113 protein-coding genes and 1 pseudogene (2 of these 114 running past the window's edge) are annotated in these 112943 nt (G+C 57.9%); 46 read left to right on the top strand and 68 right to left on the bottom strand.

Annotated elements, in window-relative coordinates; all coding sequences use genetic code 11:
* Window positions 1-602 carry the start of an NAD(P)H-dependent oxidoreductase subunit E gene (locus tag ACFWW2_RS24920; RefSeq protein ID WP_393933034.1) on the bottom strand. It extends 1237 nt beyond the left edge of the window, so the window shows 602 of its 1839 coding nt (coding positions 1-602); its start codon is at window positions 600-602; its stop codon lies beyond the left edge, outside the window.
* Window positions 603-743: 141 nt separating this feature from the next.
* Between ACFWW2_RS24920 and ACFWW2_RS24915 the strand changes: the two genes are divergently transcribed.
* Window positions 744-1115: a hypothetical protein gene (locus ACFWW2_RS24915; protein ID WP_393933032.1), complete on the top strand. Its 372-nt coding sequence runs from the start codon at window positions 744-746 to the stop codon at window positions 1113-1115.
* 75 nt (window positions 1116-1190) lie between these two features.
* Complete coding sequence (locus ACFWW2_RS24910) at window positions 1191-2138, top strand: 1-phosphofructokinase family hexose kinase (protein WP_393933030.1); 948 nt, start codon at window positions 1191-1193, stop codon at window positions 2136-2138.
* Here the strand turns inward: ACFWW2_RS24910 and ppsA are convergent.
* The 10 genes from ppsA to ACFWW2_RS24860 form a co-directional block, all read right to left on the bottom strand.
* The gene (gene ppsA / locus ACFWW2_RS24905; RefSeq protein WP_393933028.1) at window positions 2135-4513 is read right to left on the bottom strand and encodes a phosphoenolpyruvate synthase; all 2379 of its coding nucleotides are present in this window, start codon (window positions 4511-4513) and stop codon (window positions 2135-2137) included. The genes ACFWW2_RS24910 and ppsA overlap by 4 nt on opposite strands.
* Window positions 4514-4592: 79 nt before the next feature.
* The gene (locus tag ACFWW2_RS24900; protein WP_393933026.1) at window positions 4593-5849 is read right to left on the bottom strand and encodes an ABC transporter permease; all 1257 of its coding nucleotides are present in this window, start codon (window positions 5847-5849) and stop codon (window positions 4593-4595) included.
* Complete coding sequence (locus ACFWW2_RS24895; RefSeq protein WP_393933024.1) at window positions 5806-6525, bottom strand: ABC transporter ATP-binding protein; 720 nt, start codon at window positions 6523-6525, stop codon at window positions 5806-5808. Before ACFWW2_RS24895 ends, ACFWW2_RS24900 begins: the two co-directional genes overlap by 44 nt.
* Complete coding sequence (locus tag ACFWW2_RS24890; RefSeq protein ID WP_393933022.1) at window positions 6518-7756, bottom strand: efflux RND transporter periplasmic adaptor subunit; 1239 nt, start codon at window positions 7754-7756, stop codon at window positions 6518-6520. Before ACFWW2_RS24890 ends, ACFWW2_RS24895 begins: the two co-directional genes overlap by 8 nt.
* A 169-nt stretch (window positions 7757-7925) precedes the next feature.
* Complete coding sequence (gene arfB / locus ACFWW2_RS24885) at window positions 7926-8351, bottom strand: alternative ribosome rescue aminoacyl-tRNA hydrolase ArfB (protein ID WP_393933020.1); 426 nt, start codon at window positions 8349-8351, stop codon at window positions 7926-7928.
* A gap of 307 nt (window positions 8352-8658) precedes the next feature.
* Complete coding sequence (locus ACFWW2_RS24880; RefSeq protein ID WP_393933018.1) at window positions 8659-9300, bottom strand: queuosine precursor transporter; 642 nt, start codon at window positions 9298-9300, stop codon at window positions 8659-8661.
* Window positions 9301-9390: 90 nt separating this feature from the next.
* Window positions 9391-10245: an esterase-like activity of phytase family protein gene (locus ACFWW2_RS24875; protein WP_393933016.1), complete on the bottom strand. Its 855-nt coding sequence runs from the start codon at window positions 10243-10245 to the stop codon at window positions 9391-9393.
* A gap of 77 nt (window positions 10246-10322) precedes the next feature.
* Window positions 10323-11243: a penicillin-insensitive murein endopeptidase gene (mepA, locus tag ACFWW2_RS24870; protein ID WP_393933014.1), complete on the bottom strand. Its 921-nt coding sequence runs from the start codon at window positions 11241-11243 to the stop codon at window positions 10323-10325.
* Complete coding sequence (locus ACFWW2_RS24865) at window positions 11228-12604, bottom strand: MFS transporter (RefSeq protein WP_393933012.1); 1377 nt, start codon at window positions 12602-12604, stop codon at window positions 11228-11230. The genes mepA and ACFWW2_RS24865 overlap by 16 nt, the downstream gene beginning before the upstream one ends.
* A gap of 67 nt (window positions 12605-12671) precedes the next feature.
* Entirely contained in the window at window positions 12672-13214 is a 543-nt protein-coding gene (locus tag ACFWW2_RS24860; protein WP_393933010.1) for an acyl-CoA thioesterase, read from the bottom strand.
* 140 nt (window positions 13215-13354) lie between these two features.
* Between ACFWW2_RS24860 and ACFWW2_RS24855 the strand changes: the two genes are divergently transcribed.
* The 4 genes from ACFWW2_RS24855 (at window position 13355) to ACFWW2_RS24840 (ending at window position 15608) form a co-directional block, all read left to right on the top strand.
* Window positions 13355-13645: a YggT family protein gene (locus ACFWW2_RS24855; RefSeq protein WP_393933008.1), complete on the top strand. Its 291-nt coding sequence runs from the start codon at window positions 13355-13357 to the stop codon at window positions 13643-13645.
* Window positions 13646-13781: 136 nt separating this feature from the next.
* A complete protein-coding gene (locus ACFWW2_RS24850; RefSeq protein WP_393933006.1) occupies window positions 13782-14183 on the top strand; it encodes a PA2779 family protein in 402 nt (133 codons plus the stop codon).
* Window positions 14141-14989, top strand: coding sequence for a PA2778 family cysteine peptidase (locus ACFWW2_RS24845; protein WP_393933004.1), 849 nt, complete (start codon window positions 14141-14143; stop codon window positions 14987-14989). Before ACFWW2_RS24850 ends, ACFWW2_RS24845 begins: the two co-directional genes overlap by 43 nt.
* A 64-nt stretch (window positions 14990-15053) precedes the next feature.
* The gene (locus tag ACFWW2_RS24840; RefSeq protein WP_393933002.1) at window positions 15054-15608 is read left to right on the top strand and encodes a tetratricopeptide repeat protein; all 555 of its coding nucleotides are present in this window, start codon (window positions 15054-15056) and stop codon (window positions 15606-15608) included.
* Between the two features lie 173 nt (window positions 15609-15781).
* Here ACFWW2_RS24840 and ACFWW2_RS24835 read toward each other — a convergent pair whose 3' ends face one another.
* From ACFWW2_RS24835 to ACFWW2_RS24785, 11 genes are all read right to left on the bottom strand, one after another.
* The gene (locus ACFWW2_RS24835; protein WP_393933000.1) at window positions 15782-15940 is read right to left on the bottom strand and encodes a hypothetical protein; all 159 of its coding nucleotides are present in this window, start codon (window positions 15938-15940) and stop codon (window positions 15782-15784) included.
* A 281-nt stretch (window positions 15941-16221) separates the two neighbouring features.
* Complete coding sequence (locus ACFWW2_RS24830; RefSeq protein ID WP_393932998.1) at window positions 16222-18033, bottom strand: peptidoglycan -binding protein; 1812 nt, start codon at window positions 18031-18033, stop codon at window positions 16222-16224.
* A gap of 3 nt (window positions 18034-18036) precedes the next feature.
* On the bottom strand, window positions 18037-19122 hold the full coding sequence (locus tag ACFWW2_RS24825) for a biopolymer transporter ExbB (RefSeq protein WP_393933158.1): 1086 nt from the start codon (window positions 19120-19122) through the stop codon (window positions 18037-18039).
* A 151-nt stretch (window positions 19123-19273) separates the two neighbouring features.
* Window positions 19274-19804, bottom strand: coding sequence for a gamma-glutamylcyclotransferase (locus tag ACFWW2_RS24820; protein WP_393932996.1), 531 nt, complete (start codon window positions 19802-19804; stop codon window positions 19274-19276).
* A gap of 57 nt (window positions 19805-19861) precedes the next feature.
* Window positions 19862-20395: an isopentenyl-diphosphate Delta-isomerase gene (gene idi / locus ACFWW2_RS24815; RefSeq protein WP_393932994.1), complete on the bottom strand. Its 534-nt coding sequence runs from the start codon at window positions 20393-20395 to the stop codon at window positions 19862-19864.
* The gene (locus tag ACFWW2_RS24810) at window positions 20392-21573 is read right to left on the bottom strand and encodes a geranylgeranyl diphosphate reductase (protein WP_393932992.1); all 1182 of its coding nucleotides are present in this window, start codon (window positions 21571-21573) and stop codon (window positions 20392-20394) included. Before ACFWW2_RS24810 ends, idi begins: the two co-directional genes overlap by 4 nt.
* Window positions 21574-21576: 3 nt before the next feature.
* Window positions 21577-22857, bottom strand: a complete 1281-nt coding sequence (locus ACFWW2_RS24805) for a BCD family MFS transporter (RefSeq protein ID WP_393932990.1) — start codon at window positions 22855-22857, stop codon at window positions 21577-21579.
* Between the two features lies 1 nt (window position 22858).
* Complete coding sequence (gene chlG, locus ACFWW2_RS24800) at window positions 22859-23764, bottom strand: chlorophyll synthase ChlG (protein WP_393932988.1); 906 nt, start codon at window positions 23762-23764, stop codon at window positions 22859-22861.
* 146 nt (window positions 23765-23910) lie between these two features.
* A complete protein-coding gene (locus ACFWW2_RS24795) occupies window positions 23911-24396 on the bottom strand; it encodes a hypothetical protein (RefSeq protein WP_393932986.1) in 486 nt (161 codons plus the stop codon).
* A 69-nt stretch (window positions 24397-24465) separates the two neighbouring features.
* Window positions 24466-24918, bottom strand: coding sequence for a MarR family winged helix-turn-helix transcriptional regulator (locus tag ACFWW2_RS24790; RefSeq protein ID WP_393932984.1), 453 nt, complete (start codon window positions 24916-24918; stop codon window positions 24466-24468).
* Window positions 24915-26003: an Acg family FMN-binding oxidoreductase gene (locus tag ACFWW2_RS24785; protein WP_393932982.1), complete on the bottom strand. Its 1089-nt coding sequence runs from the start codon at window positions 26001-26003 to the stop codon at window positions 24915-24917. The genes ACFWW2_RS24790 and ACFWW2_RS24785 overlap by 4 nt, the downstream gene beginning before the upstream one ends.
* Before the next feature lie 137 nt (window positions 26004-26140).
* On the opposite strand from ACFWW2_RS24785, the gene ACFWW2_RS24780 reads away from it, so the two are divergent.
* The 4 genes and pseudogenes from ACFWW2_RS24780 to ACFWW2_RS24765 all read left to right on the top strand — a co-directional run.
* On the top strand, window positions 26141-26923 hold the full coding sequence (locus ACFWW2_RS24780) for a ThuA domain-containing protein (protein WP_393932980.1): 783 nt from the start codon (window positions 26141-26143) through the stop codon (window positions 26921-26923).
* A complete protein-coding gene (locus ACFWW2_RS24775; RefSeq protein WP_393932978.1) occupies window positions 26920-27969 on the top strand; it encodes a Gfo/Idh/MocA family protein in 1050 nt (349 codons plus the stop codon). Before ACFWW2_RS24780 ends, ACFWW2_RS24775 begins: the two co-directional genes overlap by 4 nt.
* 318 nt (window positions 27970-28287) lie before the next feature.
* Complete coding sequence (locus ACFWW2_RS24770; protein WP_393932976.1) at window positions 28288-28674, top strand: hypothetical protein; 387 nt, start codon at window positions 28288-28290, stop codon at window positions 28672-28674.
* Between the two features lie 82 nt (window positions 28675-28756).
* A pseudogene (locus ACFWW2_RS24765) lies at window positions 28757-28846 on the top strand (chemotaxis protein MotB); the annotation flags it as partial.
* A 207-nt stretch (window positions 28847-29053) separates the two neighbouring features.
* Here ACFWW2_RS24765 and ACFWW2_RS24760 read toward each other — a convergent pair.
* Both ACFWW2_RS24760 and ACFWW2_RS24755 read right to left on the bottom strand, forming a co-directional pair.
* Window positions 29054-29395, bottom strand: a complete 342-nt coding sequence (locus tag ACFWW2_RS24760; protein WP_393932974.1) for a flagellar protein FlgN — start codon at window positions 29393-29395, stop codon at window positions 29054-29056.
* Window positions 29388-29681, bottom strand: a complete 294-nt coding sequence (locus ACFWW2_RS24755) for a rod-binding protein (RefSeq protein ID WP_393932972.1) — start codon at window positions 29679-29681, stop codon at window positions 29388-29390. Before ACFWW2_RS24755 ends, ACFWW2_RS24760 begins: the two co-directional genes overlap by 8 nt.
* A 107-nt stretch (window positions 29682-29788) precedes the next feature.
* On the opposite strand from ACFWW2_RS24755, the gene ACFWW2_RS24750 reads away from it, so the two are divergent.
* On the top strand, window positions 29789-31129 hold the full coding sequence (locus tag ACFWW2_RS24750) for a flagellar hook-length control protein FliK (RefSeq protein WP_393932970.1): 1341 nt from the start codon (window positions 29789-29791) through the stop codon (window positions 31127-31129).
* Window positions 31130-31138: 9 nt separating this feature from the next.
* On the top strand, window positions 31139-31804 hold the full coding sequence (locus tag ACFWW2_RS24745; RefSeq protein ID WP_393932968.1) for a flagellar hook capping FlgD N-terminal domain-containing protein: 666 nt from the start codon (window positions 31139-31141) through the stop codon (window positions 31802-31804).
* Between the two features lie 6 nt (window positions 31805-31810).
* Here ACFWW2_RS24745 and ubiB read toward each other — a convergent pair whose 3' ends face one another.
* Both ubiB and ubiE read right to left on the bottom strand, forming a co-directional pair.
* On the bottom strand, window positions 31811-33337 hold the full coding sequence (gene ubiB / locus ACFWW2_RS24740; protein WP_393932966.1) for a 2-polyprenylphenol 6-hydroxylase: 1527 nt from the start codon (window positions 33335-33337) through the stop codon (window positions 31811-31813).
* A gap of 1 nt (window position 33338) precedes the next feature.
* The gene (gene ubiE, locus ACFWW2_RS24735) at window positions 33339-34091 is read right to left on the bottom strand and encodes a bifunctional demethylmenaquinone methyltransferase/2-methoxy-6-polyprenyl-1,4-benzoquinol methylase UbiE (RefSeq protein WP_393932964.1); all 753 of its coding nucleotides are present in this window, start codon (window positions 34089-34091) and stop codon (window positions 33339-33341) included.
* 160 nt (window positions 34092-34251) lie between these two features.
* On the opposite strand from ubiE, the gene mutM reads away from it, so the two are divergent.
* The 4 genes from mutM to rpsT all read left to right on the top strand — a co-directional run bounded on the left by mutM (window position 34252) and on the right by rpsT (window position 37522).
* Window positions 34252-35103: a bifunctional DNA-formamidopyrimidine glycosylase/DNA-(apurinic or apyrimidinic site) lyase gene (gene mutM, locus ACFWW2_RS24730; protein ID WP_393932962.1), complete on the top strand. Its 852-nt coding sequence runs from the start codon at window positions 34252-34254 to the stop codon at window positions 35101-35103.
* Window positions 35104-35166: 63 nt separating this feature from the next.
* Window positions 35167-35943: an enoyl-CoA hydratase gene (locus ACFWW2_RS24725; protein WP_393932960.1), complete on the top strand. Its 777-nt coding sequence runs from the start codon at window positions 35167-35169 to the stop codon at window positions 35941-35943.
* A gap of 176 nt (window positions 35944-36119) precedes the next feature.
* Window positions 36120-37088, top strand: coding sequence for a type IV pili methyl-accepting chemotaxis transducer N-terminal domain-containing protein (locus ACFWW2_RS24720; RefSeq protein WP_393932958.1), 969 nt, complete (start codon window positions 36120-36122; stop codon window positions 37086-37088).
* 170 nt (window positions 37089-37258) lie between these two features.
* On the top strand, window positions 37259-37522 hold the full coding sequence (gene rpsT, locus ACFWW2_RS24715; RefSeq protein WP_393932956.1) for a 30S ribosomal protein S20: 264 nt from the start codon (window positions 37259-37261) through the stop codon (window positions 37520-37522).
* Here rpsT and ACFWW2_RS24710 read toward each other — a convergent pair.
* The gene (locus ACFWW2_RS24710; RefSeq protein WP_393932954.1) at window positions 37506-37829 is read right to left on the bottom strand and encodes a hypothetical protein; all 324 of its coding nucleotides are present in this window, start codon (window positions 37827-37829) and stop codon (window positions 37506-37508) included. The two genes, rpsT and ACFWW2_RS24710, sit on opposite strands and share 17 nt — an antisense overlap.
* A gap of 306 nt (window positions 37830-38135) precedes the next feature.
* On the opposite strand from ACFWW2_RS24710, the gene dnaA reads away from it, so the two are divergent.
* The 5 genes from dnaA (at window position 38136) to ACFWW2_RS24685 (ending at window position 43456) form a co-directional block, all read left to right on the top strand.
* Window positions 38136-39476 (top strand): chromosomal replication initiator protein DnaA, encoded by a 1341-nt coding sequence (gene dnaA / locus ACFWW2_RS24705; protein ID WP_393932952.1) that lies wholly within the window; start codon window positions 38136-38138, stop codon window positions 39474-39476.
* A 158-nt stretch (window positions 39477-39634) separates the two neighbouring features.
* Window positions 39635-40561 (top strand): alpha/beta hydrolase family esterase, encoded by a 927-nt coding sequence (locus ACFWW2_RS24700; RefSeq protein ID WP_393932950.1) that lies wholly within the window; start codon window positions 39635-39637, stop codon window positions 40559-40561.
* Window positions 40562-40723: 162 nt separating this feature from the next.
* On the top strand, window positions 40724-41842 hold the full coding sequence (dnaN, locus tag ACFWW2_RS24695) for a DNA polymerase III subunit beta (protein ID WP_393932948.1): 1119 nt from the start codon (window positions 40724-40726) through the stop codon (window positions 41840-41842).
* Window positions 41843-41909: 67 nt separating this feature from the next.
* Window positions 41910-43028, top strand: a complete 1119-nt coding sequence (gene recF / locus ACFWW2_RS24690) for a DNA replication/repair protein RecF (RefSeq protein WP_393932945.1) — start codon at window positions 41910-41912, stop codon at window positions 43026-43028.
* On the top strand, window positions 43025-43456 hold the full coding sequence (locus ACFWW2_RS24685; protein ID WP_393932943.1) for a VOC family protein: 432 nt from the start codon (window positions 43025-43027) through the stop codon (window positions 43454-43456). The genes recF and ACFWW2_RS24685 overlap by 4 nt, the downstream gene beginning before the upstream one ends.
* A gap of 3 nt (window positions 43457-43459) precedes the next feature.
* Here ACFWW2_RS24685 and ACFWW2_RS24680 read toward each other — a convergent pair whose 3' ends face one another.
* The gene (locus tag ACFWW2_RS24680; RefSeq protein WP_393932941.1) at window positions 43460-44065 is read right to left on the bottom strand and encodes a TetR/AcrR family transcriptional regulator; all 606 of its coding nucleotides are present in this window, start codon (window positions 44063-44065) and stop codon (window positions 43460-43462) included.
* Window positions 44066-44170: 105 nt separating this feature from the next.
* Between ACFWW2_RS24680 and ACFWW2_RS24675 the strand changes: the two genes are divergently transcribed.
* The 3 genes from ACFWW2_RS24675 (at window position 44171) to gyrB (ending at window position 48092) form a co-directional block, all read left to right on the top strand.
* Complete coding sequence (locus tag ACFWW2_RS24675) at window positions 44171-44764, top strand: NAD(P)H-dependent oxidoreductase (protein ID WP_393932939.1); 594 nt, start codon at window positions 44171-44173, stop codon at window positions 44762-44764.
* Between the two features lie 24 nt (window positions 44765-44788).
* Window positions 44789-45595, top strand: coding sequence for a DNA polymerase beta superfamily protein (locus ACFWW2_RS24670; protein WP_393932937.1), 807 nt, complete (start codon window positions 44789-44791; stop codon window positions 45593-45595).
* A gap of 82 nt (window positions 45596-45677) precedes the next feature.
* Window positions 45678-48092, top strand: coding sequence for a DNA topoisomerase (ATP-hydrolyzing) subunit B (gene gyrB / locus ACFWW2_RS24665; protein ID WP_393932935.1), 2415 nt, complete (start codon window positions 45678-45680; stop codon window positions 48090-48092).
* On the opposite strand, the gene ACFWW2_RS24660 is transcribed toward gyrB, so the two are convergent.
* Together ACFWW2_RS24660 and ACFWW2_RS24655 are read right to left on the bottom strand one after the other, a co-directional pair.
* Window positions 48093-49127: an AbrB family transcriptional regulator gene (locus ACFWW2_RS24660; RefSeq protein ID WP_393932933.1), complete on the bottom strand. Its 1035-nt coding sequence runs from the start codon at window positions 49125-49127 to the stop codon at window positions 48093-48095.
* Between the two features lie 11 nt (window positions 49128-49138).
* Window positions 49139-49786, bottom strand: coding sequence for an aminoglycoside phosphotransferase family protein (locus tag ACFWW2_RS24655; protein WP_393932931.1), 648 nt, complete (start codon window positions 49784-49786; stop codon window positions 49139-49141).
* A 220-nt stretch (window positions 49787-50006) separates the two neighbouring features.
* Here ACFWW2_RS24655 and ACFWW2_RS24650 point away from each other — a divergent pair, with 220 nt between their 5' ends.
* On the top strand, window positions 50007-50741 hold the full coding sequence (locus tag ACFWW2_RS24650; protein ID WP_393932929.1) for a class I SAM-dependent methyltransferase: 735 nt from the start codon (window positions 50007-50009) through the stop codon (window positions 50739-50741).
* 212 nt (window positions 50742-50953) lie between these two features.
* On the opposite strand, the gene ACFWW2_RS24645 is transcribed toward ACFWW2_RS24650, so the two are convergent.
* From ACFWW2_RS24645 to ACFWW2_RS24635, 3 genes are all read right to left on the bottom strand, one after another.
* The gene (locus tag ACFWW2_RS24645) at window positions 50954-51739 is read right to left on the bottom strand and encodes a class I SAM-dependent methyltransferase (protein ID WP_393932927.1); all 786 of its coding nucleotides are present in this window, start codon (window positions 51737-51739) and stop codon (window positions 50954-50956) included.
* 167 nt (window positions 51740-51906) lie between these two features.
* Entirely contained in the window at window positions 51907-52812 is a 906-nt protein-coding gene (locus ACFWW2_RS24640; RefSeq protein WP_393932925.1) for a rhodanese-related sulfurtransferase, read from the bottom strand.
* Between the two features lie 23 nt (window positions 52813-52835).
* Window positions 52836-54083, bottom strand: a complete 1248-nt coding sequence (locus ACFWW2_RS24635; RefSeq protein ID WP_393932923.1) for an Hsp70 family protein — start codon at window positions 54081-54083, stop codon at window positions 52836-52838.
* Window positions 54084-54204: 121 nt separating this feature from the next.
* On the opposite strand from ACFWW2_RS24635, the gene ACFWW2_RS24630 reads away from it, so the two are divergent.
* The 3 genes from ACFWW2_RS24630 to pncA all read left to right on the top strand — a co-directional run bounded on the left by ACFWW2_RS24630 (window position 54205) and on the right by pncA (window position 56143).
* Window positions 54205-54981, top strand: coding sequence for a metallophosphoesterase (locus ACFWW2_RS24630; RefSeq protein WP_393932921.1), 777 nt, complete (start codon window positions 54205-54207; stop codon window positions 54979-54981).
* Between the two features lie 98 nt (window positions 54982-55079).
* On the top strand, window positions 55080-55553 hold the full coding sequence (locus ACFWW2_RS24625; RefSeq protein ID WP_393932919.1) for an AAA family ATPase: 474 nt from the start codon (window positions 55080-55082) through the stop codon (window positions 55551-55553).
* On the top strand, window positions 55550-56143 hold the full coding sequence (gene pncA, locus ACFWW2_RS24620) for a bifunctional nicotinamidase/pyrazinamidase (protein WP_393932917.1): 594 nt from the start codon (window positions 55550-55552) through the stop codon (window positions 56141-56143). Before ACFWW2_RS24625 ends, pncA begins: the two co-directional genes overlap by 4 nt.
* Here the strand turns inward: pncA and ACFWW2_RS24615 are convergent.
* The 9 genes from ACFWW2_RS24615 to ACFWW2_RS24575 form a co-directional block, all read right to left on the bottom strand.
* Window positions 56140-56961: a DMT family transporter gene (locus tag ACFWW2_RS24615; RefSeq protein ID WP_393933156.1), complete on the bottom strand. Its 822-nt coding sequence runs from the start codon at window positions 56959-56961 to the stop codon at window positions 56140-56142. The two genes, pncA and ACFWW2_RS24615, sit on opposite strands and share 4 nt — an antisense overlap.
* Before the next feature lie 49 nt (window positions 56962-57010).
* Window positions 57011-57862, bottom strand: a complete 852-nt coding sequence (locus ACFWW2_RS24610) for an ABC transporter permease (protein WP_393932915.1) — start codon at window positions 57860-57862, stop codon at window positions 57011-57013.
* Between the two features lie 3 nt (window positions 57863-57865).
* The gene (locus tag ACFWW2_RS24605) at window positions 57866-59134 is read right to left on the bottom strand and encodes an ABC transporter permease (protein ID WP_393932913.1); all 1269 of its coding nucleotides are present in this window, start codon (window positions 59132-59134) and stop codon (window positions 57866-57868) included.
* Window positions 59135-59202: 68 nt separating this feature from the next.
* Window positions 59203-60255, bottom strand: coding sequence for an ABC transporter substrate-binding protein (locus ACFWW2_RS24600; protein WP_393932911.1), 1053 nt, complete (start codon window positions 60253-60255; stop codon window positions 59203-59205).
* A gap of 64 nt (window positions 60256-60319) precedes the next feature.
* Window positions 60320-61420, bottom strand: coding sequence for an ABC transporter ATP-binding protein (locus ACFWW2_RS24595; RefSeq protein WP_393932909.1), 1101 nt, complete (start codon window positions 61418-61420; stop codon window positions 60320-60322).
* 182 nt (window positions 61421-61602) lie between these two features.
* Entirely contained in the window at window positions 61603-63174 is a 1572-nt protein-coding gene (locus ACFWW2_RS24590) for a GMC family oxidoreductase (protein ID WP_393932907.1), read from the bottom strand.
* A gap of 14 nt (window positions 63175-63188) precedes the next feature.
* Window positions 63189-63707, bottom strand: coding sequence for a Twin-arginine translocation pathway signal (locus tag ACFWW2_RS24585; RefSeq protein WP_393932905.1), 519 nt, complete (start codon window positions 63705-63707; stop codon window positions 63189-63191).
* Between the two features lie 31 nt (window positions 63708-63738).
* A complete protein-coding gene (locus ACFWW2_RS24580; RefSeq protein ID WP_393932903.1) occupies window positions 63739-64134 on the bottom strand; it encodes a VOC family protein in 396 nt (131 codons plus the stop codon).
* Window positions 64135-64222: 88 nt separating this feature from the next.
* Entirely contained in the window at window positions 64223-64513 is a 291-nt protein-coding gene (locus tag ACFWW2_RS24575; RefSeq protein WP_393932901.1) for a ribbon-helix-helix domain-containing protein, read from the bottom strand.
* Between the two features lie 280 nt (window positions 64514-64793).
* On the opposite strand from ACFWW2_RS24575, the gene ACFWW2_RS24570 reads away from it, so the two are divergent.
* From ACFWW2_RS24570 to ACFWW2_RS24535, 8 genes are all read left to right on the top strand, one after another.
* Entirely contained in the window at window positions 64794-66815 is a 2022-nt protein-coding gene (locus ACFWW2_RS24570) for a putative bifunctional diguanylate cyclase/phosphodiesterase (protein WP_393932899.1), read from the top strand.
* A gap of 77 nt (window positions 66816-66892) precedes the next feature.
* Complete coding sequence (locus tag ACFWW2_RS24565; protein WP_393932897.1) at window positions 66893-67504, top strand: ribonuclease D; 612 nt, start codon at window positions 66893-66895, stop codon at window positions 67502-67504.
* The gene (locus tag ACFWW2_RS24560) at window positions 67504-68472 is read left to right on the top strand and encodes an SIS domain-containing protein (RefSeq protein ID WP_393932895.1); all 969 of its coding nucleotides are present in this window, start codon (window positions 67504-67506) and stop codon (window positions 68470-68472) included. The genes ACFWW2_RS24565 and ACFWW2_RS24560 overlap by 1 nt, the downstream gene beginning before the upstream one ends.
* A gap of 3 nt (window positions 68473-68475) precedes the next feature.
* Entirely contained in the window at window positions 68476-69075 is a 600-nt protein-coding gene (locus ACFWW2_RS24555) for a hypothetical protein (RefSeq protein WP_393932893.1), read from the top strand.
* Window positions 69076-69106: 31 nt separating this feature from the next.
* Window positions 69107-69592 carry a lipopolysaccharide transport periplasmic protein LptA gene (gene lptA, locus ACFWW2_RS24550; RefSeq protein WP_393932891.1) on the top strand — a complete coding sequence of 162 codons (486 nt, stop codon included), beginning with the start codon at window positions 69107-69109 and terminating at the stop codon, window positions 69590-69592.
* Window positions 69592-70353: an LPS export ABC transporter ATP-binding protein gene (gene lptB, locus ACFWW2_RS24545; protein ID WP_393932889.1), complete on the top strand. Its 762-nt coding sequence runs from the start codon at window positions 69592-69594 to the stop codon at window positions 70351-70353. Before lptA ends, lptB begins: the two co-directional genes overlap by 1 nt.
* A gap of 226 nt (window positions 70354-70579) precedes the next feature.
* Window positions 70580-71155 carry a ribosome hibernation-promoting factor, HPF/YfiA family gene (gene hpf, locus ACFWW2_RS24540; protein WP_393932887.1) on the top strand — a complete coding sequence of 192 codons (576 nt, stop codon included), beginning with the start codon at window positions 70580-70582 and terminating at the stop codon, window positions 71153-71155.
* A gap of 29 nt (window positions 71156-71184) precedes the next feature.
* The gene (locus tag ACFWW2_RS24535; RefSeq protein WP_393932885.1) at window positions 71185-71649 is read left to right on the top strand and encodes a PTS sugar transporter subunit IIA; all 465 of its coding nucleotides are present in this window, start codon (window positions 71185-71187) and stop codon (window positions 71647-71649) included.
* A gap of 1 nt (window position 71650) precedes the next feature.
* Here the strand turns inward: ACFWW2_RS24535 and ACFWW2_RS24530 are convergent, their stop codons facing one another.
* From ACFWW2_RS24530 to cysQ, 7 genes are all read right to left on the bottom strand, one after another.
* The gene (locus tag ACFWW2_RS24530; RefSeq protein ID WP_393932883.1) at window positions 71651-73084 is read right to left on the bottom strand and encodes a nodulation protein NodH; all 1434 of its coding nucleotides are present in this window, start codon (window positions 73082-73084) and stop codon (window positions 71651-71653) included.
* 2 nt (window positions 73085-73086) lie between these two features.
* Window positions 73087-74784, bottom strand: coding sequence for a beta-1,6-N-acetylglucosaminyltransferase (locus ACFWW2_RS24525; protein WP_393932881.1), 1698 nt, complete (start codon window positions 74782-74784; stop codon window positions 73087-73089).
* Entirely contained in the window at window positions 74781-75770 is a 990-nt protein-coding gene (locus ACFWW2_RS24520; RefSeq protein ID WP_393932879.1) for a glycosyltransferase family 2 protein, read from the bottom strand. Before ACFWW2_RS24520 ends, ACFWW2_RS24525 begins: the two co-directional genes overlap by 4 nt.
* A gap of 60 nt (window positions 75771-75830) precedes the next feature.
* Window positions 75831-76796, bottom strand: a complete 966-nt coding sequence (locus ACFWW2_RS24515; RefSeq protein WP_393932877.1) for a glycosyltransferase family 2 protein — start codon at window positions 76794-76796, stop codon at window positions 75831-75833.
* 87 nt (window positions 76797-76883) lie between these two features.
* Window positions 76884-77777, bottom strand: a complete 894-nt coding sequence (locus tag ACFWW2_RS24510; RefSeq protein ID WP_393932875.1) for a UTP--glucose-1-phosphate uridylyltransferase — start codon at window positions 77775-77777, stop codon at window positions 76884-76886.
* Between the two features lie 159 nt (window positions 77778-77936).
* Complete coding sequence (locus tag ACFWW2_RS24505; RefSeq protein WP_393932873.1) at window positions 77937-78737, bottom strand: 3-deoxy-manno-octulosonate cytidylyltransferase; 801 nt, start codon at window positions 78735-78737, stop codon at window positions 77937-77939.
* Window positions 78737-79543 (bottom strand): 3'(2'),5'-bisphosphate nucleotidase CysQ, encoded by an 807-nt coding sequence (gene cysQ / locus ACFWW2_RS24500; protein ID WP_393932871.1) that lies wholly within the window; start codon window positions 79541-79543, stop codon window positions 78737-78739. Before cysQ ends, ACFWW2_RS24505 begins: the two co-directional genes overlap by 1 nt.
* 110 nt (window positions 79544-79653) lie before the next feature.
* Here cysQ and ACFWW2_RS24495 point away from each other — a divergent pair, with 110 nt between their 5' ends.
* The 4 genes from ACFWW2_RS24495 to radC all read left to right on the top strand — a co-directional run bounded on the left by ACFWW2_RS24495 (window position 79654) and on the right by radC (window position 84626).
* Window positions 79654-80475: an ABC transporter permease gene (locus tag ACFWW2_RS24495; protein ID WP_393932869.1), complete on the top strand. Its 822-nt coding sequence runs from the start codon at window positions 79654-79656 to the stop codon at window positions 80473-80475.
* 216 nt (window positions 80476-80691) lie between these two features.
* On the top strand, window positions 80692-82611 hold the full coding sequence (gene dnaK / locus ACFWW2_RS24490) for a molecular chaperone DnaK (RefSeq protein ID WP_393932867.1): 1920 nt from the start codon (window positions 80692-80694) through the stop codon (window positions 82609-82611).
* 75 nt (window positions 82612-82686) lie between these two features.
* On the top strand, window positions 82687-83826 hold the full coding sequence (gene dnaJ, locus ACFWW2_RS24485; protein WP_393932864.1) for a molecular chaperone DnaJ: 1140 nt from the start codon (window positions 82687-82689) through the stop codon (window positions 83824-83826).
* A gap of 41 nt (window positions 83827-83867) precedes the next feature.
* On the top strand, window positions 83868-84626 hold the full coding sequence (gene radC, locus ACFWW2_RS24480) for a RadC family protein (RefSeq protein WP_393932862.1): 759 nt from the start codon (window positions 83868-83870) through the stop codon (window positions 84624-84626).
* On the opposite strand, the gene ACFWW2_RS24475 is transcribed toward radC, so the two are convergent.
* Window positions 84623-85618, bottom strand: coding sequence for a hypothetical protein (locus tag ACFWW2_RS24475; protein ID WP_393932860.1), 996 nt, complete (start codon window positions 85616-85618; stop codon window positions 84623-84625). The genes radC and ACFWW2_RS24475 overlap by 4 nt on opposite strands.
* Window positions 85619-85697: 79 nt before the next feature.
* Window positions 85698-88388 carry a preprotein translocase subunit SecA gene (secA, locus tag ACFWW2_RS24470; RefSeq protein ID WP_393932858.1) on the bottom strand — a complete coding sequence of 897 codons (2691 nt, stop codon included), beginning with the start codon at window positions 88386-88388 and terminating at the stop codon, window positions 85698-85700.
* Between the two features lie 183 nt (window positions 88389-88571).
* On the opposite strand from secA, the gene ACFWW2_RS24465 reads away from it, so the two are divergent.
* Genes ACFWW2_RS24465 through mutT form a run of 3 tightly spaced genes read left to right on the top strand, consistent with a single transcriptional unit; the run spans window position 88572 to window position 91033 of the window.
* On the top strand, window positions 88572-89417 hold the full coding sequence (locus ACFWW2_RS24465) for a peptidylprolyl isomerase (RefSeq protein WP_393932856.1): 846 nt from the start codon (window positions 88572-88574) through the stop codon (window positions 89415-89417).
* 6 nt (window positions 89418-89423) lie between these two features.
* A complete protein-coding gene (argJ, locus tag ACFWW2_RS24460) occupies window positions 89424-90638 on the top strand; it encodes a bifunctional glutamate N-acetyltransferase/amino-acid acetyltransferase ArgJ (protein ID WP_393932854.1) in 1215 nt (404 codons plus the stop codon).
* Window positions 90635-91033, top strand: coding sequence for an 8-oxo-dGTP diphosphatase MutT (gene mutT, locus ACFWW2_RS24455; protein WP_393932852.1), 399 nt, complete (start codon window positions 90635-90637; stop codon window positions 91031-91033). Before argJ ends, mutT begins: the two co-directional genes overlap by 4 nt.
* A gap of 252 nt (window positions 91034-91285) precedes the next feature.
* Here mutT and ACFWW2_RS24450 read toward each other — a convergent pair whose 3' ends face one another.
* From ACFWW2_RS24450 to pip, 11 genes are all read right to left on the bottom strand, one after another.
* Window positions 91286-91795: a hypothetical protein gene (locus tag ACFWW2_RS24450; RefSeq protein ID WP_393932850.1), complete on the bottom strand. Its 510-nt coding sequence runs from the start codon at window positions 91793-91795 to the stop codon at window positions 91286-91288.
* Window positions 91796-91963: 168 nt separating this feature from the next.
* Window positions 91964-94450, bottom strand: a complete 2487-nt coding sequence (infB, locus tag ACFWW2_RS24445; RefSeq protein WP_393932848.1) for a translation initiation factor IF-2 — start codon at window positions 94448-94450, stop codon at window positions 91964-91966.
* Window positions 94447-95079: an RNA-binding protein gene (locus tag ACFWW2_RS24440; RefSeq protein ID WP_393932846.1), complete on the bottom strand. Its 633-nt coding sequence runs from the start codon at window positions 95077-95079 to the stop codon at window positions 94447-94449. The genes infB and ACFWW2_RS24440 overlap by 4 nt, the downstream gene beginning before the upstream one ends.
* Before the next feature lie 25 nt (window positions 95080-95104).
* Complete coding sequence (gene nusA / locus ACFWW2_RS24435; RefSeq protein ID WP_393932844.1) at window positions 95105-96715, bottom strand: transcription termination factor NusA; 1611 nt, start codon at window positions 96713-96715, stop codon at window positions 95105-95107.
* Complete coding sequence (gene rimP, locus ACFWW2_RS24430) at window positions 96715-97293, bottom strand: ribosome maturation factor RimP (RefSeq protein ID WP_393932842.1); 579 nt, start codon at window positions 97291-97293, stop codon at window positions 96715-96717. The genes nusA and rimP overlap by 1 nt, the downstream gene beginning before the upstream one ends.
* Before the next feature lie 267 nt (window positions 97294-97560).
* Entirely contained in the window at window positions 97561-98175 is a 615-nt protein-coding gene (locus ACFWW2_RS24425; RefSeq protein ID WP_393932840.1) for a hypothetical protein, read from the bottom strand.
* A gap of 632 nt (window positions 98176-98807) precedes the next feature.
* A complete protein-coding gene (locus ACFWW2_RS24420) occupies window positions 98808-100349 on the bottom strand; it encodes an ABC transporter substrate-binding protein (protein WP_393932838.1) in 1542 nt (513 codons plus the stop codon).
* Window positions 100350-100402: 53 nt separating this feature from the next.
* Window positions 100403-102055 (bottom strand): ABC transporter ATP-binding protein, encoded by a 1653-nt coding sequence (locus ACFWW2_RS24415; protein WP_393932836.1) that lies wholly within the window; start codon window positions 102053-102055, stop codon window positions 100403-100405.
* The gene (locus tag ACFWW2_RS24410) at window positions 102052-103248 is read right to left on the bottom strand and encodes an ABC transporter permease (protein ID WP_393933154.1); all 1197 of its coding nucleotides are present in this window, start codon (window positions 103246-103248) and stop codon (window positions 102052-102054) included. The genes ACFWW2_RS24415 and ACFWW2_RS24410 overlap by 4 nt, the downstream gene beginning before the upstream one ends.
* The gene (locus ACFWW2_RS24405) at window positions 103248-104240 is read right to left on the bottom strand and encodes an ABC transporter permease (RefSeq protein ID WP_393932834.1); all 993 of its coding nucleotides are present in this window, start codon (window positions 104238-104240) and stop codon (window positions 103248-103250) included. Before ACFWW2_RS24405 ends, ACFWW2_RS24410 begins: the two co-directional genes overlap by 1 nt.
* 59 nt (window positions 104241-104299) lie before the next feature.
* Window positions 104300-105295, bottom strand: a complete 996-nt coding sequence (pip, locus tag ACFWW2_RS24400) for a prolyl aminopeptidase (RefSeq protein ID WP_393932832.1) — start codon at window positions 105293-105295, stop codon at window positions 104300-104302.
* 52 nt (window positions 105296-105347) lie between these two features.
* On the opposite strand from pip, the gene ubiG reads away from it, so the two are divergent.
* Window positions 105348-106097 carry a bifunctional 2-polyprenyl-6-hydroxyphenol methylase/3-demethylubiquinol 3-O-methyltransferase UbiG gene (ubiG, locus tag ACFWW2_RS24395; RefSeq protein WP_393932830.1) on the top strand — a complete coding sequence of 250 codons (750 nt, stop codon included), beginning with the start codon at window positions 105348-105350 and terminating at the stop codon, window positions 106095-106097.
* A 79-nt stretch (window positions 106098-106176) separates the two neighbouring features.
* Here the strand turns inward: ubiG and ACFWW2_RS24390 are convergent, their stop codons facing one another.
* From ACFWW2_RS24390 to ACFWW2_RS24370, 5 genes are read right to left on the bottom strand one after another with little or no spacing between them, the layout of a single operon-like run.
* The gene (locus ACFWW2_RS24390; RefSeq protein WP_393932828.1) at window positions 106177-106965 is read right to left on the bottom strand and encodes a GNAT family N-acetyltransferase; all 789 of its coding nucleotides are present in this window, start codon (window positions 106963-106965) and stop codon (window positions 106177-106179) included.
* Complete coding sequence (locus ACFWW2_RS24385; RefSeq protein ID WP_393932826.1) at window positions 106962-107405, bottom strand: MarR family winged helix-turn-helix transcriptional regulator; 444 nt, start codon at window positions 107403-107405, stop codon at window positions 106962-106964. The genes ACFWW2_RS24390 and ACFWW2_RS24385 overlap by 4 nt, the downstream gene beginning before the upstream one ends.
* The gene (locus ACFWW2_RS24380) at window positions 107405-108235 is read right to left on the bottom strand and encodes a carbon-nitrogen hydrolase family protein (RefSeq protein WP_393932824.1); all 831 of its coding nucleotides are present in this window, start codon (window positions 108233-108235) and stop codon (window positions 107405-107407) included. The genes ACFWW2_RS24385 and ACFWW2_RS24380 overlap by 1 nt, the downstream gene beginning before the upstream one ends.
* The gene (gene grxC, locus ACFWW2_RS24375; RefSeq protein WP_393932822.1) at window positions 108232-108489 is read right to left on the bottom strand and encodes a glutaredoxin 3; all 258 of its coding nucleotides are present in this window, start codon (window positions 108487-108489) and stop codon (window positions 108232-108234) included. The genes ACFWW2_RS24380 and grxC overlap by 4 nt, the downstream gene beginning before the upstream one ends.
* A 32-nt stretch (window positions 108490-108521) precedes the next feature.
* On the bottom strand, window positions 108522-109244 hold the full coding sequence (locus ACFWW2_RS24370) for a double zinc ribbon domain-containing protein (protein WP_393932820.1): 723 nt from the start codon (window positions 109242-109244) through the stop codon (window positions 108522-108524).
* A gap of 23 nt (window positions 109245-109267) precedes the next feature.
* On the opposite strand from ACFWW2_RS24370, the gene ACFWW2_RS24365 reads away from it, so the two are divergent.
* Both ACFWW2_RS24365 and hemH read left to right on the top strand, forming a co-directional pair.
* The gene (locus tag ACFWW2_RS24365) at window positions 109268-110095 is read left to right on the top strand and encodes an SAM-dependent methyltransferase (RefSeq protein WP_393932818.1); all 828 of its coding nucleotides are present in this window, start codon (window positions 109268-109270) and stop codon (window positions 110093-110095) included.
* A 52-nt stretch (window positions 110096-110147) separates the two neighbouring features.
* Window positions 110148-111233: a ferrochelatase gene (hemH, locus tag ACFWW2_RS24360; protein WP_393932816.1), complete on the top strand. Its 1086-nt coding sequence runs from the start codon at window positions 110148-110150 to the stop codon at window positions 111231-111233.
* Window positions 111234-111490: 257 nt separating this feature from the next.
* Here the strand turns inward: hemH and ACFWW2_RS24355 are convergent, their stop codons facing one another.
* Window positions 111491-112943 carry the 3' portion of a methyl-accepting chemotaxis protein gene (locus tag ACFWW2_RS24355; protein ID WP_393932814.1) on the bottom strand. Its footprint extends 842 nt past the window's final position, so the window shows 1453 of its 2295 coding nt (coding positions 843-2295); its start codon lies off the right edge, out of view — the gene reads right to left on this strand; the stop codon is at window positions 111491-111493.

Raw genomic sequence — 112943 nt, 5'->3', positions numbered from 1 at the left:
GCATCCGCCGGCACCGGCCCCAGCAGCACCGCCCCCGCATGTCTGACGTTATTCTTCACCATCCGCTTCGCGCGCTCATACGGTGACAATGCATCAAACCGATGCGAAATCAGGTCCTCCGGCCGCTTGCCGCCTTTCAAGGCAGCCACCATCTCACGCACCTTCTCCGGTGTCAGACCGGTCACAACCACATCATTGATCATCGCCGCCGGGGCCTGATCACAAAGGCCGATGCAGGGGGTATATTCCAGCGAAAACGCACCATCGGCCGATGTCTGGCCAACGACGATACCCAACTCCCTTTCAAACGCCTCAACAACTGCAGGCAAACCTGCAAAGCGATCAACGATATCATCACACAAACGGATCGTGACACGCCCCCTCGGCGTCAGCGACAAAAACGCATAAAAACTGGCAACGCCTTCGACGGCAACCTGCGTCAGCCCGGTCTTGGCGGCCACGGTCGCCATCGTCTCGCGCGAAATCCAACGGAACCGGTCCTGCACATCACGCAGGATATCCAGCATCCGGTGCGGATCGTTCTGATAGCGCTCACATATCAGGGCAACCTGATCCTGATCCGCCGTTTTTCCCTGTGCCATATCGTTATCGCATCCCTGCGTTGTTGCATGATACCTACCCAAACGGCGGCAACCCGACATTGATGCAGGTCAATACATTTGCCGCGCACTTGGGCATCATCGGCACGACATTCCGAAACAACGCAAAAGGCGGGACATCGCATGAAAGACCCAGAGATCGACATCCTGATCGCCGAACTCGAACGGCAAACCGACCTGACCGTCGCCGATTTCGACGGGATCATCCATGCGCTGGCATTCCTGCTGCCCGATACGGTCGACCCGGCCAAGATACCGGCGGACCGGCTGAACACCACAGACGCCGCCATGCATATTGCCGATGATGCCTTTCCCAATTGGGCGGTCCATATCCGGGGCCGGGCCAATGACAAGGACGGACACTGGCGCTGCACATTGCGCGAAAACGACAGCCGCGACAGCGATGCATTCATCGGAACAGGGCGGTCACCGATCCTGGGGCAAGCGGTTCTGGCAGCGGTGATGCGGCTGGCCATGGTCCGGAAAAAGGATTGATGCATCTTGATTGACATCAAACGCGCGCCGCGCGGAAAGGGTATATGCTGGACCGGTCAATAAAAAGGCCAGCCCATGCGCGACATCCTGACAATCACGCTCAACCCCGCCCTTGATCTGGCAACATCTGTCGATCAGGTCATCGCAGGACCAAAACTGCGATGCAATTCACCCCGCATCGATCCGGGCGGCGGCGGGGTCAACGTAGCGCGCACAATCGGCAAACTTGGCGGCCATGTCACCGCACTGGTCGCCATCGGTGGGGCGACAGGCGCGCAATTATGCAATCTTCTGTCCGCTGAAAACATCCCCTTCATCCCGGTCCCGGTCAGTGGCGAAACACGGCAAAGCTTCGCGGTCACCGACGAAACCAGCGGCGCGCAATATCGGTTCGGACTGCCGGGGGAGGAACTGACCAGCACCGATGCCACACACCTGCTCAGCATGATCCACGCAGCGGCCCCGCCCGACGGGCTGACCGTCATCAGCGGCAGCGTGGCGCCAGGTCTACCGCCAGATTTCCTGCAACAGGTCATCGCGTCCCTGACGCCAATCGGCAGCAAACTGATCATCGACACTGCAGGTCCGGGTCTGGCCCAACTGATCGCGGCACCGACACAGCCGGTCCACCTGCTGCGCGTCGATCAGAAGGAAGCGAACGAAGCCGCAGGGCACCCCCTGATCACCGTGGCCGACACGATTTCATTCGCCGCGGGGCTGATCGCACGCGGCGTGGCCGAGATCGTGATCAGCGGCCGCGGCGCCGAAGGGTCCATGCTCGTGTCAGCTAACCAACGGCTGTTTTGCAAGGCGGCCCATGTGCCGGTGCGCAGCGCCATCGGGGCAGGCGATGCCTTTGTCGGGGCCATGACACTGGCGCTGGCCCGTGACGAACCGCTTGATCAGGCGCTGCAATGGGGCGTCGCCGCCGCCAGCGCAACAGTCGGCACCGAAGGTACCGCACTTTGCGACCTGCAAAGCGTCACCGCGTTGCTGCCGCTTTGCACTGTGACCGATGTCTAGCTGGTTTCGGCGGCAGCCACATTGCGCAACACGCTGACAAAACTGTCCGGCGTGACCGAGATACTGTCGATCCCGAACCCGACCAGCCGCTTGGCATAGGTCGGATCATTGCTGGGCGCCTGACCACAGAAACCCACCTTCGATCCGGCCTTGTGCGCGGCCTCGATGACATTCTCGATCATCCACAAAACCGACGGATCATCTTCGCGGAACAACCCCGCCAATTCGTCGGAATCGCGGTCAATGCCCAGTGTCAACTGGGTCAGATCATTCGACCCGATGGAAAACCCGTCAAAGCGCTCGGCAAATTCGGCGGCCCGAACAACATTCGCCGGAATCTCGCACATCACATAAACCTGCAGCCCGTCTTTGCCGCGCTCTAGCCCGTTTTCAGCCATCACCGCAAGTACCTGATCGGCCTCTTCCGGGGTCCGGCAAAACGGGATCATCATGATCACATTGTCAAAGCCCATCTGGTTGCGCAGTCGCGCAATCGCCTGACATTCCAGCGCAAATCCATCGCGATAGCGCGGCGAATAATAGCGCGACGCGCCCCGGAACCCGATCATCGGGTTTTCTTCATGGGGTTCAAAATCACGGCCGCCCAGCAGTTCGGCGTATTCGTTGGTCTTGAAATCGCTCATCCGCACGATGACCGGCTTGGGATAGCAAAACGCCGCGATCCGCGACAATCCACGCGACAACTGATCCACAAAATATTCTGACTTGGTGTCATAACCTGTGGTCAGGACCTCAATCGCCTCGCGCGCCGCCCCGTCCGTCACCTGCTCAAAATGCGCCAGCGCCATGGGATGCACCTGCACGGCGGAATTGACCACAAATTCCATCCGGGCCAGCCCCACACCATCCACCGGCAACCGCCACCAACGCAGCGCGGCGGTGGGATTGGCGAGGTTCAGCATCACCTTCGTCTTCACATCCGGCAACCGATCCAGCGACTCCTCCACCACCTTGATCTTCGAAATCCCCTCGGTCACCACGCCATCCTCGCCACCCGCACAGGACACGGTCACATCCTGCCCGTCATGCAGAACATGGGTCGCGTTCCCGCAGCCCACGATCGCCGGCAAGCCCAATTCACGGCTGACAATCGCCGCGTGCGACGTGCGCCCGCCATGGTCCGTCACAATCGCCGCAGCGCGCTTCATGATCGGCACCCAATCCGGGTCCGTGATCGACGTCACCAGAACCGATCCATCAACAAACCGGTCAATATCCGTCGCCTTCTCGATCAGACAGACCCGCCCGGCAACAGCGGCACTCCCCACGCTCAGACCTGTCAGGATGACCTCACCCGGATCCTCAACCGCATAGGATTTCAACGACCCCACATCGGCGCGCGACTGCACCGTCTCAGGCCGCGCCTGCACGATATATAGCGTGCCGGTCTTGCCATCCCGCGCCCATTCCATATCCATCGGCTGGCCATAATGGGCCTCGATGATCTTGGCCTGCCGGGCCAGCGTCAGGATCTCCGCATCGCTTAGCACAAACCGCGCCCGCTCCGCCTTGGAGGTCGGCACATTGCGCGGGGTCCCATCGCGATCATGGATCATCTTGATCTCTTTCGCCCCCAGCCGTTTCTCGAGGATGGGGGTCAGGGCCTCATTCTCCAGAAACGGCTTGAACACCTCGTACTCATCAGGATCAACCGCGCCCTGCACCACATTCTCGCCCAGCCCCCAGGCGGCATTGATCAGGACCGCATCGGGAAACCCCGACTCCGTATCAATCGAAAACATCACACCCGACCCGCCCGTATCGGCGCGCACCATCTGTTGCACCCCCACCGACAGGGCCACCTGACTATGGGAAAACCCCTGCATCTGGCGATAGGAAATCGCGCGGTCCGTGAACAGCGAGGCATAGCATTTTCGGCACGCCTCCATCAGCGCAGCCTCACCAATCACGTTCAGAAACGTCTCCTGCTGACCGGCAAAGCTGGCATCGGGCAGATCCTCCGCCGTGGCACTGGACCGAACAGCCACCGGCACGTCCCGCTCGCCCGCCAGATCACACAATGCCCTGTAATGCTCTGAAATCGCAGCCGCCGTATCTTCCGGAAAATCACCGCTCAGGATCAGCTCACGCACCGCCACCCCGGTCTGGTGCAACGTCTTCTTGCCACTCGCCAATGCCTCCAGCGCCACCGCAATCCTGGCATCCAGATCATTCGCCGTCAGATAGGCGCGAAACGCATCCGCCGTCGTGGCAAATCCGGGCGGGACAAGGATACCCTTCTCGCCCAATTCACTGATCATCTCGCCCAGCGACGCGTTCTTGCCGCCAACGGTTTCGACATCGCCGCGCCGTACTTCGGTGAAATTCAAAACGAGAGGTGTGGATGAGGCCATGGTGTCGTCCTTTTCTGGGATATCTCCGACAGCCTGCGGCATTTCCACATGACGACAACTGATCTAAATCAACCAGCCATCACTCGCGCCGCAAGGCGTCAATCGGGTTCAGACGGGCCGCGCGGCGGGCCGGAAAGAACCCGAAAACCACGCCAACAGCGGCGGAAAAGGCAAAGGCCAGCAGCACAATCTGCGGATCAGGCCGGAACGGGATCGACAGCATATTCGCCCCCAGCAGCCCCATACCCAGACCCACAATGATCCCGATCAAGCCGCCAAAAAGCGACAGAATGATCGCCTCGACCAGAAATTGCAGCAGCACCTGCCAGGCCTGCGCACCAATGGCCAGACGGATGCCAATCTCGCGGGTGCGTTCGGTGACCGACACCAGCATGATGTTCATGATCCCGATACCACCAACTAGCAGGCTGACAGCAGCCACAGCCGACAAAAGCCCGGTCAGGATCCCCGTGATCCCCGACAACATCGTCGCCAGTTGCTTCATGTCCATGACGGTAAAATCGTCTTCTTCACCGCGCCCGATCCTGCGAAGGTCGCGCATGACCGCTTCAATCTCAGTCTTGGCGCGTTCAGTATCGACACCATCACGAACCGACACGATAAACAGGGACACATCCGTGTTTCCGGCGATCCGCCGTTGAAACGTGCGGATCGGCATGATGACAAAATCGTCCTGATCGCTGCCAAAGGTGGACGCGCCTTTGGATTTCAGCAGCCCAATCACCTCGCAAGACAGCGTCTGTATCCGGATCTCTTCGCCAATCGGGTCAGATGTTCCAAATAGATCCTTGCGCACGGTTTCACCGATCACACATACCGGCTTTCCGGATTGAAGCTCGGTGACATCAAACAGACGGCCGCGATCCACCTCCCACTGGGCTGCGCTAAAGTACCGATTATCCGTGCCGACCATATCGGTGCGGCGGTTTTCGTTGCCAAAGACGACGCGCGCGCGACCCATGCTCAGCGGGGCCGATACCTCTATGACACCCAACTCTTCTTCCAAAAGGTCATTCATGCGGATCGAAAACAGCTGCACCGCCGTCCCAACCGGCCCACCCTCCATCGCGTCCTGACCCGGCATCACCATCAGCATGTTGGTGCCCAGCTTCTCGACATCCGCCGTGACCTGTTCGGTGGACCCTTGACCAACCGTGACCATGGCGATGACCGCCCCGACACCAATAACGATGCCCAACACAGTCAGAAACGACCGCAAGGCGTTGCGAAAAATGGCCTGCACGGCAAGTTTGACAGTTTCCCACAACATCTCAGGCGGCCCTCGATGTTCGGCCATCGCGTTCGATCCGGCCATCCACCATCCAGATCAAACGATGGGCAAATTCGGCCATATCGGCCTCATGCGTGACCATGATGATGGTCAGCCCGTCCTCCTCATTCAGCTTCTGCAAAACCTCCATGATCTCTGCCGACAGCTTGGTATCCAGATTGCCGGTCGGCTCATCCGCCAGGATCACCTGCGGATTACCCGCCAGGGCGCGGGCAATGGCCACCCGCTGTTGCTGCCCCCCGGACAATTCCGAAGGATCATGGCTGGCACGATGGGCCAAACCGACCTTAGCCAGCGCCTCGGTCGCCGCCGCATGACGCTCCGCCCGACCCAACCCTTTGTAGATCAGCGGCAGTTCCACATTCTGCAAGGCACTGGTGCGCGGCAGCAGATTATACCCTTGAAAGATGAAGCCCAGATAATGACGACGCAGCAACGCACGCTGATCCTGCGTCAGATGGGCAACCTCAACCCCGTTGAAATGATACTGCCCGCTTGTCGGCACATCGAGGCATCCAAGCACATTCATCGCCGTCGATTTGCCCGACCCGCTGGGGCCCATAATGGCCACGAACTCACCCTTTTCGATATCAAGATTGATACCATCAAGCGCCCGCACCTCGGCCTCGCCCATGCCATAGACGCGGCTGATATCGCGCAACCGGATCAGCGGCAGATCTGTGCTTGCGGGATCAGCCATCAATCCGGTCCACGATCACCAAATCACCGGGGGCAAGATCCGCTTCCAGTATCTCGGTCATCCGACCGTCGCTCTGGCCCGACCGCACGCTGATTTCCTGCGGCACATCACCCCGCATCACCCACAGGGTTTTGTCATCGCCAAGGTTGCGACCGCCATCGCCATCTGGGATCAACATGCCCAACAGACCACTGCGGTCTTCTTCCTCCGTCGGCGCAGCTGGCGGGGCATAGCGCAGGGCAGCGTTCGGCACGACCAAAGCGTCCTTTATTTCAGCAACGGTGATATCCGCGGTGGCGGTCATACCCGGACGCAATGACAAGTCGGAATTGTCCACGCTCAGAATAGCCTTGTAGGTGACCACGCCATCAACCGTGCGCGGGGCAAAGCGGATTTCGGAAATCTCTGCCGGGAAAACCCGTTCATCATAGGCATCAACGGTAAACGTCGCGCTGTTCCCAACAGCGGTGCGCCCGATATCCGCCTCATCGATATCAACCTGCAGCTCCATCTGGGACAGGTCCTCAGCCACGGTAAACAGGACCGGGGCGGACAGCGCGGCGGCCACGATCTGGCCTTCATCAACGGCCCGATCCAGCACGACCCCGTCAATGGGCGAACAGATGCAGGCCTTCTCAAGTTCCGCATGATGCAGATCCAGATCAGCCTCGGCCAATGCCCGATCTGCCAGCGCTGATTGCAACGCAGACTGGGCCCGCACGTAAGCGGCACGGTGAGAGATGAACTCCTGCTGGGGCGTGAAACCACGCTCTTCCAGCCGCAAGGCGTTTTCATATTTTGCCCGGGCTTCGTCCAGTGTCGCCTCGGCCATCGCAACACGGGCAATGGCACTGTCCAACGACGCCTTGCTGACAGCCAGCAAGGCATCCAGCTTGGTGGTATCCAGTTCTGCAAGCACGGTCCCCTTGGTGACCGTGTCGTTGAAATCGACATTGACGCTGGCCAGAATGCCCGACAACTCGCTTGAGATATCAACCAGATTGGTCGGCTCAACCGTGCCGGTCGCTGTCACCGTAACCCGCAGATCGCCCGTGGCGGCGGGGGCCGTCACATAAGACACATCATTTTCCGGGCCCGCCGCTGACGTCCAGTAAAAGACACCGCCGGCAATCACGACAATGCCAATCAGATACTTGACCCATGTCGGTATCAGGCCGCCTTTGCGATCCAACCCCAACCGAGCAACAACATCTTCCGGTGTTTGCGACATAACGACCCCTCAGCAGCGCGATTCCACCGTCAATCTAGGGCCTCAGCACAAGGCTGCATTGACACTGATCAACACGCGTCATTTATGCTGATGGGCTTGGTTGCGTTTTAGTTCGGGATTCTGGACGTCATGACAGGCTCGACAATTGGTCAGACGTCGCGCCGTGCTCTCACTCGTCCACCCGCCCGCGCAATGCCTTTACTTCGCCACGGACCTTCTTTGCCTTCAACCGCCGCTTGACCGAACCATAGGTTGGTTTCGTCGGCACGCGGCGCTTAGGCTTTTCACAGGCCTTCCGGATCAGCTCCGCCAATCTATCCTTGGCAATCTCTCGATTGCGGGCCTGACTGCGGGTCTCCTGCACGAAAATCACAATCGCCCCGTCCTGCGTCCACCGGCGGCCCGCCAACCGGCGCAGGCGACGCTTGACCGGATCAGGCAGGTTGGGCGACCGCTCCGCCTCGAACCGCAGCTCGACGGCCGTCGACACCTTGTTCACATTCTGCCCGCCGGGACCGGACGACCGGGCAAAACTCTCCGTCAGCTCCCAATCGGCAATCTCGATCTGATCGTTAATTTTCAATGGATGTACCATGCGTTGGGGTCCGACGTTTTGCCGACGCATATCCGACGCAACGCCGACCGTCAAAATCCCATGGAAAAAGGGCCACCCCGGCGATGGGATGGCCCTTTCCTGAATTACGGAGGCGGGTCGGTTAGGTTGCCCACCTTGGGTCTACTTCAGCCAAGGGCTGCCCTAGCTGCGTACCCCCCAAGTTGTCCCGACACACTTCTCCAATACCTCATGATGCACTGGATCACCTCCTTTCAAAATGTTTCGCCTGAACGCAAGTTCGCACAGATTTGGTATATTTCAAGTAAAAATATACCACGGGTCGCGTTTAAGTGACCGTCCGCTGCATCCGCCCAACAATGATGCGAAACGGCACCAGCGCAATCAGCGCGACAGCAAGCTTCACACCCCAGTCGGCAACGGCAAGCGAGACCCACAACGGCGCCATCGGACCGGTCATCAGAAACGGCACTGCCTCCTGCGCCCAGACCACTTCGTCAGCCGCGGCAGCACTGAAACCGTTGAAAACAGCCGCAAAGGCAATCGAAAAGAAAATCACCGTATCAACCGTTGAGCTGATCAACGTGCTGCCCAGCGGGGCCTTCCACCAGGACCCCTGGCGCAAGCGGTTGAACACAGCGATATCAAGCAGTTGCGCCACCAGAAACGCGGTTGCCGACGCGATGGCGATACGCAATGCGACCGCCGGATATTCAAACCCGTCCCCCTGCAGCATGATCTGCGACCCGATCAGGCTGCAGATAATGCCCACAACCAGCCCCACCAGCACAACCTTGCGCGCGGCAGCAGATCCATACACCCGGTTCATCACATCGGTCACCAGAAACGCCAGCGGATAGGTGAACGCGCCCCATGTCAGCAACCCGTCAAGGATCAGGAACTGCACAAGGATATTGGACGCCACAACAATGGTGGCCATGGCGAGAACGCCGGGAAGGATACGTGTCATGTCTTTGGTTTCCGTTTTGGCAAGGGTGCGGCACTTGGCCCCGCGGATCATCCGGGGACGGCGCGCAATAGCGCCGCACGGGTCCATATGTCAATCGCTGATGCGATATTCCACAATCTCGGTGCGCTGAAAACGGCGAAAGTTATCGTCCGAAATCAGCGTCATCCGCAGCCCTTCGTCATCCGCCCAGACACTGATCCCCTCCAGATTGTCATGGGTGCCGATCCCTGTCTGCAACAGCACTTCCTCGTTCCCGCCGCCCAGATCAAACCGGCGCACACGGCTGCGAAAACCGATCCCGACAAAATCACGCTCCAGCACATAGAGCCGGCCATCCGGGCCGATATCGGCCCCGGAAACCAGGAACGCACCACGCCGCGGAATATCAAAGGGCTGATCCCATTTACCATCCAACAAACGGTAAACCGGAAACGGACGCTCCGCGCGCCCCGACCGTTCCGGCAGGGCGTAAAGCGCGCCATCAGGGCCGAGCGCCAGCGCCTCCAGCGATGAATTGGCCTGCAACACACCAAACCGGGGATCGGTGATCAGGTCGGTGATCGCGGCACCAGACGGCTCGAACACGCGCACACCGTCGTATTTCCCCTCAAACGATACATAAAGCGGCGTATCAGGGCCAATCGCCAACCCTTCACTATCTGTCTTTTCGCCAGCAAGCGGCAGGTCATCCACATCCAGAAGCGGCTGCACCTGACCCGCAGAAACACCCGTAATCACACCGTCAGCGCGGGCAATATCACCGATCACCAACGCACCACGATCGCTGATCGCGACAAAACCCAACCCGTCATCGGTCACCTCAATGGCCGAAAACCCGCCAAATTGCGGATCATCGCGGGTCCATTCATAGGTCCCGATCAACGCGGTCTGGGCGCAGGCAGGCACAGCCCCCAGCAGGACAAACAGAAAAAAGAAACGCAGCACGCAAATCGCCTTTGTCAAAACCAGGGTGAGCTACCCCGTTCTACACGACATACGTGCAGTTCTTAGTCAGGAAATCGTTACTCTGCGTTCAAAACGGCAAGGCATTGCCCAGGCAGGCTCGCCATCGTCAGCTCGCGCCGTGGGGCCGGCGGGGGCGCATTGGGGTCCGGCGGTGGCGGGTTCAGGATATTGTTCACCCATTGCTGGGCATCCGCACAACCGTCGCCCGCAGGGGGCGGGGCCTGATCGGCACAGCCCGCCGCCCCGGCAGGGCAGTTCAGACGCACATGAAAATGATAATGATGGCCCCACCACGGGCGGATCTTGTTCAGCCAACTGCGATCACCGGTCGCCGAATTACACATCGCCACCTTGGCCCCCGGAAACACGAAAATCCGGGCGACACGCGGGTCAGAGGCGGCAGCCTTCAAAATCGCCTCATGCTGCGGGGTCCAGCTGCTGTTGGTATAGGCACCATTATTCCGACGCATCGAAATAGAAGAGATATTCTCACGCTCGGCCACCGACAGGTTCAGCCGCTGCGGCGGCAGCATCCAGATATCGGCGTCCAGCCCGGTCTGATGGCTGCGATGACCGGTCAACATCGGGCCACCGCGCGGCTGGCTCATATCGCCAACATACAGCCCCGCCCAACCCGGTTGGGTCGCGGCAAAGCGGCTCAGATCCTGCACGAAATCAACGGTCTCTGGCTGCGCCCAATTGCGGTTGCGGGACAGACGCATCGCCTGCCATGTCGGGCCGGTTTCAGGCAGTTGAACCGCCCCGGCCTGACAGCCACGGGCATAGCCGCCAATCGATTGCGGCGACTGGTTCGATCCCCGCGGCATCGCCCCGAACAGCGTTTTGGCAATACGTGTGTCATTCACGTTCTGCGTAGCAAAACTCAACTCTGGCGTGGGCGCAGGCGGCGGTGCGGCATTATCCCGACAAGCAACCAACCCGAGGATGACAAATACAACTGCTACGATGCGGACCATTCTGCACGATCTCCGTCCTTATTGACCCATCGTAACAACAAAAGACCCAACAAGAAAAGGATGATCACAGGCAAAAAGCCCAATTGCACATTGCCGGTCATGTAAGTGAACAGGCTGATCGACGCGGGCGCCAGAAACGCGGTCGCTTTGCCTGACAGCGCGAACAGACCAAACGCCTCTGCCGGGCGGTCGGGGTGGGTATGGCGCACCATCATCGACCGGGACGCAGTATAGACCGCACCGCCGGCCCCGCCGATGCACATCCCGCAGATATAAAAGATGATATCAGGAACCTGCGATCCTTCGGCCAGCGGGATGCCAAAGATCTGCTCGCGCGACATGCCCACGATAATCGCCGACACCACAATCAACACCCAGACCGTGATCCGGATCACCGGTTTAGGCCCATAACGCTGGTCGGCCAGCCCCGACAGCCACGTCGTGATTGCGGCGGCAATGGCGGCAATAATTCCGAAAACGCCGATCTGAATGGTCTGCCAATCCAGAACAAGTGCGGCATAGACCCCGCCAAATGCATAAAGTGCGTTCAGCGCGTCCCGGTAAAACATTGACCCAACAAGAAAGTTCAACAGGCTTTTGCGATGCAAGACCGACTTCAGCGTGCTCATCAAATCGCCTGCAACAGCCCCGATTTTCGTTGATTTCGTTGGCGCATTTGGGTCGTCCCGCACCCACAGGAAAAACGGTATGATGAAAATCGCATACCAGATACCGATAAACGGCCCCACTGACCGGGTGCCTTCACGCAGTTCCGGGTCCAGCCCGAAAAGCGGTGCAACTCCCAGCATCGTGACGCCTTCATCATTTTCGGCCAGCAACAGCAACATGATGAACAACGCCGTCACCCCGCCCCAATAGCCAAAGGCAGCACCCGAACCCGAAATGCGCCCGACCTCATGTTCGTCGCCCAGTGATGGCAGGATCGCATTGACGAAATTCAGCGCGCTTTCGGCGGCAAAAAAGCCGACATAAAACAGGATCAGGATCAAAAACAGGCGGGCACCGTCCGGCGTCAGCCCCCATAACATGCAGGCAGCGACGACATAGATGACCGAGAAAAAGGCGATCCAGGGAACCTTGCGGCCAGAATTGTCAGCAAAAGCCCCCAGAAACGGGGCGGTAAAGGCAATGAACAGACCCGCCACCGTCTGACCCGCCGACCAGATGGATTGGGCCTGCGCCTTGGCGGCTCCATCCTCCATCCCGGTGTTCAGAAAATATTCCGCCGCGACCGCAGCGAAATACGGGCCGAAAATAAAGGTCAGACCCAGCGTGTAAAACGGTTGCGACGCCCAATCAAAGGCCATCCAGCCCCAGATACGTTTCTTACTCGCCGCCATGTCACCTGCCCCTGATTTTCTTTCCGACGATCAAACACCGTTAATCGGGGCAGTGGCAAGCACAGGTTTACGTCAGGCCGTTATCAACCGGCGGCCATGGCCGGGTTGCATCAGCATCAATCCAGGCCTGCACCCAATCGGGCAGTTGCGGTTGCGGCTGGTCAAAGCCCATGACTTCGAACACGCGTTCCGGTGGGATCAGTCCGTTCTTATCGGTCACCGCAGACCGATACAGCGCCTGCACGGCACATTCGTCGCCAATCCAGATCGACTGATCCAGATACATGAACCGGTGATCCCAGCCAACCGCCTTGCTGACCGTGCGAAATTTCACGAACGGGCGGATACGCTTGCGATACCGCACGGACACACCCGCCATCGTTAAACCCCAGCGTTTCTGGCGCAAAGCCCCTAACAAACCGGCGCGGTAGGCCAGGGTCGTACGGCCCAGATCAAGCATCGTCAGGATGCGCCCGTTGTTCATCTCCATGAACAGATCAAGGTCCTGCGGCCAGCAGCGATGATAGGACACATGCGTACCCAACGCCGGCAGCGGTGCGGCGCTGCGCGCTGTCACATATTCTTTCGCCAATCTGACAAGGGGATACATCGCGGGGCCTTTTGCTCAACTCTGCCGTCAGATGTGTAAAGTTGACGCAAACGTCAACCTTAACCTTGGGTCACGACAGGTCTTGTCTGACAAGGGCGAAACGCTTAGGTCCTTGCGAGCATCGCAAAAGGACGGCCCGCATGATCGGCACACTTATCGTTATCCTGCTTTACCTGATCAGCATCGCCTGGTTCGTGGTCATCGCGCATTTCATCATGAGCTGGCTGATCCGGTTCGAGGTGCTGAATGTGCGGCAGGAAATCGTCGGGCAAATCTGGTACACCCTGCAACGGCTGCTGGAACCGATCTACAGCCGGGTGCGGCGGTTCATGCCCGATCTGGGCGGGATCGACCTGTCACCGGTAGTCGTGCTGATCGGGCTGGAAATCCTGCGGATCATTTTGACACGGATGGCCATCGGGCTGAGCTAATCCGGCCCATCCACTTTCCGCCTATCTGAAAACGGGCGGCAATCAAGCGGTTGCACGATCCCGCAAATTCCCCGAAACTGCCTGACCAAGGGGCAACCGGTCCGCGCCAGCGGACCGAAGACAAAGGAATTTACCCATGGGCTTTTTTAAACTCACCAAAACCGGCATCGCCATCGCTCTGTCGGCGCAACTGATGCTGTCCACCACCGCCGTGACCATGGCGCAGGCCGAAATGCTCGGGACCGATGCGGCGATCTCAAAATATGCCCAGCACAGCGACCGCAGCTTCCTGATGGGCGAACTCCAGCGCGAGGAGGTCCGGGCGCAGATCGTAGCCCTCGGTGTTGATCCAGCCGAGGCCGAAGCGCGACTGGCCGCTCTCTCCGACGCCGAGGTCGCATCCATCGTCACCCAGATGGAAAATGACAGCGCAGGCGCCGACATCATTGGCACGCTCTTCACCATTTTCATCATCCTTCTGGTGACCGACATCCTGTGTCTGACACGGATCTTCAACTTCACCCGTTGCGTGCGCTAAGGCTCTTCTGCCTGCTGGCCTTCAGCTGGCTGGCAGGCTGTGCGGCACCCTTCTATCCGGACGAACGGCTCACGGTCGATGTGCCGACGCGCGCGATCGTGGCAGGCGTACCGCTGATCCAGCAAGAGGCGTTCTATTGCGGCCCAGCCTCCATCGCCATGGTGATGCAGTGGTCGGGGCACGACGTGACGCAAGACGACATTGCCTCCCTCGCCTTCAGCCCCGGTGCAGGGGGCACGTACCTTGCCGACATGATCGGCAGCGCGCGGCGCAAAGGCCAACTGGCGGTCGAGATCAACAATTTCGACGCCCTGTTGAGCGAGATTGGCGCAGGCCACCCGGTGATCGTCTTCCAGAACCTCGGTTTGGGGATCGCCCCGGTCTGGCATTACGGGGTGGTGACGGGATATGACCTGCAACGGGATGAAGTCTATCTGAACTCCGGTCAACTGGATCAAATGGTCATGCCCTTCGCTCTGTTCGAACGGACATGGCGGCGCGGTGATTTCTGGGGGCTGGTTGTGCTGCCGCCCGATGACCTCCCAATCAGCGTCAACGAAACCAATATACTGCAAGCCGCCGCCGCTCTGGAACGGGTTGAACAATACGGGGCAGCCGAAACACTTTACGAAACCGGCGCGGCCCGCTGGCCGGGCAACTGGTTGTGGCAATTCGGGCTTGGCAATGCACGCTACGCCCAAGGCGACCTGCGCGGCGCGCGACAAGCACTCCGGCAGGCCCGGCGCATCGCCCCCGACATCCCCGAAATCCGCAACAACCTCGCCCAGGTCGAAAGCGAATTATAAGGTGGGTTAAATCCGCATTGATCGCGTAAAGGACCCGCAAGTGACGAAAGAGCTTTCATCTGTCTTGAAAGAGGCGCGCACGCTACTTGATGCGCAATACCACTGCTCGAACGACACGCTTAACGAGGCAATAAGAATCTGGATCAAGGAACTGCTTGCACCTTTGGTCAAACAAGGCAACGCCGAAGCCATCTGGTTGTCCGGCGCAGCAGAAGATTGGCGCGACTTGAGCGACAAGGAGTGCGATCAACGCCACCTAGAAAGACTTCAAACCGGTGCCGCGGCCGAAATCCCAGATGCCATGTTCTACCTCGCGCATGACCACTATGAAAAAGGCGAATATGAACTGGCCGCCATCCTCTATCGCAAGGCGGCGGACACGGGCCACGCCTATGCCAAATGGTGCCACGGACTTGATCTGCTCTCGGGAACAGGTGTGACCCAGGACGAACGCGCTGGCCTCAAATTGATCGAAGAGGCCGCCAACCTTCATTTCGAAGGTGCTATTCAATTCATGGCGAATGCCTACGCGCTTGGGCAGCACGGATATCCCAAGGATGAGGCCGTTGCAGCTACCTGGCAAAGGAAACTCGGTTCAAAGCACCTGATCCGGTTCTGAAGCATTTCTTTTTTGCAGTCAGGCATAAGGCAGAGGTTAAACGACTGCGACATAGGAACGTGCCGAGGCGTTTACCGAAAACCCGCGAGTCAGAATTTTTGCGAAGCACTTAAGGTAAACGACAATGCGGAGCCCTCGCCTGCACTTTTCTGGCCATCGCTCCTTCAGACCGGCTACTCCCCAGACCCCATGGCAGCGGCACGGACCGGTTCAGACGCCCGGCCGGCAATATGCTCGTTTAAGAATTGCTGCATCGCCGCCTCGAATTCATCGGCGGCGAGCGGGTTTGTGCAGGCAAGTGTTGTGACCAGACCCAAGATCAGTTTCTTCATGATGTTCCTTCTCAATTTGCCGCAGATTGCGGCAGAAGAGCCAAAAAATCGTTGACGGTTGGACGGCGTTTGACGGGGGTAATTCTTAACGGCGCGTTCATAATCGGACCGCGCGCCGCCTTAATCCGCCCAAATCGGCCCTTGGGGTCCGACGCAAGTCCGACGTTTTGCCGACGCGATGCCGACACGGCAAAATCGCCAAAACCCCAGTATTAACTGATGATTCGCAAAATTCGGCGTACTGGGGTGTTGCGTCACCCCACCGCCCCCACCGAACGTTGCTACCGCTCGGTGAGTTTCAGTTCGATCCGGCGGTTCTGTGCGCGCGCCTCTGGCGTGTCATCCGGGTTCAGCGGCTGGAACTCGCCAAAGCCATTGGCCGCCAGCCGTTCCGGCGGAATATCCAGATCCTCGGACATAAATCGCACCACCGAAAGCGCGCGCGCCTGGCTGAGTTCCCAGTTATCGCGATAGCGGCTGGTGTTGCCGACGGGGATGTTATCGGTATGGCCATCGACACGGATCACCCAATCGATATTCGGCGGAATATCATCGGCGATCGACCGTAAGATACCGGCAATATTGGCAATTTCGGCCTGCCCATCCGCTGATAAAGTCGCACGGCCCGGTTCGAAAAGCACCTCGGACGCAAAGATGAACCGGTCCCCTTCGATCCGCACCCGGTCCTGACCTTCCAGCACCTCACGCAGCTGGCCGAAGAAATCCGATTTGAACCGGGCAAGGTCCTGTGCCTCCGCCGCCAGCCGTTCGGCCTCTTCGGCCAGTCGGGCGGCCTCGGCCTCCAGCCTGATCCGCTCCGCCTCTTCCAGCGCCCGGCGCTGACGCTCCTCTGACGCGACTCGCGCGAGGGCCGTGTTCAACTGCGCGCCGAGGGTTTCGATCTGGACCTGCGCCTCTCGATCCGACTCTTCCGCAAGGTTCAGAAGGGACTGCAAATTGCCGACCTGCGTGCGCAGCGCGGTCACCTGTTCGTTCAGCAATGCGACCTGTCTTTGGCTCTCTGCCGATAGCGCCTCTTCCTCGGCAAGTGCTTGATTTGCCTGCGCTAATAAGGCGGCCTGACGTTCGGCTTCGGTGCTGCGAACGTTCTGGGCACCCTCGGCCTGCGACAGGGCGGCAAGCGCATCTGATAGCTGCGAAAGCAGCGCATCATTCTCGGTCGCACGCGCGGCGGCTTCGGCTTCTGCGGCGGCGCGGGCCGCTTCGGCCTCTGACAGGTTCTGGCCCAGTTGGGACTGGCTCGCAAGGATCGCCGCAAGCTCTTGATCCAGCTGCGCCCGGGCCGCGCGGGCTGCGGCGAGCAAGGTCAATGTTTGTTCGGCCTCGCGCCGTTGCTGTTCAAGGTTCAGGGTCATCGCCGTCAGTTCGGTATCGGCATTGGCGAGCCGTTCGCGCAATGCCTCTGCCGCAGCAGCGTCAGCCAGACCTTCGGCCTCAAGCGCAGTGATCCGTTCGGCATTTTGCGTGTTTTCTGCTTCCAGATCAGCAACTAACGCCTCCAGCGCCTCACGTCGGGCGGCGGCCAGACGGGCGGCTTCCTGTTCGGCGTCAATCTCGGTTCGGGCCTGCGCAAGGGCGAGGTTCAGCGCCTCCTGCTCCGATATCAGATCGGCCTGTTCTGCCAGCAAACGGGCCTGATCCTGCTCAAGTCCCGCGATGTTGGCATTGGCTGTCTCGCGCTCTGCCAGCAGGCCTGCGACCTGCGCCTCAAACCCGGTGATCTGGGTCTGCGCCTCCACCAATGCGCGGTCCTGTTGATCCCGCTCTGCGATCAGCGCGGCAATGCGGCCCGCCTGCGCCTGAGCTTGCGTATTGGCGGCATCCAGATCACTGCTGAGTGCAGCACTCCGCGCCCGTTCGACACCCAGCGTGTCGGTAAGCGCTGCGATCTCACCGCTCAGCAAATCAAGTTCACTTTCCTGCCCGGTGATCGTTTCGCGGAGGACAAACTGGATCACCATAAAGATCGTCAGAACGAACATCAGCACCAGCAAAAGCCCGGTCATGGCATCCACGAAACCCGGCCAGATGGCGTTCTGAAAGCGGTTGGATGATCTGCGGCCCAGCGCCATGGATCAGCCCCTGTCTTTGATCGCGTTGGCCAGCGTCAACAGGTCCTTGCGCAGATCCCCGACGCTTTCCTGACGGCCCGCTGACATCTCTTCAAGGATGCGTAGAAGCTGCACATCGATGGACCGCAGACGCATCCGGCTTTCCGCGTCGATGCCTTCCATGCCGCTGTCGTCCAGCTTCTTGATCAGGCGTTCCTGCCCGTCAGCAACACGTGTCAGCAATTCATGCGTCCCGTCATTGCGCGATGTCTGGGTCAGTTGCTCAACCGTTGCGGCGAGGCTGGCAAAGCGTTTGTCGTTTTCCTCGCGATCCTCGTCAATCTGGCCCATGCTCATCTGGATGGTATCCATCAACTCGCCCAACTGATCGACAAAGGCGGCCATGACGCCGTGATCGGCACCGCTGCCGCTCTCATCGCCCTCAAGACCGACACGGGTGATGGTGGACATCCATTCTTCCAACTCGCGGTAGAACCGGTTCTGGCCGTGGCCCGCGAACAGTTCCAAAAGGCCGACGACCAGCGATCCAGCGAGACCTAAAAGAGAGCTGGAAAAGGCCGTACCCATCCCGCCCAACTGACTTTCCAATCCAGATTGCAGACGGGCAAATATATCGGCACCGTCTTCGCCTTCACCGGGATTGAGCGAGCGGATGGTCTCAACCAGCGCAGGCACGGTTGTGGCGAGGCCATAAAACGTGCCCAAAAGACCGAGGAAAATCAACACGTTGCCGATGTAGCGCGTAATCTCGCGGTCTTCGTCGATCCGCTGGGCGACTGAATCGAGGATGGATCGGCTGGACGAGGATGAAATCTGCGTACGTGCGCCGCGCGACCGCAGCAGCGTGGCCAAGGGTGCCAGCAGGGATGGTGCAGTGCTGTAGGAATGCCCGCCCGCATCTCGTGCAAACCGTTCAATCCAGCGTACCGATTTGATCAGCAGGAACACCTGATTGAAACAGGACAAAACCCCTAGCACAAAGACGGCCAGAATGACCCCGTTGAGGTAGGGGTTGGAGTTGTAGATCGCAATGATCTGGGCCTGCCCCAGATAGAAGCCAGCCCCGATCAGCCCGATCACGACGAACATGAACAGGATCTGTCGGATCGGCTGCGAAAACTGTGGCTGCGCCTTGGGTTCCCTTTTTTCGGACACGGGTCGCCTTATCTTTGTTACTGCTTCGCCCCGATTGGACCATAGGTGCAGCGCCCGAAAAACCCAAACGAAATCGCGGCGGGGGTCATGTTGCTGTTAAGGCACGCACACGGGTGACCAGCCACTCCATATCCTGATCGCGAATGCCCAGTTCCTGCAGGTGGTCGGCCGTGTTGAAAAGGTACTCGGTGTTCGGGCCGCGCCCTCCCACCGCCCGCGCGATGATCTGTGCCTGTTTTTCAAGATCGAACTGGCAATACTGCACATGATCACGGTTGATGATGTAGGCCAGCGCGGGAATGGTTTCGCCATCATCCGTGATCAGATCGACCGTGTCTTCGTAGTAGGCAGAGGAGATCAATTCGCGCTCCCGCAACATGGTCAGCACAGCGTCCTCTTCCGTTTCCGCCACCTCTAACGCGACACCGGTGCATTGCCCATCGGGAAAGGTATCAAGGGCAAGCACAAGCCCAGGGTCTTCTTCGGAACCACGATGGTGGATCGACAGCATGCAGAAACTGCGGTGATAGTCGTGCAACCGCGCCTTGACCTTGCGGACAGGCGTAAAGCCCGGGTTCCATAGCAGTGACCCATATCCGAAAACCCAAAGCGCCATGATCACGTCCCCTTTTATGGCCCCATATCATTGGAACCATCGGGACGAAAAGGGCCGTCAGACAGCCCGCATCAGATCGCCGAAGATGGCGGTGGTGTGATCCTGCAGATAGATGCGCAGCCACGGGGTATATTGTGCCGGGTGGCGGGCTACATCGGCAGAAAGATCATAGAAATCAACCCACCGGGTGGCCATCACCTCGTCCGGATTGGGCGCGATCTTCAGGCTGTCCGGCGCATCAGCGACGTAAACCTCGACCACCTCGTGTTCGATCAATCCATTGCCCACATCGGCCCTGTATTCAATCTGATCGCGATAGCAGGGATAAAGCCCCTTGATCCCGAGTTCCTCGTCGAGCCGCCGCATGGCACAATCTGCCGGGTCTTCATCCCATGCGGGATGGGTGCAGCATGTGTTCGCCCAAAGCCCGGGCGTATGGTATTTCTCCATGGCGCGCTGCTGGATCAGCACGCGCCCCCGGTTCATCACAAAGACGCTGACCGCCTTGTGCTTCAGGCCGCGTTTGTGCGCGTCGAGCTTTTCCACTGGTACCAGTTCACCATTGACCCAGGCCGGGATCATGATCGTCATGTGCGCAACGGCGACACAAGTCGCGTCAGATGCGCGAGGTTCTTGATGCCGATCTTGATGTGGGCCATTGGACGTGCCTTTACCAGTTTCTTGTTCATATAGGCCTCAAAAGTCAGCTTTTGTACGTCCACATCGTGGCAGAGTGAGACAAACCGTTCACGCCGTTCGTCGCTGCGGTAATAGGCGTTTTGCATCGCGCCCAAAACCCTGAACACCTGTTTGTGTTCGCGCATGAAAAGTTTGCGGGCCAATTGCAAATCTTTTGCGCGCCCTGATGCCAAAGTAGCCGCAGCAGCGGTTGCTGCCACCCGGCCGCCGACCATGGCGTAATATATCCCTTCGCCGGATGAGGGGGCCACCACTCCCGCTGCGTCACCGGCCAGCACGACATCCTTGCCGTTGTCCCAGCGGTCCATCGGTTTCAGCGGAATGGGTGCGCCTTCCTTGCGGATGGTTTTGCAGTCGGTCAGCCCTGATGCCGCGCGCAGGTCGGCTGTAGCCTGCTTCAGGTCGACCGACTTTTGCATCGATCCCATACCGACGCTGGCCTGTCCGCCGTGGGGAAAGACCCAGCCGTAGAAATCGGGGGAGATACGCCCGTCATACACCACATCGCAGCGCAGGGGATCATAAGTGTCGGTCTGGTCCGGTGCTTCGATGATTTCGTGGTAGGCGATCACGTAGGGCGTCTTGTCGCCACCGGGGACCTCTAACCGGGCCACGTTGGATCGTGCGCCGTCAGCGCCGATGATCAGCTTGGTTTCAAGCTTGATGACATTCCCGCTGATCTTGTCCCGAAAGACGACTTTCGTGGTGTCGCCTTCCCGCTCGATCCCTTGAAAGGTGCCGGTATAGCGGTGTGCGCCTGCGTCCTTGGCCCGATTGCGCAGGAATTCGTCGAAATGTTCCCGGTCGACCATGCCGACAAAGCCGTTTTCGATTGGAATATCCACGTGCCGCCCCGTCGGTGATATCATGCGCGCGGTGTTGACCTTGGCGACCAGTTGTTCGTCGGGAATGAGGAAATCCTCGATCAGACGCGGCGGGATCGCCCCTCCGCACGGCTTGATCCGTCCGTCGCGGTCGATAAACGCAACCTTGTGCCCTGACCGGGCGAGGTCTTCGGCAGCGGTGGCTCCGGATGGGCCAGCGCCCACGACGACAACATCATATTGCATTGGCTATTCTCCCGGAACGAGGGTTGCGGACGGCATGCGCCGATCCATGATTTTCGCCGCCATCGTGGCAGCCGCAACAAAAAGTGTGGCTTCGAAAAGGAACACCGATCCAAAGGCTTGCGTGTCGGTGAAAAGCGCGCGCAGCACGTCAACCATTCCGGCCCCGACCAATCCGCCAAAGCCGGCGGCAACAGCCTGGGCAGCGCCCCAAAGGCCCATGCGCGTCCCTTCGCGTTGTTCACGGCCTTGCCCGGCCAGCGCCATCATTGATCCAATGGCCGCAACAGCGAACATCCCGTTAAAGAACCCAAGCCCGACAACAGCAGGGGTAAGCGGCGCAGCGGGCCCCACTGGTCCCAGCATGGCGATCACGGCCAGCGCGGCCGCAGAGCCAAGACACCCGGCTATGACCCAATGCCGCAGCGCCCCAATCTTGAGACCGGTCGCGAGGATACCGACGGTTAGCATCCCGATGAAAACGCCACCATTTTGGGCGCCCGAAAGCGATGTGGACTGTCCGGGCGTGAATGCAAAGACCAGACCCGCATAGGGTTCCAGGATCAGTTCCTGCATGAAATAGGCGGTCATTGAAAGAAAGACGAAGAGGGTAAAGTTGCGGGCTTTGCGTTCCTGCCAGACCTCGGCCAGCCCTTGGCGGAATGGCGTTGGATCGGGTTGGCGCACAGCGATCAGCTTCGTCTCGACACCCCAGACGGCAAGGCAGGTCAGACCCGTGGCGGTGAGCACCACAATGCCCACGATCTTGATCAGTAATTGCGGTGTATATGGGTCGATCAGCTTGCCCACGACCCCCGCGGTCACAGCGATGCCGAAGATCATCATCAGCCATGTAATTGTTGCTGCAGCGGCGCGGCGGTGAGGTGCGGTTGTGGTCGCCAGCAAGGCCAGCAGTGACGTACCGGATGCCCCGACCCCCAACCCGATGAGCGCATAGGCAATGACCGAGATGACCATGCCAGCCGCAAAAGAGCTTTCCAAAACAAGCACACCAATAGCGGCAAGAAACGCACCAAAAGCCAGCATGGCCATACCACCGATGATCCAGCGTGTTCGGTGCCCGCCCGCGTCAGACGCAAACCCCCAATGTGGGCGGGTCATTTGAATACCGTAGTGGAGCGCCACTAACAGACCGGGGAGGACGGCTGGCAGCGACAACTCCACTACCATCAACCTGTTCAGGGTTGATGTCGTCAGGACAACGATGGCGCCCAATGCCATCTGCACAAGGCCAAGGCGAAAAATCTGGAACCAGGACAGTGTCATTCTATCCTCCGATTGCGGTGGCGGCGATCATCATGCCGCTGATGTAAAAGAGAATGCCCATACCCTGATACCAGGGCGTCTTGCCTTCCGGGTCTCGCAGCAGCACGCGCATCGCGCCCAGTTGGACGGCCAGCATCGCCATGACGCCAAGTGCATGAAACCCATGCCCCCAATAGGTTAAAAGACCGACCACAATGACCTGCGGTACAGCCATGATCCAGCAGGCAACGCGAGCGGCGCGATCGGGACCGAGCGTAACGGGGAGTGATTTCAGGCCGGTTGCGCGGTCGCCTTCGATGGCTTTGAAATCATTCAGCGTCATGATGCCATGCGCACCGAGACCGTAAAGCACCGCAATCACAATCACCTGCAGGCTTGGCGCGCCAGCACTGACGACCGCGGCGCCCGTGATCCAGGGCAGGGTTTCATAGGCAAGGCCACATAACCCCGGCCCCCACCAACCGGACCGCTTGGCCCGGATCGGTTCGGCGGAATAGGCCCAGGCGGCCAGCACGGCGAGGATCGTCGCGCCAAAGCCCCATGGCCCAAGCTGGTAGCCGACGATCAGGCCCAGCGCCGTCATCGCCAGCGCGATATAGAGGCCCCAGCGCCCGGGAATCCGTCCGGACGGAATCGGGCGGTCCGGTTCGTTGATGGCGTCCACATGGCGATCACACCAATCGTTGGCCGCCTGCGACATCCCGCAAACGATAGGCCCTGCCAGGATGACGCCAAGGATGACAAAAAACCATTGGCCAGAGGGGCTTACGCCTGAGGATACAACGCCGCAAAGATAGGCCCACATAGGGGGAAACCACGTCACCGGCTTGATCAGCCGCAATGCCGCGCGGGGTTCTGGCCAGCGGCGCGAGGTCGTGCTGATCTGTAAATCCGACGTGACACTCATATTGTCAGTTTAGTGTGACAATAGCCTTGCTCGCAAGTGTAAAGGCGGGTTGACACTGCGCTATCGTGTCACTGCGCGATGCGCGCGAATGCCACGTTGGCAAAGACGCGCTAGCGCAACGTCGAAATGGGCTGTTGATGGGATTTTCAGGTCGCTGGCGGTTCCAGCGCTGAAGCCTTGCGCTGCCGGATAGCAACCCGCGCTGGAACAGACACAAAGACGATCATGGCGGCAACCAGAAGCGCGCTGGTCAGGAAACTGAACCCAAACAGCACACTGACGTTGTAACGCTTTGACAAAGGCGCCTGCAGTATCTCGGTATAGGTGATCGATTCCACCTGACTGAGGGCTGCATGGATGATCGCCGCCTCTGTCAGGAAGGCGGCAATCCCGAACCCGACGATCACCAGAGCCCGAAAAATCCACCACTCCACGGCTGAACGCTGTCCCGTCATCCACTGGGCCGCAAAGGAAGATATGAAAAGAGGCGCAAGCGCAAAGATGGGAACAGTCGTGCTGGGATAGAATTTGATGCCATAGACCGGCGCGAAGTAAAATAGCCCGACCAGAACCAGCCAGAACAGGCTGGCCATGCCAACGAGGACGAAAGCGGCTTTATAAATTGGAGTCATGGTCCGGTCTTTTTGATTGGGCGTGGTCAGGCGATCACTACCCGAAGCGTTAGCCAGCTTCAATCGACGTTATTCGTCGCGCGCCTGATCCAGGTATTGTCGCAGCTTTTCAAGGATGGGTAGTACGCGATCCAGATCCGTGGGAGAGACCACCTCTGCGACTGCACGTAAATCCGGCGCAAGTGCGGCAATGGTTTCTTCGCGCAAGGTACGGCCCGCATCGGTGATCCAGACGCATTTCGATCTGGCGTCTTTCGGGTTGGGCCGGATGTCCACCAGCCCATGCTTTTGCAGACCGCCCAGTGTATGGGTCATCGTTGTCTTGGGTACCTGGAATGCCCGCGCCAAAACCAGCGGCGTTTGCCCATCCCGGACGCGGATCAAGTGGTTCAGCACCGAGAAATGTGGGGCGATGATTCCATCTGGCAGCTGCGCCTCAAGAAAGGCGCGGCTTAGCTGTTCGATGATTCCGATTTCGTTGAAGAAGGTGAAGTACCTTCCGGTTTGGATGGTTTGGGTCAAATCAATCGCGTCTCCAGTGGCCAACGTGGCGTGCGGGGGATTTGCGGACCGTAGCCCAAGCGCCCGAGTAACTGAACAGTCTCGCCATCCTTTGCCAACAATTCGTGAGCGGCGGCGTAGTGTTCTGCCATTTGTGGATATTCCTGCAACGCCTGCGAGACGGGATGCAAGGAAAGCCCTGCCTGTGTCGTTGCCAGGTTAAGCCGCAGCCATTGCCGTCCGGCCATGATCTGGTCAGCGCGGGTATTCGTGGGCGAGGTCAGGACCGCATAGGCCGGCGTTGCGTGCAGCATTTCTTCATAGATAGCCACCCCCTGCTGAAAGCCGGTGCTTTCCCGATCCAGCTGCTGCTCGCGGTTCAGCACCCCCACCAGCATCAGGCTTTCCAAAAACGGCCCGCCCAGGTCGATCCCGTCGGGATTGGCGTTGATCTCGGCCTTGCCAAAACGCATCAAATCGACGCTTTCTTTATGGGTCGGGGGATAGGCAAGCTCGGCCAGCCAGGCCTGCCAGGTCAGGTCCTTGATCGCCGCGACCTCGGCCTGATCAGTGACAATGGTCGCATAGCTGCCCAGACTTTCCGCTAGTTCTGGCGGGACTGGCCGATCCTCGAACGGTTCCTTGCAGGAACGGCGGTCGAGAATGGCGTTGAACAGCGGGTCGGGCGTGCCGCCATTGGCGAATGTGGCGACGGCCGCTGGCCCGTCTTCTCCATCGGGATAGATGTCAAAGCTGACCTCCTTTCCCTGTTGGGCGGCGGCGATTTTCATCTGTTCCAGAAAACAACCGAGGCTAACCACCAGTTGCCGGTGAAACGGGTCAGTTTCGGGTAACTCGCGGGTTTTGTCCCGCCAGAGGGTCACAGTGTCATCACCTTCCAAACCAACCAGCCACGGCTGAATGTTATGGGCATTGGGTGCCAGCAGCGCATAGGACAGCGCCCATTTGCGCGGATCGTCGTAACCGCCTGCTGCGTCCCAAGGTGCGATTGCCGCATAGGGTGTCCGCGTTCCCAGGAATGTGCCGGCGGCCACAATCGTGCCACCCCCGATAAGTGCCAGTGCCTTACGTCTGGTGAGAGCCATAATGTTATCCTCATTTGATACGATATCGTATTACTTAGTGCGATATCGTATCAATATCAAGTCCGTTTTATCGCGCTTGTATTTCTTCCTCTTTCGTCGCAACGTCGCCTCAAAGCGCTTTGAGAGGAGGGTGGCCAATGACAATCCGCACGGTCGTCTGGGGTGAGAATGTTCATGAGCAGACCAGCCAAATCGTCGCCGATATTTATCCGCGCGGGATGCATGCCGAGATTGCCGATACGTTGCAGGGTGACGATATCTCGGCGACTACCGCCACCTTGCAGGAACCGGAACACGGTCTGCCAGAAGACCGTTTGGCGCAGACCGATGTGCTGATCTGGTGGGGCCATGCCGCCCATGGCGATGTAGCTGATGAAGTGGTCGAACGTGTGGCCACGCATGTGCATGCGGGCATGGGCCTGATCCTGCTGCATTCGGCCCATTTCGCCAAGATTTTCAAGCGCCTGATGGGTACGCCCTGCAACCTGACATGGCGCGAGGCAGGCGAAAGGGAGCGGTTATGGGTAACCACTCGCAATCATCCGATTGCCGCGGGCCTGCCCGATCATTTCGAACTTGAGCAGGAAGAAATGTATGGTGAGCCCTTTGGTGTGCCCGAACCGCTGGAAACCGTCTTTATCAGTTGGTTTCAGGGCGGCGAGGTATTTCGGTCTGGCCTGACCTATAAGCGGGGGGCGGGCAACGTGTTCTACTTCCGCCCAGGGCATGAAACCTACCCGACCTATCACGATCCCAATGTGCAGACCGTTCTGCGCAATGCCGTGCGCTGGGCGCACAACCCGGCCCCTCGGGTGATCGGTGTGAATGATGCCCCCAACGTGCCGGCCGATCAGGCCCTAGAGCCGCTAGAGGCGCGGGGTCCACGGTTGCACCGCGATGGTGAGGAAGGGTTTAGATGACCCGGGTACTGATTGTTGGCACCGGGGCAATGGCCAGCGCGCACGCGGAGGCTTACGCCGAGATGGATGGGGTTGAGGTTGTCGGCGGCGTGGACACCAATGCTGACAATCTAGCTGCGTTTCAAGCCAAACACGGCGTTCCAGAGGGCTTTACCAGCGTGGCCGAGGCCTTGAAGTGGGGAAGTTTTGATGCAGCGTCCAACGTGACACCCGATGCCGTCCATCATCGCACCACCTTACCATTGCTAGCAGCCAGAAAACATGTGCTTTGCGAGAAACCTCTGGCCACCAATCAGGCTGATGCCACCGAGATGGCAGCGGCAGCAAAGGCGGCAGGTGTGGTGAATATGGTTAACCTGACCTATCGCAATGTGCCTGCCCTGATGCATGCCGCCGCAATGGTATCCTGCGGTGATATTGGCGCCGTCCGCCATTTCGAAGCCGCATATCTGCAAAGCTGGCTGACACAGCCCGCATGGGGCGACTGGCGCACCGAGGACCAGTGGCTCTGGCGTTTGTCAGCTGGACATGGATCCATGGGTGTGTTGGGGGATGTGGGTGTACATATTCTGGATTACGCAACATTTGGCGCAGGATCAGATGCCGCCCGTGTCTCCTGCCGTCTGGCGACTTTTGACAAAGCCCCGGATAACCGGATCGGGGATTATACGCTGGATGCCAATGACAGCATGACCATGCATTTGGCACTGCACAATGGGGCGATAGGTGTCATCCATGCCAGCCGTTTTGCCAGCGGACATCTCAATGACCTCAGCTTGCGCCTGTTCGGCACAAAGGGTGGTCTGGATGTGCGGTTTGAAGGACGTGACAGCAGGCTGCGCGCCTGTCTGGGTGACAACCTGCAGAGTGGTCAGTGGATCGACGTCGAAACGCCAGCGGTTGAGACAAATTTTCAGCGCTTTGTCTCTGCCATCCGCACCGGTGATCCGGTCCAGCCCAGCTTCGCACATGGCGCGGGTCTGCAACGAGTGCTGGATCTTGCGGTGCTGTCGGACACAAATGGCGCCCGTGATCAAGTCGTATAATCAGACCACCGTACGGTCCCCGTTTTTGACTTTGCAGCCTGTTTAAGGTTGAGTTCCCGAATGTCATGTACGTTGCATGACAAAGGAGCCCCATGACCGCCATTGCGCATGCCCCAGTGACACATTCCGCCCAGTTACCCTCCAGATCGAACCGGCGCGTTGATGGTGCCCGATGCCCTCCGGTTGTCAGATCTGGTGCGGCAGTCGGATACCTTCTGGAAAGGGTGCAATGCTATGACCGTGGTGCGGGTTAGTAAGTGTTTTGTGATGTGCGGGTTCGTCACATTCGGTGGCAGCGCCCGAAAAGAAAGATCCTAAATGAATGAAATCCTTGTGCCGCTGACCGCCGTAGACCTGATTGACCGTCTTGCTGTTCTGACACTTGCGTCAGAAAACGGCGGCAATGGATCGGTCTTGCAGCAGCGCGACATCCTGCGGCGCACGATTGATCGCGTACTGCCCGCCGACGACGAACTATGCGCCTTGCGCAAAGGCCTTTACGACGCTTATGCAGATCTGGAAACCTTGCGAGGCGATCTGCGTCGTTGCGAGGATCTTTCGGACTTTGGCCCAGGCTTTGTGGCCTTGACCCGATCCTATCTCGAAATTCTCGATCAGCGCGATCAGATCAAATCCGATATCGCTGCGCGCCTGCGGCAAATACAGATGGATAGCACAAGCTCCGTATCTCCCGAAAAAGAGTGATTTGCGTTAAATTGTTACCTTAAGCCTGCCTTCACTTCCGTCCGGTTACCACCTGTTCTGGGTGAAAACTGAGGTGGTGAAAATGAGTGCAGGATCAAATGCGCCGGTCATAATCAAGCGCAAAAAGGTCGTGGGCGGCGGCGGGCATCACGGCGGGGCGTGGAAGGTTGCCATATTCATTGGTCCTTTGAAGAAGGCGCTTTGCGCCGGGTTGGTTCGGAAATCCACGCGCTTTGTCGTGGGTTGAAACGTCATTCTGACGGGTCACCGCCGCTATTTCAGGGCGGTTCAGCCTTTGTGGCGATGCCTGTAGATTGAACATTTCTGCCTGAACAAGTTCTTAAGGCCCGCCAGACAAATAGCGTCAATTTGATCCAAATTACGCCTTCTTCGTCATGGCGGGGCGTGCGGTGGGCAGCTTTGCCATCTGCCCGTTGTGATCATAAGTGCTCAGGTTTTCGCGTACGTTTTGAAGCGCCGATAAACGGGAGCGCGCAGCACCAATTCCTTGCATAGCCGCCGATAGCAGCGACTGGTTTTCAGACAGTTTCTGCTGAATGACCTCAAGGTCGCGCCGCCCTGGCGTCGCAACCCGCAACCGTTCGAACAACTGCGTTTTGGCCTCAAGAAGTGGGCTCAGGGCATCAAAATCGCCGGTCCGCAGTGCCTGTCGTTCCGTATCCAGCAGGTCCAACACCTGATTGACGACCTGATCACGCATCCAACCGCACTTTCATCGCGTTGAAAAGCGCTTCGGCAAGTCCAATACCACCGGCGGCAACCATTTCTTCGGCCTGCGCCTCGCGCAGAAAAGACGCGAACTGATCCTCGCCCGCGCCGCCACCAAAGGTGTCACGCGGGGCACCGACACCGGCTGATTTCAGCATCTCAGCAAGAAATGTCGCCTCAAGCTTTTGGGCCGCTTCGCGCAGCTTCACATCTGATTGAATATAGTCCGGCAATTGTGGCGCGCCGCGCGGGGCCGGCAGTACAGGGATCGTTGTCATTCGGATTCTCCGTGTCTTGATCGCCAATCCTTTTGCCAAGCAGCCGTAAAGAATCAGTAAGTTTTTTCGGCGAAAAGAAAACCCAACCAGATTCTGTCGGAGAACCGATGATACCTTTCTTGCCAACCGATACGGGGGCCGCGCCGCAAAATGGCGTCGCCATCACGCCGGATGCAGCTACAACTGCGGAAGACACTGCATTTGCGGATGTTTTTTCCCTGCTGGCTGCAACCAACCCGGCAAAAACCGCAGTGATCAAGCTGCCGATTACAGCGCCCGAGGATCAGGAGTTGCTCATCCAACAGGATGATCTGGTAACTCCCGCGCCCACAGACACAGACGTGCCAGTACCCGATCCGACGGTTGAGGAGCGTGACACTCCGATTGATCCAATCCTTGTTGCCTACGGACCAGGGCCGGCAGCACCGCCAAATGAACCGGTAGATAAGGGCGACAGCTTTATGATGGACCGCACGCCTGCCCCGGCGCCAACCGGCCTTGCGCCATCAACTGACGTCGAACAGCCGATTGAGACAAAACCGCTAACACCCGACCGGACAGAGCCGCGCCAGGTCACCGTCTCTCAGACGGTGTTGGAGGGTCTGCTACCGCAAGAAAACGCTACAAAACCGGCAATCCCGGCTGAAAAGATGACAAATGGCCGGCTGGCCACTCCTGCAGCACAGGTGCCGACTCCCGCAGTGACACCGGTCGCACAGCCCGGTCCAACTGCCGACAAGAAAGCTCAAGCTGCGGCCCTGCCGATTGATCAAGCGCCTGTTCTGCCTTTGCCCATCCAGAAAGATGTTGAAGCTCCCCGGCGTCGTATCGAACCGCCACCAGCAGAGATACGCAACGCAACCACCACCGGACCGGCATCCAACATCAGCTATTGGATCGGAGGCAATACGACCCCGGCCATCGCGGCCCCGCTATTTGACCTGCAAAGCCGGGGGCGGGCTGAAATACCAACAGAAACCGCATCATTGCTGCCACTGACCAAACGCGGGGCATCCATACTGCAGACGCCAACCGCCAGCCCGATTACGGCCGGCGCTGAAACGGCGCGCCATGTGGCGCATCAGATGGCGGTCGCGATCAGCGCCCAGCCAGGACAAACGACAGAGATCGCGTTAAGCCCGAAGGAACTCGGGCGCGTCCGGCTCAGCATCGTGGCGGTTGACGGCGCGATCACACTGGCAGTCCTGGCCGAACGACCGGAAACCGCTGACCTGATGCGCCGCCATATCGATGTGTTGGCGCAAGAATTCAAATCGCTGGGATATGACGACATTGCCTTCTCATTCGCGGATGACAGCCAGGCAGAGCCTGAGGACAAATCGGAAAAGCCCAGCGCGAAATCAGCATCCCTTGATGGCAAGACCGTAGAAGACCCGCCATCTCACCCTAAACACACAATGCAAAGCGGGCTCGACCTGCGCCTCTAAGGATTAATCATGGAAATTGGACAGATCACCAACCCGAATACGACCGCGACCATTCCGCCAGCCTCGGAATCGAGCGGGCAAATCAGCTCTGATTTTGACACTTTTCTGCGGATGCTGACCGTTCAGATGCAAAATCAGGACCCGCTGAACCCGGTCGATTCGTCGGATTATGCGGTCCAACTCGCGACATTCTCGGGCGTTGAACAGGCGGTTCTTACCAATGACCTGCTCAAATCCCTGACCGCACAAATGAACACCAGCAGCCTTGCAGGCATGGCAAACTGGGTCGGGAAAGAGGCGCGGGCGCCAGCGCCAGCCTATTTCGATGGGGATCCCATCACGATCACGCCCAACCCGTCCGCCATCGCCGACCGGGCCGAGGTGATCGTGCGCAACGAAAACGGAACAGAGGTTCAGCGCTTCGACATCCCTGTCACTTCCGATCCTGTTCAGTGGGCTGGCGTGGCACCAGGTGGTTTCCCCTATCCGCTCGGCCTGTATTCATTCGAGGTTGCAAGCATCTCGAACAACGAGGTCATCGCCCAAACCCCGGTTGAGATTTATAGCCGCGTGACCGAAGTGCGCAATCACGATGGGCAGACCATGCTGATCCTTGAAGGCGGCGCAGAAGTTGCGAGTGGCGATGTCACGGCACTGCGTGACCCGTCGGCATAGGCGCATCTAAAGCAAGGTGATGATCCAGGCACCGCCCACAAGCACACCACCCAGCGCCATCCAGGACAAGCGTGCAATCCGACGCTGGGGTTTCGGCTCTGGCGGCGGATTGTTCAGGCGGATCAACGCATCTTCGGCCAGGCGTGGCAGGCGCGGGCCAAACCGGGCCAGAACTTGCGCGGTTTTCGCCAGATCACGCAGCAGCGCCTTGGGGCCGATACTTTCCTTGATGTAGTCTTCGACAACAGGCTTCGCAACCTGCCAGATATTCATATGCGGGTCCAGCGATCGCGCGACCCCCTCAACAACGACCATGGTGCGCTGAAGCAGGATCAATTCCGTGCGGGTTTCCATCCCGAACCTTTCTGTCACCTCGAACAGATAGGTTAGCAAACGGGCCATCGAAATGCGGCTGGCATCCATACCGAAAATGGGCTCACCCACCGCCCGCAAGGCCCGCGCAAATTCATCAACGTCACGGTCGGCGGGCACATAGCCAGCCTCAAAATGCACCTCGGCGACGCGGTTGTAATCCTTGCGGATGAACCCGAACAGGATTTCGGCATAGACGCGGCGGGTGTATTCATCAATCCGGCCCATGATCCCGAAATCATAGGCGATGATATCTCCGTTCGCCGCGACCTTCAGATTGCCCTGATGCATATCGCCATGAAAATAGCCGTCCCGCAGGGCGTGGTTCAAAAACAGCTGCAGCACGCGGGTGGCCAGCGCGCGCCGGTCATGTCCAGCCGCATCCAGCGCATCGTTGATCCCGATATTGGTACCCTCGGCCCAGTCCAGCGTCATCACCCGCCGACTGGACAGATGCCATCGGATCTGCGGCACCTGAAAACCCGCATCGCCTTCGGTATTGGCGGCAAATTCCGCGGCGGCGGCGCTTTCCAGGCGCAAATCCAGCTCACCCATGACCACCCCTTCGAAATGGGTGATCACCTCCATTGGGCGCAACCGGCGCGAGGCGGGTGACAACACCTCGATGGCGCGGGCCGCAAAATAAAAGGCATCGATGTCCTTACGAAACGCCCTTTCGATGCCCGGGCGCAGGATCTTGACAGCGACCGCTTCGCCCGTGTCAGCCAGATGCGCCTTATGAACCTGCGCCAGCGATGCCGCCGCGACAGGTTCGGAAAACGATGTGAACAGCTGATCAAACGACAACCCCAGCTCGCGCTGGATCTGGATCTTTGCCTCTTTCATTGAAAATGGCGGCAGCTTGTCCTGCAGCACCCGCAACTGAACCGCCAGCTCATCACCCACCACATCGGGCCGGGTCGAAAGAAGCTGACCAAACTTGATATAGGCCGGCCCAAGGGCCGTCAGCGCACGCGGCGCAGGTGGCATGGCTATATCACCCTGATATCCCAACCAACGGAACGGCCAGACAAGCGCGCGGAACGTGATCCGCAAAAGCGGCCCGGCATCAAACGCATCAAGAACGACTTTCATTGCGCCCGTGCGTTCCAGCGTGGCACCTGTCCGGATCAGCCGAATGATGTTGTGGGGACCGCGCAAGTTACAGTTTCCAACCCGAATGCAACGCGGCAACGCCCATGGTCAGATTGCGGAACTTTGCATTCCCGAAACCGGCATCCCGGACCATCCCCAAAAACGTCTCCTGATCGGGGAACTTGCGGATCGATTCGACCAGATACTGATAACTGTCGCGATCACCTGCAATCACCTGCCCCATCCGGGGAATGACATTGAATGAATAGGCGTCATAGGCTGCCTGCATCATCGAGTTGGGCAATTGCGAAAACTCCAAAACCATCAGGCGGCCACCGGGTTTCAGCACGCGGTATGCCTCGGCCAGAGCATCCTGCGGTCGGGTGACATTCCTGATACCGAAGCTGATCGTGTAGACGTCAAAACTGTTCGCCTGAAAAGGCAGCGCCATCGCGTCGCCCACCACCCAGTCCAGACTGTCGGACATACGCGCGGCCTCGGCCCGCTTGCGCCCTTCGACCAGCATCGGTTCGGTGAGGTCCAGCACGGTCGCATGGCCGCGGCCCGCCCGTTTCAGAAACCTGAATGAGATATCGCCAGTCCCGCCCGCCACATCCAGCAGCTTCTGGCCCGGACGCGGCGCCAGCCAATCCATCATCGCGTCCTTCCAGATACGATGAATGCCCCCCGACATCACGTCATTCATGATGTCGTATTTGCTGGCCACGGATGAAAAGACACCTTGCACGCGCCCCGCCTTTTCATCCTCCTGAACGGTTTCGAACCCGAAATGGGTCGTATTTTCTGGCTTCTCGGTCATATCCGCCTTCCGCGCGCATCAGTTTCACAAGCAGTTATACGCAGTTAGGCAGATAGACAAACTGTCAATCTGCCACGGGGTGATGCACCGGAAAAAACCTTGTGGGTCTTCGCATCATTGTCGCATATGCAAGGGCAGACCGCAGCACAGACAAAACCAGATGCCCGAACTCCCCGAAGTTGAAACCGTCAAGGCAGGCCTCGCCCCCGTCATGGAAGGGCAGGTCATCGCACGCGCGGATATCAACCGGCCCGACCTGCGCTGGCCCTTTCCCGATCACATGGCCGATCGGTTGACCGGCAAGCGGGTCACAGGTCTGCGGCGGCGGTCAAAGTATATTCTGGCCGATCTGGATAGCGGTGAAACGCTGTTGATCCATCTGGGCATGTCGGGACGCATGCTGATTTCCGGGCACATGCTGGGCGATTTTCACCACGAACACCCAGCGCCGGCCAAACATGATCATGTCGTCTTGCATATGGACACCGGCACACGGATCACCTTCAACGATGCTCGTCGGTTCGGCGCGATGGATCTGATGCCAACCGCCACACAGGAAGATCACTGGTTGATCCGCGATCTGGGTCCTGAACCGCTCGGAAACGCCTTCAATGAAACATACCTCATTGCGCGTCTGCACGGGCGAAACACCCCAATCAAATCCGCCCTTCTGGATCAGCGCATTGTGGCTGGCCTCGGCAATATTTATGTGTGCGAGGTGCTGTTCCGGGCCGGCATCCACCCCAAACGCAAGGCGGGACAAATCAGCGCAAAACGGGTCGCCACGCTGGTGCCACTGATCCGCGATGTTCTGTCCGAAGCGATCGCCGCAGGCGGGTCATCCTTGCGCGACTACCGGCAAGCCGATGGGGAACTGGGCTATTTCCAACATGGATTTCAGGTCTATGACCGCGAGGGTGAACCATGCATAACCCCCGAATGCGGAAAGAAAATCAGCCGAATCGTCCAATCCGGACGCTCATCTTTCTTCTGTCCGCAATGCCAAAGATAGCTTGATCCGCGTCCACGCTTTGATAAGCACTAAGGTCTGACCAGCGGCAACAAGGACAGCAGCATGGCATTTGAGAATATCATCGTGGATATCAGCGATTATGTCGCGACCATCACTCTCAACAGGCCGGATGTCAGAAATGCGCTGAACTCCGCACTGCTCAAAGAACTCTGCACCGCACTGGAAGAGGCCGACGCCAGCGACAAGGTCCGCTGCATCGTGATCACCGGGTCGGAAAAGGCGTTCGCGGCCGGGGCCGACATCAGCGAAATGTCCGACAAATCCTTTGTCGAGATGTATACCAGCCGGTTCTTCGAAAACGAAACCGACCGCTTCAACAGGACCCGCAAACCAATCATCGCCGCCGTGGCAGGCTATGCCTTGGGTGGCGGCTGTGAACTGGCGATGATGTGCGATTTTATCATCGCAGCCGACAATGCCAAATTCGGGCAACCGGAAATCAATCTGGGCGTCATCGCTGGTATTGGCGGCACCCAGCGCCTGACCCGCTATGTGGGCAAATCCAAATCAATGGACATGCATCTCACGGGCCGCTTCATGGACGCCGAAGAGGCAGAGCGCAGCGGGCTGGTCAGCCGGGTCGTCCCCGCCAAGAAACTTTTGAGCGAGGCCAAAGCCACCGCCGAAAAAATTGCCGAAAAATCCCAGATCGCGGTGATGGCCGCCAAGGACGCCGTCGACCGCGCCTATGAGACAACGCTGGCCGAGGGGTTGAACTACGAACGTCGCCTTTTCCAGTCTCTCTTTGCGACAGAAGATCAATCCGAAGGCATGGCCGCCTTCGTCGAAAAACGCGAGGCGCAATTCCGCGACCGTTAAGCAATTCGGGCAATTCACTCGTTTCCCGACGATTTGGCTCAGTTTTTTCATGATCTTGCCCCAATCGGGCGTCAAGCTATTTCCTAAGGATGAACCGGGCCCCTTGGGCCCTCTTTTTATGTTGCGTCGGGGTGGTGGTCGGGACCCGGATGTTCGCAAACCGGAGACTAGTGTTAATGATTTCTTTGCCGTTCACCGACCTGTCCTTGACGACCGTTACCTTTGCCTTGGCCGCTGCACTGCCAATGCATGTCGCTGCAGAAGCAACAATTCAAACCCAAAAAGCGATGATCGACGCAGATGGTCGGCCTGTCCTGATTGAACAAATCCAATTCCTGGAAGACTCCGGCGCCGCAAATCGGATCGTGGCTGGTGATCTTCTGCGCACGCTGTCGCAGGAAATCCCGTCTTCGGTCTGCCACCTGCATAACGGAATTGATGTTGAAGGCAGCATCGCATTGTTGACCAGCGGAACGGCAAAGTTTGATGCCGTGGCCGACGCATTGCTGAACGGAAACGCCGACATGGGGATCGTCGGTGGCGAAGAACGGCGCAGGACTGCGGTCGAAATCGAAGCGCTGATTTCATCTTGGGAGCCCATCCGCGATGCCGCTATCGCGGTTCTCAACGATCCATCCGATGCGGCCTCGGCCATGACAGTTTATGACTCCACCGATGTCATGCTCGAAAAGACATCCCATCTGCTCAGTGAACTTGAGGGCGAATATGCCAACCCTGTTGAACTGATGCAGTCCGACGTGATGCTGCTGGAAGTGGCGGGACGTCAGGCGATGATGACCCAACGCATTTCCTACGAGGCCTGCCGCATCTGGTCAGGTGACGGCAATGACGCGCTGGTCGCTGACCTCGACAAGACAGTGCAACAGTTCGCCTTTGCCATGAACGCCATGTCGAACGGGATGCCAGAGGTCGGGATCAACCCGCCCCCCACACCCGAGATCGCGGCACATCTGGCCACCGTCGGTGGTGATTGGGATGTGATTACGGGCTATCTTGAGACAGTGAAAGCTGGTGAAGCCGACGCCGAACTACGCGCTGAGTTGTTCCAGCGGCTGAATGCTAAGATGCACAAGATGGAAGAAATCGCAGAACTTTACGCCGCGTTTTCGAAACGCGGGTACTGAGGCGGATCAAACTGGCGTTGCATTGCAGCGCCTTTTGACCTAAGAGCCGCGACATACATGCGCGAGAGGCCCGCTTTGGCCAGAATCACCGGTTCTGAACCCGGTCGGGCTTATTGCGCTATTGGAATGATATTGACCCGACAGATGGGTCGAAGCAAAGGAACCGACACATGGCAAATTCGCCTCAGTCCAAAAAGCGCGCGCGCCAGAACGAAGCCCGCTTTCAAGTCAACAAAATGCGCCGCTCGCGGATCCGCACCTATCTGCGCGCCGTGGAAGAGGCGATTGCCTCTGGCGATCAGAAAGCTGCGACAGATGCGCTGCGCGCCGCACAGCCAGAACTGATGCGCGGCGTCACCAAGGGCGTCTTTCACCAAAACACCGCAGCGCGGAAGATGTCGCGCCTGTCATCGCGGGTCAAATCGCTGGGATAATTCGGCAGAATCTGGCCGAAACACACAAAATGAACTGATTCAAAGCGCGTCCAGACCGGGCGCGCTTTTTATTTTTCTGTTGCCCGCGTGCCGTGATTTGGCGGCATTTTAAAGAGGTCAGAGATTCTTTTTGATCAATCGCAGAGTCAAGCACGATGTTCTGTTGAAGCGGCCCCAAACCCCTTGCTAGCTTGGCGCTGCGATTCACATCGTTCCGGGGGGACATGAAGAAGATCGGCACCGAACGACAGACATCCAACACGCGTTTCGTGTGTGGAATGATGTTGTTTAGCTTGTTGAACTTCATGCAAAAATGGTGGCGGTCATCATAGCTTAGCTGTGAAACCAAACCAGTTTGTGTCTGCGCGGTTGCCGGGGTCTGCTCTCTGGCGATGGCTGCTGTTCATGTGCCTGATTCTGCCGCAAGGCACCAATTTGCGTGGTCGGCTTCACGCATTTCGGTGCCAAGGCCTATGGATTTGGTGAAAGGCAATCCGCCCGCGCATAGCCCGGGCGTGCAGTTGTTTTTGCCCGGCGCTTTGTATCGTGCATGTAAAGGGCGCAGACCCTGTTTTTGGTGAAACGGCGTGTACAAGTAGAACAAAGGGACAAGATGACCAACGATATCTGGGCGAAGGTACTGAACGCATTGGAAGGTGCCTTGGGGGCAAACAACTACTCTAACTGGATAGAGCCGTTGGAATTTGCGCAACTGACTGGTGGAGTGGCGACCTTCAATGTCCCGACCAATTTCATCGGCAATTACGTGTCGCAGAATTTTGGTGACCAGATCATCTATCAATTGAACAAGCACGGCGAAGACGTGCAGCGACTGCAGTTCAGCGTCCCGTCACAATCCCGCGCCAAACCCGCAAACAAACCCGCCATCCGCAAAGTCGCCTCATCCGACGAGGTGTCCGGCTCGCCGCTTGATGCCCGCTTTACCTTTGACACCTTCGTTGTCGGCAAACCGAACGAACTGGCCCATGCTGCCGCCCGCCGCGTCGCCGAAGGTGGCCCTGTCACATTCAATCCGCTTTTCCTTTATGGCGGCGTCGGCCTGGGGAAAACCCACCTGATGCATGCCATCGCCCACGAACTCAAACAGCGCTCACCGGAACTGAACGTGCTCTATCTGTCTGCCGAACAGTTCATGTACCGCTTCATCACCGCCCTGCGCGAACGCAAGATGATGGATTTCAAACAACTGTTCCGCTCGGTCGATGTGCTGATGGTGGACGATGTGCAATTCATCGGCGGCAAGGACAGCACACAGGAAGAATTCTTTCACACGTTCAACGCCCTCGTGGACGGCCAGAAACAAATCATCATTTCCGCCGACCGCGCCCCGGGAGAAATCAAGGACCTCGAAGAGCGGATCAAATCCCGCTTGCAATGCGGCCTGGTGGTTGACCTGCATCCCACTGACTATGAACTGCGCCTTGGCGTTCTGCAGTCCAAGGTCGAAGTCTATGCCGCACAATATCCCGATCTGGTGATCGCGCCCGGCGTGCTGGAATTCCTCGCCCATCGCATTTCCACCAATGTCCGCGTGCTCGAAGGTGCGCTGACCCGTCTGTTCGCATTCGCGTCCCTTGTGGGCCGCGAAATCACGCTGGAGCTAACCCAGGATTGCCTGTCTGATGTCCTCAAGGCGTCCGACCGCAAGGTCACGGTCGAGGAAATCCAGCGCAAGGTATCCGAACACTACAATATCCGCCTGTCCGACATGATCGGCCCCAAGCGCGTACGCAACTATGCGCGGCCCCGGCAGATGGCGATGTATCTGGCCAAGCACATGACCAGCCGGTCCTTGCCGGAAATCGGGCGCCGTTTCGGCGGCCGTGACCACACCACCGTCATGCATGGCGTCCGCCGGATTGAAGAGTTGAAGGCGACCGATAGCCAGATTGCAGATGATCTGGAACTGCTGCGGCGCGCGCTAGAAGAATAGCGCGCCGCCTCAAAAAGCGGCAATCCTGCCGACCAGATCAACGAGATCGGCGAATTTCGGCAAGGGTGGTCAAACGCCCCCGGTTTCCACTGGACCTCGATCCCGGTTCATGAACAGCTTTCATCCGGGAGGGCCAAAAACCGGAGCGGCAAATGGCCATGCCAGGACGAATAGCGATACGGCGCCTGTGGGGCGGGTCGGCAACACGGCAATTCGCCGTCGAACACCCCTTGCAAGAGGGGACAGTCTCAACGGCTTTCAGCCATCTGTCCTATAAACTTTACCTGCCGCGGCGTCTGGCCCGCAAACCGGCGATCATTGTCATGCTGCATGGCTGCACGCAAACTGCACAGGATTTCGCCACGGGAACAGACATGAACCGGCTGGCCAACCGTCACGGTTTCATCGTCATTTATCCACAGCAAAATCTATCCGCAAACATGAACCGGTGCTGGAACTGGTTTGACAGGCGTAATCAGGACCAATCCGGCGAACCGGCCGCGATCATGCGCATGGTTGATGATGTCGCCGAAGCGCATGACATTATCCCAGATACCGTCTTTGTTGCCGGTCTGTCGGCAGGTGGTGCGCTGACGGCGATTATGGGGCGGGCCTATTCAGATCGGATTGCCGGTATCGGCATCCATGCGGGCGTGCCCGCAGGCGCAGCCCAGACGGTGCAGGGCGCGTTCCGGGCGATGGAAAATGGCGACGAAGGTGAAATCGGGCCGGGTCCCACGCCTGCGATTATCTTTCAGGGTGACGCGGACAGCACCGTGGCGCCAGCCAATGGCGACAGGATCGCCTTTGCCCCAGGGGCGCCTGTCAGACGCCGCAGGCTGCTGTCGGGATGGCGGTGGTGCCACCGATATCTGATTGCGCCGGTCGACGAACACGCCCATGCCGAATACTGGCTTGTAAGGGGATTAGGGCATGCCTGGTCAGGGGGTCGTTCCCTTGGCAGCTACACCGATCCGCGCGGCCCCAGCGCGTCCCGCGAAATGGTACGGTTCTTTCTGGGGTACAGCCGCATGGCATATCCTTGGATCGTCATCCGGCTTTTCCTGACCCGTCCATTCCGCTGAGTGAGTCTCAAAGGCACCGCCTGACATCCTTTGCAGGCGCACAGGGCTTGACCCTGTCGCAACAGTAACGGACAGTCGAAAAAACCGCTTGAGCCACCGGAGAATTGCAGTACATTTTGCGTCCCGGCGGCCCCGGCCACCAAGATATGCGGAGCATGGGACATGAAATTCAGCATTGAACGCGGGGTCTTGCTAAAGGCAGTCGCGCAGGCACAATCCGTTGTCGAACGCCGCAACACCATCCCGATCCTGGCCAATGTGCTGATCGAAGCCGAAGGGGATGATGTCCATTTCCGTGCCACCGATCTGGACATCGAAGTGGTCGACAAGGCACCCGCCAAAGTCGAACGCGCCGGTGCCACAACCGTCGCAGCCGTCACCCTGAACGAGATTGTGCGCAAGCTTCCCGACGGGGCGCTTGTGACCCTGACCGAAGACAGCGCATCTGGTCGGCTGACAATCGAAGCGGGCCGTTCAAACTTTTCACTGGCGACGCTCCCGAAAGAGGATTTTCCGGTCATGGCGTCCTCAGAATACGCTGCCAATTTCTCAGCCCCCGCGCCGACCCTGCGCCGCCTGTTCGACAAATCCAAATTCGCCATCTCGACCGAGGAAACCCGGTACTACCTTAACGGCGTCTACTTGCATGTGGCCGACAGCGATGGCGGCAAGGTCCTACGCTGTGTGGCGACGGATGGACACCGGCTCGCCCGGATCGACGCCGATCTGCCCCAAGGGGCCGCAGATATGGCTGGCGTGATTGTCCCCCGCAAAACGGTGGGCGAGCTGCGCAAACTGCTTGATGATGACGACATGCAAATCGCCGTATCCGTGTCCGAAACGAAGATCCGCTTTGCGACACCCGATATCACCCTGACCTCCAAGGTGATCGACGGCACATTCCCCGACTACACCCGCGTGATCCCTCAGGGAAACACACGCAAGCTCGAGGTGGATGCCAGCGAATTCGCCAAGGCCGTGGACCGGGTTGCAACTGTATCCTCCGAACGGTCGCGCGCCGTGAAACTGGCGCTGGATGAGGACCGGCTGATCCTGTCCGTCAACGCACCGGATAGCGGTGCTGCCGAGGAAGAACTGGCAGTGGCGTATAGCGACGAACGGTTGGAAATCGGCTTTAATGCCAAATACCTGCTTGAGATCGCAAGCCAGGTAGATCGTGAAAACGCGGTATTCATGTTCAACTCCTCCGGCGACCCGACGTTGATGCGCGAAGGCAATGACACCAGCGCCGTCTATGTCGTTATGCCGATGCGCGTGTGACGAGGCGTAAAATTTTTCTCGAAAAATTTTGGGACAAGGATTTTCCGGAAAATCCTTTCACCGCCCCGTGACCGGTCTCGCCCTGTCGCAACTGACGCTCTCGCATTTCCGGTCGCATAAGCGGGCAGTGCTGGATCTCGACCCGCGTCCGATGGCGATCTACGGCCCCAATGGCGCTGGCAAAACCAACCTCCTCGAAGCGATTTCGCTCCTGTCACCCGGTCGTGGCCTGCGCCGCGCTGCGGCCGATGACCTGACGCGCAAGCCCGAGGCGCTGGGCTGGAAGGTCACCGCCCAGCTGCAATCGCTGCACCAAACCCACGAGATCGAGACATGGGCAGAGGCCGGCAGCCCGCGCCAGCTCCGCATTGATGGCAAAGCTGCACCTCAGGTAGCGCTCGGGCGCATTGCCCGCATCCTGTGGCTGGTGCCGTCGATGGACCGGCTCTGGATCGAAGGGGCGGATGGGCGCAGGCGTTTCCTCGACCGCGCCACGCTCAGCTTTGAACCCACCCATGCCGAGGCTGTTCTGACCTACGAAAAAGCCATGCGCGAGCGCAACCGCCTGCTCAAGGACATGGTGCGCGACCCACATTGGTACACCGCGTTGGAGGCGCAAATGGCAGAGGCAGGTGCCACCATCCACCGCAATCGCAACGACGCCATCCTGCTTCTGACCCAGGCCCAAGGCGAAGCCCAAACCGCGTTCCCCACCGGACTGCTCGACCTGATCCACCCCGACCCCGCCTGCGACGCGCCCGACAACGCGGAGGCCCTGACAACAGCCTTTGCCGAAAATCGCACACGCGACATGGCCGCAGGGCGTACGCTGATCGGGCCACACCGGGCCGACCTGCACACCGTGTTCGCGGACAAGGGTGTCGCCGCCAAAGACTGCTCCACCGGCGAACAAAAGGCGCTGCTGATCAGCCTGATCCTTGCCAACGGGCGCGCATTGGCCCGCGATTTCGGGGCACCGCCTATCCTGTTGCTGGACGAGGTTGCCGCCCACCTTGACGCGACCCGGCGCGCCGCCCTTTATGACGAAATCTGCAGCCTCGGCGCGCAGGCATTCATGACTGGCACGGGGCCAGAATTGTTCGATGAACTCGGCGACCGGGCGCAATATGCAGAAGTCACCGACACGAACGGCGCATCAACCGTCACACGAAAGGACAGCCCATGACCCCACAACGCGTGACGCTCATCACCTTAGGCGTGACCGATCTGGACCGGTCCAAGGCGTTCTACGGCGCCCTCGGCTGGACACCAACGCGTGAAATGCCGGGTGAGGTCGTCTTTTACCAGATCAACGGCATGGCTCTTGGCTTTTTCGGCCTTGGACCACTGGCCAAGGATCAGGGCCGCCCTGACGCGAAACTCGGCACCGGCGCCATGACACTGGCTCAGAACTTCAACACCGAAAACGAGGTGGACGCAGCCTATACAGCCGCTATTGCAGCGGGGGCCACCCCACTGAAAGCACCGGAAAAGGTCTTCTGGGGTGGCTATTCCGGCTACTATGCTGATCCGGATGGCCATGTCTGGGAAGTCGCCCATAACCCGTTCTGGCCATTGAACGAAGATGGCAGCCTGACGTTGCCGCCCGAATGACGATCACGATTCATCTGCAGATTTAGGCGGCGCAAGCCACGGCTCCAGATAAGGGGCCAATCTTTCATGGGACTGGTTGGTGTTGTGCAGGGCACAGAATTTCAGCGCCATCGCCTGAATGACGAAAGCATGCACACCTTCCGCCAATAACATCGCATCTACATCCGTGCGTACGACTGTCCCCTGCAACGCCCTGATCCATGCTGTAAACAGCTCAACCTGATGCAAAAAATTCAGTGATATCAGCTCGGTCGTTTCAATCGCGGCCGCGCCGGAAAACCGCAGAACGACGTCAAAAACTACCCGATCCTGGGCCATATACTCCATCAGCGGCGCCAGCCGGGTGGCAAAATCGCCGATCGTGGGCGGGGGTGGGCCAGCCGCAATGTCGGCCAGGATACGTTCCAGCTCTTGCCCGATCAGCAGAGCCATCAGGCGATCCTTGTCGTCGAAATGGGAAAAAAACGTACCCTTCGCAACACGCGCACGCGCCACGACGTCCTCGACCCGCAACCCCGCATATCCACGGTCTGCGATAATCTCTGTCGCAGCATCAATCAGCTTTTGCCGCGTCTCAAGGCGGCGTTTCTGGGGGGCACGTGTTTCCATGAGCAGCAATTTCGCAGTTTTTTTGACCGCGGTCAAATTTAATAATTGACCGCGGTCATTTTTAGGTATTACTAAAGTGACCATGGTCAATTTAAGGAAATCGATATGACACAGAAACGCATCCTCATCCTCAACGGACACCCCGGTGAAACCTCGCTCTCGCGGCAATTCGCGGATCACTATGCGCAGGCGGCCGAACAGGCCGGGGCCGAAATCCGCATCCATCACCTGCCAGACATGCAATTCGACGTGGATTTCGGGCAGGGAAATTACTCCAAATTCAAACCGCTGGAACTCCCGCTTGAGATGTTCATGGAAGATCTTGATTGGGCAAACCACTTTGTGCTGACCACGCCAATGTGGTGGGGTGGCCTGCCGGCAAAACTGAAAGGCCTCTTCGACCGGGCCTTCGTGCCGGGCCGGGCCTTCAACACAAAGATCAAGACCCGCATGGGCATGCCCACCCCGATGCTGACGGGAAAAACAGCGCGTGTGATCCTGACATCCGATACACCGCTCTGGTTCGAAAGACTGATCTACAAGCGCGCTATCCTGCATCAGCTCAACAAACAAATCCTCGGCTTCGTCGGCATCAGACCAACGCGCTACACCTATTTTTCAGGCGCCAGCGACGCCACTGACGACATGGTGCAGAAATGGAAACAACAGGTCACCTCCATCGGCGCAATGGCCGCCTGACAGAAGAACTGCTAAGGCAGGCTCATGACCGAAGCTGTCTCCACCAAAATGCGTCAAACCATTCTGGCGCGCCTTGATCAAATCGCGGCGGAGGAAGGGATCACCATCCTCCTCGCCATCGAATCCGGTTCGCGGGCCTGGGGGTTTCATTCGCCAGACAGCGACTATGACGTGCGTTTCATCTATGCCCGCCCCGTGGACTGGTTCCTCACCCTTGGAAAGAAACGGGATGTCGTTGAACGGCCGATTGACGACCTGCTCGATATCTCCGGCTGGCAGTTGGACAAGGCGCTTGGCCTCGCGTTGAAAGGCAACGCTGTGCTGGGCGAATGGCTGCAATCGCCGATCATCTATCAATCCGTTCCGGACGCCCATGCGCGGATCACCGATTTCTGCAAACAGGCCATGCAGCCACGCCCTATGATGTGGCATTACCTGTCGCTGGCCGAACAGCACGAAAAACGCACCCATTCGGAGGACGGGCGTGTGCGGCTCAAACGGCTGTTCTATGCGCTGCGACCCGCGCTTGCCTTGCGCTGGATGCACCTGAACGACCACCAGATGCCACCGATGGACATGACCCGCCTCTGCGACGGCGCAGGCCTCAGCGCGGCAGAGGCAGCCGCCATCCAATCGCTGATCACGCTCAAGATCGCGCGGGCCGAAAAAGCGGTCGGAGAAGCCCCTGATCCAATCATTTTCCAGATCATCAACACCGCACTCAAACAGACCCGCGAAGCCCTCGCAGACAGCCCTGACAAGCCACCGCTTGTTGCACTGGAAACGCAGGCAAATCAGCTGCATATCGAGCTGACCAAGTCATTGACTTGAAACCACAAAATATTGTGCCAATTGCGTGACAATACCGTCCAAAACGCATATATTTTGCGGGTAAAGACATGGGACAAGTGACATGGCCGACGAGAATAATAATCCAGAAGAATACGGCGCCGATTCCATCAAAGTTCTCAAAGGGTTAGAGGCAGTTCGCAAACGCCCCGGCATGTATATCGGGGACACCGATGATGGCTCTGGCCTGCACCACATGGTGTACGAGGTCGTGGATAACGGAATTGATGAGGCTTTGGCCGGCCACGCGGACCATGTTTACGTCAAAATCAATACCGATGGGCCCGTCACCGTAGGCGATAACGGGCGCGGCATTCCGGTCGGCATCCACGAAGAAGAGGGCGTGTCGGCAGCCGAAGTCATCATGACCCAACTGCATGCTGGCGGGAAATTCGACAGCAATTCCTACAAGGTCTCCGGCGGTCTGCACGGTGTGGGTGTGTCCGTGGTCAACGCCCTGTCGGATTTCCTCGAACTGCGCATCTGGCGCGACGGCAAGGAACACTACGCCCGGTTCGAAGGCGGGTTCACAACCGAACATCTGCGCGTCGAAGGTCCCGCCAATGGGCGCAAGGGAACCGAGGTTACATTCCTCGCCTCCACCGACACGTTTAGCAACCGCGACTATGACTTCTACATACTGGAAAAGCGGCTGCGCGAACTGGCTTTCCTGAACTCCGGCGTGCGGATCATCCTCGAAGACCTGCGGCCTGCCGAACCGCTCAAGACCGAACTGTTCTACGAAGGCGGCGTCAAGGAATTCGTCAAATATCTCGACCGGTCCAAGACCCCCCTGATGGACGCCCCGATCTATGTGGCTGGCGAACGCGACGATATCGGGGTTGAGGTCGCGATGTGGTGGAACGACAGCTACAACGAAATGGTGCTGCCCTTCACCAATAACATTCCCCAGCGGGACGGCGGCACGCATATGGCGGGCTTCCGCGGTGCGCTGACGCGTGCCATCGCCAAATATGCAACCGAAACCGGGATCACCAAAAAGGAAAAGGTGTCGCTGACAGGCGATGACGCCCGCGAGGGTCTGACATGCGTGTTATCGGTCAAGGTCCCCGACCCCAAATTCTCCAGCCAGACCAAGGACAAGCTCGTCAGCTCAGAAGTACGGCCCGCCGTCGAAAGCCTGATGAACGAAAAACTGAGCGAGTGGTTCGAGGAAAACCCAGCCGAGGCACGGGCGATCATCACCAAAATCGTCGAAGCCGCCGCCGCCCGCGAAGCCGCGCGCAAGGCCCGCGAAATCCGGCGCAAATCGGCGATGGATGTCAACTTCAACGCCTCGAAACTGAAAGATTGCTCAGAAAAGGACCCCTCCAAGACCGAGGTTTTCCTTGTCGAGGGTGACAGCGCCGGCGGCTCTGCCCAAACTGGCCGCGACCGGCAAACCCAGGCCATCCTGCCGCTCAAGGGGAAAATCCTGAACGTCGAACGCGCGCGTTTCGACCGGATGCTGTCGAGCCAGGAAATCGGCAACCTCGTGATGGCACTCGGCACCGGCATCGGGCGTGACGAATTCAATATCGACAAGCTGCGCTATCACAAGGTCATCATCATGACCGACGCCGATGTCGACGGGGCCCACATCCGGACCCTGCTGCTCACCTTCTTCTTCCGGCAGATGCCCGAACTGATCGAAGGCGGCTATCTCTACATCGCGCAACCCCCGCTTTACAAAGTCGCGCGCGGCAAGTCCGAGGTCTACCTCAAGGATCAGGCAGCCATGGACGAATACCTGATCGAACAAGGCATCGAAGGCGCGCTCTTACGCCAGGGCAATGGTGAGGAAATCACCGGCGCGGACCTGCGCCGCGTGGTGGATGAGGCACGGCAGCTCAAGCGAGTGCTGGAAGCTTTCCCCACCCACTACCCCCGGCACATCCTCGAACAGGCGGCCATCGCCGGGGCCTTCGTGCCCGGCGTCGTGGAAAGCGACCTGCAAGGGACCGCAGACCGGGTGGCCGAACGGCTCAACCTGATCGCGCTCGAATGGGAACGCGGCTGGCAGGGCCGGATCACACAAGACAAGGGCATGCGGCTGGCACGGATGCTGCGCGGCGTGGAAGAGGTGCGCACGCTCGACGGCCCAATGCTGCGGTCAGGCGAGGCACGGCGCACAGGCACGTTCACGCAAAGCCTGCAGGACGTCTATAACCTGCCCGCAACACTGGTACGCAAGGACCGCAGCCAAGTAATCCATGGGCCGCTCGACCTGTTCAAGGCCATTCTGGAAGAGGGCGAAAAGGGGCTGTCCCTGCAACGCTACAAGGGTCTGGGCGAAATGAACCCCGACCAGCTATGGGAAACCACGCTGGACCCCGATGCGCGGACGCTCTTGCAGGTCAAGGTCGAAGATCTGGCCGAAGCCGATGATCTGTTCACCAAGCTGATGGGCGATGTGGTCGAACCCCGGCGGGAATTCATCCAGACCAATGCGCTCAACGTCGAAAACCTGGATTTCTGATCAACGCCGCAGCCACCTGAACACCAGCGGCGCCATTCCAATCACCATGGTGATCCGGATCACATGCATGACCGACACATAGGCCACATCCTGATCCATCGCGAGCGTCAGCAGCGACATTTCCGTCAGACCACCGGGGGAGTAAGCCAGAAACGCCTGCGCCAATGGCAGGCCACTGATCCATACCAATACTTCGGCAAAGGCGAGAGTGATCACAAGCATCCCCACCGATGCGACCGCAGCAAGGCTCAGATCACGGCGCACCTCTGCGATGGTCGCCCCCGCAAACCGTGTGCCGATAATCGTTCCCATCGTAACCTGTGCGGCAATGACAAACAGGCTCGGCGGCGGCACGGTGACCCAGCCCGCCACATGGGCCACACCGCTCAGGATCATCGGACCAAAGACCGGGGCGGCAGGCAAATGGGCCATGCGGCCCAGCCACGCACCTGCAACCGCACAGGCGGCAAGGATCACATAATCACTGACGCTCAGCGCAGTCAGGTCCACCCAGTTCGACGCAGCCGTACTGCCGCCGGACACACCCAGAACCAACCCAAAGAACAACGCCACAAACACGATCACAACCAGGATGCGCGCGGCATGGGCCAGCGCGATCCGGCGCTCATCACCACCGGCCTCGCTACCCACGATCAGCATTTCATTCAGCCCACCCGGCATGGCCGCAAAATAGGCGGTCACCGGATCATAACCACCCACGCGGCGATAGATAAAATAGGAAAACGCCGCCGCGCAGGCCAGAAAGACGGGCAGCAAAACCAGCGTCAAAAGCCATGATCCCAACTGACCCAGCAGTTCTGCCGTGATGGCAGAGCCCAACATCACCCCGATCACCGGGATCACAAAGGGGCGCAGCCGGGCCGGGGCCACAACCGGCGCCTTCATCATCGCCGCGACGGTGTTTCCGATCATCGGGCCCAACATCCATGGCAGCGGCAAGCCCGCAAAATAGGCTACAATTCCGCAGATCAACCCAAGGATCAGCGCTAAAATCTGCGGTCTGGCCTCAACCATAAAGCGCCCCGTCAAAGCAGCGTAGGCCGGTGCGCATCAAATGTTGTCGCTTCGCGCTGCCAATGTCTGAAATGCCCGTCATCCGCCAACCTCTTCGCCGCCTCCGGGCCAATCATGTCAGCCGCCGCATCTGGGCTAGCCATGTGATGCAGCACCTCCGACACCATGTCCAGCAGCGCTGGATCACAGGGCGCGCCATAGCTGTCACAGATCAGCCGTAACCTGCGATGGTCCACCGCCGCATCCGCACGGGACCAATGGACCATATCAGGCGCCGCAAATGAAAGCGGCACCATCCAATAGGCGAGATATGCCAGATCGCGCAGCCGCGGGCCGGGACCCGCAAGATCAAAGTCAATCACACCCACTGGCAGCCCGCCCCGCCAGATCAGGTTGTAAGGCGCAAAATCATTATGGCAGATCACCTGGTGCTGGTCGGCGTCGGGATGGCAAAACGCCCATGACCGACCTCCGCCGCCAAAACCCTCGGTCGCATCGTGCATCCGACGCAACATAGTCGCGGCGCCAATCAAGGCACCATCACCTGACCACATATCATCCGGAAAAGTCGCAGCGCCCGGGATATAAGACAGCACCTCGCGGCCTTGATCATCCAGCCCGAGGTATTTTGGCGCTTGGATGAATCCGTTACGATCCAAATGACTCATTAGGTCGTGGACCGCAGATGCATGCGGGCCAACAGGACGACGAACGGTATCACCTATCCGGACAACGCCACTAGTTACGTTGCCTCCAGTCAGCGGTCTTGGATCTTCTCGCGGGAACATGCAAACCTCTATGGCGATGGTACGTAGGACGGTCAATTGCAGCCCCCAATCCGGAGTGCTACGCCAGTCGGGAGATGCAGGAGCATTGAAGATGGATAACTTCGAACCGGCTACATTTGGCGAACTGAACGCCGATGATTACGACGAACTCCATGATCCGGGAACGACAGACGAAACCGTCGCTTTGATCTCCAGTATGGTTGGCACGGGCCGGGTGCTGGAACTGGCCATAGGAACTGGCCGGATCGCGCTGCCGCTTGCAAAGGGCGGGTGCGACATCTCCGGCATCGACGGATCACCTGACATGGTTGCTAAATTGCGCGACAAACCAGGGGGCGACAAAATACCGGTTAAGATCGGTGACTTTGCCGATGTCGATATCTCAGGGACGTTCGATCACGTCTTTCTGGTCTTCAACACGTTGTTCAATCTGCAAACCCAAGACGATCAGGTCCGCTGTTTTGCCAACACAGCCAAACGGCTCAACCCCGGTGGCACCTTTCTGATCGAAGCATTTGTGCCGAATTTTACCGGTTTCACGGAAAACCAGCGCGTAAAAACCAAACGGGTCGATGCGCAATCTGTCTGGCTCGAGGCCGTGCAGCATGACCCGATCAACCAAAACTTTGACTTTCAACGCATCCGGATCACTGAAGCCGGTACCAAACTCGTGCCGTTACCGTTGCGATACGCCTACCCGGCAGAGATTAACCTGATGGCGCGCTTGGCCGGTTTGCGTCTGAAGCATCGGTGGGGCAACTGGGACAGATCAGCATTCACCGCCGACAGCACGTTCCATATTTCCGTCTATGAGAAACCGGTCTGATCACGCAGGCCGGTCAGTATCTTGATCAATCGTTAACAGACACCTGCGCACGCACACTTAACCCACCCCCACCGCGCGTTGGGGTCCGACGTTTTGCCGACGCAAGTCCGACGCGATGCCGACCGGGCGATTTGGCCTGCAGTAGCAGCGTTAACACATGATTCGTCGAAAACCCGCGGCCATGGTCCATCCAACACCGCACGCGCCGTTAATCAGTTGGCGGTCAGCTTGAAGCCCAGCGGCTCGGCCCAATGGATGTGACAGGATGTCGTTGTGAAACCGTTCTTACGATAATTCTGCATCCCGGCCCGAAACGCATGAAAAGATGCCACGTAATCCGGGTCGGTCTTGAACCGTGGGAACAGCGGGTTGAGCAGGACAACAATTGTTTTGGTCGCAATCCGGCAAAACTCATCGACGATCAGCATCCAATCATCAGGATGGCAGTAATGCTCAATCGCCTGCATGCAAATGACCACATCCTGCGACTTATCATCAAGTGGATAAGGGATTTTGCCTGCATCGAACAGCGTGATAGGCATGTCAATCGCTTCGATAATACGCCGATAAGGCCAGTCTTTTGCTGCACCATCTTGCGGTATGGGAATACCGTAATCATCAACGGAACGGCTGAAATTCTCATCATTCGCACGGCGATGCGTAGCCGAACTATCGGCAGGACTATCGCTCACCATATTGGCGAAATCATTGCCAAGAACTTCGTGACCAAAGTACCGGGCGACCTCCAGCATTCCCCCATGTCCCGTCGACATCTCAAATACCCGTTGGGGGGCGTCATGGTACATAAGCTCAGGCAAATAAAGCGAAAAACGGTTCCAGCATCTGTGGATATTCTGAGGCCGCTGTGCGTATTTGCGCTGGATCTCGCGCCTATTTGAAGTCTCACCGTCTTTCAGCACGTAGGGCGTCAGCAACTCGTCCGGGATTGGCCGATCAAACAGCGCGCCCTTGTCCGCAACGACCCGCTGTGCCCGCATCGCTTTTTCAAGTCTTCGCTTATCGGCGGCCGTAAATTCTTCGGTCAAAACACGAAATCCCGTTGCTGCGGTTTTTACCCCCGAACACGAGAGTCGCAACATCGTGTAGTGCGGCCAACCCGCTTATAGCAATGATTTTTTCCAGCAAACAGCATACCTCCTCCCTGTCAAAGGCCGCCGATGTGATGCGTACCGCGTTCCCTTGCCAAAGCGATCTGCTTCTGCCGTTCACGAAACCGGGCCTTATCGTCCACCGAAGTCTCATCCACGCATTGATGACACGCCACGCCTTCCTCAAAAGCCGGATGTTCCCGGTCCTCCGGTCGCAAGGGTCGCCGACAGGCATGACACAGGATATGCGGCCCTTCCTCTAACCCATGCCCGACACTGACCCGCGCATCAAAGACAAAGCATTCGCCGTCCCATTTGCTCTCGGTTTCGGGCACCTCTTCGAGGTATTTCAGGATGCCACCTTTGAGGTGATACACATCCTCAACCCCTTGGCCCATCAGATAATTCGTTGATTTTTCGCACCGAATTCCACCAGTGCAGAACATCGCAATGCGCTTGTTATGGAACCGGTGCTTGTTGGCCTCCCACCAGGCGGGAAACTCCCCGAAGCTCTTGGTCTGCGGGTCAATCGCCCCGTCAAACGTGCCAATCGCCACCTCATAGTCATTGCGTGTATCAATGACCGCCACATCCGGCGCGCTAATCAAGTCGTTCCACTCCGCCGGATCAACATAATTTCCCACCCGCGCCACAGGGTCGACATCCGGCTGACCCATCGTCACGATTTCCTTTTTCAGCCGGACCTTCATGCGGTGAAACGGGGGCGTCGCCGCCGTGCTTTCCTTCCACTCCAGATCGGCGCAGCTGGGCAGGGCGCGGATATGGGCGATCACCGCATCGATCCCGGTGCGATCACCTGCAATCGTTCCGTTGATGCCTTCCTGCGCCAACAGCAGAGTCCCGTGAATTCCCTTTGATTTACAAAGGCCTAAAAGCGGATCACGCAAAGCGGCGGGATCGTCAAATCGGGTGAAGTGATAGAGGGCGGCAACTGTAAACATGGGCTTCAAATACGCCTCCGCACTCAAAGGGGCAAGTCGCGGGATGCCGCAATCGCCAGCCCGTCAGCCACCGCCGTAAATGCCTCTGTCCGCTCCAGCTCCGCCTGTGGAAACATCGCAACCATTGCCCCTTCCACCACCTGCATCAGGCTGGAGCCGCCGACGAAGACGATTTTGCTGATCCGCCTGGGATCTACCCCCGCCATGGTCAGCGTCTCTGCTGCGCAGGCGCTTATAGCGGCTGCGTGCTCGGCCAGCACGGCATCCAATGCATCCTGTGTCAGACGCGCCCAAAACTCTGGCTCCACGACACGCAGATCAATCCCGGCATCCGTCACGTCCGGCTTGTTGATCTGGATTTTCCCGGCCTCGACAGCAAAGGCAATGTCGTGGCCCAGTTCCATTTCCAGCACGGTTTTCAGCCGATGAAACAGCTCAGGCTCGGCACCCAATTTGGCGAAATCCGCGGCCATGCGCCGGTTCTCAGCCGTGTAAAGAAATGGGATTTTCTGCCATGTTGCCAGATCGTTAAAGATCGCGTTGGGCGCCACATAGCGCCCGTTGCCAAGTGTATTCCGGACCTCTGCCCCGCGTCCCAGCAGCGGCATCACATGCGCAATGCTGATGGCACGGTCGAAATCCGTGCCGCCCACACGCACACCATGGCTGGCAATGATCCGGGTGGCCGCACCTTCGCGCCGGAAGACAGAGAAATCTGATGTACCACCCCCGATATCGACAATCAGACCCAACTGACCACCGCCCAGTGGCCCGCTGGCCAGCGCTGCTGCCTCGGGTTCGAACATGAAATCGACGGCATCGAAACCGGCGACCATATAGGCCTCGCGCAGATCAACTTCGGCCTGGGCATTGCGTGCATCATCGGACGAATGGAACCGCACAGGCCGGCCAGAGATTGCCCGGTTATAGGTTTCTCCAGTCTCGGCCTCTGCCCGTTCGCGTATCATCTGCAGGAAACGCGCGACCACCTCGATCAAGGTCAGCCTTTCGTACGCAATCTGCCGCTTTTCGCGCATCAGCGGCGTACCCAGTACAGATTTCAGCGCACGCATAAACCGGCCCTCGCGCCCGTCGATCAATGCCGCATTGGCCACCGATCCGTAGGTTGTGATCTTCCGGTCATAGTCAAAAAATACCGAAGTCGGCAGCGTCGTTTGCCCGGGCTCTACCGAAATCAAATGCGGGCGCCCCGCGACCATCACCCCCGCTGCGGTGTTGGAGGTCCCAAAGTCGATACCCAATGTCGCCATTATTGCCTCCTGTCCGAATGGTGAAAGGCGCGCGTTCTAGGCAGGCCAGCGCCAAGATGCAACCCCGTCCCGGACTTGATCCGGGACCTCCAACAGGTCAGCTTGGACGCAGGAGGCACATATGACGAAAATCATCTGGATGACCGACCCGCATTTCCAGAACGAAGGGATGGTCGGCGACCTTAACCCGCGCACGCGGCTAAAAGCGGCCATCGACCACATGAATACGCATCACGCCAATGCGGATTTCATGGTTCTGACCGGCGATCTTGTCGGCGACGATATCGAAGGCGACTACACGCTGCTTGCCACCTATCTCGCCCAGTCGAAAATCCCTGTCTATCCGCTGGTAGGCAATAACGACGACCGCGCCGGGTTCCGGGCGCATCTGTCACTGCCGGACGGGACCATGGATGACTTCATTCAATACAGCATCGACACAGGCGAGGCCCAGTTCCTCTGCCTCGACACCCACATGATCGGCTCTCACGCTGGTCAATTCTGCGCGGCCCGGCAGGCATGGCTGACCGACAAACTCAGCTCTGACAAACCCACCTACATCTTCATGCACCACCCGCCGATGGACCTGCACCTGCCGCCACAAGACGCCATCAAACTTCAAGAGGGCGACACCTTCCTCGACCTTATCCACGGCAACGTCCAACATCTGTTCATAGGCCACGTCCACCGGCTCACCTGTGGGACGGTCCGGGGTACCCCATTTGCCACGCTCGGCGCGTTGTCATTCCAGGCCCCGGCACCAAGACCGGTATGGGATTGGGACAGTTTCGTGCCCGCTCATGAGGCCCCGCATTACGGCGTCCTTTACGTCGAAAACGGCAACACAACCCTGCAACATACCCAATTCTGCGCCTACGACGTTGGCATCGAAAGCTAGCGCTTTTCATCCAACAGTTGCGCGGCTACGAAGCCGACATGCAACGCGTCATGATCTGTGGTGGGCCGGGGTCCGGCAAAAGCACGCTTGCCCGGATCATGGGCGAACGGACGGGTTTGCCTGTGTATCATATGGATCATATTCACTGGACGCCTGGTTGGGTGGAGCGGGACAAGGCCGAAAAAACACCGCTGGTTCTGGATATCATTGCGCGGGACAGCTGGGTGTTCGAGGGCGGTCATTCCAAGACCTACGATGCACGAGCTGCCCGTTCTGATGTGTTGATCTGGTTGGACTTACCGGTATCGCTCCGCTTCACGCGGGTTTTCTGGCGGACGTTACGCGATCTAGGCAAGGTGCGGCCGGACATGGCCGAGGGCTGCCCCGAAACATTCGGACATCAGACGCTGGAGTTCTGGTGGTGGATCTGGACAACCCGCAACACAAACCGCAACCGCTTAAACTGCCTAGTCGCCGACCATCCCCACCTTATCGTCCACCATTTGCAAACCCGCTCGCAGGTTGCCGCGTTCATTGCTAACCTGCCGGCGAAACAGGAGACTTCCGCATGACCCACGCCCTGATCGTCATCGACGTGCAAAATGATTTCTGCCCCGGTGGCGCGCTGGCGGTCGCAGGGGGCGATGAGATTGTTCCCGGTATCAACGCCGCCATGAATGATTTCGCTGCCGTGATCCTGACGCAGGACTGGCATCCGGCGGGTCATTCTTCGTTCGCGTCTACCCACGGTGCCGCACCGATGAGCATGACCGAAATGCCCTATGGCCCGCAGGTCCTGTGGCCCGATCATTGCATTCAGGGATCAACAGGCGCGCAGTTTCATCCGAATTTGCATGTAGACCGGGCAGATTTGATTATCCGCAAAGGGTACAATCCGGCGATCGACAGTTATTCGGCCTTTTTCGAGAACGACAAGACGACGCCGACAGGGCTGGAGGGATATTTGCGCACCCGTGGTATCGACACTTTGACGCTTGTTGGCCTCGCCACAGATTTCTGCGTGAATTACTCGGCGGTGGATGCCGCACGGTTGGGGTTCAAGGTGACGGTACAAACCGATCTGTGCCGGGCCATTGATTTTGACGGCTCGCTGGCTGCCGCAAAAGCGGGGATGGCGGAGGCGGGCGTGACCCTCGCCTAGCGTCCGCGCCCGGCAAACCAGACGGATGATACCCCAGCCATCATGATAACGGTCAGCCCGGCAAGGCTGAGCGGATCAGGCCATTGCCCGAAGACGACCAGCCCGATGATCATGGCGGCCAGCAGTTGGCTATAAATCAGTGGCGCGATGACCCCGGCGGGAGTCGTCCGGTTCACAAGCACCAAGAGCATATTTCCGGCTGCCGACCCCAGCGCAGAGATCGTGATCAAACCAATAAATGGCAGGGAAAGATCAGGGAGCGACTGAAATGCGAATGGCATCAGCATGATGGCCCCGATCACCAGTTGCGACAGCAACAAAAAGCGCGGTCGAAAATCACCGGCCAGCCAGCGCGTGGCAACAAGGTAGGTCCCGTGAAAACAGCCTGCCAGGATCGCAAAGCCCATGCCGACCGTCATTCCAAAACCGGGCCGGACGACCAGAAGGACCCCCAGAAAGCTGACCAGCAACAGCAATGTACGCGGCACGCTGATCTTTTCCCGCAGCAGAATGGCGGACAGGAAATAGGACACGATTGGCCCAACGAAGAACCCGCCAAAGACATTGGCCATCGGTTCGGTTTTCAGCGCGGTCAGGATGCACACGATCCCGCCCACGATCAGCCCCGCACGCAATGCCAGCCGCCAGTCGAGGATGAGCGGCAGTTCTTGCCGTTGCAGCCCGCAGAACGGTGCCAGCAGAACCGCCGCAAGGGCAAAGCGCGTCCAAGCCACGAAAGTCTGTGGAAACCCGGCGCCGGTCAGCACGGTGGCCGCCGCGTCGCCGCCCACGATCAGGAACATCGCCAGCACGACCATACCGATCACGCGGCCGGAATAGCTGCCGGTAATGGCCGTGATGAAGGCGCTATAGCCCTTCCCCCCGCATCCGTTCGGACCGTCGCCGCAGCGCTTCAAGCGTGAACAGCATCGCAGCCGACAGGACAACAAGCAGGGTGGCAACCGCCAGTATCGTCGGGTTGATCTGTTCGCGCAGGCCAGAAAACATTTGGCGCGGGATTGTGCGTTGTTCCGGCCCCGCGAGGAACAGGACCAGCACGACCTCGTCAAACGATGTCACGAAGGCGAACAGCCCGCCGGAAATCACACCGGGCCGGATCAGGGGGATGACCACATCCCAGAAAACCTTGACCGGGGACGCCCCAAGGCTGAGCCCCGCAATGAAAAGCGACCGGTCAAACCCGCTGAGTGTGGCTGTGACAGTGATGATGACAAACGGCACACCCAGCGCCGCATGGGCAATGATCAGGCCGGTGTAAGTACCAACGAGATTGAACTGCGTGTAGAAAAAGAACATGCCAGCGGCGATGATGATCAAAGGCACGATCATCGGCGATAGCAGAAGCGCGGTGATCAGCCGCTTGTAAGGCATCCAGGGTGAAGCCAGACCCACGGCAGCGACAGTTCCCAGCAAAGTGGCCAGAATGGCCGCGGCAAACCCCACGATAAAGCTGTTCTTGATGGCGAGCGTCCATTTCTCATCATCGAAGATTTCCTTGTACCAGCGCAGCGAATAGGCGTCGGGGTCAAGTGCCAGCATGCCTTCTGTGAAGGTGAAAAAGGGTTCCGCGTTGAACGACAACGGGATGATCACGAGGATCGGTAGCATCAGGAAGATCAGCACAAGCGCTGCAAACCCGCGCAGGGCATAGTGCCCGGCGATGTGCCACAGATTGTAGTATTCAGGAAACCGACCCATGCCCTAGCCCAACTTGATATTGGCCGCGCCGACAAAGCGGTCGAAGAGCCAGTAAAGAACAAGGATCAGGATCAGAAGCAATGCGCCCAGCGCCGCCGCCAATTCCCAGTTATTGGATTGCTGCATGTGGAAGGCGATGATGTTCGAAATCATCTGGCCGTCCGTGCCACCTACAAGGGCAGGGGTGATGTAGTAGCCGACCGAGATGATGAACACGAGCAACGCCCCTGCGGACAAGCCAGGCAAGCTCATCGGCAGGTAGATACGAAACCATGCCGCCAAAGGCCTGCTGCCCATCGACATGGCGGCCCGCATGTAGCTGCTGTCGATACCCCGCATCACCGAATAAAGCGGCAGCACCATGAAGGGCAGCAGGATATGCGTCATGGCGATGATGGTCGAAAACTGGGTGTAAAGCAGCTCCAGCGGATCATCCCGCAGCCCGAAGGCCTGCAAGGTCGAATTGACAACCCCGTTGGTCTGCAACAATGCGATCCATGCGGTGGTGCGCACCAGAAGCGAGGTCCAGAAGGGCAACAGCACAAATACCATCAGCGCATTGCTAAGGCTGGTAGACGTGTTGGCCATGAAGTAAGCCAGCGGATATCCCAAAAGCACTGTCGCCACCGTGATGATCAGGGCCATCCACAGGGTCTTGGTATAAAGTTTGACGTAGATCTGTGTGTCGCGTGCCTGAATTTCGCCCGTACTTCCACGTTCAAGGTCAAGAGAGGTCAGGTAGTAATCCAGCGAATAGGCGCGCCCCGCATCCTTGATTGCGCGCCATGTCTCGGGCTCCGCCCAGCGGTCATTGGCGTCGATCAGTAGGGCCGGACCGTTCGCGGCGAGTTCGGCATCATCGACGCGACGCACCGCGCGGGCGGTGGATTTCACGACGCTGGACATGCCCGGCAATGCCCGGTTGATTTCATCCGCGAGCCTGCCGGATGTGCGGTCATTTGCTAGACGCTTCAGATCAATGGCAAATTGGGTCAGCACCGCGTCGGAGGGGCGTTCGTCACTCTGTTCCCATCCCTGCAATGCCACGAGCGTATCCGGCAAAAGATCTGCAACCGTCGGATTGTAAACACTGCGGTACAGCATCGTGGTGATTGGGGCCACGAATGAGAACAGGATGAATATCAGCAGCGGGGTCACAAACAGAAACGCCTGCAGTCGCCGCTTGCGGACCTCGCGCGCGGCACTGCGCGCGTCATCGCGGTTCAGGCCCGGTGCTAAGGGCTTTTGTGCAAGTGTTGCTGTGTCGGTCATAGCCTTCGGATATCTTTTGGTCAGGGGCATCGCGCGGCTGGTCGCCGCGCGATGTCGTTTTCAGCGCCTTATTGCAGCAGCCATTCGTTGAACTTTTCGCCCAGCGTTTCGCCGTAATCCGCCCAGAAGATGCCGTCGGCCTTCAGGCCTACGTCAAGATGTGCGGTTGGCAGATCCTGCTTGATGGCTTCCGGCAGCAAGGCTTGGGCCGAGCGGCGAGTAGGGCCATAGGCCACGTCCTGCATGCCAGACAGCGGCACCGTCCGCGTGGCGAAGGAAATGAATTCCATTGCCTTTTCCATGTTGGGTGTGCCTTTCATGATCGCCCAAACATCGAGGTCATAAACATGGCTGTCCCAGACGATGGTGAAGGGCGCGCCTTCATCCTGAATGGCCGCAAAGATCCGGCCGTTGGCGGACTGCACCATCTGTGCGCCACCGTCATTTAGCAGAACGGGTGCCTGGCTCCAGCTGTCGTACCAGACGATGTCATCCTTGATAGTGTCCAGCTTGGCGAAAGCACGCGCCTGACCTTCTTCGGTCGAAAGAACCTCGTACACTTCTTCCATCGGAACACCATCGGCAATCAATGCCCATTCCATGTTCACCTGGGGCCGCTTGCGCAACCCACGCTTGCCGGGGAAGTTTTCGGTGTCGAAGAAGTCCGCGATTGTCTGCGGGCCTTCACCATTGGCGTTGTTATAGGCAAAGACGATGGACCAGACGATGTTACCCACACCGCATTCATTCGCCAGCGCCTCGGGGATGAAATCATCGGCGGCAGCCGCCCCATCATCGCCAGCTGGCAGGACAGACTGGTCGATGACTTCCAGATAACCTTCCGCGCAGGCGCGTTCGAGGTCGATCACCTCGATATCGACGACGTCCCACTGGATGTTGCCGGCTTCGACCTGGGCTTTCATTTCAGCCACGCCGCCGCCGTAATCCTCAAACAGGATGTTCGTGCCGGTCTCGGCCACGAACGGGTCAATCATATGTTCCTTCTGGGCAGCACCATAAGCCCCGCCAAAGGACGTCACCGTCAGGTCCTGGGCTGATACCGAACTCGCGCAAAGCGCAAGTGCCGCTGCACCAGCCATCAATTTCAGATGTCGCTTCATCATTCTCTCCTTGTTCGTTCCGGGCGTTTATCAGGGCCCCGGTTTTCCCCGTTCGACCGCACCGTCAGGTGGCGGCCGGAAATGCGATACAGTCCGTAGTTAACCAAAGCAGCTTTCCATCCTGCCCGTCGCTGAATTCAGGTGCAGACAGGTCATTGAGCATCTTGATCACGATATCCGTGCCGTCGGACAGACGAAAATAGTAGCGAATGAAATCACCCACATAGATGCGCGACATGAACCGGGCGGTGATTTCGTTGTCATGGGCATGGGTTGTTGGGTGAATAAACAGCTTTTCCGGTCTGACAGAGACGCGGCAGGGTGCACCAGCGATCAGCCCGTCAGAGGTTTGCGCGATCACCGTTGCCCCACCGGGTGTGGTGACATAGACCAGACCTTCATTGATCCGTTCGACCTGTCCGTTGATGAAGTTATTCTCGCCAATGAAATCCGCAACAAAGGCGTTGGCGGGCCGCTCGTATAACTCGGCAGGGGCGGCGCACTGCTGGACGATGCCGTCGTTGAAGACGGCGATTCGGCTGGACATCGACAGCGCCTCTGCCTGATCGTGTGTCACGTAGATGACTGTGAAACCCAACTTCTTGTGCAGGCGGGTGATTTCATACTGCATCTGTTCTCGCAGGTTCTTGTCCAGAGCGCCCAAAGGTTCATCCATCAAAATCAGGGTCGGTTCAAAGATCATCGCGCGGGCCAGCGCGACCCGCTGACGTTGTCCGCCCGACAGTTGCGCCGGGAATCGGCTGCCGAAATCCTCAAGCTCTACCAGAGCCAGGTATTCGGCCACCCGTGCCTTGATATCCGCCTTGGACATGTTTCTGACGGTCAGCGGATAGGCCAGATTCTGGGCCACTGTCATATGTGGAAACAGCGCGTAGTTCTGGAACACCATGCCGATGTTACGCAGGTAGGGCGCGGTTTTGTTGATCGATTTGCCTTCGATGGCGATCACGCCGGATGTGACGCTTTCGAACCCGGCCAGCATCATCAGGACAGTTGTTTTTCCTGACCCCGATGGCCCCAGTAGCGTTATGAATTCACCCTGCTGGACATCAATATTGAAGCCTTTGACCACCAGCGTTTTCTGGTCATAACTTTTTTTGACATCATCGAATTTCAGAAAAACATCAGACTTAATGCCTGTCATCGGAAATCATCCCGTCCCTTTGGCCGCCCTGTTTGAGCGTCGCCAAAGCACACCCCACTCACCGAATGGAGTTAATCAGCCAATGTGAGGTTTGACAACTCCGCAATAGCGATTGGAACGAGGGAAAAGAAAACCGGCTTGGGGGCTGCCCCAAGCCGGTCGCTGTTTTGCAAATTACCGCCTCAGATGTTTCCGGCGTTCATCTCTGCGGCGATGTGATCCGCCTGCCGGATCGCAAGTGCCACAATCGTCAGGGTCGGGTTTTCAGCGGCCCCGGTAGTGAACTGGCTACCGTCCGAGACAAACAGGTTCGCTATGTCATGCGTCTGCCCCCACTTGTTGACGACCCCGTCGCGCGGATTTTCGGACATCCGATTCGTCCCAAGGTTATGGGTCGATGGATAGGGTGGCGTCGGGAAGACCCGTGTGGCGCCCACGGCCTCGTAAACCGCCATGCCCTGTTTGTAGGCGTGGTTGCGCATGGCGATGTCGTTGGGGTGATCATCAAAATGCACATTTGGTGCCGGCAACCCATATTGGTCCGTTACATCATAGTTCAGGGTGATACGGTTGGTCTCTTGCGGCATGTCCTCGCCCACGATCCACATGCCTGCCATGTTTTCGTAGCTGTCGAGCGCCGTTGTGAATTCACGCCCCCATCCGCCGGGATCGAGGAATGCCGCCATAAACGGCAGGCCCAGCGCCAGCGTTTCAAGTTCATACCCGCCGACAAAACCACGCGACGGATCGTGCCGCGCCTCGTCCTGGATGATCCCGGCCATGGTGGTGCCGCGCCACATCTTCACCGGCTTGTCGAAGGTCGCATAAACCGATCCGGTCATGTGCCGCATATAGTTCCGCCCAACCTGGCCGGAGGAATTGGCAAGCCCATCAGGGAACATGTTGGAGGCAGAGTTGAGCAGCAGGCGTGGGCTTTCGATGGAGTTGCCCGCGACGCAGACGATCCGTGCGCTTTGTCGCTGTTCGTTACCATCCGCGTCGGCGTACACAACACCGGTGACCTTGCCACTGTCGTCATGTTCAATGCGCAGCACATGGGCGCGCTCGCGCACCTCCAGATTCCCGGTCTCTTCGCCTGCGGGGATATCAGTATAGGCCGATGACCACTTGGCGCCCCATTTGCAGCCCTGAAAGCAGAAACCCGTCTGCTGACAGGCCATGCGCCCGTCATTTTCGGCGGAATTGATCGCCATGCGCCCGGTGTGGACCTCTTTATAGCCCAGCGCCTTTGCGCCCGCTTCGAACACCTTGTAATTGTTGCTACCGGGCAGACCTGCGCGCCCGCCAGTGCGGGTGACACCCAGCTTGTCCTCGGCCTTGGTGTAGTAATCGTCCATCTCGCGCGGATCGATGGGCCAATCCAGCAGGTTTGCGCCCTGCACATTACCGTAATTTGTCTTTGCCTTCCACTCGTGATCTTGAAAGCGTAAGGATGCGCCGGCCCAGTGGGTCGTGGTCCCCCCTACAGCTTTCACGATCCAGGCTGGCAGGCCGGAAAAGTCATTGGCGACCCGCCAGTCACCTGACGTGGTGCGCGCATCAAGCCAAGCCAGTTGCCCGAAACTTTCCCATTCATCATTGATGTAATCTTGCGGTAGATACCGCCCGCCTGCCTCAAGCGCGACAACACTCACGCCTTTCTGAGCCAGTTCGTTTGCCAAAACCCCGCCGCCCGCGCCGGTTCCGATGATGACGACAACGCTGTCGTCGCTTAGTTCAAATGGTGCAGCCATTGTTCCGCCCTCCCTCAGATCCAGTTGATGTCGTCAAAGCCGCGGTCGATGTAACCGCCTTGGCTGTAGCTTTCGCCCTCATAGCCAAAAAGCGGCCAGACCGCTTTCTGGTTATAGAGGCCGGTCACCAGCCCGCCGCGCACCATCTGAAAAAAGGCGCTGTTTTCCATGCCCCGCAGAATATCGACGCGGTCGCGTTCCCAGCCTGTATCGACGTAAGAGGGGAAGCCTTGGCCGACTGCTGCCGCATTCAGGGCGGCGATGCCTGCCTCAACTATATCTTTGGCGTCTTCGCTGTCGTAGCCTTTGACCGCCGTGGCATAGTACTCATCAGCCACATGGTCATGCGGATAGATGTCGCGTGCCATCTGGATCAGCGTGGCCATAGTGGCTGGTTGCAGGTGCGCCACTTCCATGGCCCAGGCCGCCGTGCTGCTGGCTACGTAGCTGGTGCCCACGACGAATGCGGTTCCCAAGGCCGCGCTGCGCGATAGCAGGTCGCGCCGTGTCATATGTGATGTTTGGTCTTTCATGGATCTGATCTCCTCCCAAAGTTCAATTCCGTTAGTGGTAGCGGCCCGCCTTTTGCAGGACCTCAATCTGGTATCCGTCCGGATCCTGAATGAAGAAAAATCGGGCCAGCGGTTCGCCGCCGGGGGCAAAATCCACGATCTTGCGCGGCTCATACCCCGCATCCGCCAGGCGCTTGTGCTCGGATTCCAAGTCATCGACGCAAAACGCCAGATGCCCGTACCCATCGCCCAGATCGTAAGGATCAGTGCGGCCCTTATTGATGGTCAGTTCCAGCTCAAAGCTGTTTTCGTGATTGCTCAGGTAAACAAGCGTGAAGCTGTCAAAATCCAGCCGCTCGGCTGCTGTTAGCCCGAACGCATCTTCGTAAAACCGAACGGAGCGTTCTTCATCCAGAACGCGGATCATTGAATGGATAGCCTTCGCCATCTGGTCCTCCAATCGCTGACTGCTTATTCAAACAGTCTGCCGGACCACGGCCGGCGGCGGGTAGTATCTTGGTACTACATGCGCTGAATTATTCAGCCGCGATCGTTTTGCCCGCTGCAAGGATCTGTTCCTGCCGGATCAGACAAGCGCAGCGCAGAAGCGAGGTGAAATTGGGCGCTTCGCCCCGTAGTTCCAGCACTTCGGCATGAAGTTTGGAGATAAACGCGGGCGTCGTCATGCCTTCGTGTTGGGCAATACCATCGACGATGCACCAGAAATTACGTTCCAACCGAATACTCGTGCTTTGACCGTTCAGCCGCAAACGACGCGTCACCGGGGTGTAACCTTCCGGATCCTGACCCGCAAAAACCTGACACATGAAAGATGCCCCCGCTGAATGGAATACAAATATCTTTGTCCCTTAGCCGGATTTTAGCAATCCCCAGAAGTTGCGGCACTCATATGCTGAGCACCCATATCTAGGCTGTGGCGAAGAATGTGCCTGCTGCTTGGGCTTATGGGCCGTTTTGCCCGTAGCATATGTGCACCCTCACCCGAAGCGGCTGGATCATGTCAAAGGCATTCCCGTCAAATGCACTGCAACTTAAACTTAATCTCTGTCTTTCATGGTCCGTGGCGAAGGAAAGTGGGATTCGTCAATGCACCGGCTGCGCGCCATATTTAGATGGGGGACACGCCATATCGATCCAGAACGGCTATGGCTCCAATATGGCTTTGCCTTGCTGCTGACGCTTTGCCTGCTGACGGCCGTTCATTTTGTCAGCGATGCAATCGGGCGACATAGTGACTCTGCCACCGAAACGATCGACGCAAGCGGGCGCCTCGCGGTGCGAAGCCAGCAGATTCTGCTGCTTGCCAAGAATGCGCCAGGCCTTGATGGCGCGGGGCGCGATGCAATGGCGCAGCTGACCCAAGACTTCGAGACGACGTATCAGGCCCTCCTTCAGAGTGAAATCTGGGCGAACCGGTTGCAAGATCACCACGATGGTGGCCTCGCCCCACTGAACTCGCTGATCACCGAATTTGCGGGTCTGGCAAACCAGATGGCTATTCGTCCAGCAGAAGAAAGTCCCACCGTCATCGCGCGTCTGCAGGAATTGCACGGCCCGCTGGGGATGTTCGATGCCCTTCAAACATCGGCCAGCCTGTTCACGGCCCAGTCACGCTCCGAAGCGCTGCGCCTGCAATACATACTCGACACGATCCTGATCATCTCTGGCGTGGCATTGGTTGTTGTTGCCCTTTTCATTTTTTTACCCGCCCAACTGATGGTAAAATCAGTCATCAAGGAACTGCGAAACAAGACCGCCGTTCTTTGCAGCTCTCAAAAACAGCTGCGGGACATGAACGATCAGTTGAACCATCTGGTCAGCCATGATGCACTGACGGGCCTGCCCAACAGGGCACATATGTCAGAGTTCATGAACAGCCTGATGGACACGGGCAAAGTCAGAAAATACGGCGTGTTGTTTATTGGTCTCGATGGTTTCAAGGCGATCAATGACACGATTGGACACGAAAGCGGCGACCTGTTGCTGACCTCTGTGGCGGGTCGATTACAGCGTTGCGTCGACGATGACGACCTGGTGGCTAGGGTCGGCGGTGACGAATTTCTGCTCACCACCACGGAACCGCCCGATGATGTCGCAAAGCGTATTCTGACGACCTTCGAGGATCCATTCGGGATCAACGGACGTAACATCACGCTCACCACAAGTATCGGATATCTGACGACATGTTTTGAAAACCGCCAGCCGGATCAGATTTTGGGGAATGCCGCGATTGCACTGCACGCGGCCAAGTCCGGGGGTGGTCGACGGGCGGTCGCCTATTGTCCGCGTCTGGGCGAAGATTCTGCGCTGATGCGACAGCTACAAATCGAGCTGCGCGATGCAATAAGGGATGGTCAGATCGAACCCTGGTTTCAGCCGCAGGTTAATCTGGCGGATGGCACTTTGCATGGCGCAGAAGTGCTGGCCCGCTGGCGGCACCCGACACGTGGCTTGCTGACCCCTGACCGGTTTTTACCCGCCGCAGAACGTGCGGGCCTGATTGTTGAACTGGATCACGCCATCTGGCAGGCGGCGATCCGTCAGGCGGAACGGTGGCAAGCCGATGCTTTATGGCGCCCCCAGATTTCATTGAACGCCGCTCCTGACACAATTGCTGACCCGCATCTGATCGAAAAGCTTCTGAAACGAATTCAGGAGGCATCGCTCGAGTCCGATCAGGTCATTATCGAAGTGCTGGAGACGACGCTCATCGAAAGTGCGGACGATATGGCAGCGATCAATATTGATACGCTTGCCGAATGCGGTATCTCGCTTGAGCTGGATGATTTCGGAACCGGGTATGCGTCCTTGTCCAAGCTGACACAGCTTCCGCTGGCGGGCATCAAGCTGGACCGGTCCCTGATTGCGCCGCTGCCTGATGCCGGTGCTGACAGCGTGGTGCGGGCCATTCTTGCGCTCGCGGCCGAATTGGGCCTTTCGGTTGTAGCCGAGGGAATTGAAGAAGCCGAGCAAGCCGAGCATCTGAATGTGCGCGGCTGCGCAATCGGTCAGGGATATGGATTTGGCAGGCCCATGCCGCCAAATGAGTTTACCAACTGGCTAGGAAAACACGCAAATGAGCAGTTAGTGGCGGGCCGTGCCGCCTGATCGCTGCCGATGCGGGGTTGAGCAATGAAGCCGCAAACCGTATTCCCGACACAGAATATCCCAGAAAGGGGCCTTCCGTGGCAAATCATCTTTATCAAAACGATCTGCCGGAAGGGCTGACGCTCGGGCCGATCGTTGCCATCGACTGCGAAACGATGGGTCTGAACCCCCATCGCGACAGACTCTGCCTGATCCAGATGTCCGGTGGCGACGGCAACTGTCATCTGGTCCAGGTCAGCCCTGGTCAAACCGCTGCGCCCAATCTGTGCGCCATGTTGGAAGACCCGAACGTCTTGAAGCTGTTTCACTTTGGCAGGTTTGATATCGCTGCCCTGCTGAATGCATTTGGCGTTCTGACAGCACCCGTCTACTGCACAAAAATCGCCTCCAAACTGGTGCGTACATTCACAGACCGGCACGGGCTAAAGGTGCTTTTGCAGGACATGGTTGGTGTGGATATCTCCAAACACCAGCAGCAAAGTGACTGGGGAGCCGAGACTTTAACCGACGCGCAGCTGGACTATGCCGCATCCGATGTCCTTTACCTGCACCAATTGAAAGACGCCTTTGATGCGCTTCTGACCCGCGAAGGACGCACGGAGATGGCACAGGCCTGTTTTGATTTTCTGCCGACGCGGGCGAAACTCGATCTGGCTGGTTGGCCAGAGATCGACATCTTTTCGCACTGATGGCCGATCACGCGACATTTCTGGCAGCCGGGCGGCGGGTCATCACAGCCGAAGCCCAGGCACTTTCAACCTTAGCCGAAGGACTTGGCGAAGGCTTTGGCGCGGCTATTGATCTGCTGATCAATGCCAAGGGTCGAGTGATTGTCTCTGGTATGGGCAAATCCGGCCACATCGCCCGCAAGATCGCAGCCACATTTGCCAGTACCGGAACACCGGCCCATTTCGTACATCCGGCCGAAGCGAGCCATGGCGATCTGGGTATGATCACCAGCGCCGATGTAGTTGTTGCCATCTCGAATTCCGGTGAAGTTCCCGAACTGGCAAATCTGGTCGCGTATACCCGGCGCTTTGACATACCGCTAATTGGTATCTCCAGCCGCAAGGAAAGCAGCCTTGCCACCCAATCCGACATATTGCTGGAGCTGCCGCAACTGGGCGAAGCGTGCAACACCGGCGTTGTGCCCACAACATCAACCACCATGACGCTGGCGCTGGGCGATGCTTTGGCGGTCGCACTAATGGAACATCGGGCATTTACGCCCGAAAATTTCCGCGAATTCCACCCTGGCGGCAAACTGGGCGCGCGGCTTTCCAAAGTTGGTGATCTGATGCACAAGGGCGATACCGTGCCGCTTGTCGGGCGCGACACACCGATGGGCGACACGCTTCTCACGATCAGTCAAAAAGGCTTTGGGGTTGTGGGCGTGACGGGTGATGATGGCGCCTTGGTCGGCATTATCACCGATGGTGACCTGCGGCGTCATATGACCGGTTTGCTGGATCGCAATGCCAGTGAAGTCATGACAGAAAAGCCCACAACGATCGAACCCGGTGCGCTGGCCGAAAAGGCCGTTTCGATCATGAACGAACGTCAGATTACCTGCCTTTTCGTACTGGATAAGGACACAAAGCGGCAGGTAGCGGGTATCTTGCACATTCATGATTGCTTGCGTGCAGGGGTGATCTGACAGATGAGCAGCCGCGACAATTTTCACTCGCAATTGGTGGGCTGGTCCAAAATACTTCTGCCGCTTTTTGCGCTTGGGTTGTTGTCGACATTATTTCTGTTCTCTCGCCAAACCGGCCAACAACCCGATATTCCATTTGCGGAGATCGAGGCGATCGCCCGTGATCAGCGCATCAGCGCGCCGCGCTTTTCCGGCGTGACAGATGACGGCGCAATCATCGCGATATCCGCACATAGCGCCAAGCCTGACCTGACCCGGCCCGACACCGTCAGTATCGACCGCATGGCTATGCGCATGGATAATCCTGATGGAAGCCATATCAATGTGACAGCTACAAGTGGTGAGGTTGATGGGCGCGCCGAGATCGCGCATTTTCTTGGTCTTGCTCGCCTTGTCACATCCACCGGGTACGAGATGGAGACGAACGGTCTGACCGCCAAGCTTGATACAGGTGTTGTCACTTCAAACGGTCTGTTGGAAATCCGGGCGCCATTTGGCGAATTAACGGCCGGGCAGGTTACTTTTCAAGTATCTGCGGAAGATACTGGTCAGCAGATGCTTTTCACCGAAGGGGTCCGGCTGATATACAGACCGCAAGACTGACGAGATGATGTCATCAAAGGAAACCCTCGCCGTGTTCAAGAAATTTGCACTTGCCGCTATCGTGTTTGTTTGCGGCATGGCCGCGGCGCAGGCCCAGACCAATATCAATCTGGGCGGTGTCACGACAGATAGTACCGACGCGGTCGAGGTGACAGCGGACAGTCTTGCTGTGGATCAGGAGACCGGAACGGCTGTTTTTTCCGGCAATGTTATTGTGGGACAGGGCGAGCTGAAGCTTTCAGCCAGCAGTGTTGAGGTGATTTATGCCGAAGCGAGCGGACAAATTGAGCGACTGATCGCGTCCGGCGGCGTGACCTTTGTGACCGCGACAGATGCTGCAGAGGCGCAAGACGCGGATTATAATCTGGCAAATGGCACTTTGACCCTGACCGGTGATGTCCTGCTAACCCAAGGGGCCAGCGCAATCTCGGCCGAAAAGATGGTTGTGAATGTCACAGATGGTTCTGCCGTGATGGAAGGCCGTGTGCGCACGGTTTTACAGCAAGGCGAGAACTGATGACGGATGCGCCAACTCTTACTGTGCAAGATGGCGAGGTTGGCCTGAACATCGTCAACCTGCGCAAAAGCTATCGCAAACGCCCGGTCATTCGCGATGTAAGTATCGACCTTGGTCGGGGCGAAGTCGTTGCCCTACTTGGCCCGAACGGATCGGGTAAGACGACCTGCTTTTATGCGATTGCAGGATTGATCACGCCAGAAGGTGGCAAGGTGATCATTGATGGCCGGGATGTGACGACATTGCCCATGTACCGCCGGGCAAAGCTGGGGATCGGATATCTTCCACAGGAAATGTCGATTTTCCGCGGCATGAATGTTGAAGACAACATCATGGCAATTCTCGAAATTGCGGTGGATGATCGCCACAAGCGCCGTGAACGGCTGGAAGAACTGTTGTCAGAGTTTTCGATTGAACACCTGCGCCGGGCATCCGCGATGGCCCTGTCCGGCGGCGAAAGGCGGCGGGTTGAGATTGCCCGTTGTCTGGCGGCGGGTCCGAAGTATGTGCTGTTGGACGAACCTTTTGCGGGGGTCGACCCCATCGCTGTGGGTGAAATCCGCCACCTGGTTGCCGACCTCAAAAACCGCGGCATCGGCGTGCTGATTACGGATCACAACGTGCAGGAAACGCTGCAAATTGTTGACCGTGCCTACATCCTGCATGATGGCAAAGTCCTGATGAGTGGGACAACCGACGAAGTCGTGCAAAACGAAAATGTCAGACGTGTATATCTGGGCGACAACTTCCGCGTAAATTGAATCCTGTCAGAATGATGCTGACTGCATCATTGACAAACAGCCCCGTTCTGTCGCCAAATGAAGAGGATGACTGGCCCGCTCAACTTTTCCCCAATCGTGCCGCAGAAATGCCTGCATACCGAGGGAACATCAGCGACACGGGACGTTATCGTTTTCCAATAGTATGACGTATCGTCCGCAATTGCGGGCTATTCGCTACGTCGTCAGACAACACATAGGAGAAACGATGCGGTATCAAATCAGTGGTAAGCAAATCGACATCGGCGAAGCATTGCAGACACATGTCAAATCCGAAATGGACGAAATCCTGAGCAAGTATGCCGGGCGTCCAACCGAGGCATACGTCGTGTTTTCGAAGTCGGGCCACGAATTCAACTGTGAAGCGGTCGTTCATCTTTCCACTGGTTTGACAGCGCAGGCGACCGGCCGCGCGGCCGAGATTTATGCGGCGTTCGACAGCTGCGGCGAAAAGATGGACAAGCAGTTGCGCCGGTATAAACGCCGCCTGAAAGACCACCACAGGGAACGCTCGCAACCCGTTGAACTTTCCGACGCAGGTTCTTATATCCTCGAATCAAGGGATGAGTCGGAAGAGGCCGCCGAAGATAGCGTGAACGCCATGATCGTGGCCGAGATGGAGACGAAAATCCCATCGCTTTCTGTTGGTGAGGCTGTGATGCAAATGGAAATCGCAAGCGCGCCGGTGCTTGTATTCCGGAACGAAAAACATAGTGGAATCAATGTCGTCTACAGAAGGGACGACGGAAATATTGGCTGGATCGATCCCCGGACAACGGGTTGATCCATAGATGACTGTGAGAGAAGTGACTTATGCAACTTGTTGATATTCTTGGGGCCGGCGCGGTTAAGACAATCGCCTCGTGCACGAGCAAGAAGCGCCTCTTTCACGATCTGGGTGAGCTGGCCGAAAGCTGCTATGATCTAAACCCGACCTCAGTCATTGATGCATTGATTGAGCGTGAGGGGTTGGGCCCGACGGGTGTGGGACATGGCGTTGCACTGCCCCATGCCCGGCTTTCCGATATCGACAGTGTCAAAGGTATTTTTCTGCGCCTTGAAAAACCCTTGAGCTTTGACGCCGTTGATCGGCAGCCCGTTGATCTGGTTTTCGCACTGCTCGCCCCGCAAAATGCTGGCGTTGAACATCTCAAGGCGCTGGCGCTTGTATCACGTACCCTGCGCGATCAGGCCGTGTGTGCGAAGTTGCGTGCCAATAGCGATGCTGCAACGCTGCATACAATCCTGACAGAAGTTCACGCAACGCAGGCCGCCTGAGTCAGGCCCAAGCAGCAAACCCGAATGCCAGGCAATCCCGGGCATATGCTTCTTGTGCAGCCTTTTCTACGGCTGCATCATAAACCTCCGCAAGCAATGTTGTCTCGACATCTTCGTCTGGTGGCATCACTGGAAGGTTGTTGAGGCCGATCTGCGATCCTAGAAAATCCAGATCACTGACAAGGCGCTCTTCGCGCAGGATCACATCAGGTAATCCGAACTGCGCCATACCCTGTAGTATCGAAAGCTGGCTGGCCCATGCGGGATCAATGCGAACTGCTGTTTGCGCGGATAAGTTGTGTTTCAAGAAGCCCAGAAAGGCCAGAAAGGCATTGTGGTGCGCGTTGATATCATACCCTTTCAGGTTTCGCTTCAACAGCGGCTCTTGCGGTATGGGCAGCTTATGAACCCTGCGTAGCGTCTCGCGAATTTTTGGAAAGTTGCGGGGTCCGTCAAACAGCACATGCGTGCAAAACGCATGATGTGCCCGAACGACCGGGTGCCGCAAAACGGCAAAGCTGCGGTGACCGGCATGATCACGTTTCCATTGGCGCAATGTCTTCTGTGTGAACTTGGTTTTCAGGGCCGAACGCGATTTTCCGTCGACCGCTGCCAGCCAGTCACCCACCCGGTGATCCAGCCCGCCGCGCAAGGGCAGATACAAAAGTCCGCTATCCGGTGCAGCCATATAGGCAGGGATCATCGGCCCGCGACGCGGCTCGAAATTTGGTGTTCGGTTCAGGTTGAAACGATCCAGCCGCGCCAAGGCAGCCTCCATATCTGCCGGGTTCACCACCTTATCGATCGACGCTTCGGGGTTTTGCTTTTTCAGTTTCCGGTCGAGAGATGTGAGACGGTCGTGACAACCCAGAAATGACGCTAGACCATTCATCACCTCCACATCAGACAGGTCATCATAGGCCAGATAGAACGCGGTTTGGCCTGTCTTCTGGAGGTGATTTAACAGCTGCGTTTGAAACTGCTGCACCCGAGCCAGAAATGTCTCGAACTCATCAGCGTCGAAATGCACATGCTCTGATTTGGCATGGGTCGCGTTGGTCAGTTTCCATTGCCCCGTCGCCTTGGCGATTTTCCAGCTGACGAAACTGTCGATCGGGTTTCGGGTCAGGACGACTTTGGCGCATCGCGGGTGAGCAAGACTGATTTCAAGCGCGCGTGGATCGTGATCACCAAAGAACCGAAATCCTGCCAGACCATCGGCGGCCTTGATGGCATTGATCAGGGCACCGGGATCGCCTTCGCGCTGCTCCAGGGTGATGCCCAGAATATTGTCAACTTGCGGGTAACCGATAAAGCTGGGGTTGAACGCCTCACCATAACAGGTCAGCCCGTCAAAATGGTTGATATTTGCTTCCAGATAGTTGGACCCTGTCCGCATCTCTGCGAAGATAACAAAGTAGTCAAATTTCGACATGGCTAGCGAACCAGATAGGGTTTGCGATGAGGGTGATCATCCGGGCGCACATCGAAATCCGTAGGAAATTCGCCCGTCAGGAAAGGATGCATGCCTTGATTACGCAACTCTTGCAGAAACGCCCCGAAGCCAGACAGATCAACCATATTGGGTACTTCGGTCAGGCGTGGGCGGGGTTGGCCGCTCATCTCATCGACAATGGTTTGCAGCGTATCCATGGGTGATCGTACAAATTCAGCGAGCGTCTGGACCCTCACCCGTGCCTTAGCGAATGGTGACCGCAGGATCTTGAGCTGTTTGTGCTCGATGCGTTGCAGCCGTGCGGCCTCCCGACGGATATCGGAAAAGGTCTGACGCGCACGAAACAGCGGAATGATCCATGCCCCGGCCACAACCGTAATGCGTGCATTAGTATCTTTGGCGATCATCCAGTTGATGGTTTGTATGTCTGTCGGCCCAAACTGAAAGGCCTGATGCGTACCTCGCGTGTTCCATAACAGATTGGTCAGAAACATCTTTGCATTGTAGTCGCGCAAGGTCGGGTCATCAGACAGCCCGCCGATATACACGCTGCTTTGGTCGGCAAAGTGAGCGCGGTCAGGCGCGTAAAGATGTCCATGTACATCCGCACCTGTCTGATTGGCGAGCCAGGCCTCAAACCCCTCAAACGTTTGCGCCAAGCCTTGCAGTACCGAATAGGGCCCAACTGTCACGGCGTTTTCACGATCAATCGTCGGGAAACGGCTTTGCATATACAACCCAGGTCGTCCCCTGGTTCTCCGATCAACCGCATTGGCAAAAACACGGTCCACCGAGCTTGGGTTGGGTTCTACCAAACCTTTCACGCCGTTCAGAGGTTCTGGAAAAGCGTCATAAAGTTTCGACGCACGGCGCCAGATTTTACGTGCCACAAAGCAGCCAGAGCGCTGAAGCATCGCCAGATGATCATCATAAAAAATATGTGGTTTGCCCTGATAGTCGAACTTCGACAGGGTAAGTGAACGGCTCTCGATCTTGGTAGAGTGCAGTCGCGCCATTGTCTGGAAATAGCTTTCGTCGGGAATCCAGACCTTGCGGAAATAGCGATCATGGGCGGGACGTCTGGGATCTTTCAGAATCGCGCTGAGCGTCTGGCGTGTCAGGCACCACCATTGTGATCCCATATGAGGGATCACGCCATCGGGAATCCTGCGCCTGAACCTGATCAGCTGCTGCAGTTTGACATAGAGGTCAAAAATCTTGCGATGCCGTCGCCAGGAAAACGGAAACCGCAGCGTAAACCGCTCTTTGTCGAGCCCACCAACTGTCCAAGGGACATCAGCGGTGGTGGAACTTTCGATGAAATCTGTCTCTGGCCGCGCATCAAGATATGCGCAAAGCTCTGACACCGGACGTAGCGGCAAACAGGCCCCCGAGGCCAGATAGACATGACGTACCTTTGGGAAACTGTCCAACAACTGTGTTGCGGCGTCCTGCGTGGCGGCCACCAGCGCCCATGTACCCCAATCACATGTGTGACGACGCGAAAACTGCACGGTTCCAAGATCTGATAGCGCATCAACAAAGCTGGCATATTGCTTTGGCCCCACTTTGCGATCCACATGCACGACGACCGGGCAACCGCCATCGACCCAATGCCGGATCGCCTGTTCGGCCCGGTCCAGCGCCGTATGCACCAGCATGATCACCCCGACGCTCATGCCCAGTTTCCCTTTGACATCAGCCCAAGGCCCTCAAGTTGTCGCCAGTTCAGATACTGCGCGCTCCACTTTGACCAGAGGTCAGCCTCTTGTTCGGGCATATCGGCGTAGCGTTGATATTCGCCAGCTCCGCCGTAATGTTCACCGCGCGATGCTTCTTCTTTGGCCCGGTCACCGAATGTGTTCAGGAACTTGGCGTGCAGCAGAACGCCGGATGTCTTCTCACCGCCTTGTTGATCGTAGACCAGGTTCAGACCGCGCGGCAGGATCATATGGGTGGAGCTGACATAGGTATAACGACGGCTCCACTTCACAAATGGAACTTTATTCAAAGCGGGTGCCTTCTCGGGATTATCCGCGAAAAAGGCACGCGCCCGCGGTCCACCCTGTATCCAAAGGTTCCGCATCCGCTTGTTGCGGCTGATCGTGTAGTTGCCCGTGTCGAACCAATCTGCAATCTGCAATGGGTCCATACCGCGCTCATACACCGCCTGACTGACGGGTCCTTTCGGGTACATATCCAGCATCATCGTGCCGAATGATCGGACGTCCGAGGCATCCAGCCAGTCACCCAGTGCCGCCAGCGGGCGGGTGTCGCAGAACGGATAAACGAAAAACTCGTCCACATCGACCGTCAGCGCCCAATGCCCATGGGCATAGCGCAATTGCAGATATGTCAGCCAATCCATCCCAAAGCGGGAATTGCCATAGCCGGCCTGGGTTGACCAAAGCGATACGTCAGGTTGTTCTGCAGCGAATGCGGAACCGCCATCGCTGCTGCCGTTATCGACCATCAGAAAGTGATCGACACCCAGATTGCGGTAATATTCGAAGAAGTAAGGCAGGCGGATATCTTCGTTTCGAAAGGTACAAAACAGCAGGATATCACCGGGCTTGATAGTTGTTGTCCGGTTCTGCACAACCGACAACTCGCGGCGCTTACGAAAGGCACGAAACTTCCACCGTTTGCGCTGCAGTCGCAGCATGTATGACGTAAAAACTGTCAAAAAACCGTCCCGTTTCGCCCTGTGGCTATCGACATCCTATCAGACCCAGTGTCCCTTTGACATCAACCTGAGGTCTACAAGCTGTTGCCAGCCTTCGTAGCGGCAGGCGCCCGGGTGCCAAAGATCGGGATTCTGCGCCAAGGCTTCGTGGTATTCTACATAAAGCGCGCTGTTTTCAAAGTGTTGTCGACGCAACAGTTCTTCTCGGGACTTTGCCGTTGTGCTGTTCAGAAACTTCGTGTGAAGCAGAGCGCCAGTTACGCGGTCATCCTCATTGCAACCGAACACATCATGCAACCTGCGCGGTAGCACTTGGTGAGTGGAACTGACATAAGCATAACGCCGATGCCACCTGACCAATGGGGTCTTGTTGAGGGTAGGCGCGCGCGCTGGTTCATCCTTGAAAAATACACGATCCCGAACCCCACCTTGTATCCAAAGATTGTCGTAAACCGGATGCCACTGCGATCGATGATTGTCATGGTCGAAATAGGGAAGGGCCTGCACCGGATTGTCGCCCGGTGCATAGGCGTGGTCAGCGACTGGTCCCTTTGGATAGAGATCAATCATCAGGGCGCCGAATGAAACCTGTTTCCGTTCATCCAGCCATCCGACCAACTCCGGCAGTTTCCTGTCCGCGTGGTGTGGATAGATCAGCAACTCATCAGCGTCGACCGTCAGACACCAATGCCCGTGGCCAAACCGAAACTGCAGCCACCCCAACCAGTCCATTCCGAAGCGGGCCAGGCGGTAGCTATCATCGGTAACCCAAAGCGATACATCGGGTTGCGCCGTCAGATATTCAGCGGTGCCATCGTCACTGCCATTGTCTACAAACAGGAAGTGATCAACGCCAAGGTCGCGGTAGTGCTGCAAGAAATAAGGTAACCGCAGCATTTCGTTTCGGACGCAACAGAAGGCCAGGATGTCGCCTGCCGCAATCTCGCCCGTCCTGTCCATCTGCACAGCAAGCTGCCTGCGTTTGCGTAGAATGCGAAACAGCAATCGCCTGCGTTTCCAACGCAGACGATAGGCGAGCTTTAATTCAGCAAGGGTCCCCCTGCGCGGTTTGGGACCGGATGCGAGCAAGGGTTATTGCGCTGCCTTGTCGACCGAAACCATCTCGGTCAGATACCCGTACAAATCGTCGCGTAATTCGTCCCGTGCAAGGGCAAAGGCCACCGTGGCCTGCAGGAAACCGGCCTTGGACCCGCAGTCAAAGCGTTGCCCGTCAAACCGGAATCCGAACACGTCGCGCCCCTGGCTGATCTCGGCAGCGATGGCATCGGTCAACTGAACTTCGCCACCGGCACCCTTGGTGATATGGGCAAAGTTCTGCATGACATGGGGCGTCAGAATATAGCGACCGATCACCGCAAGGTTCGACGGTGCTGTTCCCTGTTTTGGCTTTTCAACCATGCGGTTCACCGACACCACCGGTCCATCGCCGCCTTTCACATCAAGAATACCGTAAGACGATGTCTTTTCAGGTGCCACTTCCATCGCGGCCACCATCGCACCGCCTGTTTCCTCATACGCCTCCACCATCTGCTGCAGGCAGGGTTTGTCGGCGGCAATCACGTCATCAGGCAGAATAACGGCAAAGGGTTCGTTCCCGATCAGCTTGCTTGCGCAGGACACCGCGTGGCCAAGCCCAAGCGGCTTGTGCTGGCGGATATAGGCGATGGCACCGCTATCCATGTTGGTGGTGCGCAGGATATCCAGCAGTTCTGTCTTGCCCGCAACTTCCAGCGCAGCCTCCAGATCGGGGGCGAGGTCGAAATAATCCTCAAGCGCGGTCTTGCCGCGCGATGTGACGAAAATGAAATCCTCGATACCCGCCGCCCGCGCCTCATCAATCGCGTATTGGATCAATGGGCGGTCCACCAGCGTCATGATCTCTTTCGGAACAGACTTGGTCGCCGGCAGAAACCGCGTTCCCAAACCGGCAACGGGGAAGATTGCTTTCGTAACTTTTTTCTTCATCTCTAATCTCTCTTACCAAGGGGCCCGGCGAATGAGACCCCGGTGAAATACAAATGCTCTTTGCAGAATTTCATTAACAATGATCAATACTTTAAGGCATCGTAAGCACAAAAACACCGACAAAATGCGGGATTATGGCCGAAACTGGCCTGACGGTGATCATGCGATGCCCATCTGCTGCATCATACCTTCGATCCGGGGCACATCTTCGGGGTTGTTGAGCTCCCAAAACTGCCGCCCTTGGGCGGACACCTCCACGCAAAGCACAGGCGTCCCCCGTTCGAGGAATCGCAATTGTTCGAGACCTTCCAGTTGCTCAAGCGGGCCGGACGCCCATGTGGGATAATCCATTAGGGCAGCCGGACGATAGGCATAGACACCCACATGGTGAAAAACTGGTGTTTGCTCGTCATCATCATACTTTCTGGTGGTGAACGGGATTACCTCCTTCGAAAAGTAAAGTGCGGTTCGATCAGTACCAAACACGGCGGTCGTCCCACCGACCCTACCCGCACGACGATCTTCAAGGAAACCATTCAGGGCGCGTCCGTCCGCGCGCAGCACAGGTGTGGCGACCGCTGCCTGCGGGTTGGCCAGCAACCCTGCAACCAGATCCTCGATGAACCACGCCGGGGTCAACGGCGCGTCACCTTGTAGATTCACGACGATATCATAGGCATCGCCAAGATGGCTCAACGCCTCCGCGCAGCGTTCCGTCCCGTTCTGACAATCAGCCGAGGTCATGACAACCTCCGCCCCAAACGCCTCTGCCGCATCTCTGATCCGATCATCATCGGTTGCAACGACAACCCGATCAATGCCGTCCACAGCCATTGCCGCGTCCCAGGACCGATGGATCAGGCTCTTGTTCTGATCGGTGGCCCCACGCAGGTTGACCAGTGGCTTACCGGGATAGCGTGTCGATGCATACCGTGCCGGGATAACGATCAGAACAGCCATCACGGTTTCTCCAATGTGACACCCGGCGATGTGGCAATGAAGAACGGGTTCTCAAAACCCGGCTTGCCATACATCAGTGGCGCATGATCATCGAAACGCACGACATCACCACCTGCACCTCTTAACACCGCATGACCTGCAGCGGTGTCCCACTCCATCGTGCGGCCAAGACGTGGGTACAAATCCGCCTCGCCAGTCGCGACCAGACAGAACTTCAACGACGAACCGGCGCTTTTCATATCAGCAACCTTGTATCGGCCGATGTAATCATCGGTGGTCTGATCGCGATGCGATTTCGACGCCACAACCAAAAGCGCATCGTTATCGGGTCTGGAAACCTGCAGTGTAGTTTGTGAACCAACGGATTGCTGATCAAACGGGCCAGCTTCCTCGACCGCCCTGCCATCGGACAACGTGTAGAACATGCGAGATTTCGCAGGGGCATAAACAATACCACGGATCGGAACGCCGTCAGCAACATAGGCGATATTGACGGTAAAATCACCGCGACGATTAATGAATTCCTTGGTGCCGTCCAGCGGATCAACGATCAGGAATGTGCTGACATTCTGAGCGTGGGTAGCTGCCTGTTCTTCGGTCACAAGCGGGATGCCGGGAAAGGCCGTGCGCAGACCCTCGCTGATGATCTGATCAGCCGCTTCATCGGCTGCGGTAACGGGGCTGTTATCACTTTTTGATCGCACATCAAAGTCGGGCGACTGATAAACATCCATGATTGCATCGCCAGCCTTGAGAGCCAGATCGCGCATGACCTGACCCATGTGGTCAAAATCCAACTTTTCCATCTCCAAGGCCTCATGTTCATTGAAAATAAGCGCTTTTCCCCTTATGGTCGGGCGTCAGGTAAACGGCAAGCGGTCAGCGCAGGCTTCGGCAGTCCAGTAAGAAAGCACAGATGTTTCAGGCGGCAACACGAACGAACAAGATGCGGGGGGCGATCAGTTTACTGGAACTGATCTATTTCAGCATTGTACGTTCGCTTCGTCAGTCGCATCGAAACGCCGTGATCGGCCTTCTGATCAACATGATGCAGGCGGTCATTATGGTTGGCGCCTTCTTCGTGATGTTTCAGTTGCTCGGCTTGCGCGGCGCCGCGTTGCGGGGCGATTTCCTGCTTTACATCATGTCTGGCATCTTTGTGTACTTGACGCATATCAAAGCTGTGAATGCGGTGATGAACTCCGAAGGGCCTGCATCGCCGATGATGCAACATGCGCCCATGAACACATTTGTGGCGATATGCGCATCATCGATTTCGTCACTCTATATCCAACTGTTGTCTCTGTTCATCATTTTGACGATCTATCACATAACATTCACGCCTGTTTATATACTGGATCCAATCAGTGCGATGGGGATGTTTCTGTTGGCGTGGTTTTCAGGCTGCGCTGTTGGCATGGTTTTCCTTGGTCTCAAGCCTTGGGCACCGGGACTCGTCAGTATCATCTCGACCATTTACATTCGGGTGAACATGATCGCGTCGGGAAAAATGTTTGTGGCTAACACGCTTCCTTCGTCGAAACTGGTGCTGTTTGACTGGAATCCGCTTTTTCACATCATCGACCAGCTACGGGGATACGTGTTCCTGCACTACAACCCGCATTTTTCATCATGGGAATACGCGTTGAAAGTTGCCGTCATCCTGCTGCTGATCGGCTTCATGGGCGAATTTTATACGCGGCGTCACGTGTCAGCCAGTTGGACGGCAGGGCGCTAGACGCGACTTCGTTAACAAACGGTAATCGGCACCTGCAAAAATCCGATATTTTCCTTACGTTCATGTGGAAGCGGCGGTTGCAGGCCCCATTTCCCATCCCTATATACGCCAAGATCGAAGATCGGGGATAAGCTCCTGATCAGATTCATGTAATAGGCGCGGGTGCCGAAACGGGTTCGCGTTGCTCAAACCGCCTGAACTAGAGGGATTTGAAAAATGGCCAAAGTTATTGGTATCGACCTGGGAACGACCAACTCCTGTATCGCCATCATGGATGGCTCCAAACCCCGTGTGATCGAAAACGCCGAAGGTGCGCGGACGACACCATCTATAGTAGCCTTCACCGACGATGAACGTCTCGTCGGTCAGCCGGCCAAACGTCAGGCCGTCACCAACCCTGAAAACACCATCTTTGCGGTAAAGCGTCTGATCGGCCGTCGGTTCGACGACAAAGACCTCGCTAAAGACAAGAAAAACATGCCATTTGCAGTGGTCGATGGCGGCAATGGCGACGCATGGGTCGAGGCCAAGGGTGAGAAATACTCCCCCAGCCAGATCTCTGCCTTCATCCTTGGCAAGATGAAAGAAACCGCCGAGACATATCTTGGCGAAGATGTGACACAAGCCGTCATCACCGTACCTGCCTATTTCAATGACGCCCAGCGTCAGGCGACCAAAGACGCCGGCAAGATCGCGGGCCTTGAGGTACTGCGTATCATCAACGAGCCGACAGCCGCTGCGCTGGCCTATGGTCTCGACAAGAAAGACAGCAAAACCATCGCCGTTTATGACCTTGGCGGTGGTACGTTCGACGTGACCATCCTGGAAATAGATGACGGCCTCTTCGAGGTGAAATCTACCAACGGGGACACGTTCCTGGGTGGTGAAGATTTCGACATGCGCATCGTCAACTATCTGGCTGACGAGTTCAAAAAGGAAAACTCTGTCGACCTGACCAAGGACAAGATGGCGTTGCAGCGTCTGAAAGAGGCTGCAGAAAAGGCGAAGATCGAACTGTCCTCGTCCTCCAGCACCGAAATCAACCAGCCGTTTATCTCAATGGGGTCCAACGGCCAACCGCTGCACATGGTAATGAAGCTGACCCGCGCCAAGCTGGAAAGCCTTGTATCCGATTTGATCAAGCAGTCGATCAAACCATGCAAAGACGCCATCAAGGACGCCGGCCTGTCGGTCAGCGACATTGATGAGGTGGTTCTGGTAGGTGGTATGACCCGGATGCCGAAGGTGAAGGAAGAAGTTGCTAAGTTCTTTGGTAAAGAAGCCCATCAAGGCGTGAACCCCGATGAAGTGGTGGCCATGGGTGCCGCCATTCAAGCCGGTGTTCTGCAGGGTGACGTGAAAGACGTTGTTCTTCTGGACGTGACACCGCTGTCGCTGGGCATCGAAACGCTGGGTGGTGTCTTTACCCGCTTGATCGACCGTAACACGACAATCCCGACAAAAAAGTCCCAGGTTTTCTCGACCGCCGAGGACAATCAGAACGCCGTGACACTGCGCGTGTTCCAGGGTGAGCGTGAGATGGCCGCCGACAACAAGATGCTTGGTCAGTTCAACCTTGAAGATATCCCACCGGCCCCACGCGGCATGCCACAGATCGAAGTGACCTTTGACATCGATGCCAACGGTATCGTTGAAGTTGGTGCTAAGGATAAAGGCACCGGCAAGGAGCAGAAGATCACGATCCAGGCCTCGGGCGGTCTGTCCGACGAGGATATCGAAGCCATGGTCAAGGACGCCGAGGCGAATGCCGAGGCCGACAAGGAACGTCGCGAACTGGTCGATGCCAAAAACCAGGCGGAAAGCCTGATCCATTCGACCGAAAAGTCGATGGAAGAGCATGCCGACAAGGTCGACCCAACCACGATCGAGGCGATCGAACTGGCGATTGCCGCGCTCAAGGATGATCTGGAAGCCGACGATGCGAAGGCCGACAAGATCAAATCGGGCATCCAGAACGTGACCGAAGCTGCCATGAAGCTCGGCGAAGCGATCTACAAGGCCTCTCAGGAAGAGGAAGGCGACGCAGAGCCGCAGGCGCGTGCCGCAGATGAAGCCGAAGACGATATCCTTGATGCCGACTTCGAAGATCTGGACGACGAAAAGCGCGGCAACTAAGGCGGTAAACCGCAAGGGATATGACCGGCCCACATACCGGGCCGGTCTTTTCCGTTCCCAAAGGGGAAGAGTATCATGGCAAAACGTGACTATTATGATGTGCTGGGTGTCGCCAAAGGTGCTGATGCTGCCACAATCAAAAAGGCCTATCGGGCAAAGGCGAAAGAACTTCACCCGGACCGCAACTCCGACAACCCAAATGCAGAAGCGCAGTTTAAAGAGGCGAACGAAGCTTACGAAGTCCTGAAAGATGAGAACAAGAAAGCCGCCTATGACCGGTATGGTCACGCCGCGTTTGAAAACGGTATGGGCGGCGGTGGCGGGCCGCGCGGGCAGCAAGGCGATTTTGCCAGCGCGTTCTCGGATGTATTCGACGACCTGTTCGGCGATTTCATGGGTGGCCAGCGCGGTGGCCGCCGTAGCGGGGCGCAACGCGGCAATGACCTGCGCTACAACCTGCGCATCAATCTCGAAGATGCTTATTCAGGCATGCAAAAGACCATCACAGTGCCGACATCTGTTGGCTGTGACGCTTGCAATGGTACAGGTGCCGAAGGTGGATCAGAACCACAGACCTGCCCCACATGTAACGGCATGGGCAAAGTGCGCGCACAACAAGGTTTCTTCACCGTTGAACGCACCTGCCCGACATGTTCCGGCATGGGACAGACCATCAAGAACCCGTGCAAAACCTGCCACGGCGCTGGCCGTGTCGAAAAAGAACGGTCGTTGTCCGTCAACATCCCGGCTGGTGTTGAAACCGGCACTCGGATCCGGCTGGCAGGTGAGGGCGAGGCCGGAATGCGTGGCGGGCCAACCGGCGATCTCTACATCTTTATCGAGGTGAATAGCCACGCGCTGTTTGAACGGGAAAGTACGAACCTGTTCTGCCGGGTGCCAGTTTCCATGGCGACGGCGGCGTTAGGCGGCGAAATCGAAGTGCCAACCATCGACGGTGGACGTAGCCGGATGAAGGTGCCCGAAGGATCGCAATCCGGGCGACAAATGCGCTTGCGTAGCAAAGGAATGCCAGCGCTGCGCGGTGGCGGTTCCGGCGATATGTTCATCGAACTGGCGGTGGAAACACCTGTAAAACTGACTTCCCGCCAGCGTGAACTGCTCAAGGAGTTCGACAAGTTGAGCGAAGAAAACAACCCGCAAGGATCCAGCTTCTTCAAGTCAGTGAAAAGCTTCTGGGATTCGATGAAAAGCTGACATTAACGCGCCGGTAACCAAACCCTCGGCAAAGTGGGGCCATGTCTCAATTTGCCGAATCCCGATCCTTGTTTGCTGATCATGATGACGTCGCCATCGTCACGCCGATGCCAACGGGCCGCACGCCGTCCTATATGCGCGATCACAGAAAACGCCTGCGTGAACGGTTCATGGCCGGTGGCGCGACGGCTGTACCAGACTACGAGCTTCTGGAACTGGTCCTGTTCCGCGCAATACCGCGGCAGGATGTCAAACCCCTTGCCCGCGCACTGATTGAGCGGTTCGGCGACTTCAATCGGGTTTTGTCGGCCCCTATCGCCCAACTGAAACAGATCAAGGGCGTCGGCGACTCGGTCGTTATCGAATTAAAAGTGGTTGAAGCCGCTGCGCACCGGCTGGCGCGTGCTAAGGTGATGCAGCGGCATGTGGTTTCAAGCTGGGATGCCTTGCTGGACTATTGCCATACGGTGATGGCACATCGCGACATCGAACAGTTTCGCATCCTTTATCTGGATACAAAGAACGTGCTGATTGCGGATGAGGAGCAGGCAAAAGGCACGCTGGATCATGTGCCCGTCTACCCGCGGGAGGTGGTCAAACGCGCCCTTGAATTGAACGCAGCATCCATCATTCTGGTTCACAATCACCCGTCGGGCGATCCCACCCCATCACAGGCCGATATCCAGATGACTGCCCAGATCGACAGTGCGGCTAAAGCATTGGGAATTACGGTTCACGATCACCTGATTGTCGGAAAATCCTGTGAACTCAGTTTTCGGGCACAGGGATTGTTGTCTTAACGGGCCGCCAGCGTCAGCGTGTCAAACAAATCCGGCCGCATGAATGACTGGCCAACCGTGTCGCAGCCTGGCATCTCGATCTCGAACGCGCTGGAGGCCAGATATCGGCCCGCGTTGGTACGGATACCTTTCACATCCAGCTCTCGACCGCAGTTTTCCTCGGTTACTGCCGCCCCGACCTGAAGCTTGATCTGACCGTCACGGCTGATCAAGCCAGTGGGATAGGTATAGACCTCTGCCCAATAGGGAATCGTAGCATTCGATGTGCCAAGTCGCGTCATGAACCCGCGTTCGCCATCATGCGCAAGTTCCGGACTATGGGTCGATGCGGACCAGATATGACCGGGATCGCCAATTGTCGCGCCGAATTCCATCGCATGAAGCTGCAAGTTGCCAGTACCGCGCCATTGCAGGATTGCGCGATCAAACATATCGGCGTCCGGCACATGAACGATTGTGCGCGCCTCTTCGATGTTGTCAACGGTGACAACAAACGTAGCTGAACTGCTTAGCGCCGGAACATCCAGTGCCAGACCACCCACGTCATCAGTCCGGGCCGAAAACACCATCTGTTCGTGCCAGACCACAACTTCGGCATTCGGATGGCAGGGCGATTGAAGCGCCAGACCGACCATCGCCGCAAAACGCGGTTCAGCGATCAGATCGGTTTCACAACTGTCCAGCGGCGAAGCCGGCATGAAACTGGCCTGCGGCGTTTCCATTTCGGCAAACCGAGCATCAACCGCGACAAGCGCTGCTTCGCTTTCAAATTGGTGGATAGCTGGCGCATCAATGGCGCGGGGCATTCCAAAAATAGCAGCTCCGACGGTATTGGTCGAACTTGCGACACTGTACACCGCGCTAGCCGTCGGCTGGCTGGCCTTGCGCACAGAACGCGTGTCCGACGTCCCGTCACTCTGGACGATGTAACCGAGCCCCAGAACAATTGTCGCCGTCGCGATTGCTGCTACGCCATAGCGCATAAGGGACATACCCAACTCCCACGTGTACCCTCTCCTCCGGGTCATCGCAGCAAACGGTGGCCCTAGCACGACGCAATTATGTCAGGTTTCAGGCAAGACGCCCATGGCAATGCTTGAATTTCTTGCCAGAGCCGCACGGGCAACTGTCGTTCCGGCCCGGATTCCCCCACGTCTCAGGGTTGTTTTCGTCAAACCCTTCAGCGGCGGTTTCCGACTTTTCCAAACTAGGTGCTGCCTGTGTAGCGGCACGTTGCTGTTGTTCGCGCAATTGCGCAATCAGTTTTGCCTGCTCTTCTTCCGACATCGGGCGGATCTGACCCAACTTTTGTGTCACATCCACGCGCAATCCGTCCAAAAGCCGTTCAAACAGTTGGAACCCTTCGGTCTTGTACTCGTTCAGCGGATCGCGCTGGGCATAGCCGCGGAAACCAACAACAGAGCGCAAATGCTCTAGCGTCAGAAGATGTTCGCGCCATTTCGCGTCAATGGTTTGCAAAAGCAACTGCTTTTCAATGCTGCGCATGGCATCCGGACCAAAGGCTGCGGTCTTTTCTTCCATGAACTTGTCAGAGGCTTCTTCAAGCCGCTCTCGCATGACGTCATCGTCAACGCCCTCTTCCTCGGCCCATTCCATGACCGGCGCATCGACACCAACATCGCGGATTACAGCAGCATAGAGCCCTTCGGTATCCCATTGATCGGCATAGCTTTTCGGCGGCATATATTCCGCCACAAGGTCATCGATCACCTGATGGCGCATGTCCTGCACAATCTCGGACAGATCAGACGCTTCCATAATCTCGCGCCGCTGCGAAAAGATCACTTTCCGCTGATCATTCATCACGTCATCAAATTTCAGAAGCTGCTTGCGGATGTCAAAGTTGCGACCTTCGACCTTGGACTGCGCACGTTCCAGCGATTTGTTCACCCATGGGTGTTCGATCGCCTCGCCCTCTTTCATGCCGAGGCCCGATAGCACCTTGTCCAACCGTTCTGATCCAAAGATACGCATCAGGTCATCTTCCAATGACAGGAAGAATGACGACCGCCCCGGGTCACCCTGACGGCCCGAACGGCCGCGCAGCTGGTTGTCAATTCGCCGGCTTTCATGGCGTTCAGTCGCCAAAACAAACAGGCCTCCGGCGGCCTTGACCTTTTCCTTTTCGTCAGCGACTTCAGCCTCGATGGTGCTGCGCAGCTCTTCCGGATCAGCGTCCGGATTTTCGTCCATCGCCTGCAGTACGTGCATTTCGACGTTTCCGCCCAACTGAATATCGGTCCCGCGGCCGGCCATGTTAGTGGCAATCGTTACGGCACCCAGTTTACCGGCATCGGCAATGATCTGGGCCTCTTGTTCGTGCAACCGCGCGTTGAGGACGTTATATGAGATGCCTTCCGACTTCAGCAGGTTTGCCAGATGTTCTGATTTCTCGATCGAGGTGGTCCCGACAAGGATTGGCTGGCCATTGCCATGTGCATCCTTGATTGCTGCAACAACGCCTTCGAACTTTTCACGTGCGGTGCGATAAACCTGATCATTTTCATCGACGCGTGCGATGGGCCGGTTCGTCGGCACCTCGACCACACCAAGCCCGTAAATCTGTTGAAATTCCTCCGCCTCGGTCAGGGCCGTACCGGTCATACCGGCCAGCTTGTCGTAAAGACGGAAGTAATTCTGGAACGTGACAGAGGCCAGCGTGACATTCTCTGGCTTGATCGACACGTTCTCCTTGGCCTCAATCGCCTGATGCAGACCATCAGACAGACGGCGACCAACCATCATGCGCCCTGTAAACTCATCAATCAGGACAACTTCGTCATCACGAACGATATAATCCTTATCCTTGGTGAACAGCTTGTGCGCGCGCAGGGCCTGATTGACGTGATGTACCAGCGTCGCACTTTCCGGATCATAAAGCGTCTGACCTTCCGGCAGCAAACCTCGCGCGGACAGCTTTTCTTCCAGCCAATCGTTGCCTTCGTCTGTAAAGGTCGCCTGACGTGTCTTTTCATCCAGCGTAAAATGCGCTTCGTCGATATTGGGCACGATTTCGTCAATCGTGGCATACATCTCGCTGCGATCCTGCGCCGGACCGGAAATGATCAAGGGCGTCCGCGCCTCATCGATCAGAATACTGTCAACCTCATCCACAATCGCAAAGTTATGGTGACGCTGATAGATCTGGGCCAGATCCGATTTCATGTTGTCGCGCAGGTAATCGAACCCAAGCTCGTTGTTCGTGGCATAAGTGACGTCACAGGCGTAGGCCTCTTTTTTCTCGTCTTCGGGCTGCTGCGGTACAACCACACCGGTGGTCAGGCCGAGCGCGCCGTAAACCTTGCTCATCCATTCCGCGTCACGGCGGGCAAGGTAATCGTTCACGGTGACGATATGCACACCCTTGCCGGTCAGGGCATTCAGATAAGCAGGGAAAGTCGCGACAAGTGTTTTCCCCTCACCAGTTTTCATCTCAGATATATTGCCCTGATGCAGGAAAATGCCGCCGATCAATTGAACATCGAAAGCGCGCAGACCCAATGCGCGCTTGGCCGCCTCGCGGCAGTTGGCAAAGGCTTCTGGAAGCAGCGCATCGAGGCTTTCGCCCCCCATGGCCCGTTGCGCCAGGCTTTCTGTTTTTTCCTTGATCTGCTCGTCGGTCAGTTTTTCGTATTCCGGCTCCAGAGCGTTGATCTTGTCGACCAGCGAACGCACAGATTTGACTTTGCGGTCATTGGGTGTGCCAAACACCTTTTTGGCGATCGTTCCGATACCCAGCATATTCACTCCGGCGGCGCGACGGCGCCTGTCTGACATCTATTTGAGAGGAGGTCGCTTGTAGGCCCGTTGCGGGCCACATACAAAGGGCCAAGACCAGCCCCCTCGAGGCATTCATGGGATGTAAGGGGCCGGATATGCAGTGTCAACGCCACGCGCCCGCGTCGGCTATCAAGGGATCGTATAATGCTGAAACATGTTACACTTTTGGGGTCCGCCGTGCTGGCCCTGTCCGTTGCGACACAGACTGCCGCGCAGGACGAGATCACGGGCGACACCGTTGTGGCCAAAGTGGGCGATACAGAAATTACCGTGGGCCAGTTAATCATCGCGCGCGCCCAATTGCCCCAACAATACAGCCAGTTCCCGAACGAAGCACTGTTCGACGGGCTGATTGAGCAGCTGATCCAACAACAGCTTTTGGCAGACGCGCTGGAGGAGGTCCCGTCAGGGATCGAATACACGTTGCAGAACGAACGCCGGTCACTGATGGCCGGTGAATTGGTCAATGCCATCTCAGCCGAAGCCGTAACCGACGAGGCGATCCAGGCCGCCTATGACGCTGCATTTGCGGATGTGGAAGAGGTCAATGAATTCAATGCCTCTCACCTTCTGGTCGCAACCGAGGAAGAGGCGCTGGCCGCCAAGGCGCGGGTGGATGAAGGTGCCGCCTTTGCCGATGTGGCGCGGGATGTGTCGACGGGGCCGACGGGGCCAAACGGCGGAAATCTTGGCTGGTTTGCGCCGGGCGCGATGGTGCCCGAATTTGAGGAGGTGATCAGCAACCTTGAAGTCGGCGCTGTTTCGGATCCGTTTGAAACGCAATTCGGATGGCATGTGGCAACGCTGAACGAAACACGGGTTCAGCCGCAACCGACACTGGAACAGATGCGCAATCAGCTGGCCAACGACATTCAGGAGGCTGCGATTACCGCGCGTCTGGATGAACTGGCGGCAGCGCAGGAGGTTGTCAAACCGGCGACCGGCGATTTCGACCCCAATATCATCGACCGTCTTGAGCTGATTGAGTAAGCGCCAATGGCGATATCACCACTTGCCCCGGCCGCATTCCCTGACCTGCCGGTTATTGATGGGGTTACCTTCGCTGCAGCCTCTGCTGGCGTAAAATACAAGGGTCGCGCGGATGTCATGCTGGCGCTTCTTGCGCCGGGCAGCGCCGTTGCTGGGGTATTCACACGCTCCGCAACGCGATCAGCGCCGGTGCTGGATTGCCAGGCAAAACTGGGCGCTGATCCATCGGGACCTGCGGCCATTTTGGTAAATTCTGGCAATTCAAATGCCTTCACCGGTAAGAACGGGAGTGATGCGGTTGCCGCGCTGACCTCTGCCGTGGCTGAGGTTACTGGCGTGGACGCCAAACGGGTTTTCACCGCTTCGACTGGCGTGATCGGCGAACCACTGCCTTTTGAACGGATTACCGCAAAGCTGTCAGACCTTTATGACGCGCAATCGGCGACGTCGATCACTGATGCCGCGCGTGCGATCATGACCACCGATACCTTTCCAAAGGGTGCGACCGCGACGGTCGATATCAGCGGCAAGTCGGTAAAAATTGCAGGAATTGCAAAGGGTTCGGGCATGATCGCACCCGACATGGCGACGATGCTGGTCTATATCTTTACCGATGCGCTGATCGCGCAGGATGATCTGCAAGCGCTGGTTTCGGAGTGGAATGACAAGACCTTCAACTGCATCACGGTCGATAGTGATACTTCGACATCCGATACGCTGATCATGGGCGCAACCGGGGCGTCTGGGGTCGATGTTACTGGAAACGCTGCATTTTCCGAAGCCCTGCATCGGGTCATGCTGGACTTGGCGCATCAGGTTGTCCGCGATGGTGAAGGGGCCAGTAAGTTCGTGACCGTCGGCGTCACGGGTGCTGCAAATGATGATGATGCCCGTAAAGTCGCGCTTTCAGTCGCAAATTCGCCACTAGTCAAAACCGCCATCGCGGGCGAGGACGCCAATTGGGGTCGCGTGGTCATGGCGGTCGGTAAGTCAGGCGCGGCGGCGGATCGGGATACGCTGTCGATCCGCTTTGGCGATATCACTGTCGCCGAAAATGGTTGGCGCGCACCGGATTATTCTGAAGAGGCCGCAGCGGCTTATATGAAGAACGATGAACTGGTCATCGGCGTTGATATGGGTATTGGCGATGGCGCCAGCACCGTCTGGACCTGTGATCTAACCCACGGATATATCAGCATTAACGCGGATTATCGGTCGTGAAGACAGTTCTTGTTTCGGCGGTCGCGCTGATTGACGTGGATGGTCGTGTGCTGCTGGGCCAACGCCCGAAAGGCAAATCCATGGCGGGCCTGTGGGAGTTTCCTGGCGGCAAGGTCGAAGCGGGAGAGACGCCGGAGGCGGCTTTGATCCGCGAATTGCATGAAGAACTGGGGATCGACACCTGGGCATCCTGCTTGGCCCCGCTGACATTTGCGAGCCATTCATATGATGATTTTCATCTGCTGATGCCGCTTTTCGCCTGCCGCAAGTGGGAAGGCGCGCCGCAATCACGGGAAGGACAGGCTCTGAAATGGGTGCGCGCACATGAGCTGCGGGATTATCCGATGCCTGCGGCAGACATCCCGCTGATCCCGATTTTGCGCGACTGGTTATAGGCCGCCGCGCAACGTTCGGTGGTGTTGCGTAGGGGGTACCGCGCGGTGATTTGGTCGGAATCCACGAATCATTCGTTAATACTGGTGTTTTCGTCAATTTGGGCGGTCGGCATCGCGTCGGCAAAACGTCGGACTTGCGTCGGACCCCTATCAGCGATTTTGCGGGATTAAGGCCGCGTGCGGTGTAAACGTAAATGCGGCGTTAAGGTTTTGCGGTCGAGTTGAGCTGCAGGCGCACAAGCTCAGATCTGCTTAGTTGTTTCTGCCATAGCTGATTGATCCGGTGATGCCGGACCCGCCTATGTTTTCCCGTCGCGCCGTGACACTGCCACTGGCAGAATGGCCGGATTTGTTATTGAAGCCGAATGTCAGGGAGCCACTGAATTCGATCCCGGATTCCCCATTTTCCGGGCGCGGATCACTGGCCGCATCCAGCGCGGATTGCAGTGCGATGGCGTCCGCGTCAGGTTGGGTGTCCATGATCATGTCCGACAGCACCTCGCCCGTGGTCTGGCTGACAATCACCTCGCGCCAGTGTTCCCCGTTGTTGGCCGTGATACGGGTACGCCCGAGCGTGGTCGTGGTGACATCTTCGATCTGATAATCCACCGCCTCTAACCCGCGTACAACGTCGGTATAGTCGCGGTTCTGGCCAAGCTGGTAGGTTTGCCCCAGCCCCGAATAATCAGCGTCTTGCGCAAGGGCCAAAGCTGGTATCGCAGCCAATGACAGCGCGACGGGCAGGACGGCGGAAAATCTCATGATGCTCTCACTTATGGTTTGACGGGTGCCGTGATCAGCAGTTTAACCGATCTTTGCCGGTTCATCACGCATGACGATGGATATCCATATGTATTTCGCGTCTTTCAATCACAAACGAAAAGGGCGGCCCTGCAGGACCGCCCCTTTTTCAATGTCTGTTTGACCGGATCAAAGGTTACGTTCGACCTCTTCCCGCTCGAAGATTTCGATCACGTCATCGGGCCGGATATCTTCGTAGTTTTCGAAGGCCATGCCGCATTCCTGACCGGACTGGACCTCTGGCACTTCGTCCTTGAAGCGTTTCAGGGTTTTCAGCGTGCCTTCGTGGATCACGACGTTATCGCGCAGTAGACGCACACCGGCAGAGCGGCGCGCCACACCTTCGGTGACGATACAGCCGGCGACCTTGCCCACGTTGGAGACCTTGAAGACCTCTTTGATGGAGGCGTAGCCGATGAACTTTTCCTTGATCTCAGCCGAGAGCAGGCCGGAGGCCGCTTTTTTCACGTCGTCCACTAGGTCGTAGATCACCGAATAGTACCGGATTTCGACGCCCTTCTGGTTGGCCGTGTTCCGTGCTGTCGCGTTCGCACGCACGTTGAAGCCAAAGACAGGCGCACCCGATGCTTCGGCCAGGCCGATATCGGTTTCGGTGATGGCGCCCACGCCGGAATGCAGGACGCGCACGCGCACCTCTTCGTTGCCGATTTTTTCCATCGCCTGCACGATTGCTTCGGCAGAACCCTGCACGTCGGCCTTGACCACGATGGGCAGTTCGCTGACGTTTTCGTTTTCCTTGGCGTTGGCCATCAGCTGTTCAAGCGTGGTTGCCGCACCGGCAGCCGCACGTTTTTCCTTGGCCGCTTTTTCACGATATTCGGCGATTTCACGCGCCTGCGCATCGGTTTCGACCACGTTAAGAACGTCGCCTGCTTCTGGCGTGCCATTCAGACCAAGCACTTCGACCGGAACGGCAGGGCCTGCTTCCTGAACCCGCTCACCCTTGTCGTTGATCAGCGCGCGGACCTTGCCGTACTGTTCGCCGACAACGAAGATGTCACCCTGATGCAGCGTGCCGTTCTGGATCAGAACGGTCGCCACGGGCCCGCGACCCACGTCAAGCTGCGCCTCGATCACGGCACCTTCGGCGGCGCGGTCTGGGTTGGCTTTCAATTCAAGGATTTCGGCCTGCAGCGCGATGGCTTCGAGCAGATTGTCGAGGCCCTGACCGGTGATTGCCGAAACTTCGACGTCCTGCACTTCGCCGGACATCTTTTCGACGATGACCTCGTGCTGGAGCAGATCGGTACGCACCTTGTCGGGGTTCGCAGATGGCTTGTCGATCTTGTTGATCGCCACGATCATCGGCACGTTGGCGGCCTTGGCGTGGTTGATCGCCTCGATCGTCTGGGGCATCACGGCGTCATCAGCAGCGACCACAAGTACGACGATATCTGTCACTTGTGCCCCGCGCGAACGCATGGATGTAAACGCGGCGTGGCCGGGTGTGTCGAGGAATGACAGCACCGCACCGCTATCGGTTGTCACCTGATAGGCACCGATATGCTGGGTGATCCCGCCAGCCTCGCCCGCGACAACCTTGGCGTTGCGGATCGCGTCAAGCAGCGATGTCTTGCCGTGGTCGACATGGCCCATGATCGTGATGATCGGTGGGCGTGATTTGAGGTCTTCGGGTTTGTCTTCGACGGCTTGAATGACGTCTTCGACGTCGGCGTCAGAGACGCGCACGACCTTGTGCCCGAATTCTTCGATGATCAGTTCGGCGGTGTCCGCGTCGATCGTCTGGTTCTGGGTCGCCATGATCCCGTTATTCATAAGGGCCTTGACCACATCAGCCACACGTTCGGTCATCCGGTTGGCCAGTTCCGAGACGGTAATCGCCTCTGGCAGGGCCACATCGCGGAAGATCTTTTCACGCTCGACAGATCCGCCCATCGCCTTGGCGCGGGCACGGTCCTGCTTGCGTTTCATTGCGGCCATGGATCGCTGGCGTCCGCCTTCGCGACCGGTCAGCGCATCGTTCAGTGTCAGCTTGCCGGACCGGCGGCCATCGTCGCCACCGCGACCCGGCTTGGACTTGCCACCCTTGTCGCGGTCGTCGCTGCCACGGTCCGTCTTGCGCGGCGCGGCTGTTGGACGCGAGACCGCAGTCTCGCCCGGCACGGAAGCAGCGGCGGGTGGGGCATCGGCGACGGCTTTAGCCTTTGCGGCCTCTTCACGCTTGCGTTCTTCTTCGTCAGCCTTGGCTTTGGCACGTTCTTCACGTGCCTTGTCTTCGGCTTCCTTGGCCTCAATCTCAGCACGGCGTGCCTCGCGTTCGGCGGCGCGTTCCTTTTCCTCGGCTTCGCGTTTGGCTGTTTCTTCAGCCTCGCGTGCCTTGGCGTTGGCAAGCGCCTTCATCCGGCGTTCGAGTTCGACATCCGAAATGCCTGCCGGACGTTTCGACGGATCACCGCCAATCGGACCTGTGGGTTTTGCTGTCGGCTTGGCCGCACCGGGCTTGGGCACCACAACGCGCTTGCGCTTGGTTTCCACCACCACATTCTTGGTCCGCCCATGGCTAAAGCTTTGCTTCACGTTGCTTGGACGCGAACCACCCAGGCCGAGTGTCTTTTTACCGTCGTTATCGCTCATCTAGCTTCTTTATCCTTCCCGGCGGCCGTATCACCACCGTTCACTTCGCGCAGACCACGTAGCTTTGTGGCTTCCTCTACAACACGATTGCTGAGTCCACCAGTGGCAAGCGCGCCATGTATCACAGTTTGCCGCCCAAATGCCAAACCCAATTCGGTTGACGTGAGGCACCCGAAATAGCGGGCCCCTTCGGGCGTCCATAATTTCGTTTTCCCGCGTTCGGACCCGTCAGAGGCCTGAACAAGAACGCGGACCCGTTCACCACCGGCAAGCCAGCCCTTTACCTTTTCAAACCCGCAGACGGCAAGGCCGGCCTTGCGGGCCAACGCGATCAGATCCACGACCCGGCGCGCCAATTGGCGTTCCACCTCATCAACCAGACCATCGGGCACGGTGACCGCTTGCTTGGCCGATCTGGAAAACTGGCCTTTGCGGGCGTCTTCCAGCGCCTTGCGGTCGGCGGTTACATATATACCACGTCCCGGTAACTTACCCAAAATATCAGGTACAACCTGATTGTCGGGGCCCACTACAAAGCGGATCAGTCCAGCCTTTGGCTGCACCTCACCGGTGACGATGCATTTGCGTTCAGCATCGTCCCGATCCTTGTTATGGCCGCCCCGCGCCATCTGTTGCCCCACCGGAGACCTGAAATCAGGCCTCCGCCTCCTCTTCTGTCTCTTCTTCTTCGGCGTCTGCCTCAAGCTCGGCCGGGTCGACCCAGCCCAGCATGACGCGCGCGGTCATGACCATGTTCTGTGCTTCTTCAAGCGACACATCGAACGGTTCCAGCACGCCATCGTCCTTGACCCGTTCGCCATCCACCGTCGTCCAGCCGCCAGCCAGTTCCCAGTCAGCACAGGTGGCGAAGTCTTCCAGCGTTTTCACGCCATCCTTGCCCAGCGCCTCGAGCATTTGCGGTGTCAGCCCTTCAAAATTGGCAAGGCTGTCTTCGACACCCAACGCACGGGCGGCTTCCATCGCCTTTTTGGCCTGTTCTTCGAGGTAATCACGGGCACGCGCCTGCAATTCACCGGCAGTGTCTTCATCGACGCCTTCGATCACCAGAAGTTCGTCAATTTCGACATAGGCGACTTCTTCTAGATTTGTGAAGCCTTCGGACACCAGTAGTTGGGCAAAGAATTCGTCCAGATCAAGGGTATCCATGAACAATTTTGTCCGCTGCTCGAATTCAGCCTGACGCCGCTTGGATTCTTCTTCCTCGGTCATGATGTCGATGTCGAGGCCGGTGAGCTGGCTGGCCAGACGCACGTTCTGACCGCGCCGCCCGATGGCGAGCGAAAGCTGTTCCTCGGGCACGACGACTTCGATCTTGCCGGCTTCCTCGTCCAGAACGACCTTGCTGACCTCGGCAGGCTGCAATGCGTTGACCAGGAAGGTCGGCATGTCCTCATTCCATGGGATGATGTCGATCTTTTCGCCCTGCAATTCGTTCACGACGGCCTGCACGCGGGAACCGCGCATACCGACACAGGCACCGACAGGATCAATTGAGTTATCATAGCTGATGACGGCGATCTTGGCGCGAGAACCGGGGTCACGGGCGACCGCCTTGATCTCGATAATGCCTTCGTAGATTTCAGGCACTTCCATCTTAAAGAGTTCGGCCATGAATTCCGGCGCTGTGCGCGACAGGAAAATCTGCGGGCCGCGCTGTTCGCGGCGCACTTCCTTGATGTAGCAGCGGATACGGTCGTTGGGGCGGTATGCCTCGCGACCGATCTTTTCATTGCGGCGCAGGATCGCCTCGCCAGCGCCCACATCGACGATAACGTTGCCGTATTCCTCGCGCTTGACCAGCGCGTTGATGATCGTGCCGGCGCGATCCTTGAATTCTTCGTATTGCTTGTCACGCTCGGCTTCGCGGACCTTTTGCAGGATCACCTGCTTGGCCGATTGCGCCGCGATCCGGCCCAGTTCGACGGGTGGTACCTCTTCGATCAACTGTTGGCCGACCTCGGGGTCTTCCATGTATTGCTTGGCTTGTTCGACAGTGAATTCAGCCTGATAGTTTTCCAGCTCTTCATCCTCGACCACGGTGCGGACGCGGGTGAATGTCGCCTTGCCGGTCTTGCGGTCGATGGACACGCGAATGTCCATTTCGGCCCCGTAACGGGATTTCGCCGCACGGGCGAGCGATTCTTCCATCGCTTCGACCACCAGATTGGGGTCGATCATCTTTTCGCGGGCCACGGCCTCTGCTGTTTGCAGAAGCTCGAGCTGGTTGGCTGATGTGATTGCCATCAGGTGTTCTCCTCACCTTCAATTATCGTTTCGATTTCATCAAATTGGGTCTCGTCTATCTGACCCGCATCCTTGCGTCCGCGCAGTACGTCGCGGATCAGTTCATCTGTCAGGACCAGCTTGGCGTCGGACAGCCAGTCGAACTTCAGCCCGATCGTGCCTTCCTCGATCGTGATCAACACCTCGTCGCCTTCGGTGCCCGCCAGCGGCCCCTTGAACCGGCGGCGGCCGTCGATCAGTTGTTCGGTTTCGATCTTGGCTTCGAACCCTTCCCACTGGTCAAAATCCTTGAGCCGGGTCAGAGGACGGTCGATCCCGGGGCTTGAGACCTCGAGGTTGTAGACATCGACAATCGGGTCTTCCACGTCCAGCACAGCGCTGAGGGCGGTCGAGATCTGGCCGCATTCATCCACCTCGATCTGGCCATCGGGGCGCTGCACCATGATTTGCAGGATCGTTTCCTTGCCGCTCATCAGGCGGACGCGCACGACTTCGAACCCCATGTCTTCGACGACAGGGGTCACGATTTCCGCTACACGACGGTCAATCGCCGCCTTTGCAATCAGGTCATTCGTCATGGTCAAATCCGCCATTGCGGCACAAAAAAACGGGCGCGCGGCCCGTCGATATTTCCCGGTGGAGCCTTGGGGGTGGAAGCCAAAACGCCGCTATTGATGGTGATATACGCAGAGTGGACTGAGTCTGCAAGGGGCATGATTTCATGACGCCTGCGCAGGGTGTCATCGGGGATGTAGATAACATCAGGACCGGCCTCGCAAAGGGCCGGTCCTGGACCATGGACGTCAGTGGACTACGACCATGATCCTCTGGTCAGGATCGCTGCTTTAAAGCCCAAGTAAACGGTTGAGTTCGGCCAGCGCAGCGGGCGACAGATCTGACCCGCCAGTCAGAGCGGCGAGGACTTCTTGGGTTTCCGCCTGCGCGTCCAACGCATCGTCCCGTGCCGCCTGATATTCATCGGCGGCGGTTGTCACTGCGTCTTCATATCCGCCTTCGGGAAATTCTGCGGTGATTTCTTCTTCGCTGAGGCCGATGAGGCGCTGGTATTCGGCGTAGGCTTCATCCTGAACGGCAACGACATCCGCAAAGTCGCCGCGCGCCTGTTGATAGGCGTAAAGTTTGCCTGGCATGCTGTTGGGCGAGGCGTTGCGCAGCGCGTTAGGGTTGGCGTGTGCCGCGTTCAGGCTGCCAAGTTCGCGGGCGAGCGCGCCGCGTCCGTTGCCGTTACCGCGCCCGTTGCCGTTCGCATTGGCATGCTGATTTCCGCGGCTTTCAGTGCGATCCCGGCCACCATTGCCGCGCCCGTTACCATTGCCATTCCCTTTGCCGCGTTCGGCGTGAGCCTGAGTGGTCGACATGAATGTCACCGTTGCAGCGGTCGTAGAAAGAATGAGCGCAACAGCGCTGGTCTTGAGAAGCGTGTTGAGAATCGAGGTCATGTTTGTACCTTTCCCGTTAATTCGACCATTCAGGCGTATCAGCGGTGCTGTGAATGACGCATGAACTGCTTGTTATGTTGGAGTTCCGCGTCAGATCTTCATAACAGTTTGTAAAACATGGGATTTTCTGGATGGGTGTTAATGCGCGAAGATGAACAGCCGCACCGCGACCGGCGGAAATCTGCTGTCAAAGTATTGAGGCTTTTAGTTTACGCGCCCGAAACCCTGAAAACAAAACACCCCGCCGTTTGGCGGGGTGTTTGCGTAACCACTACTGATACCTCAGTCCACTCGTTCACTAAGACACAAAAGAGGAGTCGGAAACCCAGGGCTGTTTGATAGAGCTCGGTCCTGCCATCTGTGGAAGGCAGATTGTCGCCCTGACATCCAAAACATCACAATATCAGAATACTTACAGCATTCTGCGTGAACCTCTGTTGAACAATTCGTTATCTGGAGATGTTAGGTCTTGTCGGAAAATAGTAAGGAAACCATTATTTTCCAAGGGTTTAGCACGTTAAGACAAATAAATCGCCAAAATTTCATTCAAAAAATCTCGTTTGAGACCGGTAAATTGACAAACGCCCCACCGATTGGCGGGGCGTTTCGAAAAATCAGACCCTGCCAGAGGATCAGGCGATAGACCACCGTTCGGCCATGCGCCCGTTATCCATCTGCCAGAGGTTGCCCACCGTGTCCGGCGTTGCAATCCGGTTGTTCACCGCTTGCACATAGTTGGCGAACATCGGGATCAACACACCGCCTTCGTCGCGCAGGATCTGCTGCATTTCGCCGTACTGTTCGCGGCGCTTGTCGCTGTCGAGTTCGGCGCGGGCCGTCAGCAGCAATTCCTGGAACCGTGGGTGATCCCACTGGCTGTCGTTCCAAGGCACGCCAGCCTCGTAGGCGGTCGAGAACATCCAGTCTTCGGTTGCGCGACCGGACCAGTAGCAGGCGCAGAATGGTTTTTTCAGCCAGACATTGGACCAGTAGCCGTCTGACGGTTCCTGTACGACATTGATGTTGATGCCACCTGCCGCTGCAGAGGCTTGGAACAGCTGAGCCGCATCAACGGCCCCTTCAAAGGCGGCATTCGAGGCGGACAGGTCGATATTGATGCTGTCCAGCCCGGCCTGTTGCAGGTGGAATTTGGCCTTGTCGGGATCGTAGGCCAGTTGTTCCATATCACCGGCATAGTACTGGTTTGCGGGGCCGATGGGCGTGTCGTTCCCGACCTGACCATGGCCCAGCAGGATCTTGTCGACCATTTCCTGCCGGTTGATGCCGTATTTCAGGGCCTGGCGCACATTCACATCGTCAAACGGCGCCGTCTTGGTCAGCATCGGGAAGCTGTAATGCTGGTTGCCGGTCACTTCCTGAATGCGCAGGGCGGGGTTCGCCCGCAGCAAGGCCTCGGTTTTGAAGTCGATCCGGTTGATCGCGTCGACCTGCCCGGTCATCAGCGCATTCATCCGGGCGGTGTTGTCGTTGATGGCGATATATTCGATCTCATCAAAGAAGCCGGCGCTGTCGCCCTTGTAGTGGTCGGCGTAGCGGGTAGCGACCATGCGCACACCGGGATCGAATGCCTGGACCTGATAGAGGCCTGTGCCGATCCCTTTGGCGATGCCTTCCTCGATCTGTCCGGCGGGGAAAATCAGGATGTGATAGTCCGACATCAGATAAGGGAAATCCGCGTTGCCGGCAGCCAAGGTGAACTGGACTTGATGATCGGTGATCTTCGTCATCTCGGTGATGGCTTCGACGATTGGCTTGGCCGCTGATTTGGATTCTTCACCGAGGTGCATCTGGAGTGATTCAATCACGTCATCCGCACCGAAGGGCTTGCCATTGTGGAAAGTCACGCCCTGGCGCAGGTTGAATGTCCAGGTTTTGGCGTCGGCGGATGCCTCCCAGCTTTCGGCCAATTCGCCCTTGAGCGATCCATCAGCGGCAATTTCGGTCAGACTGTCGAACACGGTACCTTGTGCAGACGCAATCATGAAAAGATCGGAATGGGTCCGGCCATCCCAACTGTCTGTCGTGTTTGCACCGCTGAGGCCCGCAGTCAATTTCCCGCCACGGGTCTGCGCGCGCAGCGGCATGCCCGAAAGGCTTAGAACACCGGCGGCGGCCCCTGTCTTGAGCAGCCCGCGTCTACTAATTCCATTCATGATTGTTCTCCCTGGTTCGTTTTATCCGCACCCGTCAGGGCACCTGATTCGCATTACATCTTATCAACTGCGGCATCGCCGATGTTATCAACTCCGCGTTCCGCCAGCAGATTGGTCAGCCAGTCGGGGTCCATTTCAGGAACCGACGACAGCAAAAGGTCGGTATAGGCGTGGTGAGGCGGTTTGAACATGTCATCCTTTGGCCCCTGTTCGACCACGCGGCCATCCTTCATCACCACCACCTCATCCGAAATCGCTTTCACGGTGGCAAGGTCATGGGTGATGAACATATAGGTCAGCGACAGGTCATCCTGCAATTTGGCGAGGAGTCGCAGGATACCTTCGGCGACCAGTTGGTCCAAGGCCGATGTGACCTCATCACAGATGATGAATTTCGGTTCCGCCGCCAGTGCCCGAGCGATGCCGATCCGCTGTTTCTGCCCGCCCGAAAGTTCGGACGGTAGCCGGTTGTAGTATTCTGTCGGTTCCAGTTCGATCTGTTCCAGCAGCGCATCGACCCGTTTACGTTTTGCGCCGCCCGTTAGGCCCAGATAGAACTGCACGGGCCGCGCGATGATCTGGCCGATGGACATGCGTGGGTTCAGGGCCGTATCGGCCATTTGGTAAATCATCTGGACCTGACGCAGCTGATCCTTGGACCGTTTGCGATAATCAGGTGGCAGCACCTCGCCATCGAGCAGGATCTGCCCTGCCGTCGGCGGCAACAGCCCTGTAATACAGCGGGCGGTGGTCGATTTGCCCGATCCGCTTTCGCCGACCACGGCCACGGTTCGGCCTGCATGCATGTCGAAACTGACGTCGTACAGTACGGGAACCTTGCCATAGGCCGCATCCACATTCTGCACGCTCACCACCGGGGTTGATCCGGTGATGACGTCGGGTTTACGTGGCCGTTCAAAGCTGCGCACGGCCCAGAGCGATTTGGTGTAGTCCTGCGTCGGGGCGGCCAGCATGGTGCGGGTGTCGGCGGTTTCGACCTCATCCCCTTTCAGCAGTACCTTGATGCGGTCGGCCATCTGGGCCACGACCGCCAGATCATGGGTGATGTAAATCGCCGCCGTATTGAACTGTTCGACAATATCCCGGATCGAGGCGAGAACCTCGATCTGCGTGGTCACGTCGAGCGCGGTTGTCGGTTCGTCAAAGATAATCAGATCGGGGCGGCAGGACATGGCCATTGCCGTCATCGCCCGCTGCAATTGCCCGCCGGAGACCTGATGCGGATAGCGGAAACCGATCTCCTCCGGGTTAGGCAGGCGCAGCTTGCGGTAAAGCTCGATTCCGTCCGTCTCACTTTCGCCCCGACCCATGACGCCGTGCTGCACGGGCCCTTCCACATGCTGATCCATCAACTTGTGGGCCGGGTTGAAGCTGGCGGCGGCGGATTGCGCCACATAGGCGATGCGTTTGCCCAGCAGTTCCCGCTTGGTTGCCGCTGATGCGGTCAACAGGTCGATCCCGTCAAATTCTACGGTGCCTTCGCTGATCCGCACGCCGTCGCGGGTATAGCCCATGGCGGCCAGCCCAAGGGTGGATTTGCCAGCCCCGGATTCACCGATCAGGCCCAGCACCTCGCCCCGAGCAAGGGTCAGGTCAACCCCATTGATGATCGGGTTCCAAGTTTCATCGCTACGGCCTTCAAGCTTGACGCCGCGCATTTTGACGAGGGGGGTTTCGTCGCTCATTCTTTTAGGCCCGATGATTTGTGCAGCATCCAGTCGACGACAAAGTTGACCGCAACGGTTAGCAAAGCGATCGCCCCGGCAGCGAGCAGTGGTGCGGTGGCGGCCATCGGCGCGAATTGCGCGTAGTTTACGAAACCGCCCAGATCGCGCACCATGGTGCCCCAGTCAGCCAGTGGTGGCTGAATGCCGACGCCAAGGAAGGACAGCGCCGCGATGGTCAGGAAGACAAAGCAGAAGCGCAGCCCGAATTCGGCCAGCAGGGGGGCCGTGGCGTTGGGCAGAATTTCCTTGAAGACGAGGTAACCCAGACCTTCGCCCCGCAGCTTGGCCGCCTCGATATAGTCCATCACCACGATATTCTGCCCGACCGCCCGTGCCAGCCGGTAGACACGCGTGCTGTCGATAACGGCGATGATCAGGACCATGAAGACCGTGAGTGGTATGCCCAGTTCGGGCGCCCAGACGCTGGCGATGGTCATCAGGAGCAGCGCAAAGATCAGCGATGGGATGGCCATAAGAACGTCGACAAAGCGCGACAGGACTTGATCAAGCCAACCGCCCAATGTGGCCGCCAGAAACCCGAATGTGCCGCCCAGCAGGAAGGCCAGCAGTGTCGTGGCAAAGGCGATGCCAACGGTGTTCTGGGCCCCATAGATCAGGCGGCTGAGGATATCGCGCCCGATCTGGTCGGTGCCAAGCGGGAAATCGGGGCTGCCGCCCAGCGCAGGATCACCGCCGGGGGTGATGTTCGCAGCAACGCCCGGGATGATCTGTTCCTGTCCATAGGGGGCGATGGCGGGCGCAAAAATCGCCAGGATGGCGTAGATCAGGATCGTCAGGATGCCGAAAGAGGCGGTCAGCGGCATGGAGCGGAACATCTTCTTGGTCCAAGCGGTGCCGACCGACCGGCCAAGGATGCGGAAGAGCCATGCGGCGATGGCGAAGATAATGAAACCTTCGATTGCGATGCGAAGGAAAAAGAACTTGTTGGCGACCAGCGGATCCGCGCTGCGCCCCTGCAGATAGGCCCAGCCCAACCACAGCAGGACAACAGCACCAAGAACATAGCCATAGGCAACGCCAAAAGGCATATCGCGGAATTTCGGCGCATTGCCAGTCGCGGCCTGCCCGGCAAAGCGGAAGCCCCAGGCCACTGCCCCCATGCCGACCAAAGTGGCTAGGATCCAGATAATCATTTCGGATGCCTCAAACGCGGATTGGACAGGATCGACAGAATGTCAGCCGTCAGGTTCAAAAGGATATAGGCCGCGGCGAAGATCAGGCAGCAGGCCTGAACGACCGGGATATCGCGGATTTTCACGCTATCGACGAAGAGCTGGCCAATGCCCGGGTAGACGAACACCACTTCGACCACCACAACACCGGTGATCAGATAGGCAAGGTTCAGCGCAATCACGTTGATAATCGGCGCCAGCGCGTTGGGCAGGGCGTGCTTTACAATCACCCGCATCGGCGACAGGCCCTTGAGCCGCGCCATTTCAATGTAGGGTGAGGCTAACAGGTTGATGATGGCCGCGCGGGTCATCCGCATCATGTGGGCGGTGACCACCAGGGTCAGGGTTAATGCCGGCAGCATCGACTTTTCTAGTCGTTCACTGAAGGCCATCCCCTCAAAGATATTCGAAAGCGATGGGAAAATCGGGTTCAAGACTGCAAGAAACAGGATCAGGATATACGCGAGGAAGAACTCTGGGCTGGAAATCGACGACAGCGTGAAGATGTTGGTTGCGCGGTCAAAGACAGTATTGCGATACAGCGCTGCCAAAATACCAAGGATGATCGAAAACGGCACCGCAATGGCCGCCGTCACCATGGCCAGAAACATCGTGTTGGCAAAGCGGGGCGCGATCTGGGCGGCGACGGTTGTTGCGCCCGAGTCGGTGCCGGTAAAGCTTGCGAAATTCGCCTGTGCAAAGCTGGTGCCGAGATCGCCGCGCAGCACGCCACCCAGCCAGTCGAAATACCGCGTGATCGGCGGCTGATCGAGCCCCAGGTCACGCCGGATTGACGCCACCGCATCAGGCGTGGCCCCCTGGCCAAGGATATTCTGTGCGAAATCGCCAGGCAGCAGATTTACCGCCGTAAAAATCACAACCGAGACAATGAGCAAGGTCAGCACACCCAATAGCAGGCGTTGCAGGATAATCGTCAGGACATTGCCCAAAAGCTTTTGTTCCCCGTTAGTCTTGATGAACTTTAGCGGCTGGTTTTCACCTGTAAACCCTAAAGCCCGAGCGTTCCGCGCTGGGCACCCATCATATCCATCGTGCGCACCAGTTCCGCGCTGATCCCCGGTTCGGACAAAGCATGGCCTGCCCGACCGATCAAGGTCAACCGCGACTTGGGCCACATCTGCGCCAGCCGGTGTGCCGAAATCGGTGGGCAGATCATATCGTACCGCCCTTGCACGATGACGCCCGGGATGTCAGCAATCTTGTCCATCTGGGCCGGGTTCAGGATTTGCTGATCCCCTGACAGGAACCCGGCATTGTAGAAGTAGTGGTTTTCCAGCCGTGCAAAGGCGCGGGCGTAATCGGCAGGGCTTTCCCCTGTGATCCCGTCGCTGTCGATAGAGGCCAGCGCGTTTTCCCATGATGCCCAGGCGCGTGCATAGCGCGTCTCTTGCGGTAGATCGCCAGAGAACAGCCGCCTGTGATAGGCCGCGATAAAGTTATCCTGCTCGTCTTTCGGGATGAGACTGGCAAAGCTTTCCCACAATTCCGGCCAGAATTTGCCCGCGCCGCCACCATAGAACCAATCCAGTTCCGGCTGGGTCATCAGGAATACGCCGCGCAGGGTCAGCGCCGCAGCCCGGTCGGGATGGGCTTGGGCATAGATCAGGGCCATCGTCGCCCCCCATGACCCGCCAAACACGATCCAGCGATCGATGCCCAGCGTTTTGCGGATCAGTTCGATATCCGCCACCAGATGCCAGGTCGTATTGGCCTGAACGCTGGCATGGGGCCGTGACCGGCCACAACCGCGCTGATCGAACAGGATCACCCGAAAGATATTCGGGTCGAAATACCGGCGCATCGCGGGGCTGCACCCGCCACCAGGACCCCCGTGCAGGACAACAACGGGCACCCCATCGGGATTACCGCATTGTTCGACATAGATCCGGTGCCCGTCTCCCACATCCAGCATCCGTTGATCGAAGGGATCAATGGGCTGGTAAAGATGTGCACCTGGGCGCTTTTGTCCTACGACTTTGTCCATAACCGATCTATATCCCCTATCGACACGACTGACCATCATTCGGAGCCGCAAAATGTCAGCAACCGCCACCAACACTGTCGACCCGTCCGAGATCGCGAAATTCGAGGCGATGGCGGCGGAATGGTGGGACCTGGACGGCAAGTTCAAGCCGCTGCATATGATGAACCCGGTACGATTGGACTACATCACACGGCAGATTGCAGCAGAGTACGGGCGCGACCTGAACGGACCGGAACCGTTCAAAGGCCTGCGCATTCTTGATATCGGCTGCGGTGGCGGTTTGCTGTGCGAACCGATGGCCCGGCTGGGGGCGACCGTTGTCGGGGCCGATGCGGCCGAACGCAACATCCCGGTCGCCCGCATTCACGCCGAACAATCAGGGCTGGAGATTGATTATCGCCACACCACGGCGGAAGCTTTGGCTGAAAGCGGCGAACAGTTCGACGCCGTGCTGAACATGGAGGTGGTCGAACATGTGGCCGATCCGCAGGGGTATCTGACCGCCTGTCAGCAATTGATGAAGCCGGGCGGAATACACATCTGTTCGACGATCAACCGCAATCCCAAAAGCTTTGCCATGGCCATTGTCGGGGCCGAATGGGTGATGCGCTGGCTGCCCAAGGGGACACATGAGTGGAACAAGTTTATTACGCCCGACGAGCTGTTTGCCCTGCTGGAAAAGGCGGGCATGACACCGGTGGACCGCAAGGGGTTTGTTTTCAACTTTGCCCGTTTCACATGGTCGATCTCTGACCGGGACCTGTCGGTGAATTATGTGACTGCGGCGACAAAACCGGCGTGACGGGGTACAGACTTTCGCCGAAAGTCTGTTTGCAAATCCTGCAAGAGGATTTGGTAGCAATTTTTGGGCCGAAAATTGGCTAATAGCTGGGTTTCGTTGCTTCGACCAACGTCTCTGCAATGCGAAAGCCCATTCGCCGGTAAAGGCGACCGGCATCGCTTTTCGCCTCTGCCACGATGATGGGGCGCGCCTTTGGTGCCCGGCCCAGCGCCCATTTCGCTGCCTGCACCAGAAGTGCGGCACAGATCCCGCGCCGCCGGTGCGAGGCGCGTGTTTCAACTGCCTGATAACGGGCGATCCGGTCGTCATGGAACATGCCCATTGACCCGACGAGAATACTGCCATCAAAGGCACCAAACCACGCGCCCATCCCATCGGCAACCTGTTCACGGCGCGCGGTATTTCGGCGTTGCAGGAAAGGGGTATGGAGCTTTGGATCATAACCGTCCTCAAGCGCTATTTCGGCCTGAAGATCAGTCAAAGCAGTCCAGTCGGCGTCACTGTTGAGCGTCCGAAAGATGATGCCCTCCGGCCTCCGCACATCCTGCATTTTATCACCGAGGGCTAGCGTATCCGACGTTCCCACCTCGTAACCGTGGGGCGTCAGGGTGGCGGCCAGCGGTGCGGGATCAAGACCCGGCACGTCCCATATGATGGTTCGATGCGTCGCATCGGGGAAATCGGTCTGGAACTGGGACACCTGCGCCAGCGCATCCCCTGGCGGATATTTCATGATGATTAGATTACCATGCCAGTAATCAGGTTCGTCCGGCGTCCGCATGACAACGCGGTCTTCATATGCCTCGAACACCGATTGGCCCTGCATGACCAGCGCATCACTTGCCAGCGCCAATGACCGAAACTTCATTCGATCTGGCTGAGTTTCAGGCGCATTTCCCGCAGGACTGGCAAGGCGATACGTACCTTGTCCTCGCCGACTTTGCCCACGACCTCGGCGATCACGGGTGCGATGGCGGCCAAAGCGGCCTCGCGGGCGGCGTGGCCCGACGGGCTAATCGCGACCATCTTGCGTCGTGCATCGTCCCAGTCGGGGCGGATATGCACCCAGCCCGCCCATTCCAGCTTGTGAAGGGTATTTGTCATCGCCCCGCGGGTCAGGTGGAATGTCTTGGCGAGTTGGGCTGGTGACCGTTCCGCGCCCGCATGTGCGAGATGGTTGAGAACGGAGAAATGCGACAGCTCCATCCCTTTGGGCAGGACCCGCGCCACGCTTGCGCGCGCCAGCTGATCCACTGCCAAAATCTCGCTGAAGAGCGATACGGCGAGATTGGAGGACGTTTCAGACATCAGGGTCCTTCGAAAGGGCGGTCATGGGATAAGGCCGCGATACGTTTGCGGCTTTGTGACACTTCCCTTAGGTCAAGATCAACCAATGCGATACCGGTATCTGTGCCCAAATCCGCCAACACCTCGCCCCAGGGCGAAATCGCCATGGAATGCCCATAGGTTTGGCGCGGTTTGCCTGCGGTCGCGGAATGGGTACCGGTTTGGGCGGCGGCCAGCACATAGGACCCGGTTTCAATCGCCCGCGCCCGCAACAGCGGTTCCCAATGGGCAGCACCGGTGACGGGTGAAAAGGCGGACGGGACCAACAACACCTCGGCCCCCGCTTGCGCCAAGGCCCTGTAAAGATAGGCAAACCGGATGTCGTAACAGATGCTCAGGCCGATTTTGGCAAATGGCGTGTCCGCAATAACGGCCTGTTTTCCTGGTCGATAACCGGCGGATTCGCGATAGGTTTCGGTTTCGGACACGGTGACATCGAACATGTGGATCTTGTCGTAGCACGCCACGATCTGACCTGCCGGATCGATGAGGAAGGACCGATTGGCGAACCTGCCATCCGGATCATCGGTTTTCAGCGCCAGAGAGCCGATAGATAGCCAGATGCCATGCCGGATCGCCGTTTCGCGCAGACCCTTCAGCGTCAGATCATCCGCCTCATGCTGCAGCACCCGGTTCTGATGCGCCCGGTCCTGTGACACGCAGTTCGTCACCTCTGGCGTCAGCACAAAACCGGCCCCTTTACCTGCCGCCTGCCCAATCAAGTCACTTGTCCGGGGCAGGTTTGCCACCGGATCATCGCCGGAGTTGAGTTGGATCAGCGCCGCCTTCATGCGGCCAGCATAGCATCCAGTTTGCCGCCACGCTCAAGCGCCATCAGGTCGTCGCAGCCGCCCACATGTTTTCCGTCAATGAAAATCTGCGGCACGGTGCTGCCACCATTGGCGCGCTGGATCATTTCGGCCCGGCGTTCCGGCTGGGCGGAAATATTGACCTCGGCAAAGCTTACCCCTTTCGACTTCAGCAGTCGTTTGGCCATAAAACAAAAGCCGCATGTGGGCTTGGTATAAATCTCAACAGTCGACATTGATCGGGTCCTTGGATCGGTTTCCCAATCATTTAGGCGTCTTTGACCACCCTTGCCAGTGTAACAATCGACACATTCGCGGCACCGGCCGCTTTCACGGCCTCCGCGCTTGCGGCCAATGTTGCCCCTGACGTCATGACGTCATCGATCAGCAGGACGGATTTACCCTTGATGATCGGAACACGCCTGGGATTTGGCACAATCGCATCCGCAAGTGCAGCAAACCGGGCGTCGCGGTTATGCCCCTCCAGCGGTTTGGTCTTCTTGGGCCGAAGCAGGGCATCGGCACAAACAGGACGCTCCAGAACCCGCCCCAATCCGTTCACCAGCAATGCCGCCTGATTATAGCGTCGCCGCGCCAGCCGTACCCAATGCAAGGGCACGGGCACCAGAACCGTATCATCCCGCAACAGCGGGTGCGCGATCCGTGCCATCCATAGTGATGCAGGGCGTGCCAGATCTGTCCGATCCCCATGTTTCAACCGCAGTACAAGTCGGCGCCCGATGCCCGTATAAACCAGCGCCGCGCGGCCCCTGTCCCAGGGTCGGGCGATGGTCATGCAGTCGTCGCATTTTATCACCTCGCCCTGATCTTCGCCCGGCAATGGTGTTCCACAAGTGTCGCAAACCAGCCCGCCAATAAACAGCGTGTTGCGCCAGCATGGTCCGCAAAGCCCGAACTCAGCCTCGGTTTGCGCATCACAGGCCACGCATTGGGCCGGGTAGATCGCACGAATGACGCTTTGCAACCGCATGCCGGCACCCTAGATGGTGGTCCATGGACAAAATGCCCGACCTTGTTGACCGCACAGCAGTCGCCCGCAATCGCGTGCGCGCCGAACCCGACGCGCTGTTCTTGCAAGAAGCCGTGGCCGATGAGCTGCAAGAAAGACTGATCGAGGTTAACAGAACCTTTAAATCCATCGCGATCGTGACGGGTTTTCCGGATTTCTGGGCGGCGCGTTATCCAGACACCACTATCGTCGCTGACGATGACACACTCGCGCTTGAACCTGCCGCGCATGATTTGATTTTACACTGCATGTGCCTACATTGGGCCAACGATCCGGTCGGGCAACTGGTCCAATGCCGGCATGCGCTCAAGTCTGACGGGCTGCTGCTTTGCGCCTTTCTTGGCGGCCAGACCCTGCATGAATTGCGCGCGTCTCTGGCCGAGGCTGAGGCGGCGATCACCGGTGGCCTGTCGCCGCGCATTGCGCCAATGGGGGAAATCCGCGATCTGGGTGGGCTGTTGCAGCGCGCCGGTTTCGCCTTGCCCGTCGCCGACAGCGCCCCGCTGACGGCAAGCTATGCCAATGCCTTCCACCTGATGCACGATCTGCGCAAGATGGGGGAAAACAACGCGCTGACCGACCGGATCAAACATCCGACACGGCGCAATGTACTGACCGAAGCGGCAAGTATCTATACCGCCAGTTTTAGCAACGAAGACGGTCGGGTGAACGCCACCTTTGAGATTATCACCTTGACCGGGTGGGCGCCCTCGGACACGCAACAACAACCTTTGCGCCCCGGCAGCGCCACGGCGCGACTTGCCGACGCATTGGGCACGACTGAAACGCCTTTAGACAGGTCCAAAGATTGACGCGGGCCGTATTCCATTTAACTGCATCACTAATCACGCTACGTAGAGGGTCATGAAAATGTTCGACGCACAAAGCCAGGCCGCAGAGCGCCCAGCAACATGCCCCGCGCATGCGCCAGCCGATCACCCTAAGATCAAACCGGCCCGCGTCGGTATTCTGATTGCCAATCTGGGCACGCCGGACGGGACAGATTACTGGTCAATGCGCCGCTATCTGAACGAATTTCTATCTGACAAGCGGGTCATCGACTATTCCGCCTGGATCTGGCAGCCGCTTTTGCAACTTGTGATCCTCAGCAAGCGGCCCTTTTCATCGGGTGCCGCCTATAAATCCATCTGGAACGAAGACGCGGACGAAAGCCCGCTGATGACCATTACCAAGGCGCAGACCGCAGCAATCAAACAGCGCATGATCGACCGCTACGGCGACGATGTACGCGTTGATTTCTGCATGCGATACGGCAATCCATCGACCAAATCCAAGGTGCGCGAAATGGTCGAGGCCGGATGCACCAGGATCCTGTTTTTCCCGCTTTACCCGCATTATGCCGGGGCCACGTCAGCGACGGCGAATGACCAGTTTTTCCGCGCCCTCATGGAAGAAAAGTGGCAACCGATTGCCCGGGTCGTCGAACCCTATTACGCGGACCCGGCCTATATCGAGGCTTTGGCCCAATCCATCGAACGGTCTTATGCGGCGGCCGAGGTAAAACCGCAAAAACTCGTCTGCTCTTACCACGGCGTCCCCGAACGGTATCTGCGCGAAGGCGACCCGTACCATTGCCAATGCCAGAAAACGACGCGGCTTCTGAAGGAACGGCTCGGTTGGGACGACACCCAGATCGTAACGACATTTCAGTCGCGGTTTGGGCCAGAGGAATGGCTGAAGCCATACACCGTGGAAGAGGTGGCCCGGCTGGCAGAGGAAGACGGGATCAAAAACATCGCCGTCTGCGCACCGGCTTTTTCAGCCGATTGCATCGAAACGCTCGAAGAAATCAACGAAGAGATCAAGGAAAGCTTTGAAGAGGCGGGCGGCGAGCATTTCACCTATATCCCCTGCCTGAACGATGACGCGGCACATATTGATGCCTTGTCTGGCATTGTCGAAAAGAACCTCAAGGGGTGGCTAGGGTAAACCAGCCGAGATCTGGGGCTGACCTTCGGATACCCGCCCGTAGCGCGGCGGGTATTTGCAGCGGCGTGAACGCAATTTTCTCAGCAAACGACATGTTTCAGATCACAAAAGTCGCCGGGGACACCGAAGGGTGTGAATAGTGTTGCGATGACCCAAGTTTTCGGACCATCGCAACACACCCAAATGGCGCAACCCCGAAAGCACCCTGGCATTCGAACCGTGCCGTTGTTTTTCTGTCTGCAGGCTTGGTAAAGCGCCTATGCTGATCGGGCCAGGTCAAAATCCGACTCCGATGGTGCGATGGCGATGGGCCCTGAATGGCGCTGGCTATGCCGGAACCGTGCGACCAGATGTTGCATTTCGTCTGCCTTTTGCTGCAGCACCCGTGATGAATTGGCGCTTTCGTCAACCATGGCCGCGTTTTCTTGGGTCACCTTGTCCAACATCAGGATGCCAGTGTTGATTTCAGACAGGCCGGTGGCCTGTTCTTCAGCCCCGCTGGCGATGTCACGAATATGCTCTGACACCTCGCTGACACTGTTCAGAACCTGCTCGATGGCCGTGCCCATATCCGCGACAAGCTTAACACCATGTGTGATGTTTTCATTCGAGTTGACAATCAAGTCGCGGATTTGCGCCGCACTTTCCGATGATCGCTGCGCCAGTGCCCGCACTTCCGATGCGACAACGGCAAAACCACGCCCGGCCTCACCTGCCCGGGCAGCCTCGACCCCGGCATTCAGGGCCAAAAGGTTAGTCTGAAACGCAATGTCATCCATCAACTGGACAATCTGACCGATCTGATCGGATGATTCCTCAATTGTTTTCATGGCCAAAACTGCGTGCGATCGCACATCTTCACCGTGTTTGGCCTGATCGCGAGCCACATCGATAGCTTGCACAATACCGCGCGCACCGCTGGCCGTTGAATTCACGCTCGCGCTGATCTCGTCCATGGCTGCAGCTGTCTGTTCAAGCGTTGCTGCCTGGTTTTCGGTGCGGCGGGACAAGTTGCCGGTCGCATCGCTCAGCTTGGTTGCGTCGGTATTGATCAAGTCAGCATTGGCTTGCAGGCTGCTCACAATCTCTGACAGCGCGATGACGGTCTGGTTGAAATTGCGGCGAAGCGGCTCATAAGCTTCAGGAAACTCTTCTGAAATCACGCAGTCCAACGATCCGTCAGCCAGGCTTTCCAGTGATGTCTCTACCTTTTTCATGATTTTTGCCTGCACCTCGGCGCTTTCGACACGATCAGCTATCGCCGCCTTGCCCTCTGCAAGCTCGGCCTTGAACCGCTCCAGCGCGCGGGCGATATCTCCCAATTCGTCACCTGTCTTTGTCTGGGCGACGATGCTTTCGAAATCTCCCTCTGCGATGCCGTTCACGCTATTTGCCAGCGCTATGATGCGGCTGGTCAGGGTGCTGGCGATCCAAAAGGCCAGGGCCACGAGGATGAGCATCACAACTGCAGTCTGCAGCGTTGCAAAAGACAACAGTCGATTGGCGGCTGCGTTTGCCTCGCTCAAGTCCTGTTCTAGGATCATCCGCCACTCTGTCCCAAAGAAATCGAACACTTTGGTGTAGGCGATCACCGGGTTGCCGGATAATCCGGGCGCATTGGAAAAGGTCGTTTCTACGCCATCCCGGGCTGCCAAAGTCTGTGGCAGGTCCGGCAGGCGATCAAGAATGTCAAAGCCACCGTTCCCGGAA

Source organism: Yoonia sp. R2-816 (assembly GCF_046762905.1).
Taxonomy (GTDB): Bacteria; Pseudomonadota; Alphaproteobacteria; order Rhodobacterales; family Rhodobacteraceae; genus Yoonia.
The sequence above is the reverse complement of the archived record's forward strand: the minus strand, read 5'-3'. Positions and strand labels throughout refer to the sequence as shown.

What these genes read in the sequence shown, in the direction of transcription:
- ACFWW2_RS24915 (WP_393933032.1), top strand. Translation starts at nt 744, where the DNA reads ATGAAAGACCCAGAGATCGACATCCTGATCGCCGAACTCGAACGGCAA.
- ACFWW2_RS24910 (WP_393933030.1), top strand. Translation starts at nt 1,191, where the DNA reads ATGCGCGACATCCTGACAATCACGCTCAACCCCGCCCTTGATCTGGCA.
- ppsA (WP_393933028.1), bottom strand. Translation starts at nt 4,513, where the DNA reads ATGGCCTCATCCACACCTCTCGTTTTGAATTTCACCGAAGTACGGCGC.
- ACFWW2_RS24900 (WP_393933026.1), bottom strand. Translation starts at nt 5,849, where the DNA reads ATGGCCGGATCGAACGCGATGGCCGAACATCGAGGGCCGCCTGAGATG.
- ACFWW2_RS24895 (WP_393933024.1), bottom strand. Translation starts at nt 6,525, where the DNA reads ATGGCTGATCCCGCAAGCACAGATCTGCCGCTGATCCGGTTGCGCGAT.
- ACFWW2_RS24890 (WP_393933022.1), bottom strand. Translation starts at nt 7,756, where the DNA reads ATGTCGCAAACACCGGAAGATGTTGTTGCTCGGTTGGGGTTGGATCGC.
- arfB (WP_393933020.1), bottom strand. Translation starts at nt 8,351, where the DNA reads ATGGTACATCCATTGAAAATTAACGATCAGATCGAGATTGCCGATTGG.
- ACFWW2_RS24880 (WP_393933018.1), bottom strand. Translation starts at nt 9,300, where the DNA reads ATGACACGTATCCTTCCCGGCGTTCTCGCCATGGCCACCATTGTTGTG.
- mepA (WP_393933014.1), bottom strand. Translation starts at nt 11,243, where the DNA reads ATGGTCCGCATCGTAGCAGTTGTATTTGTCATCCTCGGGTTGGTTGCT.
- ACFWW2_RS24865 (WP_393933012.1), bottom strand. Translation starts at nt 12,604, where the DNA reads ATGGCGGCGAGTAAGAAACGTATCTGGGGCTGGATGGCCTTTGATTGG.
- ACFWW2_RS24860 (WP_393933010.1), bottom strand. Translation starts at nt 13,214, where the DNA reads ATGTATCCCCTTGTCAGATTGGCGAAAGAATATGTGACAGCGCGCAGC.
- ACFWW2_RS24855 (WP_393933008.1), top strand. Translation starts at nt 13,355, where the DNA reads ATGATCGGCACACTTATCGTTATCCTGCTTTACCTGATCAGCATCGCC.
- ACFWW2_RS24850 (WP_393933006.1), top strand. Translation starts at nt 13,782, where the DNA reads ATGGGCTTTTTTAAACTCACCAAAACCGGCATCGCCATCGCTCTGTCG.
- ACFWW2_RS24835 (WP_393933000.1), bottom strand. Translation starts at nt 15,940, where the DNA reads ATGAAGAAACTGATCTTGGGTCTGGTCACAACACTTGCCTGCACAAAC.
- ACFWW2_RS24830 (WP_393932998.1), bottom strand. Translation starts at nt 18,033, where the DNA reads ATGGCGCTGGGCCGCAGATCATCCAACCGCTTTCAGAACGCCATCTGG.
- ACFWW2_RS24825 (WP_393933158.1), bottom strand. Translation starts at nt 19,122, where the DNA reads ATGTTCGTCGTGATCGGGCTGATCGGGGCTGGCTTCTATCTGGGGCAG.
- ACFWW2_RS24820 (WP_393932996.1), bottom strand. Translation starts at nt 19,804, where the DNA reads ATGGCGCTTTGGGTTTTCGGATATGGGTCACTGCTATGGAACCCGGGC.
- idi (WP_393932994.1), bottom strand. Translation starts at nt 20,395, where the DNA reads ATGACGATCATGATCCCGGCCTGGGTCAATGGTGAACTGGTACCAGTG.
- ACFWW2_RS24810 (WP_393932992.1), bottom strand. Translation starts at nt 21,573, where the DNA reads ATGCAATATGATGTTGTCGTCGTGGGCGCTGGCCCATCCGGAGCCACC.
- ACFWW2_RS24805 (WP_393932990.1), bottom strand. Translation starts at nt 22,857, where the DNA reads ATGACACTGTCCTGGTTCCAGATTTTTCGCCTTGGCCTTGTGCAGATG.
- chlG (WP_393932988.1), bottom strand. Translation starts at nt 23,764, where the DNA reads ATGAGTGTCACGTCGGATTTACAGATCAGCACGACCTCGCGCCGCTGG.
- ACFWW2_RS24795 (WP_393932986.1), bottom strand. Translation starts at nt 24,396, where the DNA reads ATGACTCCAATTTATAAAGCCGCTTTCGTCCTCGTTGGCATGGCCAGC.
- ACFWW2_RS24785 (WP_393932982.1), bottom strand. Translation starts at nt 26,003, where the DNA reads ATGGCTCTCACCAGACGTAAGGCACTGGCACTTATCGGGGGTGGCACG.
- ACFWW2_RS24780 (WP_393932980.1), top strand. Translation starts at nt 26,141, where the DNA reads ATGACAATCCGCACGGTCGTCTGGGGTGAGAATGTTCATGAGCAGACC.
- ACFWW2_RS24775 (WP_393932978.1), top strand. Translation starts at nt 26,920, where the DNA reads ATGACCCGGGTACTGATTGTTGGCACCGGGGCAATGGCCAGCGCGCAC.
- ACFWW2_RS24770 (WP_393932976.1), top strand. Translation starts at nt 28,288, where the DNA reads ATGAATGAAATCCTTGTGCCGCTGACCGCCGTAGACCTGATTGACCGT.
- ACFWW2_RS24760 (WP_393932974.1), bottom strand. Translation starts at nt 29,395, where the DNA reads ATGCGTGATCAGGTCGTCAATCAGGTGTTGGACCTGCTGGATACGGAA.
- ACFWW2_RS24755 (WP_393932972.1), bottom strand. Translation starts at nt 29,681, where the DNA reads ATGACAACGATCCCTGTACTGCCGGCCCCGCGCGGCGCGCCACAATTG.
- ACFWW2_RS24750 (WP_393932970.1), top strand. Translation starts at nt 29,789, where the DNA reads ATGATACCTTTCTTGCCAACCGATACGGGGGCCGCGCCGCAAAATGGC.
- ACFWW2_RS24745 (WP_393932968.1), top strand. Translation starts at nt 31,139, where the DNA reads ATGGAAATTGGACAGATCACCAACCCGAATACGACCGCGACCATTCCG.
- ubiE (WP_393932964.1), bottom strand. Translation starts at nt 34,091, where the DNA reads ATGACCGAGAAGCCAGAAAATACGACCCATTTCGGGTTCGAAACCGTT.
- mutM (WP_393932962.1), top strand. Translation starts at nt 34,252, where the DNA reads ATGCCCGAACTCCCCGAAGTTGAAACCGTCAAGGCAGGCCTCGCCCCC.
- ACFWW2_RS24725 (WP_393932960.1), top strand. Translation starts at nt 35,167, where the DNA reads ATGGCATTTGAGAATATCATCGTGGATATCAGCGATTATGTCGCGACC.
- ACFWW2_RS24720 (WP_393932958.1), top strand. Translation starts at nt 36,120, where the DNA reads ATGATTTCTTTGCCGTTCACCGACCTGTCCTTGACGACCGTTACCTTT.
- rpsT (WP_393932956.1), top strand. Translation starts at nt 37,259, where the DNA reads ATGGCAAATTCGCCTCAGTCCAAAAAGCGCGCGCGCCAGAACGAAGCC.
- ACFWW2_RS24710 (WP_393932954.1), bottom strand. Translation starts at nt 37,829, where the DNA reads ATGAAGTTCAACAAGCTAAACAACATCATTCCACACACGAAACGCGTG.
- dnaA (WP_393932952.1), top strand. Translation starts at nt 38,136, where the DNA reads ATGACCAACGATATCTGGGCGAAGGTACTGAACGCATTGGAAGGTGCC.
- ACFWW2_RS24700 (WP_393932950.1), top strand. Translation starts at nt 39,635, where the DNA reads ATGCCAGGACGAATAGCGATACGGCGCCTGTGGGGCGGGTCGGCAACA.
- dnaN (WP_393932948.1), top strand. Translation starts at nt 40,724, where the DNA reads ATGAAATTCAGCATTGAACGCGGGGTCTTGCTAAAGGCAGTCGCGCAG.
- ACFWW2_RS24685 (WP_393932943.1), top strand. Translation starts at nt 43,025, where the DNA reads ATGACCCCACAACGCGTGACGCTCATCACCTTAGGCGTGACCGATCTG.
- ACFWW2_RS24680 (WP_393932941.1), bottom strand. Translation starts at nt 44,065, where the DNA reads ATGGAAACACGTGCCCCCCAGAAACGCCGCCTTGAGACGCGGCAAAAG.
- ACFWW2_RS24675 (WP_393932939.1), top strand. Translation starts at nt 44,171, where the DNA reads ATGACACAGAAACGCATCCTCATCCTCAACGGACACCCCGGTGAAACC.
- ACFWW2_RS24670 (WP_393932937.1), top strand. Translation starts at nt 44,789, where the DNA reads ATGACCGAAGCTGTCTCCACCAAAATGCGTCAAACCATTCTGGCGCGC.
- gyrB (WP_393932935.1), top strand. Translation starts at nt 45,678, where the DNA reads ATGGCCGACGAGAATAATAATCCAGAAGAATACGGCGCCGATTCCATC.
- ACFWW2_RS24660 (WP_393932933.1), bottom strand. Translation starts at nt 49,127, where the DNA reads ATGGTTGAGGCCAGACCGCAGATTTTAGCGCTGATCCTTGGGTTGATC.
- ACFWW2_RS24650 (WP_393932929.1), top strand. Translation starts at nt 50,007, where the DNA reads ATGGATAACTTCGAACCGGCTACATTTGGCGAACTGAACGCCGATGAT.
- ACFWW2_RS24645 (WP_393932927.1), bottom strand. Translation starts at nt 51,739, where the DNA reads ATGCGGGCACAGCGGGTCGTTGCGGACAAGGGCGCGCTGTTTGATCGG.
- ACFWW2_RS24640 (WP_393932925.1), bottom strand. Translation starts at nt 52,812, where the DNA reads ATGTTTACAGTTGCCGCCCTCTATCACTTCACCCGATTTGACGATCCC.
- ACFWW2_RS24635 (WP_393932923.1), bottom strand. Translation starts at nt 54,083, where the DNA reads ATGGCGACATTGGGTATCGACTTTGGGACCTCCAACACCGCAGCGGGG.
- ACFWW2_RS24630 (WP_393932921.1), top strand. Translation starts at nt 54,205, where the DNA reads ATGACGAAAATCATCTGGATGACCGACCCGCATTTCCAGAACGAAGGG.
- ACFWW2_RS24625 (WP_393932919.1), top strand. Translation starts at nt 55,080, where the DNA reads ATGGGCGAACGGACGGGTTTGCCTGTGTATCATATGGATCATATTCAC.
- pncA (WP_393932917.1), top strand. Translation starts at nt 55,550, where the DNA reads ATGACCCACGCCCTGATCGTCATCGACGTGCAAAATGATTTCTGCCCC.
- ACFWW2_RS24615 (WP_393933156.1), bottom strand. Translation starts at nt 56,961, where the DNA reads ATGGTCGTGCTGGCGATGTTCCTGATCGTGGGCGGCGACGCGGCGGCC.
- ACFWW2_RS24610 (WP_393932915.1), bottom strand. Translation starts at nt 57,862, where the DNA reads ATGGGTCGGTTTCCTGAATACTACAATCTGTGGCACATCGCCGGGCAC.
- ACFWW2_RS24605 (WP_393932913.1), bottom strand. Translation starts at nt 59,134, where the DNA reads ATGACCGACACAGCAACACTTGCACAAAAGCCCTTAGCACCGGGCCTG.
- ACFWW2_RS24600 (WP_393932911.1), bottom strand. Translation starts at nt 60,255, where the DNA reads ATGAAGCGACATCTGAAATTGATGGCTGGTGCAGCGGCACTTGCGCTT.
- ACFWW2_RS24595 (WP_393932909.1), bottom strand. Translation starts at nt 61,420, where the DNA reads ATGACAGGCATTAAGTCTGATGTTTTTCTGAAATTCGATGATGTCAAA.
- ACFWW2_RS24590 (WP_393932907.1), bottom strand. Translation starts at nt 63,174, where the DNA reads ATGGCTGCACCATTTGAACTAAGCGACGACAGCGTTGTCGTCATCATC.
- ACFWW2_RS24585 (WP_393932905.1), bottom strand. Translation starts at nt 63,707, where the DNA reads ATGAAAGACCAAACATCACATATGACACGGCGCGACCTGCTATCGCGC.
- ACFWW2_RS24580 (WP_393932903.1), bottom strand. Translation starts at nt 64,134, where the DNA reads ATGGCGAAGGCTATCCATTCAATGATCCGCGTTCTGGATGAAGAACGC.
- ACFWW2_RS24575 (WP_393932901.1), bottom strand. Translation starts at nt 64,513, where the DNA reads ATGTGTCAGGTTTTTGCGGGTCAGGATCCGGAAGGTTACACCCCGGTG.
- ACFWW2_RS24570 (WP_393932899.1), top strand. Translation starts at nt 64,794, where the DNA reads ATGCACCGGCTGCGCGCCATATTTAGATGGGGGACACGCCATATCGAT.
- ACFWW2_RS24560 (WP_393932895.1), top strand. Translation starts at nt 67,504, where the DNA reads ATGGCCGATCACGCGACATTTCTGGCAGCCGGGCGGCGGGTCATCACA.
- ACFWW2_RS24555 (WP_393932893.1), top strand. Translation starts at nt 68,476, where the DNA reads ATGAGCAGCCGCGACAATTTTCACTCGCAATTGGTGGGCTGGTCCAAA.
- lptB (WP_393932889.1), top strand. Translation starts at nt 69,592, where the DNA reads ATGACGGATGCGCCAACTCTTACTGTGCAAGATGGCGAGGTTGGCCTG.
- hpf (WP_393932887.1), top strand. Translation starts at nt 70,580, where the DNA reads ATGCGGTATCAAATCAGTGGTAAGCAAATCGACATCGGCGAAGCATTG.
- ACFWW2_RS24535 (WP_393932885.1), top strand. Translation starts at nt 71,185, where the DNA reads ATGCAACTTGTTGATATTCTTGGGGCCGGCGCGGTTAAGACAATCGCC.
- ACFWW2_RS24530 (WP_393932883.1), bottom strand. Translation starts at nt 73,084, where the DNA reads ATGTCGAAATTTGACTACTTTGTTATCTTCGCAGAGATGCGGACAGGG.
- ACFWW2_RS24525 (WP_393932881.1), bottom strand. Translation starts at nt 74,784, where the DNA reads ATGAGCGTCGGGGTGATCATGCTGGTGCATACGGCGCTGGACCGGGCC.
- ACFWW2_RS24520 (WP_393932879.1), bottom strand. Translation starts at nt 75,770, where the DNA reads ATGCTGCGACTGCAGCGCAAACGGTGGAAGTTTCGTGCCTTTCGTAAG.
- ACFWW2_RS24510 (WP_393932875.1), bottom strand. Translation starts at nt 77,777, where the DNA reads ATGAAGAAAAAAGTTACGAAAGCAATCTTCCCCGTTGCCGGTTTGGGA.
- ACFWW2_RS24505 (WP_393932873.1), bottom strand. Translation starts at nt 78,737, where the DNA reads ATGGCTGTTCTGATCGTTATCCCGGCACGGTATGCATCGACACGCTAT.
- cysQ (WP_393932871.1), bottom strand. Translation starts at nt 79,543, where the DNA reads ATGGAAAAGTTGGATTTTGACCACATGGGTCAGGTCATGCGCGATCTG.
- ACFWW2_RS24495 (WP_393932869.1), top strand. Translation starts at nt 79,654, where the DNA reads ATGTTTCAGGCGGCAACACGAACGAACAAGATGCGGGGGGCGATCAGT.
- dnaK (WP_393932867.1), top strand. Translation starts at nt 80,692, where the DNA reads ATGGCCAAAGTTATTGGTATCGACCTGGGAACGACCAACTCCTGTATC.
- dnaJ (WP_393932864.1), top strand. Translation starts at nt 82,687, where the DNA reads ATGGCAAAACGTGACTATTATGATGTGCTGGGTGTCGCCAAAGGTGCT.
- radC (WP_393932862.1), top strand. Translation starts at nt 83,868, where the DNA reads ATGTCTCAATTTGCCGAATCCCGATCCTTGTTTGCTGATCATGATGAC.
- ACFWW2_RS24475 (WP_393932860.1), bottom strand. Translation starts at nt 85,618, where the DNA reads ATGTCCCTTATGCGCTATGGCGTAGCAGCAATCGCGACGGCGACAATT.
- secA (WP_393932858.1), bottom strand. Translation starts at nt 88,388, where the DNA reads ATGCTGGGTATCGGAACGATCGCCAAAAAGGTGTTTGGCACACCCAAT.
- ACFWW2_RS24465 (WP_393932856.1), top strand. Translation starts at nt 88,572, where the DNA reads ATGCTGAAACATGTTACACTTTTGGGGTCCGCCGTGCTGGCCCTGTCC.
- argJ (WP_393932854.1), top strand. Translation starts at nt 89,424, where the DNA reads ATGGCGATATCACCACTTGCCCCGGCCGCATTCCCTGACCTGCCGGTT.
- ACFWW2_RS24450 (WP_393932850.1), bottom strand. Translation starts at nt 91,795, where the DNA reads ATGAGATTTTCCGCCGTCCTGCCCGTCGCGCTGTCATTGGCTGCGATA.
- infB (WP_393932848.1), bottom strand. Translation starts at nt 94,450, where the DNA reads ATGAGCGATAACGACGGTAAAAAGACACTCGGCCTGGGTGGTTCGCGT.
- ACFWW2_RS24440 (WP_393932846.1), bottom strand. Translation starts at nt 95,079, where the DNA reads ATGGCGCGGGGCGGCCATAACAAGGATCGGGACGATGCTGAACGCAAA.
- nusA (WP_393932844.1), bottom strand. Translation starts at nt 96,715, where the DNA reads ATGGCAATCACATCAGCCAACCAGCTCGAGCTTCTGCAAACAGCAGAG.
- rimP (WP_393932842.1), bottom strand. Translation starts at nt 97,293, where the DNA reads ATGACGAATGACCTGATTGCAAAGGCGGCGATTGACCGTCGTGTAGCG.
- ACFWW2_RS24425 (WP_393932840.1), bottom strand. Translation starts at nt 98,175, where the DNA reads ATGACCTCGATTCTCAACACGCTTCTCAAGACCAGCGCTGTTGCGCTC.
- ACFWW2_RS24420 (WP_393932838.1), bottom strand. Translation starts at nt 100,349, where the DNA reads ATGAATGGAATTAGTAGACGCGGGCTGCTCAAGACAGGGGCCGCCGCC.
- ACFWW2_RS24415 (WP_393932836.1), bottom strand. Translation starts at nt 102,055, where the DNA reads ATGAGCGACGAAACCCCCCTCGTCAAAATGCGCGGCGTCAAGCTTGAA.
- pip (WP_393932832.1), bottom strand. Translation starts at nt 105,295, where the DNA reads ATGGACAAAGTCGTAGGACAAAAGCGCCCAGGTGCACATCTTTACCAG.
- ubiG (WP_393932830.1), top strand. Translation starts at nt 105,348, where the DNA reads ATGTCAGCAACCGCCACCAACACTGTCGACCCGTCCGAGATCGCGAAA.
- ACFWW2_RS24390 (WP_393932828.1), bottom strand. Translation starts at nt 106,965, where the DNA reads ATGAAGTTTCGGTCATTGGCGCTGGCAAGTGATGCGCTGGTCATGCAG.
- ACFWW2_RS24385 (WP_393932826.1), bottom strand. Translation starts at nt 107,405, where the DNA reads ATGTCTGAAACGTCCTCCAATCTCGCCGTATCGCTCTTCAGCGAGATT.
- ACFWW2_RS24380 (WP_393932824.1), bottom strand. Translation starts at nt 108,235, where the DNA reads ATGAAGGCGGCGCTGATCCAACTCAACTCCGGCGATGATCCGGTGGCA.
- grxC (WP_393932822.1), bottom strand. Translation starts at nt 108,489, where the DNA reads ATGTCGACTGTTGAGATTTATACCAAGCCCACATGCGGCTTTTGTTTT.
- ACFWW2_RS24370 (WP_393932820.1), bottom strand. Translation starts at nt 109,244, where the DNA reads ATGCGGTTGCAAAGCGTCATTCGTGCGATCTACCCGGCCCAATGCGTG.
- ACFWW2_RS24365 (WP_393932818.1), top strand. Translation starts at nt 109,268, where the DNA reads ATGGACAAAATGCCCGACCTTGTTGACCGCACAGCAGTCGCCCGCAAT.
- hemH (WP_393932816.1), top strand. Translation starts at nt 110,148, where the DNA reads ATGAAAATGTTCGACGCACAAAGCCAGGCCGCAGAGCGCCCAGCAACA.